The following is a 115343-nucleotide window of genomic DNA, read 5'->3' on the forward strand; positions in this document are numbered from 1 at the left end:
AACACCTGATGCACAATAAATTGCAAAAAAAAGTAAAAAAATGACCGCTGATAAAATCTTAATTAAACGGGTTTTATCGCCAAATCGATTATGGAAATATTCAGGCAACGTTAACGCATCACCACTATGCTCGGTATGAGAACGCAATCTGCCAGCCACTAATTTCCAGTTCAAATAAGCCCCAATCGTTAAACCAACCGCAATCCAACCTTCGATCAAACCGCCTGCGTAAACCGCACCAGGTAATCCCATCAGTAGCCATCCCGACATATCTGATGCACCTGCTGATAAGGCCGTTACAAAGCTCCCTAAACGGCGACCACCTAAAATATAATCTGAAAGATTATTTGTAACACGATAAGCAATAAAACCTATTGCAATCATACCTAAAATATAAACAACAAACGTTATTGTTGTTGGGTCAAAACCAAACATTATTAATAAATCCTCAACATTTTTATTTCATAAAAAACCACATTTTGTAATAGCTGCAAGATTACCTAAAATAATCAAAATAGCAATATAAAATTACTATCCACCTAACTCTGCAGAAATTTTTTCTGCCGTTTCTTGAATTGCAGGCAGTAAATTTTCTCTCCCTAACTGATTTAAACGGGCAGTGGAAAGTGAAACCGACACCGCATAATGTACGTGCTGTTGATGATCGAAAATCGGGCAAGCAATGCAAGAAACACCTAATTCGTTTTCTTCGTCATCCATTGCAAAACCACGTTCACGAATCGTTTCCAGCTCTTTTTTCATCCCTTCAATCGTGGTTATTGTATTAATGGTCAGTGGTTGAATAATGGAGGATTTTGCTTGCCAATATTGTGGTATATAATCAACCGAATTATAAGCTAAGAAAAGCTTTCCCATACCAGAACAATATAATTGTAACTGTTGCCCGATATAAGCCCTCGTACGCATTAAGCCTGTCGTCGCTTCCAATTTATTGATTAAAATAGCGTGATCTTTCTCTCGCATCGCAAAATTAACTGTTTCCCCCAATTTTAAATTCAACGCTTCTAAATGCGGGGCGGCAATGTGTAGAATGTTAATTGAACTTAACGCTCTCTGCCCAATAGCCAAGCATTTTGTCGTGAGACGATAACTGCCTGAAGTTGGTGCTGGACGAACATACCCTTCTTGCAACAAGCCTTGTAATAAACGATGCACCGTACTTTTATTTAAGCCTGAAAGCTCAGCTAAGTGGGCTAATGGGCAGCCGTTAGGAAATTGTGCTAATAACTCTAAAAGAGTTAAACCTCGAATTAAACTTTGGTTTCCTGTGGATTCCTTCTCTTTTTTTTCAATCATCTGGATGCTCCCAAAATAATATGATGTAACGGCATATCCCAATGCGCTATCGGCAATTGTTCTACTTGCTGGCACTCGTGAGCCAATCCAACACGGATAATATGAGGTGCTTGAGCAAGCGTTCGATCATAAAAACCGCCGCCCATACCTAAACGATTCCCTGCTTTATCACACGCAACTAATGGCGTAAAAATCATTTCTAATTCTTGTAGAGGAATGATTTTTCTCACATCCAACACAGGCTCTTGAATTCTCAAGCGGTTAAATTTTAAGGAAGTTTTGCAATCGTAATTTAAAAACAATAATTGACCGCTTGTAAAAGGGTGAAGAATAGGCAAATAGATTTTTTTGCCTTGTTCAAGCAAATAATTCATTAAAGGTAAGGGGGAGATTTCGCCATCAAAAGGTAAATAAAATGCAATATGTGATACTTGGTAAGATTCAATTAAAGAAATCGCTTGTGGGATAAGTGATTGAGCAGCTTGTGCCTGTTGTAGTTTGGTTAAACTGGAGCGTTTAACCCGCATAAGATGCCTTAGTTGATTACGAAGAGCAGCAGAACTATTCATATATAAGTACCCGAGATGCCGCTACTAGTAATGGTCCTTGAACCAGTTGGTTCAAGGGAGTCAAATGTAACTGCTTTTAGGCTTCTTACTCTTGATTCAAGGTAAGCTTGCTCACCAGCAATAAATATCCAACTCAAAGTTTCAAATTATCGGCTCAGGGACGTAACCAATAACGCACACCCCAGGCAAGATTTATAGTAACGGAATTTAATGATTTTTCCTAGTATTTAGTAAAATAAAATTGCAAATGCTCAATCTTTAGCACTATTCCTAATCGAATAGGTTAAAAATCAACTATTAGATTGTAATTTACTCAGAGAGTGATCGAGTTGCTCAATACAAGCAACTAATACATTTTTATTTTCTGCATTTTGACGCTGAGCCTGCTCTAATTCGTAATTCAAATTCAGGGCGACGATGGCTAATACTTTTTCAAGCTGAATAATGCCAGATTGCTCTTTCAATATTGCCACACGCGCTTCTAAACGCTCTGCTGAAGCCAGTAAATTTTCTTGTTGGTCAACAGGGCATTGCAAGCGTAAAACCTGTCCAAAAATCTGTAGCTCAATATTATTTACCGACATAAATATGAAATCCTCACTTAATCGCAAAATTTTTGCTATATTATGCCACTCTTTAGTAAAATCACAAATAATGCAATTATGGCTATAAAAACCCCTCAAGAATTTAAACAATTAATCACTCAATTACAGATTGAAGATACACCAGCAGAGTTTCATGGTTTCTTATGCGGATTAATTGCAGGTGGAATTCAAGATGACTCTTGGAAAACCTTAACCTATCAATTTACTCATGACGGGCACGCTTTTTCAGTTGAACCGCTAACAAAACTTACCGAATTTTATCAACAGCTCACCGAAAGTTTTTTGGAAACCAATACGCTATTTAGTCTGTGGCTACCTGAAAATGAAGAAGATGGTTTTGCTCTTGCAGATGGCATCTACCAATGGGCAAACAGCTTCTTACTTGGCTTAGGCGTAGCTCAACCCAAACTCCAACAAGAAACAGATGAAGTCGGTGAGGCGATTGATGATTTAGATGAAATTGCAAAATTAGGTTACAATGATGAGGATAACAATGAGGAGCTGCTTGAAGCAGGCGAAGAAGTGTTAGAATATTTGCGTGTTTTAGCACTATTTTTACATAGTCATTTTGCTTTGGGTATCGCTAAAGCAGAACCAAAGCCTCAATTACATTAACAAGCGGTTAAATTTTACCAAAACTTTGCAAATGTATTTCGCCCTTACAGAAAAATGAAAGGAAAAAATGATGTCTGAACTTAAAAACGACCGCTATCTAAAAGCCCTTTTACGTGAGCCTGTGGATATGACCCCCGTATGGATGATGCGTCAGGCAGGGCGTTACCTACCTGAATATAAAGCAACTCGTGCCATAGCGGGCGATTTTATGTCGCTCTGTCGCAATGCAGATTTAGCCTGTGAAGTGACTTTACAACCGCTACGTCGCTATGAATTAGATGCCGCTATTCTATTCTCTGACATTCTGACTATTCCCGATGCAATGGGCTTGGGTTTAAGTTTTGGTGCAGGCGAAGGCCCGAAGTTTGCTCGTCCTATCCAAACATTATCTGATGTAAACAACCTTCCAATTCCTGATCCTGAAGGTGAGTTGCAATATGTTATGAATGCCGTACGCACTATTCGCCGTGAATTAAAAGGCGACGTGCCGTTAATCGGTTTTTCTGGTAGCCCTTGGACATTAGCAACTTATATGGTTGAAGGTGGCTCAAGCAAAGCATTTACCAAAATCAAAAAAATGCTTTACGCTGACCCAACACTTCTACACAAATTACTCGATAAATTAGCAGATAGCGTAATTTTATATTTAAATGCACAAATCAAAGCGGGCGCACAATCGGTAATGGTATTCGACACTTGGGGCGGCGTGTTAGCACATAACGACTACCCAGAATTCTCTTTACATTATATGCATAAAATTGTTGAGGGTTTAATCCGTGAAAATGAAGGACGAAAAGTGCCTGTTACCCTCTTTACTAAAGGCGGTGGCTTATGGTTAGAATCGATTGCAGAAACAGGCTGTGATGCCATCGGCTTAGACTGGACAGTAGATATTGCTGATGCTCGCCAGCGTGTCGGCAATAAAGTGGCACTGCAAGGTAATATGGACCCTAGCGTGCTTTACGCAAGGCCCGAACGTATTGAACAAGAAGTGAAGCATATTCTTGCTGGTTTTGGTAGCGGCAGTGGGCATGTGTTTAATTTAGGGCACGGCATTCACTTAGATGTGCCAGTAGAAAGCCCAAAAGTATTTGTTGATGCGATTCATCATTACTCAAAACAGTATCACCTATAATGTATAATCCGCTCTCTTTGTGGGAAAGGAACAAGCGGTTATTTTTTTACAAAACTTTGCAAATTTGTTTCCCTCACTGACAATCGAAAGCGTTAAATAAAAGAGAAAGTAAAATGCGAAACCCAATTCATAAACGTATGGAACGCTTTGAGCCTTGGCAAAATATCACCTTTATGGCTTGTTTGTGCGAAAGAATGTTCCCAAATTACCAGCTTTTCTGTGAGATGACCGAGCAACCAGAAAAAGCTAAAGTATTCCAAAATATTTTAAACTTAGTTTGGGAGTTTTTAACGGTAAAAGGGGCGAAAATTAATTTCGATAACCAATTAGAGAAATTAGAAGAAATCATTCCCGATGTGAATGAATATGCATTTTTTGGTGTTTTACCTGCTCAAGAAGCCTGTGAAGCTCTTTCTGAATTGCTGCATAGTATTATTGCTGGCGCCACTTTAGAACAAGCTATTCGCATTAGCCAAATTTCATTAGGAACAGTTGCAAGCTACTTAGAAATGCAACAAGACAAAGAACTCAGCGAGCAAGAATTGAAAAATTCAGAGGACATTCAAGAAGAGCTAGATGTGCAATGGCAAGTCTATCGGTTACTCAATGACTGTGAAAACCGTGATCTTGATCTCATTTTTGAGTTGAAAGATGAAATTAGACGTAGTGGCATTAGTAATATCGGGTTAAATATCAATCAATGACATCAATATTTATAGAATCTTGTATAATAATACTTTGACAAATCTGAACTTTGAATTAAGCTATGGCAAGGTTTCAATAACTTTTCAGGCGTTTTACGTCATTTATTCAAAACACTATCTTAGAGGATAAAACTATGAACAAAACTGAGTTAATCGATGCTATCGCAGCAGATGCAAATTTAACTAAGAAAGAAGCTAAAGCAGCATTAGAAGCCACTCTTGATGCAATCTCTGCAAGCTTAAAAGCAGGTAACCCTGTTCAATTAATCGGCTTCGGTACTTTTAAAGTAAATGAGCGTAAAGCACGTACTGGTCGTAACCCAAAAACAGGTGAAGAAATTAAAATTGCAGCGGCTAAAGTACCTGCATTTGTTTCAGGTAAAGCATTAAAAGACTTAGTAAAATAAATCTTTTAGCAACAAAAAGCCTAGATAAATATGATCTGCACCTCAAATGGATTAGAAACCATTTGAGGTGCAGATTTTTTATGGCTAAAATAATGATCCTAGTTTGAAATACAAAAGACTGAGCCCTGTAGAGTACATAACGCAGCCTTGAATTGAATTAAAAGTCTAATTTTTTGAGCTCAGATATTTTTCACTCTGCTTGTGTAAACTCCGTAAATAAAGGCGATAATGTTGGCTCTCTGCTGTTGGTTTGATGAATACCACTGTTTGCTTTTGTTTAGGTTGTAGCCATAAATGTTGCCAACCAGAGTGTGCTGAGATGCCATCGGGTGATTGAGTAACACCATCTTTATCATACCAAAAGAGTTTATAAATCACATTAAGTGGAAAATTGGTCAAGTTAGTAGTACTAAAAGTTTTTCCGTTAGTATCAAGCTTGATTTTTCCTGCAATGTCGGCTTCAATATTCACAATAGGTTTTGAACTTGTCGGTAAATAGCTTACTGGTTTACTGGTACAAGCGGTCAAAAAAAGTGAAAAAATTGTAAAACTAAAATAGGATAAACGCATATTATTTTGCCACTAATGGACCTAGTTTTTGCCCACCAAGTAAGTGCATATGAATATGGAATACTTCTTGCCCTGCGTTTTTATTGCAATTCATAATTAAACGGTAACCCTCTTCTGCAATTCCTTCTTCTTTTGCTAATTTTGCTGCAACCGTAAATAAGCGTCCTAATGCCAATTCATCTTCGCCAGTTACGTGATTAACCGTGGGAATGAATTTATTCGGAATAATGAGAATGTGAGTTGGTGCTTGTGGAGAAATATCTCGAAATGCCGTTACAAGATCATCTTGATAGACAATATTTGCAGGAATTTCTTTATTGATAATTTTAGTAAAAATAGTTTCTTGGTACTCTGTCGTCATAAAATTTTCCTTCTAGCCAATTAAACCTAATACTTTTTTTACAGGGGCAAAACTCTTACGATGATAAGGCGTTGCGCCAAATTCGATTAATTTTTCAAAATGCAACTTAGTTGGGTAGCCTTTATGCTTTGCAAAACCGTATTGTGGAAATTGCTTGTCTAATTCGTTCATTTCACTATCTCGTGCAACTTTAGCAATAATTGAGGCTGCACTAATTTCAGCGACTAAACTATCCCCTTTCACTACCGCTTGCGTTGGCACTAAAAATTGGGGTGGTCGATTGCCATCAACTAAGATAAAATCAGGCTGAATATGTAAACCATTAACAGCTCTTTGCATTGCTAGCATAGTTGCGTGGAGAATATTTAATTCATCAATTTCAGCAGGTTCCGCTCGACCAAGAGACCAACTCAGTGCTTTTGTTTTAATTTCTTCAGCTAATGCTAAACGTTTCTTTTCTGATAGCTTTTTGGAATCCATTAATCCTTTAATTGGATTATTTGGATCTAAAATAACTGCCGCAGTAACAACCGCGCCAACTAAAGGCCCACGCCCAACTTCATCAACGCCTGCAATTAACTTTGCATTAGGATATACAAATTCATTCATTATTATACTTCTTCTTTTCTAAAATGGCGTTGGCTTTTAGTTTCTGAAAGACTTTCAATTAAGCGATGATAATTTTCAAATCGAATTGCAGAAATTTGACCATTTTCGACCGCTTGTCTTAATTCACAGCCTGGATCGGTTTTGTGTTTACAATCACGAAATTTGCAAGTGCCTAATATGGATTGAAATTCACGGTAGCCTAAGGTAATTTGCTCTGGCTCTAAATGCCATAGCCCAAACTCACGAATACCTGGCGAATCAATTAATTGACCGCCTTGTGGTAAGTGATACAAACGTGAAGCGGTGGTCGTGTGTTGCCCCAAGCCTGAATTATCGCTTACAGAACCTGTTAGTGCATTCACCTCTGGTAAAAGTTGGTTGATTAGACTTGATTTTCCTACGCCCGATTGCCCAACAAAAATCGATGTGCCTTTCGCAAGATATTGATGTAAAGCGTGCATATTTTCGCCAGTGTCGGCGGATAAACAAAGGGTTTCATAGCCAATGTTTTCGTAAATTTTTAACTGCTCTTGAACCGCTTTTCGTTCAGTTTCATCAAGTAAGTCAATTTTATTAAGCACAATAAGTGCTGGAATATTGGCAGTTTCACAAATCACTAAATAACGATCAATAATGTTCAATGAAAGTGTAGGTACAACCGCTGAAACAATAATGATCTGATCGATATTTGATGCCATTATTTTTATGCCATCGTAATAGTCTGGGCGAGTAAGCTCATTTTTACGTGGAAAAACAGCTTCAATTACACCACTAATGCCTTGTAGTTGCTCGCTGCCTTTACGCCAAGAGACACGATCACCTACTACCACATTTTTTAATGTACGGCGGATATTACAACGAAAAATATCACCCTCTTGGGTCTCGACGTCAGCGTGTTTTACGTGGCGAGTCACAACAATGCCTTGTTGCATTTCGCCTAACATTTCATCTTGCCATTCAATTTCTTTTTTATTGATGCGTTTATGATGATTAGATTTAATTCTACGTTGTTGATTCTGGGTTAATCTCAGTTTACTCAAAGGAATGCTCTGTTATTAAAAACTATAGTGTTAGAATACTATAAAACCTATTTTTATAACAGATAAAGTGAAAGAATAAAAGAGTATAAAGCTAGAATAAATATAATGAATAATATAGAATACGCTCTCGTTTTAATGAGATTTATAAATAAAAAAACCGCCCTAATAATTAGGCGGTTATAAACCAATATGGTTCAAAATATACAGGAAGTGAAACGAGTAACGTCGTTACTCTAGTCTAGTTTCCTAGACCAATATGCAAACACAACATCATACTTAAAATTTAGATATAGAATAAATTCTAAGACTATCCAATAAGTATGAATAGTATTCTATTGTTTCTACTTTTAGCCATCAACCGAATTTTTTTTATTTTAACTATCAGAAAAAATAATGGGCTTACTTTTATTTTGATTAGGTAGTTAATTATATTTGAGTACTATGAACAAAAAACTCCCACCATTAAATGCGTTAAAAGCATTTGAATCTGCTGCTCGCCATTTGAATTTTACTAAAGCGGCAGAAGATCTTTTTGTAACCCAAGCCGCTGTTAGCCATCAAATTAAGTTGTTGGAAGACTTTTTAGGTGTTTCGCTATTTCATCGCCGTAACCGTTTATTAGAATTAACTGAGTTAGGTGCTCAATATTTCTACGAGGTGCAGCCTTTATTGGAACAAATTGGGTTAGCAACCGATAAAGTTCGCCAACAGAGTAGACGCCAAATTCTAACTATTAGTGTGCCTCAAACTTTTGGTATGCATTGGCTAGTACCACGTCTAGCGGATTTCAATAAAAAATATCCTGAGATTGAAGTGCGTATTAAAGGTGTGGATCAAGATGAAGGATTATTGGGTAAAGAAACCGATGTCGCGATTTATTATGGTAAAGGTGATTGGCAGGATTTGGAGTCTATCCGCTTAACTGAATCTCGCATTGTGATTTTGGCATCGCCAGAGTATTTGTCGCAAAATCGTATTCACTCAGCAGAAGATTTAATTAATAAGCATTTGCTACATTCTTCTACTTATAATAAGTGGAAAAGAATGATTGAACATCTTAATATCGCAGATAAAGTTGAGGCAGAAACGGGCGCTATTTTTAGTCATACCTTTATGGTGTTGCAAGCTGCAATGCACCAGCAGGGTGTGGCAATTGCGAATAAAATTTTAGCACAGCACGAAATTGAAAAAGGCACATTAATTGAGCCTTTCCCGACGTCACTTTTTGATGAAAAATCATTCTATGTTGTTTATTCACCTCAATCAGCACAGGTAGAAAAAGTGAAATGTTTCGTTGAATGGATACAACAAAAAATGGCAGAGTGCAGTGCTTAATATCTACAATCTGTTTTTACAAAAAATTATTAAAATGTGACCGCTTGCACTGGTTGTTTAAAAAGGAAAATTATGAAATACCAATGGGTATTGTTTGATGCGGATGAAACCTTGTTTTCATTTAATTCTTATTTAGGCTTGAAAAAAATGTTAGCTCGCTATCAGATTGATTTTAGCGAGCAGTCTTATCAAGAATTTCAAGCAATCAATAAACCGCTTTGGATTGCTTATCAAAATAATGAAATTACAGCACAAGATATTCAAAGACGCCGTTTTGCGAAATTATCAGAACAAACAGGAGTTGATCCATTAAGGCTCAATCAAGAATTAATGGCGGAAATGGCATTAGTTAGCCAACCATTAGACGGTGTTATTGACACATTGAATGCTTTGTTTGGTAAAGTAAAAATGGGGATTATCACCAACGGTTTTACCGCATTACAGCAAAAGCGTTTGGATAATACTCAGACTTCACATTTTTTTGATATTGTGGTGATTTCTGAGAAGATTGGTTTTGCTAAGCCAGATCGTCAAATTTTTGATTATGCTTTTGCCTTAATGGACGAGTTTGATCGCAGCAAAGTGCTGATGGTGGGCGATACCCTTTCCTCTGATATTTTAGGTGGGAACAATGCAGGGATCGATACTTGCTGGCTCAATACATTTAATTTGGAAAATGATACTGATATTAAGCCAACTTATGCCATTAACACAATCAGTCAAATTATTGAGATTGTAGAAGGAACACAAGAATGAAACTACAACAGCTACGTTACATTGTGGAAATAGTCAATCAAAACTTGAATATTACTGAGGCAGCGGAGGTGCTTTATACTTCGCAACCAGGTATTAGTAAACAGGTCCGTTTATTAGAAAGTGAGCTGGGGATTAATATTTTTGAACGTAACGGTAAGCACGTTAAAGGATTAACGCCTACGGGCGAGAAAATTGTGGCAATTGCCCGTGAATTATTAGTTAAAGCACAAAATATTAAATCTGTAGCACAGGAGCAAACGCTTCCCAATAAGGGGGTGCTACGTATTGCAACAACGAATACCCAAGCTCGCTATATGTTGCCTGATGTGATTGAAAAATTTAAAGCTCGCTATCCAGAGGTGAGTTTACATTTGCATCAAGGTTCTCCAAGCCAAATTTATGATGCTTTAATGGCAGGAGAAGTGGATTTAGCCATAACCACCGAAGCACAATATTTGTTTGAAGAAGCAATCTTACTCCCTTGTTATTGGTGGAACCGTTCAGTGATTGTCAAGCGAAACCATCCATTAGCAGCTTTTGTGAACCAAAGTAAAAATTTAACTGTCGAAGAGCTAGGTAAATATGATTTGATCACCTATACATTTGGTTTTACAGGGCAATCAGATTTAGATCAAGCATTCAATAAAGAAGGTATATTGCCGAATATTGTATTTACTGCAACCGATGCAGATGTAATCAAAACCTATGTTCGTTTAGGTTTAGGGGTTGGAATTATGGCATCAATGGCACACACTGAAGCTGACAAAGATTTAGTTGCAATCAATGCCAGCCATTTATTCCAATCAAGTATGACCCAAATTGCATTTAAACGGGGAGCTTTTCTTCGTAACTATATGTATGATTTTATTAATTATTTTTCGCCACATTTAACACGAGTGCAAGTGGAGAAAGCTGAACAATTACGAGATAACAACGCAATCTCAAGATTGTTTGAAACAGTATCTTTAGAGGAGAAATAGATGAAGATTTGGCAGAAACTAACAACCGCGATTCTTGCGATTTTAGGGGTAATTTCGACCGCTTATGCAGAGAGTTATCATATTAAATACAGCTCAAATTACTTAATGCCAGCCTATATTCAATTTAATAACGAGGCAGGAAAATATGATATTCAAGCAAGAATTAATGTGCCGTTATATAAAATTGTATTCCTTGCTAAAGGAACAGAGAAAAATGGGCAATTTAATATGTTAAGTTATCGAGATACACGGAATGGTAAAACCTATGCAATGGCTGAGATTGATTCCAAAACGGTCACATACGGAAAAGTAAAAGAGCCATTAAAAGAAGAAGCGTTAACTATGCCGACTTATGATTTATTTACTACGGCATTCCAGCTAAGTTATTACGATAAATTACCAGAAAGTTTCCAAACTACGAATGGTAAGAAGTTGTATCCAACACTGAATGTGAAGCTACTCAAATCACAAAAAGAGGTGAAAGTTAGCGGTAAGGCTTATCAAGAAATCACCTATAAATTCCGAACCAGTGATAATAAAGACATCACGATAAAAAAATTTGAAGGCGAAAAATTCCCTCGCTACATCGCCTACAGCCGAGATGGCGATAATTACGAGCTCACTTTCGACAGCTTTGTTAAATAAATACAAGCGGTTGTAAAATGTAAATATTTTGCAACCGCTTGTTCGTTTTTAGGATAGCAATTTTTTCTAACTTGCTGTAGACTATGCTCCCGTCCTGATAGTTCTCTTTGAGAGAATGTAATCCTATTTCCAATCCAATTAATCAGTAAAGGCAATAAAATGACAACGAATTATATTTTCGTAACGGGCGGTGTTGTATCTTCTTTAGGTAAAGGTATTGCAGCTGCCTCGCTTGCGTCTATTCTTGAAGCTCGTGGTTTAAATGTCACTATTATGAAATTAGACCCTTATATTAATGTCGATCCAGGTACAATGAGTCCGATTCAACACGGAGAAGTGTTTGTCACAGAAGATGGGGCGGAAACCGACTTAGACTTAGGTCACTATGAGCGTTTTATTCGTTCAAAAATGAGCAAAGCGAATAATTTCACCAGCGGTAAAATCTACTCTGAAGTATTGCGTAAAGAACGTCGCGGCGACTATTTAGGGGCAACAATTCAAGTTATTCCTCATATTACAAATGAAATTAAAGCACGTGTACTTGAAGGTGGAAAAGGTCGTGATGTGGCGATTGTTGAGGTTGGCGGCACAGTAGGTGATATTGAATCCCTCCCATTTTTAGAAGCATTACGCCAATTAGCGGTCGATATCGGTCGTGAAAAAGCATTATTTATGCACCTCACTCTTGTGCCTTATATTCCAACTGCAGGCGAGGTGAAAACGAAGCCAACTCAGCATTCAGTGAAAGAGTTGCTTTCAATTGGTATTCAGCCAGATGTGCTGATTTGTCGTTCAGATCGTTCGATCCCTGAAAACGAGAAGAAAAAAATTGCCTTATTCTGTAACGTGCCAGAGCGTGCGGTCGTTTCATTAAAAGATGTGGATTCCATTTACCGTATTCCTGAATTATTGAAATCGCAAGGTTTAGATTCATTTGTATGTGAGCGTTTTCGCTTAAATTGCCAAGAGGCGGATCTTTCAGAGTGGGAGCAAGTACTATACCGCCAAGCGAACCCGACAGGAGAAGTAACTATTGGTATGGTAGGTAAATATGTGGAATTGCCAGATGCGTATAAATCGGTGAATGAAGCGTTAAAACACGCAGGCTTAACCCATCGTTTAACGGTGAATATCAAATATATTGATTCGCAAGATATTGAAACCAAAGGCACGGAACTATTAGCTGGCTTAGATGGTATTTTAGTTCCAGGTGGTTTTGGCTATCGTGGTGTCGAAGGTAAAATCCGTACGGCACAATATGCTCGTGAAAATAATATTCCTTACTTCGGCATCTGTTTAGGTATGCAAATTGCCTTAATTGAATACGCTCGTAATGTAGCCGGTTTAACTGAAGCAAATTCTTCTGAGTTTGATAAAAACTGTCCTCAGCCAGTGATTGGTTTAATTACCGAATGGCAGGATGCAGAAGGTAATGTTGAAACTCGTTCTGATGAGTCGGACTTGGGGGGGACAATGCGTTTAGGTGCACAACAATGCCACTTAATTGAAGGTTCAAAAGTACGTGAATTATATGCTGCAGAAACGATTGAAGAACGCCATCGTCATCGTTATGAAGTGAATAATAAATTATTGCCACAAATTGAGGCGGCGGGGCTAAAAGTAACAGGTCTATCAGCCGATCGCAAATTAGTAGAAATTATTGAACTACCAAATCACCGTTGGTTTGTGGCAGCACAGTTCCACCCTGAATTTACATCAACCCCGCGTGACGGTCACCCGTTATTTGCTGGTTTTGTAAAAGCAGCCAAAGAACATCAAGAAAGCCGTAAGGCTTAATCCAGCTGACAAGCGGTTAAATTTGCCAATTTTTTGCGAAATTGACCGCTTGTGACTATCTATCATTCGTTAATTCAAACAGAGAGTTGAAACAAAATGACTAATCAAACTATCAGTGTGCCTAAGCAGGCATTCGTTGGCTTACAAATGTTATTTGTGGCATTTGGTGCCTTAGTTCTTATGCCGTTAATTACTGGCTTAGATCCCAATACCGCTTTGCTAACCGCAGGGATAGGTACTCTTCTTTTCCAACTTTGCACTAAAGGGCAAGTGCCTATTTTTCTCGCTTCTTCATTTGCTTTTATTGCACCTATCCAATACGGAGTTCAACAATGGGGCATTCCTGTTACGATGGGAGGCTTAGTTTTCACTGGCTTAGTTTATTTCCTGTTAAGTACGCTAGTTAAGCTAAAAGGGACGAAAATTCTTGAGAAATTATTTCCACCAGTGGTTGTTGGACCAGTCATTATCATCATTGGATTAGGGCTTGCACCTGTTGCAGTCGATATGGCATTAGCAAAAGGTACGCAGATTGATCCAAATATCGCATTAATTATTTCGATGGCAACTTTAGTGGCAACATTAATTGTTGCAGTGTTTGCTAAAGGAATGATGAAATTGGTGCCGATTATGTTTGGGATTTTAGTAGGCTATCTGCTTTCACTTATCTATGGCATAATTGATTTTACTAAAGTGATTGAAGCAGAATGGTTTAGCCTGCCAACAATTACGACACCTGAGTTTAAATTAGAAGCGATTTTATACTTATTACCGATTGCATTAGCACCAGCGGTTGAACACGTTGGTGGTATTATGGCGATCAGTTCAGTAACAGGTAAAGATTTTATGAATAAACCAGGTTTGCACCGTACTTTATTAGGTGATGGTATTGCAACTTCAACGGCTGCATTTTTAGGTGGTCCGCCAAATACAACCTATGCAGAAGTAACAGGGGCAGTAATGCTTACTAAAAATTTCAATCCACGTGTAATGACGTGGGCCGCTTGTTGGGCAATTGCGATTTCATTTTGCGGAAAAGTGGGGGCATTTCTACAAACTATTCCAGGCGTAGTAATGGGCGGTATTATGATGTTGGTGTTCGGATCAATTGCGGCTGTTGGTATGAGTACACTGATTCGTGCGAAAGTTGATATGGGGCAAGCACGTAACTTGTGTATTGTGTCTGTTGTGATGACGTTTGGTATTGGTGGAATGTTTATCAACGTGGGCGAATTTTCATTGAAGGGAATTAGCCTGTGTGCGATAGCGGCAATTATTATGAATTTAGTGTTGCCAAAAGAGAAAACAGAATTAGAAAATTAATCAAAAGCAAAAGGATAAATCAATGCGATTTATCCTTTTTTACTCTTAATAGTAAGAGTGTTCGCCGTGTTGATGTTCGGTAATATCTCTTACCCCGGCCAATTCATCTGGGAATTGCATTAAAAGTTGTTTTTCAATTCCTTCTTTTAAGGTTACATCAACCATTGAGCAACCATTACAACCACCGCCAAATTGAAGCACTGCGTATTTATCTTCAGTGATTTCAATAAGGGTTACTTTACCACCATGGCTGGCTAGCTGCGGATTGACTTGGGTCTGAATCACATAATCTAAACGCTCAATAAAAGGGGCATCATCAGCCACTTTACGCATTTTTGCATTAGGTGCTTTTAGGGTGAGTTGTGAACCCATTGGATCCGTGACATAATCAATTTCTGCTTCGTCTAAAAACAGTAAACTCATATCATCGACAAAAGCGGAGAAATTATTAAATGTAAATTCTGTATCCGTTTCTTCTACTGCATTCGGCGGACAATAAGACACCCCACATTCTGCGCCAGGCGTGCCTGGATTGACGACAAAAATACGGATGTTTGTGCCTTCTTCTTGTTGCTCTAAAAGCCTTGAAAAATGGGCCTGTGCGGCATCTGAAATTGAAATATGAATCGTTTTCTCTTCCATTTTATCTTGTCCTGTAATAAAAAATATTCTATAAAAATCATCAACTATTCTACGCCTGAATTTGAAAATTGCCTAGCTAAAAATCGCCGCTTGTTTTTGAGATAAGATAGGCTGATTATAACTTGATGGGATAATCGCAAATCAACAAGAAAATTTGACCGCTTGCCTAAAATATTTATACCCATTCATAGGTACTATTTAATTTTACGGAGTAAAAATATTGATTTACTTCAAATTTTGGAAGAGGAAAAGTAAAAAAGAGGGGGTTTTTCTAGCCATAAGGGGGAATTTTTAGGTAGAATAGACGATTATATTTTTAGTTAATCTTTTGTTAAAAAATAATAAAGGTATAGAACAGATTTGAGAACTTAATGTAGCCTTTTGATAAGTGGGGGAATTCGTTTATCAAGTTTCGGCTGCGGCTCAATAGAAGCGATTGCGTTATTCGCAATCATATTTTTAACCCAAAAGAAAAAGTAGTGCAAACAATATGATTACAATCAAACAAGGCTTAGATCTTCCAATTTCAGGAGAGCCTGAGCAAGTAATCCATAACGGTAATACCGTTACTGAAGTTGCTATGCTTGGTGAAGAATATATAGGTATGCGTCCTTCAATGAAGGTGCGTGAAGGTGATGTAGTGAAGAAAGGTCAGGTTCTTTTTGAGGATAAAAAGAATCCTGGTGTTGTTTTTACTGCACCTGCAAGCGGTTCTGTTACGGCAATTAATCGTGGCGAAAGACGAATTCTTCAATCAGTAGTAATTAAGGTTGAGGGTGATGAGCAAATTACCTTTGCTTGTTATGGTGCTGATCAATTAGCTTCATTAACTTCAGAGCAAGTGAAACAAAACTTAGTTGAATCAGGCTTATGGACGGCTTTCCGTACTCGCCCATTCAGTAAAGTGCCTGCATTAGAGGCAAATCCTTCATCAATTTTTGTGAATGCAATGGATACAAATCCACTTGCTGCAAATCCTGAAGTGGTTATTGCTGAGCACCAGCAAGCGTTCTTTGATGGCTTAACGGTATTAAGTCGTTTATTTGAGGATCAAAAAACGATTCATCTTTGTGGTAGTGAGAACTCTCATATTTTAAGTGCAGTACAAAGTCGTCAAATTAGTAATGTGCAAATAAACCGTTTTAAAGGTCCACACCCAGCAGGCCTTGCGGGTACGCATATTCACTTTATTGATTCTGTAGGAATGAATAAGCAGGTTTGGTATTTAAATTATCAAGATGTGATTGCAATAGGTAAATTATTTACTACAGGTGAATTATTTACTGATCGTGTTGTAGCACTCGCTGGTCCACAAGTGAAAAGTCCTCGTTTGGTTCGTACGCGTTTAGGTGCAAACCTTTCTCAACTTACCTCAAATGAATTAAAAGCGGGTGAAAACCGTGTGATTTCAGGCTCAGTATTGTGTGGAACTACGGCAGTTGGTCCTCACGATTATTTAGGTCGTTATGCATTACAAGTTTCTGCGTTGTTAGAAGGGCGTGAAAAAGCATTTTTCGGTATGATCGCACCTTATGCAGATAAGTACTCTATTACACGTACAACGGTTGGGCATTTTGCTAAAAAATTATTTAACTTTACAACTGCTGTGCATGGTAGTGAGCGTGCGATGGTACCAACAGGTGCTTATGAGCGAGTAATGCCATTGGATATTATTCCTACATTATTACTGCGTGATTTAGCAGCTGGAGATACAGATTCTGCTCAAGCTTTGGGCTGTTTAGAGTTAGATGAAGAAGATTTAGCGTTGTGTACTTTTGTGTGCTCTGGTAAAAACAACTGGGGACCATTGTTACGTGAAGCGTTAGATAAGATCGAGAAGGATGGTTAAAAATGGGTTTGAAAAATCTTTTTGAAAAAATGGAACCCGCTTTCCATAAAGGGGGAAAGTATGAAAGGTGGTACACACTGTTTGAAGCTGCCTATACGATTTTCTATACCCCAGGTACAGTGACTCGTAAAGATGCTCATGTGCGTGATGCAATTGACTCTAAGCGTATGATGTTAATTGTATGGTTAGCATTATTCCCAGCGATGTTCTACGGGATGTACAATGTAGGGCACCAAGGTATTTTGGCAGCATTAAATTTAGGTACATTAAGTGATTTAATTGCAAATGACTGGCACTATAGTTTTGCAAACAGCTTAGGTTCTGTAACCGATGCAGGTTGGGGAACTAAAATGGTCTTAGGTGCAACTTATTTTCTACCCATTTATTTAACGGTATTTGCAGTGGGTGGTTTTTGGGAAGTTATATTTGCAATGGTGCGTAAGCATGAGATCAACGAAGGTTTCTTCGTAACCTCAATCTTATTAGCATTAATTGTTCCACCAACACTACCGCTTTGGCAAGCAGCTCTCGCAACCACCTTTGGTGTTGTAGTGGCGAAAGAGGTATTTGGTGGTGTAGGTAAAAACTTTATGAACCCAGCACTTGCAGGTCGTGCATTCCTATTCTTTGCTTATCCAGCACAAATTTCTGGTGATGCGGTATGGGTTGCTGCTGACGGCTTCTCTGGTGCAACTGCACTTTCTCAATGGGCAGTTGGTGGTCAAGGTGCATTACAACATATTGCAACAGGCGAAACTATTACTTGGATGGATGCATTTTTAGGTAATATTCCAGGTTCTATAGGTGAAACTTCTACATTAATGCTTATTATTGGTGCTGCAATTATTGTCTTTGCTCGTATTGCTTCTTGGCGAATCATTGCTGGTGTTATGATTGGTATGGCTGCAACATCAACATTATTTAATGTTATTGGCTCTGACACTAACCCATTATTTTCAATGCCTTGGCACTGGCATTTAGTGTTAGGTGGCTTTGCATTAGGTATGTTCTTTATGGCAACCGACCCAGTATCTGCATCTTTTACTAATAAAGGTAAATGGGCATACGGCCTTTTAATTGGCTTTATGTGTGTATTAATTCGTGTGGTAAACCCAGCATATCCAGAAGGTATGATGTTGGCAATTTTATTTGCTAACTTATTTGCCCCAATCTTTGACTACTTAGTAGTTAGAGGGAATATCAAACGTAGATTAGCGAGGGTATCAAACAATGGCTAAATTTAACAAAGATAGCGTTGGCGGAACCATTACCGTTGTTGTTCTGCTTAGTTTAGTTTGTGCTTTAATTGTGGCTGGTTCTGCTGTATTGTTAAAGCCTACTCAAGAAGAACAAAAAGCCCTTGATAAACAAAAAAATATCTTAAGTGTTGCTGGTCTATTACCACAAGATACTAAATCAAGCGAAATTAAAGATATTTATGCAAAAAATATTGAAGCTAAAATTGTTGATTTACAGACAGGCGAATATGTAGAGGGCGTAACTAACTTTGATGCTAAAGCAGCCGCTAAAGATCCTGAACAAAGTGTGAAAATTCAGCCAGAGCAAGATAAAGCTGGCATTCGTACTCGTGCAAAATATGCGGAAGTGTATTTAGTTAAGGATAGTGAGAATAAAGTAAACCAAATTGTACTGCCAATTTACGGTACAGGTTTATGGTCTGTGATGTATGGTTTTGTTTCTGTTGAACCAGATGCTAATACAATTAAAGGGATTACTTTCTACGATCATGGTGAAACACCTGGATTAGGTGGAGAGATTGAAAATCCTCGTTGGCAACAAAACTTTGTTGGTAAAAAATTACAAAATGAGCAAGGTCAATCTGCAATTATTGTGGCTAAAGGTGCTTCAGCTAATAAAGATCACGGTATTGATGGACTATCTGGTGCAACACTAACATCAAAAGGTGTTGATGGTACTTTTAAATATTGGTTCGGAGAAAATGCTTTTGGACCTTATTTAGCAAAATTAAAAGCGAGGGCTAACTAATGGCTGAGAAAAGTAATCTCAAATCGTTATTATTGAATCCAATAGTCAATAGTAACCCGATTGCATTACAGATCTTAGGTATCTGTTCTGCTTTAGCGGTAACAACAAAATTAGAAACAGCCTTTGTAATGGCGATTGCTGTCAGTTTTGTAACAGCTTTCTCAAGTTTCTTTATTGCATTAATCCGTAACTATATTCCAAATAGCATTCGTATTATTGTTCAAATGGCCATTATTGCTTCATTGGTAATTGTAGTCGATCAAATCTTACGTGCTTATGCTTACGGTTTGTCTAAACAGCTCTCAGTATTTGTAGGGCTTATTATTACTAACTGTATCGTAATGGGACGTGCAGAAGCATTTGCAATGAAATCTTCCCCTATGGAAAGTTTTGTTGATGGCATCGGTAATGGTTTAGGTTATGGTGCAATGTTAATTGTTGTAGGTTTCTTCCGTGAATTAATTGGCTCTGGTAAATTGTTTGGTGTAACTATTTTCCAAACGGTGCAAGATGGCGGCTGGTACCAAGCAAATGGTTTATTCTTATTAGCACCAAGTGCGTTCTTTATCATCGGTTTTATTATTTGGGGATTAAGAACGTGGAAACCAGAGCAAGTGGAGAAATAAGATGGAACATTATCTTAGTTTATTAGTGAAGTCCATTTTCGTTGAGAATATGGCACTTGCATTCTTCTTAGGTATGTGTACATTTCTTGCAGTATCTAAAAAAGTTTCAACAGCTTTTGGTTTAGGTATTGCAGTTACTGTTGTACTAGCTATTTCTGTGCCAGCAAACCAATTGGTTTATGAGCATATTTTAAAAGAAGGTGCATTAGTTGAAGGTGTAGATCTCACTTTCCTTAACTTTATTACGTTTATCGGTATTATTGCTGCGATTGTTCAAATTCTAGAAATGGTATTAGATAAATACTTCCCTGCACTTTACTCTGCACTTGGTATTTTCCTTCCCCTTATTGCGGTAAACTGTGCAATCTTTGGTGGTGTATCATTTATGGTACAACGTGAGTACAATTTGGGCGAATCTGTAGTTTACGGGATTGGTGCAGGTCTAGGTTGGATGTTAGCAATCGTTGCACTTGCAGGTTTAACTGAAAAAATGAAATATTCAGATATTCCAGCAGGTCTTCGTGGCTTAGGGATTACTTTTATCTCAGCAGGTTTAATGGCGTTAGGCTTTATGTCGTTTTCAGGCATTCAATTATAGGAGCATATCGTGGATAGTAATTTTATTTTCGGTATTATCGCATTTACTGCTCTGGTATTAGTGCTTGCGGTGATTATCCTTTTAGCTAAATCTAAATTAGTAGATTCTGGCGATATCACAATTTCGATCAACAATGATCCAGAAAAAGACATCACTCTTCCAGCTGGCGGAAAATTACTCGGTGCTTTAGCGAGCAAAGGGATTTTCGTTTCCTCAGCTTGTGGTGGTGGTGGCTCTTGTGGGCAATGTAAAGTGCAAGTGAAATCAGGCGGCGGTGAAATTCTCCCAACTGAGTTATCACACATTTCGAAGAAAGAAGCGAAAGAAGGCTGGCGTTTAGCATGTCAAGTAAACGTGAAATCTTCAATGGATGTTGAACTTCCAGAAGAAATCTTTGGCGTGAAAAAATGGGAATGTACTGTTATTTCTAATGATAACAAAGCAACTTTCATCAAAGAGCTTAAACTTCAAATTCCTGAGGGTGAAGAGGTGCCATTCCGTGCTGGTGGTTATATCCAAATTGAAGCAGAGCCACATACCGTTAATTATAAAGACTTCGATATTCCAAAAGAATACCACGAAGACTGGGATAAATTTAACTTATGGCGTTATGTCTCAAAAGTGGATGAGCATATTATCCGTGCTTACTCAATGGCTTCATACCCAGAGGAGAAAGGTATTATTATGCTAAATGTGCGTATTGCGACACCTCCACCAAAACAGCCTGATGCTCCTCCAGGACAAATGTCTTCATATATTTGGTCATTAAAAGCGGGCGACAAAGTAACAATTTCTGGTCCATTTGGTGAATTCTTCGCCAAAGATACTGATGCAGAAATGGTATTTATTGGTGGTGGCGCAGGTATGGCACCAATGCGTTCGCATATTTTTGACCAATTAAAACGCTTAAAATCTAAACGTAAGATGACCTTCTGGTACGGTGCTCGTTCAGAGCGTGAAATGTTCTATACCGAAGACTTCGATATGCTTCAAGCAGAAAACGATAACTTCAAATGGTATGTAGCACTTTCTGATCCACTACCAGGTGACCGTGAAGACTACTTCCGTGGCTTCATTCACAACGTGCTTTACGAGAACTATCTCAAAAATCACGAAGCCCCTGAAGACTGCGAATATTATATGTGTGGTCCACCAGTGATGAATGCAGCCGTAATCGGTATGCTGAAAAGCTTAGGTGTTGAAGATGAAAACATCTTGTTAGATGATTTCGGCGGCTAATAGGCCTTCGTTTCAATAAACAACAAGCGGTTGATTTTGCAGAGTTTTTTGTAAAATCAACCGCTTGCTATTTCATATTCATATAGGGTAGAAAAATAAAAATTTCGATATCTCAGCTCTTCAAAAAGCCTTTCATTTCACTGAGAGAACCATTAGTCGTATTGAAAAACAGTTTATTTTTGTCGTAAAAAATTTAAATAATTGATTTTACAGAGATATACCGTGCTAATTTAAGTATAGAATATGCTATAATTCTGCCAAATTCTTAAGCCTATTAATCCTCATGAAAAAATTATTTCTTCTATGTACTACTCTTTTTATTTTAACCGCTTGCGGAAAAGCCCCAGAGCAAATCGTCTTGCAAGGCAAAACAATGGGAACGACTTACACAGTCAAATATATTGATAATGGCGAAGTGAAGAACTTAGCTAATCCTGAAAAAGTAAAAAATGAGTTAGATGGTTTATTAGTTGAAGTGAACAACCAAATGTCCACTTACCAACCAGATTCTGAAATTAGCCAATTTAATCAACTCAAAGAAGCGAACCAAGCGGTTGAAATTTCGCAAGATTTTGCAAAAGTAGTGGAAGAGGCTATTCGTTTAAATAAAATGACAGAAGGGGCACTAGATATTACGGTTGGGCCACTAGTAAATTTATGGGGATTTGGACCCGATAAGCGTTTAAACATAGTGCCTTCTGACGAGAAAATTAAAGAATTGTCTAGCTATGTTGGCATTGATAAAATCAACCTAAAAATGGGTGATAAGCCAACGCTGACTAAAACGGTGCCTAATCTTTATTTAGATTTATCTTCTATTGCGAAAGGTTTTGGCGTAGATAAGCTAGCGGAATATCTTGAAAATGCAGGTGTGAGCAACTACTTAGTAGAAATCGGTGGTGAGCTGCGTGGTAAAGGTAAAAATTTAAAAGGATTAGATTGGCGAATTGCAATTGAACAGCCTATAATGGAGCAATCTCAATCTGCACAAATTACAGTGCCTTTACATAATTTAGGTATGGCAACATCGGGTAATTATAGAAATTATTTTGAAGATGAAAGGGGCAACCGCCTTTCACATATTATCGACCCTAAAAAATTAAGCCCAGTGAGTCATAATTTAGCGTCTATAACCGTATTTTCCCCAACGACAATGACAGCAGACGGATTATCAACGGGCTTATTTGTACTAGGCGCAGAAAAAGCCTTGGCACTGGCAGAGCGTGAAAAGTTAGCGATATTTTTAATTATTAAAAATGGTGACAAGTTTGAGTCGCAAATGTCGAGCGAATTTAAAAAATTGATTCAATTACAATAGTTGGAGTGTAAAATGGAAACAGTATTATTAACCTTTGGTTTTTTTATTGCAGTGATTTTTGCAATGTCAATTGGCTTTATTGTGAAAGGTAAAACCATCAAAGGCAGTTGTGGTGGCATTACCGCTTTAGGTATGAAAAAAATGTGCGACTGTGAAGAGCCCTGTGATAACTTAAAATCGAAAATCGCAGACGGCACGGCAGATCCTGAAGAAGTAGCACATTTTAATAAAGAACCACAATTTTACGAAGTGAAGTAATTTATCTTTACACTCTAAATTTTATTATCTATGTATAAGCGGTACGATTTGCAAAATTTTTTGCAAATTTCACCGCTTGCTGCTTTTATAACAAACCAATGTGCTTCGCCTTAACCGAAGTTACGGGAGACTTATGACAACTCAATTAACCTCAAAAACGTATGATATCCATTTCCCTAAACTAACGCCAGAACAGCTTGCTGAAAATGCTAAGAAAAAAGTGATTATTGGTATGTCAGGTGGGGTAGATTCCTCTGTTTCTGCTTTTATTCTTCAACAACAAGGCTATATCGTTGAGGGCTTGTTTATGAAAAATTGGGAAGAAGATGATGACACAGATTACTGCACTGCAGCCGCTGATTTAGCGGATGCTCAAGCTGTGGCTGATAAGCTGGGAATAAAATTGCATAAAATCAATTTTGCAGCGGAATATTGGGACAACGTATTTGAATATTTCTTAGCAGAATATAAAGCAGGACGTACGCCAAATCCTGATATCTTGTGTAACAAAGAGATCAAATTCAAAGCATTTTTGGAATATGCGGCAGAAGATCTTGGTGCAAACTATATCGCCACAGGGCATTACGTTCGCCGTAGTGAGGACGATCAAAACGCAAAATTACTGCGTGGTTTAGATGAAAATAAAGATCAGAGCTATTTTTTATACGCTATCAATAAAAAGCAAGTTGGGCAGAGTTTATTCCCTGTCGGCGAAATTGAAAAGCCGATTGTGCGGGCTATTGCTGAAGATTTGGGCTTGGCAACGGCGAAGAAAAAAGATTCGACTGGAATTTGTTTTATCGGTGAGCGTAAATTTAAAGATTTCTTAGCACGCTACCTGCCAGCTCAACCTGGCGAAATTCGCACGGTGGAGGGGAAAGTGGTTGGTCGCCACGATGGTTTAATGTACCACACACTCGGTCAGCGTAAAGGTTTAGGGATTGGTGGTGTAAAAGGCTTGAGTGAAGATCCGTTTTATGTGGTGGAGAAAGATCTCATCAAGAATGTTCTGGTGGTGGCTCAAGGGCACGATAATTCAGCACTACTTTCAACAGGCTTAATTGCAAAACAACTCACCTGGGTAGATATGCAACCACTGCGTGAAAATTTACGTTGTACTGTGAAAACTCGTTATCGTCAGGCAGATATTGCCTGTGAAATTCAAGTAATTGATGATGAAACTATTCGCGTGGTATTTGATGAGCCGCAAATTGCAGTGACGCCAGGTCAATCAGCCGTGTTTTATTTAGGTGAAGTTTGCCTAGGCGGTGGAATTATTGAAGCACAGCTAAAATAATTTTAATAAATATTGAAATATTTTGCATGTTTATGCAAAATAGCACAAGCAAAAAAGGAAGGCGATAAAGCACCTTTTCATTTTGATAATATAAAAGGAATAGAATTATGGCTCTTTGGGGTGGACGTTTTACACAACAAGCAGATGCAAAATTTAAATATTTTAATGACTCATTACGTTTTGATTATCGCTTAGTCATTCAAGATATTGAAGGGTCAATAGGTTGGGCAAAAGCGATTACATCAGTCGGTATTTTAACGGAAGCAGAGTTAGAACAGCTGATTGCAGCATTGAAAGAAGTGCGTGCGGAGGTGGAGGCTAATTTAACCATCATCTTAAAAGATGATGCAGAAGATATCCACAGCTGGGTTGAATCTAAGTTAATTGAGAAAGTAGGTGATTTAGGTAAAAAATTGCACACTGGGCGTAGCCGTAATGACCAAGTTGCGTTAGACATTAAAATGTGGTGCAAAGTACAAGCAACGGCGTTGCAAGAGCGTATTCGTGCGTTGCAGGAACGTTTAGTTTCCGTGGCGGAAGAGAATCAAAATTCGGTAATGCCTGGCTACACGCACTTGCAACGTGCACAGCCTGTTACCTTTGCCCATTGGTGTATGGCATATTATGAAATGCTTGAGCGTGATTTCAGCCGTTTAAATGATGCGAATAAACGTATGAGCACTTGTCCACTTGGTTCGGGTGCATTAGCGGGAACTGCTTATGGTATTGATCGTGATCTCCTTGCCCGTGATTTAGGCTTTGAAGAAGCGACGCGTAACAGTTTAGATAGCGTGTCAGACCGCGATCATATTTTGGAATTACTTTCAACTGCTGCCATCAGTATGGTGCATTTATCACGTTTTGCCGAAGATTTGATTATTTTCAATAGCGGCGAATCGGGCTTTCTTGAAATGTCTGATCGCGTCACTTCAGGCTCATCACTTATGCCACAGAAGAAAAACCCAGATGCTTGCGAGCTAATTCGTGGTAAATCAGGGCGTGTATTTGGGGCATTAACAGGGCTTTTAACCACTTTAAAAGGTTTACCACTTGCTTATAACAAAGATATGCAAGAAGACAAAGAAGGTATTTTTGATGCCCTTGAAACTTGGCAAGCTTGTTTGGAAATTGCAGAATTAGTGTTGGTTGATATTCAAGTGAATACGGAACGTACTCGTGAAGCCGCACAGCAAGGCTATGCAAATGCAACTGAATTAGCGGATTACCTTGTAGTGAAGGGGGTGCCATTTCGTGAAGCACATCATATTGTGGGGGAAGCCGTGGTTTATGCCATCAGCAAAAAAGAGCCACTTGAGGCATTAAGCATTAGCGAATTCCAACAATTCCACCACACAATTAGCGATGATGTTTATCCTATTCTGTCATTAGAATCCTGCTTAGAAAAACGTTGTGCTAAAGGTGGAGTAAATCCACAGCGTATTGCAGAAGCAATTGCGGCAGCAAAAGCCTCTTTAGCTTCTTAAATTTTCTGAGATACAAGCGGTCATATTTTTAATGAAATTTGCAAAAAATTTTTTAAATATGGCCGATTGTTTGCTAAATTTTTAAGATTTTTGCTCGTTACGATTGCAAAATGGGCATTACCTCTTTAAACTTTCGAGTAATTTTTGAATTTTATTTCCACTATTTTATTTCAAGAGTGTTATATGACCGAATCAGTGAATCCTATTCAGGAGCAGCCTAATTCAGCTCTCACTTTAGGGCAGAAATTAAGAGCAGCTCGTGAGGCATTAAATCTTTCAATTGTAGAAGTAGCTCAAAAAACAAATCTAAAAAAATCACATATTGATTCTATTGAAAATGATATTTTTATTTTAAAAAATGTTGCTCCAACCTTTGTGCGTGGTTATGTACGTAATTATGTGAAATTTTTACGGTTGCCCGAATCATTGGTTTCTTCTGTCAATTATGGTGAGGTAACTATTCCGAAAGAGGTTACAAAAGTTGCTCCTGTACGATCATCGTCTAATTCGCAGGGTAAAGCATTAAAATATTTAACCATATTAGTGCTTTTAGCTGCGTTAGGTATGACACTTTTATGGTGGTGGCAAGGTTATCAAAAAGATCAGGAAAATCGTGAGCAGCTAGTTAATTCAGCACCTATTGCTCAAATTGCGAACGATTTACCAGAGGAATCTAATGCGTTAGTTATTGAACAACCAGTTCAGTCTGAAGAATTGTTACCTGCACAAGAACAAACTGCGGAGCAACCAAAAACTGAAACAGAAATAACGACTGAACCTGCGAATGTTTTGCAAAAAGCAGAAACGATAATAGATGTTGACGTAGCAGAGCCACCAGTAGCGGTAGGCAATGATGAATTACGCATTGAAATTACTGGCTCACAAAGTTGGGTTACGGTAAGAAATGCTAAAAATAAACGTTTAGCGGAGAAGCTTTACAGTAATGGCGAAGTATTAACCTTTAATGAAAATGAGCAATACCGCTTAACCATCGGCGCGCCAGCAAACGTAAAAATTTACTACAAAGGAGAGGAAGTACCGTTAAAAATTGATGGACGTGTTGCTCGTATCCGTTTGCCGTTGCAATAATCTTCTTAAGAATAAAACGCACGTAAATATAACCGTTTCGTCGTTATTTTCTACGAGTGTTTTCTGTTCTACAACTTTTAACTACTAGAAAGAATATGATACATCAATCACCAATTAAACGTCGGGTATCGAAAAAAATTTATGTCGGTAATGTGCCAGTAGGGGGAGATGCCCAGATTTCTGTACAATCAATGACCAATACACGCACCACAGATGTGGAGGCAACAGTAGCTCAAATTAAAGCGTTAGAACGTGTTGGGGCAGACATTGTGCGTGTTTCTGTACCAACAATGGATTCTGCGGAAGCATTTAAAGTGATTAAACAGCAAGTGAATGTGCCGTTGGTTGCGGATATTCATTTTGATTATCGTATTGCGTTAAAAGTGGCGGAATACGGCGTAGATTGCCTGCGTATTAATCCGGGTAATATTGGTAATGAAGAGCGTATTCGTGCGGTAGTTGATTGTGCAAGAGATAAAAATATTCCAATCCGCATTGGCGTTAATGCAGGATCACTTGAGCGTGATTTGCAAGAGAAGTATGGCGAACCTACGCCACAAGCGTTGTTGGAGTCAGCATTACGTCACGTGGATCATCTTGATCGTCTCAATTTTGATCAATTTAAAGTAAGTGTGAAAGCTTCAGATGTGTTCTTAGCGGTTGAATCTTATCGACTGCTTGCAAAACAAATAGATCAGCCGCTACATTTAGGGATCACGGAAGCAGGTGGGGCAAGAGCGGGATCTGTAAAATCTGCGGTTGGGCTAGGCTTGTTATTAGCGGAAGGTATTGGTGATACTTTACGTATTTCTCTGGCTGCCGATCCAGTAGAAGAAATTAAAGTGGGTTTTGATATTTTAAAATCTCTGCGTATCCGCTCACGTGGCATTAACTTTATTGCTTGTCCAACTTGCTCACGCCAAGAAATTGATGTGATTGCAACAGTAAACGAGCTAGAGCAGCGTTTAGAAGATATTATCACCCCGATGGATGTTTCTATTATCGGTTGTGTGGTCAATGGTCCAGGTGAAGCACTGATCTCTGATTTAGGCGTAACGGGCAGTAATAAAATGAGTGGTTTTTATTTAGATGGCGTGCGTCAAAAAGAGCGTTTTGATAATGCAAAATTAATTGACCAACTAGAAGCTAAAATCCGTGCTAGAGTGGCACAACAGAACAACCGTATAGATATTGTAAATAAATAGGAATAAAACTGTGGCAAAAACAATACAAGCAATTCGTGGAATGAACGATTGTTCACCTACTGAGTCTCCATTATGGCAATGGGTTGAAGAAAAAGTACGTCACGTATTAGCCTGTTACGGCTATTCAGAAGTGCGTATGCCAATTGTTGAAAGTACGCCGTTATTTGCTCGTGCGATTGGCGAAGTCACCGATGTGGTATCTAAAGAAATGTACACATTCTGGGATAATGATGAGCAATTAACCCTTCGCCCCGAAGGCACAGCAGGTTGTGTGCGTGCAGCAATTGAGCGTGGCTGGATTTATAATAACGAACAACGCTTGTGGTATATAGGACCAATGTTCCGCCATGAACGCCCACAAAAAGGACGTTATCGCCAATTTCATCAAGCGGGTGTTGAGGTTTTCGGTATTCCTAATCCCGAAATTGATGCAGAATTAATTCTTTTAACTGCTCGCCTTTGGAAAGCGTTGGGCATTGAGCAACACGTTTCGCTTCAACTTAATTCCATTGGTTCATTAGAGGCTCGAGCAAATTATCGGTCGGCATTGGTAAAATTTTTGGAAAATCACACCGCTTTAATGAGTGAGGAAGAGAAAGAGCGTTTAGTAAAAAACCCACTGCGTATTCTCGATACAAAAAATGAAACATTACAAGCAGTGCTAAATGAGGCACCAAAATTGCTTGATTATTTAGATGATGAGAGCCGTGAGCATTTTGCTCAATTATGTGGTTTACTTGATGCAATGGGCATTTGTTACGAAGTCAACCCCAAATTAGTACGTGGGTTAGATTATTACAACAAAACTGTATTTGAATGGGTTACTTCCGCTTTAGGTTCACAAGGTACTGTTTGCGGTGGTGGGCGTTATGATGGTTTAGTTGAGCAGCTTGGCGGACACGCAACACAAGGTGTTGGTTTTGCAATGGGGTTAGAGCGTTTAGTATTGCTTGTGCAAGAAGTGAACAAAAAGATTGATTTACCCAAAGCAGTTGATGTTTATCTTGTTTTCTCGGGCGAAGGCTCAACCGTAAATGCCTTCGAAATTGCAGAACAAATTCGTACTGAAATACCGCAACTGCGTGTAATGAGCCACTGTTCAGGTGGAAAATTCCAAAAACAATTTAAACGTGCAGATAAAATGGAAGCAAAGATTGCCTTAGTAATTGGCGAAAGTGAAGTGGCAGAAAAAAAAGTGGTTATCAAAGACCTACGTTCAGGTTCTGAGCAGATCACGATTGCACAATCAGAACTAATTGCTGAACTTAATAAACGATTTTAGGAGAAAAAATGAGTAACGAATATTTAAATAAAACCGAAGAACAGCAGTTTGAAGATGCCAAAAATTGGTTTAAGGAAAATGGTACCCCTATTTTAGTCGCAATTATTTTAGTTTGTGCAGCCAGTTTGGGGTGGAATTTTTGGAAAAACCATCAGCTTGAAACGGCACAAAAGACTTCCGCATCATATCAGCGTGTGATGGAGAGCTATTTGCAAAATCCAAATAAAAATCAACCGCTTGTAGAAAAGTTTATTGCGGATAATCAAGATTCAAGCTATGCGACTTTTGCACAATTTGAGCAAGCAAAACAGGCGGTCGAAAAAGGCGATTTTTTTGCAGCTAAAGTAGCGTTACAATCTGCTTTAACTCAATCTGATTCTACATTGAAAACTTTGGCTCGTTTTCGTTTAGCACAAGTGGATTACCAATTAAAATCTTACGATGAAGCACTTGCAGGTCTTACTCAGATTCAAGATAAAGCGTGGGAGTTACGTAAGCAAATCCTAATTGGCGATATTCTTGTTGCAAAAGGCGATAAGCCTGCCGCTAAAATGGCTTATGAACAAGCTAGATTAAATGCGGCTCCTCAAGAGCAAACCTTAATTGATGTGCGTTTGAATAATTTATAAAAATAAAGCCTGATTGAAAATAGAAAGTCAATCAGGCTTTTATATTTTTGATGTTGAGGGTTAATTTTTTCATAGAAAAACAAATTTCTTGCCATAGTGGATGATTAGAAACCTAGAATATTGTAATAATTGTTACAAAAGTAGTAAAAACTTATTAAAAAAACTACTATCAAAAAATAAATTTGATTATAATAGAAGCGTAAAGTGAAAAGGAAAGTATTCTCTTTTTTCTATTGATAGTAATTTATTTTGATGGTTTATTTTGCTTGAAGTATTTTTAATTGAAAATTTATTTCAATCAATTTTAAAATTTAAATTCAATCAATCGCTTTTTATTTGGTAAATGTATTGAATTAAGATAACGTTTATCAAATGGCTAGCTCATTTAGTTGGCCTAAGTAAATTAATAAGGTTGCTTTTTGGATAAATAAGTAATCCCTATTTCATATTATTTTATTTATTGGTTATTAGGAGAAAATATGCAACATTCATATACGTCAGCTAGACGACCTTCGTGGCGCGGCATTTTGGCTGGGCTTGTTATGGGCTTAGTTGTTAGCATGGTTATGTTTGCTTTAGCGTTAGTTGTCGGTTCATTCTTGTCATTGGATTTAAGCGGTGCTGGCATTGCTGCAGGCGTTTATGCTGTTATCACAGCTTTAATCAGTGCTTTTGTTGCAGGCTATTTTGCTGTTAAGGCATCAGCACCTGAAGCTTTATTTGGTGATGGCACTGACATCTTACCAAAAGATGCTGCCTTAACGGGTATCTTGACTGCCGCTACTATCATCGTTATCACTACTTTTTCAACTATGAACGGGCTAGGTAACGTTGCTCGTACTGCAGGTTCTGCGATCAATTCGACAGCTAGTGTAACTACGAGTGTTATCAGTTCAAGTTCTATCGGTTCTATTATTTCTGAAGAACTAGAAGAGGCATCTGCTGGAGAATCAGGTAATGTGATTAATATCATTGCCAATAAAGCACAAGAGCTTTATCAACAAGTTACTGGCAACATCAGTCTTGAAGATATTGAACAATGGGTTGCTAAAAACAACGATACATTCTCTAAAGAGCAAATCAGTGCGTCTGCTAATGTGGTAGAAAAAATGGTTAATACCACTAAAAATGAAATCAAAAATATGGACTTTACCAGCATTGAGACTTGGAAAAATCTAGATGATTATGCTAAAAAACGTGCTGCTGAAATTGAGAATGCGTTAACAGGTGATAAAATCATCGTTCAGTTAAAAAATGAAGGTTTAAGCGAAGCTGAAGCTCAGCAAATTCGCAATGAAGCAGTTTCTGCTTATCAAGAATATAAAGCTAAAATTGAGCAAGCTGTTGCTGATGCTAAAGCTAAAGCAGAACAAGCTTTAGCTGCTGCTGAAGAAGCTGCTCGTAAAGCTGCACTATATTCTGGTCTATTTTGGTTGATTAGTACACTATTAACCTTTGTAGCTTGTGTGCTTGGTGCGAAAAAAGCTGCTGCTAACTATCGTTTAGCTCGCCCTTTGGCTCACTAATCAATACGTAGTATCGAAAAGCTATACGTTTTGATCTAAATTGAAAATTTAGGCTATTTTAATTTAAGGACTAAGTTCTGTATTGTACGGGCTTAGTCCTTTTTGTTTTCGCTAGCAGCTGATTGTTATAGTGTTAATGATCCGATTTACTGTTTTGGAGATAACATTGATTTGCTGTTTGAAAGATTAGTTGTATTTAGGCATAAAAAATCTGCACCTTAATCAGTGTTAACTTTTGGGGGCAGATCAAATAGGGGCTTATTATTTAGAGCATCTAGGATTATAGACGCATCGGCATAATTACATATTCTGCAGAGGGGTTATCACAATCTTCAATTAAGCAGCTTGAGCTAGAATCAACTAGGCTGAAGCGTACTCGTTGGCATTTTAAAGTGTTTAGCACGTCTAACACATAGCTTACATTAAAGCCGACTTCCATTTCTGGGCTGTCGTAGGCGACATCAATCATCTCTTCAGCTTCTTCTTGCTCTGGATTATTAGCGGTAATTTTAAGTAAGTTGTTGCTTAGCGTTAAGCGTACGCCTCTAAATTTTTCGTTTGAAAGAATCGCGGCACGCATTAAAGCACGTTTTAAGGTTTCAGTGTCAGCTTCTAAAATACGATCTGCGTTGCGAGGAAGTACTCGGCGGTAGTCTGGAAATCTGCCGTCAATGAGTTTGGAGGTAAATACGATACCATTCATCGTAATACGAATATTGCTTGAACCAATCTCTAAACGTACTTCGTCATTGCTTGCAGACACCAAACGTGAAAGTTCAAGAACGGCTTTTCGTGGCACAATAACGGAATGGGTTAAAAGCTCCTGGTTTAACACCATAGTACAAACAGCTAAACGATGTCCGTCTGTTGCTATTGTGCGTAACAAGTTACCTTCGGTTTCAAACTTCATACCGTTTAAGAAATATCGGGCGTCTTGGTTTGCCATTGAAAATTGGGTTGCATCAATAAGTCGTGCAAGAGTAGATTGCTCAATAGAAAAATCGACTTCAGGGCTCCAATCCATTAAATTTGGATAGTCGCTGGCAGGCAAAGTAGCTAGGCTAAATTTACTACGACCTGCTTTGATGAGGGCTTTATCTTCTTCAAATTCAACTGAAATCACGCTGTCATCAGGCAAACTTTTGCTGATATCTAAGAATTTTTTTGCTGGAATGGTAAATTTTCCAGCAAAATCGACCGCTTGTAGTAGCTGAGCTTGGGTGGTCAATTCAACTTCTAAATCTGTTCCTGTTAAGGATAAACGATCGCCTTCAATTCTTAACAAAATATTGTTAATGACTGGCAAAGTTGGGCGGCTGCTCAATACGCTGCATACTTGTTGTAAAGGTTTAAGTAACTGGTCTCTAGTAATCGTAATTTGCATAATCATTCCTTTATTCTTAACGGCTTAAGATGATAATTTACGAGTTAAATTAATATAATCTTCTTGGATGCCACTTTCAGTATCACGTAATTCATTAATCGTTTTGCAGGCGTGTAGCACAGTTGTGTGATCTCGTCCGCCAAATTCTCTGCCAATTTCAGGCAAGCTATGATTAGTAAGCTCTTTTGCTAATGCCATCGCCATTTGGCGAGGGCGGGCAACGCTTCTCGCACGGCTTTTCGATTTAATATCTGCCACTTTAATGCCATAATATTCCGCTACAATTCGCTGAATATTTTCAAGCGTAATTAAGTAATCGAATGAGGCGAATAGATCTTGTAAGGTTTCACGTACGGCATCAACAGTAATTGGGCGGAGTGTGAGTTTTTGCCACGCAATGACACGGTTTAATGCACCTTCTAATTCACGCACATTCGTACGGAGTTTTTGCCCCATCAAATAAGCGGCCTCTTCTTGCAAATCTGCACCTCGTTCTAAGGCTTTTTGGCGAAGAATGGCTACTCGGGTTTCTAATTCAGGTGGCTCAATCGTGGCACTAATACCGCCACTTAAACGAGATTTAATCGCCGTGTCAATTTTATCAATATTTTTAGGTAATATATCAGAAGTCAGAATAATCTGTTTTTTCTGTTCAAATAGTGCATTTAATAGATGTAAAAACTCTTCTTGAACTTTTGGCTTATTTGCTAGGAATTGAATATCATCAATCATTAATACATTTAGTGAACGATAGAACTTCTTAATTTTTTCCGCATCACTATTGGAGCTATTAATTGCTTTAATAATATCTCGATAAAAACGCTCAAGATGGATATATAGCACACGAATGGTTGGATTGCGTTTGATTAACTCATTACCAATCGCGTGTAATAAGTGGGTTTTGCCTAAGCCTGTGCCCGCATAGAAAGAGAGTGGATTGCAATGGCTTTCACCTAAATTATCTACCACTTGTTGAGCCACCAATTTCGCTAGTTGGTTGGAGCGGCCTTGTACAAAATTATCAAAAGTTTGATGCGGATTTAAGCCTGTTTTAAAGCCCGTATTGGCAAATTCTGATGGTGCGTTTTGAGTACCAAGTTGGGGTTTTGGTTGCTCGGTGGGCTTAATACCCACTTTTAGCGTAACAGCTAAATTATCATTTTTAGCTAAAAAGCGAGCAAGATCGGTAATTTCGGATAAAAATTTGTCTTTAACCCAATTTTCAACAAATTGATTTTGAGCATAAAGCGTGAGTTCTCCATTGTCAGAACTGGCCTGTAGAGGACGTAGCCAAGTGCTGTAGTCGGTTGGCGATACTTTCGTTTGTAAGTGATTAAGGCAATCAGACCAAAGGGAAGACACAATTTGCTCCAAAATTATTGTTATGAATGGCGTAATGATACCTGAAAAAAGGGGAGAAATCTTGCAAATTTTTGATAGTTTCGGTGTAAGTTTTAAGGTGATTTTAATTGGTAAGCAAGCGGTCATTTTTGCTGAAAAATTTGCAAATGTTACACTAAAAATGACCGCTTGATCTTAAAAAGAGTATGAGATCCGGACTTAGATATCCGTGTGCTCTGGCAAGAACCCGCCACTTTGGTGAGCCCAAAGTCGGGCGTAAACGCCGTTGTGGGCAAGTAGCTCTTCGTGCGTGCCTTGTTCGACAATTTCGCCTTTATCTAGCACAATTAATCTGTCCATCGCCATAATGGTGGAGAGGCGGTGAGCAATTGCTACGACCGTTTTGCCTTCCATCAGCTTAGCTAAATTTTCTTGAATAGCCACTTCCACTTCGGAATCTAAGGCACTGGTTGCCTCATCTAGTAATAGAATGGGGGCATCTTTGAGCATTACACGGGCGATGGCAATGCGTTGGCGTTGTCCGCCCGAGAGCTTAACGCCTCGCTCGCCGACGTGGGCATCAAACCCTGTTCTACCTTTGGCATCTTGAAGGTTGGGAATAAATTCGCTGGCGGCAGCTTGTTCTACAGCGTTGATCATTTCTGCTTCCGTTGCGGTTGGGCGACCATACATTAAGTTTTCACGCACAGATCGGTGGAGTAGAGAAGTGTCTTGTGTAACCAAACCAATTTGTGAGCGGAGGCTTTCTTGCGTGATGTCTCGAATATTCTGCCCGTCAATTGTAATTGAGCCGCCTTGAATATCGTAAAAACGCAGTAATAAGTTAGTTAGCGTTGATTTACCTGCTCCACTGCGACCGACTAAGCCCACTTTTTCACCTGGTTTAATGGTTAAGTTAAAATCTTTCAGTAATGGTTTTTTTACATCGTAGGCAAAATCGACATTCTCAAATTTAATTTCGCCTTTCGTTACATTTAATGGCTGGGCATTTTCTTTATCTACGACATTATGTTGCTTAGAAAGTGTCATCATACCATCTTGCACGGTACCTAAATTTTCAAATAGACGGGCAAATTCCCACATAATCCATTGTGATAAACCTTTGATTCGTAGTGCTAAAGCAGTTGAGGTGGCAATTGCCCCTGCCGTTACAACACTTGAGCCCCAAAGCCATAAACCGATACCTGCGGTTGAAATGATTAACGCCATAGAGGTGAGGTTGGTGATCGTTTCAATGACGGTAACCAAACGCATTTGTTTATGCACGGTAACCATAAATTCTTCCATTGACTCTTTTGCGTAGGCGGATTCACGGTTACCGTGAGAGAATAATTTTACGGTTGCGATGTTTGAGTAAGCGTCGGTAATTCTTCCTGTCATAAGGCTTCGAGCATCAGATTGCTCTTGGGCAGCTTGAGCAAGTTTGGGTACAAAATAGATAATAGTTGCGCCAAGTGAGATAACCCATAAGATGAACGGCACAAATAGCCAGCCATCTAGCTGCAATAAAATCACACTTGAGGTAGTAAAATAAACGAGTACATAAACAAGCATATCTGCACAAGTCATCATTACGTCACGCACGGAGAGTGCGGTCTGCATTACTTTTGCAGATACCCTGCCAGCAAATTCATCTTGATAGAAACCTAAACTTTGTCCTAACATTAAGCGATGAAAATTCCAACGTAAACGCATTGGGAAAACCCCTTGCAAAGATTGGAAGCGAATGCTGCTGGCGAGATAAACGAACACAACGGCAAGTATTGCAATAAAAAACATTCCTATGATTGTCCAACCTTTTTCTGCCCAGAGCTCAGATGGGGAATATGTGTTGATCCAATCAACTAAATCGCCCATAAATTGAAACAAAATAGCTTCAATAACGCCAACTGCTGCCACAAAGATTGTCAGAATTAAAATATAAATCCGCATACCTTTTGTAGCATCAAAAATGAAGGGAATTAAGCCTGATTTTGGCGTTTGTGGCATTTCATTGGGGTAGGTTTCCACCCTTGCCTCAAACCATCTAAAGAGTTTTTCAAACATAAATTAATGATTTCCAAATATAAAAAGTAGGGGTAAATGGCGATTTACCCCTTAATTTGTTGATTTTGCAATGTTGTGAGTAAATTTGACCGCTTGTATAGCCTGATGTGCTATTCGATCAACATCACAGAACTATAGGTTTAGTAATTTTTCATCTAATGCCAAATCTTCGTTGTGGTTAATTCCGATGCCTGTATTTAAAACATTACGCGCAATATTATGAGCTTCTTCCAATGAATGTTCTTTGTAAGATCCACATTGGTATTCATTAAGTTCTGGAATGGCAGATACATCTGGAATTTTGTTTAATACATCGTTCATTGATGCTTCCCACGCATTCGCGACTTCTTGTGCTGAAGGCGTACCAATTAGCGACATATAAAAACCAGTGCGACAGCCCATTGGTGAAATATCAATAATCTCTACGCTTTTGCTATTTAGGTGATCTCGCATAAATCCTGCAAAAAGGTGCTCCATTGTGTGAATACCTCGTACAGGCAGAATATCAATATTCGGACGGCAGAAGCGTAAATCAAATACGGTAATGGTGTCGCCTTTTGGTGTTGTCATCGTTTTGGCAACACGTACGGTAGGGGCATTCATTTTAGTATGATCAACTTTAAAACTATCTAATAAAGGCATTTTTCACTCCATATATTATTCTGCAATTCCTTGCTCCCAGGTTAGGGCATCTTCAGGACGTTTGCGTTGTAATAAAAATCTTTTGTTTGCGTGGGCTTGAGGTTGTACCACTTTAGTGTAAGGGGTTGAGAACTCAATTCCACCGTTTAATAATTGCGACATTGTGCCAGAATTCATACTTACACCTTGTAGGCTGATATCCATTGTATATCCTGAGGCCTGCCAGAATTGGGTATTAGTTCTAACTAAGTGTTTGTATTTATTGTTAATTTTAAGATGAATTAACACTCTGTCATTGAGTTCGCTTAAGCCTAAATGGCTTACAATACCCACTTGCATACCACGATAAAGTACGGGGGCTTCTGGTTGAATACCGTTTGCATTGCTGGCTTCCACAATAATTGGGAAGCCATTTGTATAAGTCGTTTTAACGGTATCGGTTTGTGATAACTCAAAATGGTGTTGAGTTTTGCCTGAGCCTGCATCAACCGTAATATAGTTTTGTAATGTAGCATCTAAGTTTTTAAAACCTGTTGTGCTGATTTCTGGTGAAACCACACTGAATGTTGCACCCGCTTTAGCGATTGATGGATAATATTTTCCTTGAATGTAAGCGGTCGCTTTTATCTGTTTTTTTGCATTTTGCAATTCCAGTTTTTCAATTTGACCGACTGTTAAGCCCATATATTTAATGCTCATACCTTCACTGAGTTTGCTACCATCTTTAGCAATTAACGTGATGTAGGTATTGCCTGAAGTGGCTTTTTCTTTCGTTGCATAAAGGGTTTTATTGCCTTTTAGACCACCATTATCAAAGCTAATAGCCCCTTTTAATGTTCGCATTAACGGTGTTGCAGTAATGTTCACCCCTTTTAGTGACACATCAACATTAGTTGCAGGCTCAATCCAGAAGCGGCTTGTTTCGGTTAATAAATTACGATAATTGGGTTCAATAAAGAGTTCAACATCAAAGTGATTTTGCTTAGGCGTGACTTTTAATACTTCGCCGACTTGAAAATCACGATAAAGTACAACTGAACTTTCAGTAATGCCCGATAACGATTCAGCAGAAAGGGTAACCGTTGCTTTTTTATTTAAGGCTGAAATACCAGATTCCGCACTTTCTATATCTTTATATAAGGGGTATTGCTTTTTAGGTGAGCCCTCGCTTTTACCATTAACTAAACGAACACCGCCTTTTAACCAATCAGATGGAGAGCCAGCGTGTATGCGTAACCCCTCTAAACTGACAGACATATCAATATTGGAGATCGCTATAAATTTACTGCTATTTCCGATTAGATTGCGATAAGGCGGATAAATGATCGCATCAAAACGAATGTTATCTAAATCTAATGAGCGTTTAACAATTTCTCCAATTTGCACATCGCTATAGTAAATACCTTGATTTACATCAACCCCGTAGGCTTGTGGAGCAATCAGGCTAAAATTTAATAAATTGGGTAGGCTTAATAAATAATCAGCTTCAGTTTGTATCGTAAACTCAGATTGAGTTTCCCCACTGCCAGGTTGAATATCAAAATAAACGCCACGTAGTAGTTCACCCATTTTAGTGAGTTGTTCCGTATTGAGTGAAAATTTAGGCTCTTTGAGTAAAATTTTAGTTTTTGAGCGAAGCAAGTTCTCATAGCTTGGGGAAATTAATAAAACACCATCAATTAATTTATGTTGCTCTAAATTTTGCTGAGGTAATTCATTATCGACTATTTCAGGCAATTTGAGCTGAGATAGTATGCCAATTTGCATATTTTGGTAGAACACCGCGGTTTCATTGACTTTTAAATTAGGCAAAAGCGGCACTTTAACTTTGATTTCAATCCCTCTCTTAGCTGATTTTAAATCTGGATATAGCTCAAATTTTTGCCCTTGCTTAGCGGTTTCCATATTATCAGGAGAATCAAAGGCAACAGCTCCTTGCACTATAGAAGCAAGACTATCCATATGAATTTGAATACCTTGTAGATTTAGATCGGCATTAATACCACTAATATTCCAGAAACGACTCTCTTTTTTGACTAAATTGGCATATTTTTTCTGGATGATGACATCAATTTCAATTTTTTTCTGATCTTTGGTAAAGCGGTAGTCTGCAATATTTCCCACAGGCACTTTGCGGAAATAAACATTTGCCCCGACATTAATTGAGCCAATATCATCAGAGACCAAATGAATGAGTAGATCCCCATCACTTACTGGCACTGCAGGTGGGTCTTCTTCGGCAATAAATTCATCGGCAGATTCACCTTCACCAGGCAAGAGCGTAATATAATTACCCGAAACGATAGCATCTAGTCCCGATACTCCAGCTAATGAGGCTGTTGGTTGAACTAGCCAAAACTTGGTATCTTGGCGTAATAGACTTCTTGCCTCGGCGTTGATTTCAGCTAAAACCTCAACTTCTCTTAAGTTATCAACAAAATAAACGCGTTTTACTCGCCCGATTTCTAAACCTTGATAGCGAACAACGGTTTTTCCAGCAATAATCCCATTACCTTTGGCAAATCGGATTGAGATTGTTTCACCCTGTTCTTTTAAAATTTGGAAAAAAAGTAAGGCACCAATAATAAAAGCAACAATCGGCAAGATCCAAAAAGGCGATATTTTGCGAGGCTGCCTAATTTTGGCATCCATTACATTCTGTGTTTGTTTTTCCATCATACTATTAAATTAGCGAAACCTATATAGAACAATACCGAAGCCCCAACAAGAGGACTTCGGTAATAGTATAATCAAGTTAAATAAGAACTTTTATTTTTTCTCATCACAGTTGGTCAAATTGCTACATTTACCGTAGAGATATAAGCTATGGTTAGTTAATTCCATTCCGTGCTTTTCACTAATTTCACGTTGGCGACGCTCCATATCAGGATCTTTAAATTCAAATACTTTACCGCAATCCATACAGATGATGTGATCGTGTTCGTGGTTCATATTTAATTCAAATACCGCTTTGTTTGCATCGAAATTATGACGAGTTAAAATACCCACTTCTTCAAATTGGTTTAATACACGATAAACAGTTGCCAAACCAATATCTGAGCCTTTTTCTAACAGGATTTTATAAATATCTTCCGCTGCAAAATGCTGCATTTCATCACGGATATCTTGCATTAATGCAAGGATAGTCAAGCGAGGCTCGGTAACTTTTAAGCCAACCTCTTTTAAACGTTTAATATTTACTTCAGACATATCTGCCACCTAATTATCTTTACCTAAAACCTTATGCAAGTTGGTCTAAGCACATTTCTTCTTTTAGCTGTGCACACCATTTATTGACTCGATCAGCTGTTAATTCTGGTTGTCTATCTTCATCAATACAAAGACCGACGAAAGTCGTATTATCAACTAATGCTTGAGAGACTTCAAAGTTATAGCCTTCAGTTGGCCAGTGTCCGACAATAACCGCACCGTTTGGCTCAATAACATCACGTACTGTGCCCATTGCATCACAGAAATATTCTGCGTAATCTTCCTGATCTCCACAACCGAAAATGGCGACAACTTTACCGTTAAAATCAATTTCTTTCAATGTTGGCATAAAATCGTCCCAATCTGCTTGAGATTCGCCATAATACCAAGTTGGGATACCAAACATCAGAAAATCGTATGCTTCAATATCTTCTTTTGTACTTTTAGCAATATCAAGAATATCAATTAATTCAGCACCTAAATTTTTCTGAATCATTTTAGAAATATTTTCTGTATTGCCAGTATCGCTACCGTAAAATAAACCTACAACTGCCATTTCTATTACCTATTTTTGATATAATTATTTAGAATTATTTCAATTAACTGCCCGCGTGAAACCCCTTGTTTAGCCGCCTGCTCCTCTAAAAATTTGACTAAATCCGAATGCAATTTTAATTCAACTCGTTTTAAGCCCGAAGATTTATCTCGTTTTAGCTGGTTACGTTTATTGATTCGAATTTGTTGTTCTCTGTCTAGAGGATTAGTGCGAGGACGCCCAATTTTTGGTACAGTCGCAAACAGATCTAATGTGATACAATCTGAATCTTGTTTTGCCATTTCTTTATATATCAGGCTTTTAGCTTCCATTTGATGAGAATGAGAAGCTACTTCTCAAAAGTACGAACTATATCAAAAATCCAAACACTTGAAAAGTAAATCAATTGGAAAACAAGCGGTGTTTTTTCGGAAAAAATTTGCAAAACTTATCAAAAATCTGACCGCTTGTAGATTTTATGACGAGTAATTTCATTTTTTGGGGATTAAGCTAGAATAGGCGGTGATTATTTTATCCTTCCTTAAATTAGCATATAATGCCCATAAAATAGATGTAAAAGGAAAGAAAATGTCAAATATTCATTTAGCCATTGCCAGCGATTTCACTCTTGCCGAGAAATTATTGGAGGCGTTAGAGCATAAAAATGTCGCGATTGAGAAAATTTCAGCGGTGGAGTTAGAGCCGTTTGGTGAAGAGCAGAATTTACGTTTAGGGGCAAAAGCAATCGCACAATATGCGTTAGATGAGGTGAACTGGGCAGAATTTACCCATATTTTATTTGCTGGCAAAATGGCTCAAGCGGAGGTGTTGGCGGAAGCTGTTAAAGCAGGCTGTGTGATTTTAGATTTGTACGGTATTACGGCATTAATTAGTGATGTGCCTGTTGTTGTGCCGAGTGTAAATGATGAAAATGTAGTAAATTTGCGTGAAAGAAATATTATCGCCCTTGCTAATCCACAAGTTTCTCAACTTGCATTAGCGTTAAAGCCGTTACTTGCTCAGCCGTTAAATCGAGTATTTGTGACCTCTTTGTTGCCTGCAGCGTATTTTGGCGATGAGAAAGTCAAAGAGTTAGCTGGGCAAACAGCTCGGTTATTAAATGGTATTCCCTTTGGCGAAAATGCAGAGCGTATTGCTTTTGATGTTGTGCCAGCTAATGTGCAAGGAGAGGAAAAAAATCTACCGTTTTCTAAAGCCTTTGAGTTACAACTTGCAAAAGTGTTACCAAATTTGACCGCTTGTACCACCTTCCATTGTGTTCAAGTGCCAGTCTTTTATGGCGTATCACAAATGGTGTCAATACAATCTGAATATCAATTGGATGCAGAAAATATAAGTGCTGAATGGAAAGCGGCAGATTGGATTCATTTTAATGAAAATTCGGTTATGACTGCGGTAGAATACGGCGAAAATGAAGAGCGAAATGCGTTGGAAATTAGCCAGTTATTAGCGAAATCAGAACAAGAAATTCAGTTTTGGTCTGTGGCTGATGAGCAGCGTTTCAGCCTCGCATTTTTATCTATTGAACTATTAAAATTAGTTTTAGAGTATTAATTGCTTGCCAAAGCATTCATTCCGTGATAAAAATTGACAACGCCCGAGCAACCGATTGCTCGGGCGTTGTCATTTCTCAACTCAACTTTATATTAAGTTCCGAAGGTCTTATGTTAGAAAAATTATTTCAGCTTAATGCAAAAGGCAGTAATGCTAAAACCGAAATTATTGCAGGTATTACTACCTTTTTCACAATGGTTTACATTGTTTTCGTTAATCCATCTATTTTAGGCGTGGCAGGAATGGATACCCAAGTGGTATTCGTAACAACCTGCTTAATTGCTGCATTTGGTACTATTGCTATGGGGTTGTTTAGCAACTTGCCAATTGCACTGGCACCCGCAATGGGGTTAAACGCCTTTTTTGCTTTCGTTGTTGTGCAAAAGCTTGGTTATTCTTGGCAAGTTGGTATGGGGGCTATTTTCTTAGGCTCTGTGGGCTTATTCCTATTAACTGTATTGCAAGTTCGCTACTGGTTTATGTCTGCGATTCCGCTTGGTTTGCGAGTAGGAATTGGTGCAGGTATCGGCTTATTTATTGCTTTAATTGGCTTTAAAAATATGGGATTAGTTGTGCCAAATCAAGATACCTTAGTTGCACTGGGCAATTTACACGATCCAAAAGTGTTAATGGGTATTTTAGGCTTTTTCATCATCGTGATCTTGGCAGCAAAAGGTATTCACTCAGGTGTGTTGGTTTCTATTGTTGTCGTTACAACATTGGCATTAATATTTGATCCTGCCATAACCTTTAATGGTATTGTTTCTATACCACCAAGTTTAGGGGCGGTTGTAGGTCAGGTAGATATTGCGGGGGCTTTTGATATTGCCTTACTAGGCATTATTTTTTCCTTTATGTTAGTTAACTTATTTGACTCATCAGGAACACTGATTGCAGTTACTACTAAGGCGGGCTTTGCCGATGAGCAAGGACGTTTCCCAAAAATGAAGCAAGCTCTATTAGTCGATAGCACCGCCGCAATGGCAGGTTCTTATATGGGAACATCTGCAATTTCGACGTATATTGAAAGTGGTTCTGGCGTTTCTGTTGGCGGACGTACAGGTTTAACCGCAGTGGTTGTTGGTATTTTATTTTTACTCACTATTTTCTTTTCACCATTAGCAGGCTTGGTGCCAGCTTACGCAACGGCTGGAGCATTAGTATTTGTTGGCATTTTAATGGCATCAAGTTTAATTGAGGTGAAATGGGACGACTTAACTGAAGCAACGCCTGCATTCATTACGACAGCTATGATGCCATTTACATACTCAATTACTGAAGGCATTGCATTTGGTTTTATTAGTTATTGTGTGATGAAGGCATTTACTGGTCGTTGGAAAGAAATCACTCCTTCTGTATTGGTGGTTTCGTTACTCTTTATTATTAAATTTATTTGGGTTGATTAATCCAAAGGTACAAACGTCTAATGCAAAAATTTGATACCATCATTATTGGTGCAGGGGCAGCAGGGCTATTTTGTGCTGCCCAATTAGGGCAAGCAGGCAAAAAGGTGGCAGTGCTAGACAGTGGTAAGAAAATTGGACGTAAGATTTTAATGTCGGGTGGCGGTTTTTGTAATTTTACCAATTTAGAGATTGGTGCTGGAAATTACCTTAGCCAAAACCCTCATTTTGTAAAATCTGCCCTATCTCGTTATACCCAATGGGATTTTATTGCCCTTGTTGCCTCTTACGGCATACGCTATCACGAAAAAGAGCTAGGCCAGCTTTTTTGTGATGAAAGCTCGCAGCAAATTGTCGATTTATTACAGGCAGAATGCGATAAAGGCAACGTCGAAATCTTTTTACGACAAGCGGTCATTTCTGTCGAAAAATTTGCAAAAGATTTCAAAATTTCGACCGCTAGTGAAGAGTTTCAAGCTGAGCATTTAGTGATTGCCACAGGTGGATTGTCTATGCCTGCACTTGGAGCAAGCCCGTTTGGTTATCAAATTGCTGAGCAGTTTGGCATTCCAGTGGTTTCCCCTCGTGCAAGCTTGGTGCCTTTTACTTGGAAAGAGAGTGATAAATTTTTTACCGAGCTTTCAGGGATTGCAATTCCCATTACGGTTTCTGCTAACGGAAAAAGTTTCAGTAATCAAATGCTGTTTACCCACCGTGGTTTATCTGGGCCTGCGATTTTGCAAATTTCCAATTATTGGGAACTTGGCGGAACCGTCGAAATTGATTTGCTGTCTAGTCATTCAGTTGTAGATATTTTAGCCGAACTTCGCCAATCTTCAGCGAAATTGCAGTTAAAAACCGTATTGGCTCGTTATTTTCCGAAAAAATTAGTCGATATTTGGTTGGATCAAAAATTGCTAGCGGACAAAGTAATTGCGGATCTCAGCAAAAAAGAGTTGACCTTTTTAGAACAATTTATTCATCATTGGCAGTTCTTACCGAATGGAACGGAAGGCTATCGTACAGCGGAAGTTACCAAAGGTGGCGTGGATACCGATTACATTTCCTCCAAAACAATGGAAGCGAAAAATGTAGAAAGGCTTTACTTTATTGGTGAAGTGCTTGATGTAACAGGCTGGCTTGGTGGCTATAACTTCCAATGGGCGTGGTCATCTGCTTTTGCTTGTGCGGCGGGGATAATTGAAAAGGCTAAAATCCAAGCCTAAAAATAAAGGCGAACCTGTTAGCGTTCGCCTTTATTTTTTGATGATACAAATTATCTCGCACGGAAAATAATACGTGCTTTGCTTAAGTCATATGGTGTCATCTCAACAGTGACTTTATCGCCCGTTAAAATACGAATGTAATTTTTACGCATTTTACCCGAAATGTGGGCAGTAACTACGTGTCCATTTTCTAATTCCACTCGGAACATTGTATTTGGTAAGGTTTCTAAAATCGTACCTTGCATCTCAATGCTATCTTCTTTGGCCATTTATTCCTCTTTTTGAATTTTATTTTTTATACGATGCCGTTTGGCGAAAAACGGCGGATATTATACGCTTATTTGCTTAAATTACAATCGTTTATCACTTTTATAGCGAACTATTTACGTTTTGGCAAGCGTCGACGTGAGTGAAACCGTTGGGTTTGGGTTTTTACATCACTGATAGTAGGTTTTGGTGATATCTGTAGATGATGAATTCTCCGGCGGAAATAGTAATGTACGCTACTTGCCAATAATACACCAGTTAAAAGCAGAATAATGATTTCACCATAAAGTTGGTGGAATTGTTGCTCTACTCGTGCTTTGGTTGTTTGCCCATATTCAGCATCAAAAGTCACACGTAAAAAGCCCACTAACGTTTGTTGAGCGAAAATAGGCTCCACAATTTGCTGAGTTTTGTCAGCTTGTTCAGACGTTAAGAGTGTTTTTAACTCTTTTGCATTCTGGCTTTGTGCAAGTAGAACGCCTTTGGATGAATAAATATTTGCATCAATAATAAAATCTTCTTTAGCAAAGCCATCTAAGACGGCGGTTAGTTCGTCACTCTTTGCATTTTTTACCAATAAAAACGAAAAAATGTTAGCTTGTTGGCGAACTAATAAATGCGAAAGGTTTGATACTTGGTTAATACTAGCTAATTGTGAGCCTAATTTAAATTGATTTACGCCCATTAAAATAACCGCCACAATTGCTACGCAGAGTATGGTTATACTGGCTAGTAGAAGTGTTTTGATTATTTTTTCACGAGTAATATACATAGCATTCCTCTTAAAATGATGCGTGATTGTAGCACGGTTTTCTGATAGATTAATGCAGTAAATTTAAACCACTTAAAATAAGACGATGGCAAATACAATTTTTATTTATTCTAAAACCTTAAACGAGCGTGAAATTGAGCAATTTTCCCAGCAAGCGAATGCAAATTTGTTGAAACAAGCGGTCTATTTAGACTATAAAATTGCATATTTTTCGACAAATTTGACCGCGTGTGAATTGCGTGAAACGGCTCAACAAGTCAATGCGGATATTAGCGATCTCAATATTATTCCAAATCTCAATCAAGCAGGCTTGTTGTTGATGGATATGGACTCCACGGCAATTAAAATTGAGTGCATTGATGAAATTGCTAAGCTTGCTGGTACGGGTGAGGTGGTTTCTGCGATCACCGCAAGTGCAATGCGTGGTGAATTAGATTTTGAACAGAGTTTGCGTAAGCGAGTTGGCACGCTTGAAAATGCGTCTGAATCCATTTTGCAAAAAGTGCGAGAAAATCTACCGCTTATGGATGGCTTTGAAGAAATGGTTTCAATTCTAAAGGAAAATGGTTGGAAACTGGCTATTGCTTCTGGCGGATTTGATTATTTTGCGGATTATCTCAAAGAAAAATATGGGTTAGATTTTGCCGTATCAAACCAACTAGAAATCCTAGAAAGCAAATTAACAGGCAAAGTGCTGGGTAAGGTGGTGGATGCCGAATTTAAAGCCGAAACGCTACGCAACTTAGCGGACAGATTTAATATTCCTCAAAATCAATGGGTTGCGGTAGGTGATGGGGCAAATGATTTACCGATGTTAAAAACAGCGAGTTTAGGTGTTGCCCTACACGCCAAACCAAAAGTACAAGAACAAGCGAATTTTGTGGTAAACTTTGCCGACTTAACCGCATTATGTTTATTACTAAATGCGAAGAATTTATTTCAACATTAATATGGAGAGAAAAAATGCCATCATTTGATATTGTATCTGAAATAACGATGCACGAGGTGCGTAACGCAGTAGAGAATGCAAACCGTGTGTTAAGCACGCGTTATGACTTTCGCGGTGTTGAAGCGGTTATTGAGTTAAACGAAAAAAATGAAAGCATTAAATTAACTACGGAATCAGACTTCCAATTAGAGCAGTTGATTGAGATTTTAATTGGCTCTTGTGTAAAACGTGGCATTGAGCATAACTCATTAGATATTCCAAATGAGAGCGAACATCACGGCAAGCTTTACTCTAAAGAGATTAAGCTCAAACAAGGGATTGAATCGGATATGGCGAAGAAAATTACGAAGCTGATTAAAGATTCAAAAATCAAAGTTCAAGCTCAAATTCAAAGTGAGCAAGTGCGTGTAACGGGCAAATCGCGTGATGATTTACAAGCGGCTATTCAATTGGTAAAAGGTGCTGATTTAGGGCAGCCTTTCCAGTTCAATAACTTCCGTGATTAACTAGAAAGACAAGCGGTGATTTTTTGCAAATTTTTTGCAAAAAATCACCGCTTGTTAAATGTTGGAGAAAATTATGAGTAAACAAGATGAGAAGAAAAGTTGGTTTAAAAAAGCCCGCGAAAAATATAATAATTTTTGTGATGAGTTAGGGGTGAATCAAGGTGCCTGCCGTGGTTGTGTGCCAGTAGTCAAGTTCGACCCTGAGTCTGAAAAAGAAGAAAAATCTGAAAATAAAGAGTAAATAAATCCCCTTGAATTTTTATTCAAGGGGATTTTGTTTACGTTAGATTAGTATCGAGTAATTGCAGCGATTCCATGGGTTGGATTCATTTCTTTTAAGCTGCCGTTGTCGACAAATTTTACTCTACCAGAAGTTTCTAATACTTTTTCAATCATTTCATCTACGATATCTTCATAAGTATTTTCAGTATGCTCAAATGAACCTTCAAGTTCAGTTAAGTTTCGGCCATCTTCGCTTACATTAGCGGCGATATGTAAATCTTCTTCAACAATTAATGTTTCAACTCGGCCATCAATACAAGCTTGCCATACTTCATCTAATCCACCAACGAAGAGATTATTACCTTTTGCTGAGCTAATCTCTTCAAATATTTTTTGGCGTTCTACGTGTAATGCATCTTTAATTTGTGGCCAAATGTTTTTTGCTAATTCGTGCTCATTCTCATTACTTAAACCACTATTAATATAAAGCATAATATCATCACTATTGCGAGCGCCATCTCTGAAATGCCCGATGTTGCGATCTACACCTACAACAACAATTGGTGCGGGTGTTTGTTTTTGAGCTTCAATTAATGCATCGCCAATCTCTTTCATATGATCAGTTACAATTTGATCTCTAACATGGCTGATATCTTGACCAGGACTTGCAGATGCAATGACATTTTCCAGAGAGAATGGGAAGCCGTGATCATTTACTTCATCTAAAATATCTTTATGCCCAACAAATAATCGGGTACCGTTTTCACTTAACACGGTAAGTAAGTAAAGTGGGCTACGATTTAAGGCATAAACTAAGTCACGTGTAACAAAGTTGTCTTCAATGCTTGCACGTTCTGGTAGGCGGAATGGTAATTTGTACGATGCACTAAATTCATTATTTGCAAAAATAACTAAACCGTCTAAATTATGTTGATGATCTACTTCATCAGCTAAACGTTGAATATTTTCAACAATATTAATTGTTTCACGTTTTCCAAACTCTGACTCTAATCGAGTGACAGCGTCTTGTACTAGATTTTTTAAACGAATAGCATCTTTTTCATTATCTGGTGCGGTACGGTTTGTTGGTAAGGTAATAGTCACACTTGGATATGAATGTTTTGCTTGGATTTCCTTAATTTGTTTTAAATTCATTTAATACTCCTTATTATTTTATGGATGTGTTAAAAAATTGTAAGCGCTTGTTATTGTGGACTTATATTATTTTTAAAAGTTCATAAAAAATTGAAAATTAAGCGTGATTGCATTATTTGAAACAAATTAGGGCGTTATCTTTAAGCCCTTAAAAAAATAAGGGCTGGTATTTCAGCCCTTGTAAATAATGTAATTAAGCGTCTTTATTGAATTTTTGACCTAATTTAATTTCATCATCTAATACTGGAATTAACTGCTCCAATTGAGCTTTCTCAAAATCGCTGAGTTTGCCAATTGGTAGAACATCTTCCACGCCATTTTTGCCCAAGCGAATTGGGTAGGCAAAGAATGCTGGTGATGTTTCTCCATTCGCATTATCAACATAAGCGTAGCGAATAACATCTTCACCCGTTAATGCTCTTACTAATCCAAGTGTAAATTCTGCCCCCGCTTGTGCCATTGATAATGTTGCTGAACCACCGCCTGATTTCGCTTCAACAACCTCCGTTCCTGCATTTTGAATGCGATGGGTTAATTGTTCAATTTGTGCTTGTGTGAATTCAAGTTTTAAACCATTTACGGTTGCTTGAGAAAGTAATGGAAGAATAGTTGTGCCAGAATGTCCACCAATAACAGGCACTTTTACATATTTCACATTGACATTTTTAGCTTCAGCAACAAATGTATGAGCACGAATCACATCTAGTGTGGTGACTCCAAAGAGTTTATTTTTATCGTAAGCCTCTGCTTTTTTCAATACTTCAGCGGCAATTGGAATAATAGTATTAACAGGGTTAGTAATAATCGCAATACAGGCTTTTGGACAAATTTTTGCTGCTTTTTCCACTAAGTTATGTACTATAGTTGCGTTAGTGTTAAATAAATCAGCACGTGTCATACCTGGTTTACGAGCTATACCTGCAGAAATTACAACCACATCTGCGTTCTTTAAGGCTTCTTTTGGGTCTTCGCCTGCATAACCTGTTACGTTAACATCGGTTGGAATGTGGCTTAAATCGACAGCAATTCCTGGTGTGATAGGGGAAATATCATAAAGAGATAATTCAGATTTAGCAGGTAAATTGAGTTTTAACAATAATGCAAGAGATTGACCAATGCCACCTGCAGCACCTAAAAGAGCGACTTTTTTACACATAAATTTCTCCTAATAAATTATGGAAGTTTAGATTCGACTTAAGTGTAAGACAATTTTTTTAGTGATTCAAACGGCAAATCCTATTTTTGAGACATACAGCAAGTTTTTATTTGATTTTCTAACAGTTTATTGATTTATTTGAATAGATAAGCAAGAATAATGAATAATTTTAGATTTTTATTAAGAGAATAAATGTGGATAAGATAGATAATTTATCAGAAGTGTTTAAGTCTTTATTGCGAGAAGAAAAATTTAGCTCCCAAAGTGAAATTGTCACAGCATTACAAGAAATGGGCTTTGATAATATTAACCAATCAAAGGTCTCTCGTATGTTATCAAAATTTGGTGCAGTGAGAACACGTAATACCAAGATGGAAATGATTTATCAGCTCCCAGTAGAATTAAGCGTGCCAACCACATCAAGCCCACTTAAAAATTTGGTGGTAGATATTGACTACAACGATGCGTTAATTGTGGTTAAAACCAGCCCTGGAGCTGCTCAGCTTATTGCCCGTTTATTAGATTCAATGGGAAAAGCAGAAGGGATTTTAGGCACTATTGCAGGCGATGATACGATTTTTATTACGCCAGTACGTAGTGTTCTAATTGAAGATTTAATTAAAAATATCACGGAGCTATTTGAAACATCACTGTAGGTAACGAAAGGGCAATTTTGCCCTTTTTCATTTTAAGGAGTTAATCAATGAAAATTCTGATCACAGGTGGTACAGGCTTTATCGGTACTGAATTAGTCAAAAGGCTAGCTTTTGAAAATCATCACTTGACACTTTTAACTAGAGATAAAAATGTGAAAAGTGACGATAAACAGATTGAGTATTGCTATTCTCTGGATAAATTTGTTGATCTAAATGAATTTGATGCAGTGATAAACCTTGCGGGTGAGCCGATTTTCGATAAGCGTTGGACAGAAGAATATAAACGACAGTTAATTGAAAGCCGAGTTGAATTAACAAATAAACTGAGTGAACTCATTAATCGTAGTAGCAATCCACCCCATACTTTCCTTTCTGGTTCGGCAATCGGTATTTATGGTGATTTACCGCCATCTGCAAATTTTTATACAGAATCAACCGCTTGTTATTCAGATTGCTTTACTCACTATTTATGTCAACAGTGGGAAGCCGCTGCTTTAAAGGCTGAAAGTGAGCAGACAAGAGTCTGTTTGATTCGAACTGGTATCGTATTTTCTCCAGAAGGTGGGGCATTAAGTAAAATCTTACCAATTTATCGATATGGATTAGGCGGTAAATTGGGTTCAGGCAAACAATATTGGGCGTGGATTAGTTTACAAGACCATGTGCAAGCGGTTATTTTTTTATTAAAAAATGCAAAATGCTCAGGTGCTTATAATTTTGTTGCACCAAATCCTATTAGAAATGCTGAATTTAACCGCATTTTAGCAAGCGCAGTTAATCGCCCTGCCTTCTTTAGCGTACCTGAATTTGCTTTAAAATTGGGATTAGGCAAGCGAGCTTGTTTGGTGTTAGATAATCAACAGCTTATTCCTGAAAAACTAGTAACAGAAGGTTTTGAATTCAACGATCCAATTTTAACTGAGAAAATTTTCTTAAAGCCTTAAATTGATCTATAATGCTGTATAAAAGCACATATTAAAGGGTGGTTATGGATTTCTCATTATTATTAGATGGTTTGAATGACAAGCAAAGAGAGGCTGTTGCAGCGCCTATCGGGAATTACTTGGTACTCGCAGGGGCAGGATCGGGAAAAACGCGTGTTTTAACCCATCGCATTGCGTGGTTAATTGGCGTGGAAAATGTACCTGAATCTAACATTTTGGCAGTAACTTTTACTAATAAAGCGGCAGCAGAAATGCGACATCGTATTGAGCATACGCTTGCTCAATCGGGGGAGAGTCGCCTATTTGGTATGTGGGTAGGCACTTTTCATAGCATCTCTAACCGTTTATTACGTTCTCATTATTTAGATGCAGATTTACCGCAAGATTTCCAAATTATGGATACCGAAGATCAGCAACGTTTACTGAAACGTTTGTTGAAATTGCATAATATTGATGAAAAACATTTTCCACCTAAACACGTTGCGTGGTACATCAATGCACAAAAAGATAAGGGCAAGCGTGCTAAAGATATCGAACATCATAATGATCCGAATGAGAAGAAGCTGGTTGAGATTTATCAGATATATCAAGATGCGTGTGACAGAGCAGGTTTATTAGATTTTGCCGAACTACTTATTCGAGCTTACGAATTATTCAAATATAAACCTGCGATTTTACAGCGTTATCAGCAGCGTTTTCAGCAGATTTTAATTGATGAGTTTCAAGATACCAACAATATTCAGTATGAGCTGATTCGTGTGTTAGCAGGTGATGTCGGCAAGGTGATGATTGTAGGCGATGATGACCAATCTATTTACGGCTGGCGTGGAGCACAAGTGGAAAATATCCAGCGTTTTTTAAAGGATTACCATAATGCTCAAACCATTCGTTTGGAGCAGAACTACCGCTCAACGAGCAATATTTTAACTTGTGCGAATGAATTAATTGCGAATAACGATAATCGCTTAGGCAAAAATTTATGGACAGACAGCGGCGATGGAGAGCCTGTTGATATTTACTGTGCGTTCAATGAGTTGGATGAAGCTCGCTTTGTGGCTTCACAAATCAAACAATGGAAAGAAGATGAAGGCGATCTTGCTGAATGTGCAGTGTTATATCGCAGTAACAGCCAATCTCGTGTGATTGAAGAAGCTCTAATTCAAGCGAATATTCCCTACCGTATTTATGGTGGTATGCGATTTTTTGAACGCCAAGAAATTAAAGATGCTTTAGCTTATTTACGTTTGATTGCTAATCGTCAAGATGATGCTGCCTTTGAGCGTGTGATCAACACTCCAACTAGAGGTATTGGTGATAGAACGTTAGACACACTTCGTCAAATTACCCGTAATCGTCAACTCACTTTGTGGCAAGCGATTCAACTGGCGGTGCAGGAAGAACAACTTTCAGGGCGTGCAGCTTCTTCGTTACTCCGTTTTGTTGAGTTGATTAATGCCTTAGATCAAGAAACCGAGCAGATGCCGTTAGCTGAACAAACTGATTATGTCATTAAAAAATCAGGTTTGTATGAAATGTATAAACAAGAAAAAGGTGAGAAGGGTGAAGTTCGCATCGAAAACTTAGAAGAGTTAGTCACCGCTACCAAACAATTTGTGAAACCTGACGAAGCAGAAGATTTAACGGATTTAACTGCTTTTTTAACACACGCTTCGCTTGAAGCTGGAGAGGCACAAGCTTCCCAACATGAAGACTATGTAGAGCTAATGACGTTACACTCTGCCAAAGGTTTAGAGTTCCCTCGTGTATTTATGGTAGGGGTGGAAGAAGGTATTTTTCCAAGTGGGATGAGTTTTGATGAAGACAGGCTTCAGGAAGAACGCCGTTTAGCCTATGTTGGGATAACACGTGCAAAGAAAAAACTGACTATCAGTTACGCAGAATCCAGACGCTTATATGGCAAGGAAGAACGTCATATTCCTTCTCGTTTTATTGCTGAATTGCCAGAAAAACATATCCGTGAGGTGCGTTTAAGAGGCTCAATTAACCGAGCTGCGAGTTTTAATCAATTGTCCTCATTTGCAAAAAATTCCCCAAAAACGACCGCTTCCATTGTAGATGATGATAGCTGGAAAATGGGGCAGAAAGTCAATCACGCCAAATTTGGGCAAGGTACGATCATCAATGTAGAAGGCTCAGGTGAAGCGACTCGTTTACAAGTCGCATTTGCTGGAAATGGCATTAAATGGTTGATTGCCAAAATGGCAAATTTGGAGACATTATAAAGTAAAAAAGCCAGAAATTCTGGAAAACTATTTAACTCTTATGCGGTGATTTTATGTATAAACTTTTCTCATTTTTTGCACTTGAACACAACGTTTATACCGAAAATTAGTCTGTGTGATAATGATATTTAAGGCTATAATAGCTCCATAATTTTGTCTTTAGGATACTAAATAATGCGTTATAAAGCGGTCTTTTTAATACTGTTCTCTCTATTTTTAGGTACGGCAAATGCAACTTGGAAAAAAATTAGCGATGTCAATTATACTTGGGGGCCGTTTAATATCTACCACATCACACTTTTTAGCGAAACGGGTCGATATGTTGAAGGTACACGTCCGTTAATGCTCACATTACAGTATAAAAAGCCGTGGGAAGGGCGGGATTTTGCTGCGTCTTTGGCAAGATCTTGGCATAATTTAGGCATAAAATTACCCGAGCAGCAGGTTGATGAAGTGATTACTCGCCTTAGGAAAACTTTTCCTGATATTAAGCCTGAAGACACTTTGCATTATATTGCCTTAGAAGATAGAGGTTATTTTATTTTAAACGATCAAATTGTATCCGATATGTTTCATAAGCAATTTAATGATGCGATTGTTGCGATTTGGCTTGATCCTAAAATGGATATTAGTCGCCAATTATTAGATCCATCATATAGACAAAAAGCGGAAGAGCGAAATATGCAAAAAGCGGTAGAGCAGCCAGAGGTTGAAAAATCGCAAGATAATGTTCAAGAAATTAATATAGATACTCATCAAGTAAATCATCAAATAGAAAATCTATCTACCAAAGAGGCAGATAGTAATGCCGCTCAAATAAATAGAGAAGAGACTCTGTCACACGCGAAGTCGGAAAATATTGCGAATAATAAAGAAGAAAATAATTCTGAGAGTAAAACAGAAGAAAAATCTAAAGTCATTAAGATTGAAAACCCTGAGGTTTTGATTTTGCCTATTTATGATGATTTCCTTATGTTAAAAAGGCATAATATTTAATCAACAAGCGGTCAAAAATCTGCAAAAAAATGCAAAATTTTGACCGCTTGTAAATAGTTTATAAGTAAATTAAGCTAAAATTTGCTCTAATGTAGCACTGACTTCTTCAACGGGTTTTGTGCCATCTAAACGCTCATAGCGTGTGTTGCCTGCTTCTGCTTCTGCGGTATAGTATGCAATTAATGGCTTTGTTTGTTTATGATAAACCGCTAAACGCTCTAATACTGTCTCAGCTTTATCGTCTGGGCGGATAATTAAATCTTCGCCAGTTACATCATCTTTTCCTTCCACTTTTGGTGGATTATACACAACGTGATAAGTACGACCAGACGGTTGGTGCACTCGGCGGCCGCTCATACGCTCAACAATGACTTCATCAGCTACGTCAAACTCAAGTACCAAATCAATCTTTACGCCAGACTCTTTTAAAGCGTCAGCTTGTGGAATAGTACGAGGAAACCCATCTAATAAGAAACCTTTTGCACAATCTGGTTGTGCGATGCGATCTTTTACTAACGCCACGGTTAATTCATCAGGCACTAATTTACCTTCGTCCATTAACGCTTTTGCTTGTTTGCCTAATTCAGTGCCTTCTTTAATAGCCGCACGGAACATATCGCCTGTTGAGATTTGTGGAATACCAAAGTTGTTCATAATAAACTGAGCTTGTGTCCCTTTACCTGCACCTGGTGCACCTAATAAAATAATTTTCATTTATAAACCTCAATAACTAAAAAATAATAAATAACTTAGGCAGTAACCTTACCGATTACTGCCTAAAATTGCAAATTTTTTTGGCTTTTTTACCGCTTGTAGACACTTGCAAGCGGTTATATTTTGCGATTATTTTGCTGTTATTGCACTTTATGCCAAGGTGCCACTTTAAACAGCATCAACATTCCTGGAATGCCAAGAAAGAAGCAAAGCCAGAAGAATGGATAATAGCCCATCATTTCTACCAAATGCCCTGTGTATGCCCCTAACATTTTGCTCGGTAAAGCCGCAAGGCTGGTAAAAATGGCTAGCTGCATTGCGGTATAAATGGGATTGGTTTCACGTGCCATAAAAGCAACGAAAGCAGCTGTGCCTAATCCAACACCTAGATATTCTCCAGCCATTACCAAGCCTAATTTCCAAAGCTCAGCCGCACCAATGGTTTCGGTTGGGAAATGTTCAAAGCTCGCAAGATAGGCAAAACCTAAAATAGTGACTAATTGAACTAAACCAAAGAGCCACAATGCACGGTTTACGCCAAGTTTCAGCATTGTTATTCCACCAAGAATACCTCCCCCAATACTACACCAAAGAGACGTCATTTTCACAACACCTGCAATATGTGATTTGGTAAACCCCATATCTAAAATAAATTTGGTTTGCAATGTGGTCGCAAGAGAATCGCCTAATTTATAGAGAAAGATGAACAGAATTAACCCGATTGCTCCTGCAACGCCCTTACGAGTGAAAAATTCCTTAAACGGATCGACAAACGCCATATAAAACGGCTTAGAGCGGTCGATAGGTTTATGATTAGGTTCAGCAGCTATCAGTGTAATGAATAAACAAGGCACTAGAAAGGCTGCAGTAATCAGGAAAACCGTATCCCAAGCGTAATGATCGGCTAAAAATAGCGACAATCCACCTGGGATTAGGCCTGCGATCCGATAAGCATTGACGTGAATGGAGTTACCTAAACCAAGCTCGTTATCGGATAAAATTTCACGACGGAAGGCATCAATGACAATATCTTGTGTAGCAGAAAGAAATGCCAGTAAGAGAGAAAACATTACAATAATAGAAATATCGTTGACAGGGTCAAATAATCCAAAGCTCGCTAAAATGGCTAAAATCCCAACTTGTGAAATAAAAATCCAGCTTTTACGCCTACCTAAAAATGGAGGGAAATAGCGATCTAATAATGCAGCCCATAAAAATTTCCAAGTGTAGGGAAGGGAAGTTAGAGTAAATGCCGCAATGGTTTTAATATCTAAATTCGCACTAGTTAGCCATGCTGGCATTAGCTGAATTAATACAAATAACGGTAAGCCAGAGCAAAAACCCGTATAAATACAAATTAGCATATTCTTAGTGAAAATTTGCTGCCAAATAGGTGGTTTAGGAACAGCATTTTCAGGTGTGTAAGCGGTCATATTTTTCCTAATTTTTGCAAAATGTTGGCAGCGAATATACCACAACTTAAAAGGTTTGACAGTTTTATTGATATCTGAATTTAAGGTGTATTTTTTGATATGAAAATTTTTAATATTTAATGTGAAAAATCTTGTGATGGAAAAGGCAAACCTATCATTGTTTTTTCGATTGGGTTTGTTAGAATCGAACTACTTTTTAGGCAGAAGCACACACAATAAAGGAGTCTGGCTTATGAATTATGCAACTCAAATTGATGCACTTAATCAACATATTGCGGATATTGGTCGTAAAATTAATGTTTCTTTTGAATTCTTTCCGCCTAAAAATGAAAAAATGGAAACTTTGCTTTGGGATTCAATTGGCTGTTTAAGCCCTTTAAAGCCGAAATTTGTATCTGTCACTTATGGAGCAAATTCTGGTGAGCGTGATCGTACCCACAGTATTGTGAAGTCTATTCAAGAAAAAACAGGCATTATTTCTGCACCACATTTAACGGGGATTGATGCCACTCCTGAAGAATTAAAAGTGATTGCGAAAGATTATTGGCATAGTGGCATCCGCCGTATTGTGGCATTACGTGGTGATGTGCCTCAAGGTTATGACAAAGCATTATTTTATGCGTCAGATTTAGTGGCATTATTAAAATCTGTGGCTGATTTCGATATTTCGGTTGCGGCTTATCCTGAGGTTCACCCTGAGGCAAAATCGGCTCAGGCAGATTTAATTAACTTAAAACGTAAAATTGATGCAGGTGCAAATCACGTTATTACTCAATTCTTTTTTGATGTAGAGAGTTATTTACGTTTTCGTGATCGTTGTGTTTCCATTGGGATTGATTGTGAGATTGTGCCAGGCATTTTGCCTGTTACAAACTTCAAACAATTAAAAAAAATGGCTACAGTCACAAATGTAAAAATTCCAGTCTGGATGGGTAAAATGTATGAAGGATTAGATAATGACCAAACGACTCGGAATCTAGTAGCAGCAAGCATCGCGATGGATATGGTGAAAGTGCTTTCACGCGAGGGAGTTAATGATTTCCACTTTTATACTTTAAATCGTAGCGAGTTGACTTATGCAATTTGCCATACCTTAGGGATAAGGCCTCAATAACCAACAACAAAGGGCTATTTTACGATAGCCCTTCATTTCTTTATCCTTTATAACCATTCGGATTATTTTTTTGCCAGTTCCAAGTGTCTTTCATCATTTGCGCTAAGCCACGCTCGGTTTTCCAGTCGAGTTGGTCGAGGGCTTTTTGAGGAGCTGAGTAGCAAACGGCAATATCACCTGGGCGGCGATTAACAATTTTATATGGAATTTCAATGCCGTTCGCTTTTTCAAAGGCTTTCACCATATCTAACACAGAATAACCCGTGCCTGTACCTAGATTGTAAACGTGGAAGCCTGCATCCCCTTGGTGTTTGTCTAATGCTTTTAAGTGTCCGATAGCTAAATCAACAACGTGAATATAATCACGCACGCCTGTTCCATCGTGAGTAGAGTAATCGCCACCAAAAACGGAAAGTTGCGGTAATTTACCTACCGCTACTTGGCTAATAAATGGCATTAAATTATTTGGAATGCCGTTTGGATCTTCACCAATTAAGCCACTTTCGTGTGCACCAACAGGGTTAAAGTAGCGTAATACTACCACACTTAATTGCGGGAAGGCTTTTACAGCATCCTCAAGAATGCGTTCTGCCATATATTTTGATGTGCCGTAGGGATTGGTTGTACCGCCTACAGCACAAGACTCGACAATGGGAATAATGTGCGGATCACCATAAACAGTTGCCGATGAGCTGAATACAATGGTATTCACGTTTGCTCTGAGCATTTCTTCCACTAAAACAATTGATCCTGTTACGTTATTTTGATAGTAACGCAGCGGCTCTCTTACGCTTTCACCAACTGCTTTTAAGCCAGCAAAGTGGATAACTGATTCAATCTTATTTTCAGCAAAGATCTTACGCAATATTTCACGATCTAAAACATCGCCTTGATAGAACGTTACGCTTTTGCCTGTTATTTCTTTTATACGTTCAAGTGAAACTTTAGACGAGTTAGAGAGATTATCTAAGACAACAATTTCTCTATTTTCATTTAAGAGTTCGACAACGGTATGAGAACCAATATACCCTGCCCCGCCTGTTACTAAAATGGCCATTTTGTCTTCCTTTTTGCAAAATTGATTAAAAAAGTTACCGCTTGTATTACTTGTTTTCACATTGCTTTACGAATATGAATGGGTTGTTAGCGTAATGAAATCTTGCTCGGTTAATATTTGAATGCCTAGTTCCTGTGCTTTAGTCAGTTTAGAGCCTGCCTTTTCGCCTGCAATGAGGTAATCGGTTTTACTTGAAACTGAACTAGAAACTTTACAACCTAAACTTTGTAATAAGGCTTTGGCTTCATCACGAGTAAGTTGAGTAAGTGTGCCAGTTAAAACCACGTTTTTGTCTTTTAATGGATTATCGACAATCTCGGTTTTCACAATGTCTTGCCAATGCACACCTTGGGCAATTAAATCTTCCACTGCCTCGACATTATGCGGTTCTTGCCAGAAGCTGACAAGGCGGTTTGCCACCACCTCACCGACATCTTGAACCTCTTTTAGTTGTTCAAAAGTCGCTTGGCGGATTGCCTCTAGACTGCCAAAGTGATTGGCTAAGTTGAGGGCGGTTGCCTCTCCAACATCTCGAATACCCAATGAAAATAAAAAGCGAGGAAGCGTTGTATTTTTCGCTTTTTCAAGACTATTTAGGGCATTTTGAGCAGATTTTTCGCCCATTCGTTCTAGTCGCATTAAGGTGGTGTGATCGAGCTTGAACAGATCAGCGGGTGTTTTAATTAACTCACGAGCCATTAATTGTCCAATCAGTTTTTCGCCTATGCCGTCAATATCCATCGCTTTGCGAGAGACAAAATGTTTGAGTGCTTCTTTGCGTTGTGCTTTGCAGAATAAACCACCAGTACAACGTGCCACCGCCTCGCCTTCTACCCGAACAACTGTAGAGTGACAGATAGGACAAGCGGTCGGAAATTCAATTTTTTTTGCATTTTCAGGTCGGCGTTCAGCAATCACACCTGTAATTTGCGGAATAACATCGCCTGCACGGCGAATAATCACCGTATCGCCAATCACAATGCCTAAACGCTCAATTTCATCGCCATTATGTAATGTTGCATTGCTTACTGTGACCCCTGCAATAAAAACAGGTTCTAATTTTGCCACAGGCGTTATCGCCCCTGTTCGCCCAACTTGAAATTCTACATCTTTTAAAATCGTCATCTGCTCTTGAGCAGGGAATTTGTACGCAATTGCCCAGCGGGGAGAGCGAGAGATGAAACCCAGTTGTTCTTGTAAGGCGATGTCATTGACTTTCAATACTGTGCCATCAATATCGTAACCTAACGTTGGTCGCTTAGTTTGAATATCGGTGTAATAAGTCAAAAGTGCGGTTCTGCCTTGAGCTAAACAAATCTCATCATTAACAGGAATACCTAACGATTTTAACCATTGCAAACGCTCAAATTGAGTATTTGGTAATTCGTCATCACTCTCGTAAACGCCAATACCATAGGCATTGAATATAAGTGGACGCTGACGAGTAATTTTCGGATCGAGTTGGCGTAGCGAACCTGCTGCAGCATTACGAGGATTCGCAAAGGTTTTCTCACCTTTAGCCAGTGCTTTTTCATTTAATTCATTAAAACCTACTTGCGGCATAAATACCTCGCCACGTACTTCTAAACGGGCTGGTGGATTGAGTGTGTTAAGTTTTAATGGAATATTACGAATGGTGCGGATATTCGCGGTAATGTCTTCTCCTGTTGTACCATCGCCTCGCGTTGCAGCACGGGTGAGTAAGCCGTTTTCATACAAGATACTTACGGCTAAACCATCTAATTTTGGTTCACAACAAAATGTTAGCTGGCTAGAACTAACGTGAATATAACTTTCTATTCGGCGTAAAAAACCATCTAAATCGTCATCGCCAAATGCGTTATCCAATGAAAGCATAGGGATTTTATGTATAACTTGAGCAAAACCTGCCAATGGTTTTGCGCCTACTCGTTGAGTAGGCGAATCTAAGGTAATGAGTTCTGGGTGCTGCCATTCAATATTTTTGAGCTCATTCATCAAGCGGTCATATTCGGCATCTGGTACGCTTGGATTATCTAAAACGTGATATTCGTATTCGTATTGGCGTAACGTTTGGCGAAGTTGTTCAATTAACTGGGGTGTGGTGTTTTCTTCAAAAACTAAATTGTCTTGACTAGATAATGACATAGGTAAAACTCTCTACAAAAAAGACCGCTTGTTACAAGCGGTCGAAAAAACAATTATTTTTGCAATTAGTGCATTACGCGTTGCATATAACGTTGGCGAGATTCTTCGCTAAATGGTTCTTGGGCGTCATCATATAAATATCCGCCCAGTGATGCTGCTAAATGTTCGGCATTACTAATTAATAATTTCATATTTGCAACATCGTTGCCTTCGGTTGGTAATTGCATAAAGAGTACCAAGCCTGCGGTAGAGAAATTAACAATATTGTGTAAATCAAATGTCCCTGGATTGATTAAATTTGCGACACTGAAAATAATCGGGCTGAGCGAATCATCAATGTGTTGATGACGGTGGAAAATTTGATGTTCGCCAAAACGCAATCCAATTTCTTCTAAATAGCGAACCACATAATCGCCACGGAAGGGAGCTTGTTGTGGTGCGTAAATATAAAGTGTTATAAATGGATTTTCTTCTGCTGCTATTTGTGTGGCTTCTGCTTCTACCGTTGAAACGTGATCTTCTTCGGGCACTGAAATATTCATTGCGGTGTTAGCAAAATCTGGCGTATGTTGAATATGTTGTTGGTTAGAAATTCGTTGACCATAAGTACTGCTAGTAGGTGCTGTGGTTTGAACTTGAGCCTCACCTGGTAAACTGATTTTGATATTTTGCAATGAGCTTTCCACTTCTTGTTGAATCTGCTGTGGGTTTTCTTCTGGCATAGACATTCCTTGATATTCCTCATTTTGTGGTTTTAATGAAGTAGGAATAGGGGGGCTTAACTCGTTATTTGATGGAGGTACAATCACTGCTCTATTTGAGAACGAGTTTGAGAAAACGTTCGATTTTTCACGGCGGGCAGACCAAATGCTAAAGCCGATTAAGACGGTAATCAATAATCCAGCTAGAATGAAGAAAATAATATGCAGTTCCATTGTGTCCTCTTATTAAAATAATCAATAAAAATACATTTTCATATTTGCGAAAATAGTGTGCGTAGCTTACCATATTTCTAAGAATTTTTGACAAAAAATAAGGAATCATTATGTCTTCTGTTTTTTTAAAGCCACAAAACCAAGCAGGGCTTGGTTTTCACTACTTTATTTATGGTTGGAAGTTATTACTACAACGCCAATTTTTACCTTTTGTGCTTTTCCCAATTGTGATTAATACCGTGTTAATGATTGGATTGATATGGGCATTTTTTGCCAATATCGGCGGATTATTGGCATTACTATTACCGACGTGGTTGGAATGGATTAGCTTTATCTTAATTCCTCTGATTTTTTTAATGATCTTGGTTGGATTTTATTTTGCCTTCACCACACTGGCAAATTTTGTTGCCGCGCCTTTTAATGGTTTACTGGCAGAAAAAGTTGAGTTACAGCTTACTGGTGAGCCGTTAGGCGATATGTCGTTCGGTGCAATGTTAAAAGATTTACCAAGAATGCTAAAACGTGAATGGAAAAAAATGATGTATAGCATTCCACGATTGATTGTCCTTTTTGTACTGGGGTTTTTACCTGTAGTTGGGCAAACCATTGTACCTATTCTCACATTTATGTTCGGTGCGTGGTTGATTGCAATTCAATATTGTGACTATCCGTTTGATAATCATAAAATTACTTTTCAACGTATGCGAAATGCACTTGCACAATATCGCACGCTTAATTTTACCTTTGGTGCGTTAGTGAGCTTGTTTATGATGATTCCAGTTGTGAATCTGGTAGTAATGCCTGTGGCAGTTTGTGGAGCAACGGCGTTATGGGTCAATGAGTATCGCCATTTCTTTCTGAATAACCAAACAGGTGAGTTTAGCAGAGCAGATGATACTTTTAAACGTTCAGAAGCATTACTGAGCACAGAAGTAAAAAAGAGAAATTAAACTTTAAGTAAAATTTTCTTTACTTAATTTTGCTTTTTATGCTTTTATGCTCTGTGATTTGATATGTATTTTTTACATTTTATATTGGAGACAGATATGCACGATTTATCATTTTCAACAAAATTAAAACAAGAGTTCTTTGGTGGTTGGACTAAATTTGAAGCAGGTTGGTTATTGACTTTTCTTGCGATTCAAATTGGCATTTTCATATACCAGCCAGATAGCTGGATTGCCACCATTGCTGCAATTACGGGTATTTTATGCGTCGTTTTTGTTGGTAAAGGAAAAATTAGCAACTACTTTTTCGGCTTAATTTCTGTATCACTTTACGCTTATATTTCCTACACTTTCCAGCTTTATGGGGAAATGATGTTAAATTTACTCGTTTATGTACCAGTGCAATTTATCGGGTTCTATTTCTGGCGTAAAAATATGACAAGCCAAAATACGGTGAATAATGCAGGGGTAGAGGAAGTGATAGCAAAAGCTCTAACTGCTAAGCAGTGGGGGATTGTGATTATTTCAGCCATTGTTGGGACTTTTCTTTATGTTGAATTACTGAAATATTTAGACAGTGCTTTACCGTTACTCGATGGTGCAACGGTGGTTATTTCAATTGTCGCACAAATTCTGATGGTATTAAGATACCGTGAACAATGGGCGTTGTGGATTATCGTCAATATTATGACGATTTCGCTCTGGAGTGCGGTGTATTTCCAAAATGGTGAAACCAGCTTGCCATTATTGGTGATGTATGTGATGTATCTTTGTAACTCAATTTACGGTTATTACAATTGGATTAAACTTCACAAAAATCATCAACACCAATAATCAGCTCAAGCGGTTGTTTTTGGGCAAATTTTTACAAAGCACATTAATTGCCCATTTAGGTTGCAAATAAAGTGGCTTATAGCCGCAAAAATAAAGGCATACAAGAGTATGCCTTTATTTTTTTAGCTTATTTTGCCTGCTCTCTAGCAATTGCCCGATAACCAATATCTCGCCGATAGAATTTGCCTGTCCATTTAATTTGTTCGGCAAGTCCAAGGGCTTTTTGCTGGGCTTCAAATACACTGTTACCTAATGCGGTTACACAAAGTACACGTCCGCCGTTGGTGAGTAACTTGCCCTCTTTTTGTTCCACGCCAGCAAGGAAAACTTTTTGATCTTGTGTGGTGGTAGGAATACCAGTTATTTCATCGCTTTTGCGATAATCGGCAGGGTAGCCTTGGGCAGCTAGGACGATACCAAGAGCTGCTTGTTCACACCATTTGGATTTAATCGTGTCTAATTTGCCCGCACAGGCTTTTAAGCAAAGTTCAACCAAGTCGGACTCTAAACGCATCATAATTGGCTGTGTTTCAGGGTCGCCAAAGCGACAATTAAATTCAATCACTTTAGGCTGACCATTTGGCATAATCATTAAACCTGCGTATAAAAAGCCCGTGTAAGGATTATTTTCACTTGCCATACCACGCACAGTTGGGTAGATAATTTCTTCCATCACACGATGATGAATTTCAGGCGTGACAACGGATGCAGGTGAATAAGCTCCCATTCCGCCGGTGTTCAAGCCTTTATCGCCCTCTCCCACGCGTTTATGATCTTGCGAAGTTGCCATTGGCTCAATATTTTTGCCATCCACCATCACGATGAAGCTAGCCTCTTCTCCATCTAAAAATTCTTCAATAACAACACAGCTTCCTGCCTCGCCAAACGCATTACCTGAAAGCATATCACGCACCGCATCTTCAGCTTCTTGTAATGTCATCGCTACAATCACACCTTTGCCTGCAGCTAAACCGTCAGCTTTGATCACAATTGGAGCCCCTTTTTCTTTCAAATAAGCAAGGGCAGGTTCAACTTCGCTAAAGTTTTGATATTCAGCGGTTGGAATATTATGACGAGCTAAGAAATCTTTGGTGAATGCTTTTGAACCTTCTAATTGTGCGGCAGTTTGAGTAGGACCGAAAATGGTTAAACCATTGGTACGAAAAGCATCAACTACGCCAGCAACTAATGGCGCTTCGGGGCCGACAATCGTTAAACCAATATTGTTTTCTTTCGCAAAAGCGACTAATGCGTTTAAATTTGTACTTGAAATAGCAACATTTTCAATACCATTTTCGGTTTCTGTTCCTGCATTTCCTGGAGCAACAAAAACTTTATCTGCTAATGGAGATTGCCGTACTTTCCAAGCTAAAGCGTGTTCACGACCACCATTTCCGATAATTAAAATATTCATATGATTCCTTGATAAAATGAGAAAGCAAACGTTTGCGTATTGTACTTTATTTATTTGTTTGATTACAAGCGGTTGTTTTGTTAGGATTTTTTGCAAAAAGCTGAATTGTTGCTTGCAAAATAGGCTTTTTTCAGTATAATCCTGCCGTTCAGTCACATCCCTTTTTTAATCCTTGCTTCCACAAGTTGGTGACTGGCTAACGTTGGAGGCTGCTAACCCGTAAGGATAGTCAATGCGTCACTACGAAATCGTTTTTATGGTTCATCCAGATCAAAGCGAACAAGTACCAGCAATGATTGAGCGTTACACAGCATCTGTTAAAGAAGCTGGCGGTCAAGTTCATCGCTTAGAAGATTGGGGTCGTCGTCAATTAGCATACCCAATCAATAAACTTCACAAAGCACATTATGTGTTAATGAATGTAGAAGCACCTCAAAGTGTAATCGACGAGTTAGAAACTAACTTCCGTTATAACGATGCTGTTCTTCGTAACTTAATCGTTCACACTAAAGCAGCAGTAACTGAAGCATCACTAATGGTGAAAGCTAAAGAAAGCAAAGTTACTGAAGCGGTAGCTGAAGTTGAATCAGAGGAAGCAGGCGAATAATTCGCCAATTGATAACTGTTTAATCTTAAGTGGTAGAATTTCTACAACGATTAAACAAAGCCTAAACCCTCTTGGAGTTCCACACTACAGTTTTTGGTTAGAACACCGTTCAAATCAAACAGAAGTCAATTTAGAACGCCAAGCGTGGTGCAAAATTCAAGTGATTTTGGCAGGCAATCAATTTAGTTATTTAACCCAACAAATTAAGCTCGGTGAGCGTGTGAGAATTAAGGGTTTTATCCATACTCACAAAGACTTTAACGGTTTAAATCAGTTAGTCTTACACACCGAACAAATTGAATTTATAGATCAGGAGAAGCCAAATGGCACGTTATTTCCGTCGTCGTAAGTTCTGCCGTTTTACAGCGGAAAATGTTGTTGAAATCGATTACAAAGATATCGCTACATTAAAGAACTACATTTCTGAAAGCGGCAAGATTGTTCCTAGCCGTATTACTGGTACTCGTGCGAAGTATCAACGTCAACTAGCTCGTGCAATCAAACGTGCTCGCTACCTTGCGTTACTTCCATATACTGATAACCACCAATAATCAGGAGAGAGTACAATGCAAGTTATTTTATTAGATAAAGTTGCTCACCTCGGTTCTGTAGGTGAGAAAGTAACTGTTAAATCTGGTTTTGCTCGTAACTTCTTAATCCCACAGGGTAAAGCAGTTATGGCAACTGAAGCAAATATTGCTCATTTTGAAGCTCGTCGTGCTGAATTAGAAGCGAAAGCAGCAGAAGTGTTATCAGCAGCACAAAAACGTGCAGCTAAAATTACTGAAATTGCATCTGTATCAGTATCTGCAACAGCAGGTGATGATGGTCGTTTATTCGGTTCTGTTTCTGCAAAAGATATTGCTGAAGCATTAACCGCAGCAGGCGTTGAAGTTGCTAAATCTGAAGTTCGTTTAAGCGAAGGTCCACTTCGTACAACTGGCGAACATGAAGTTAAAGTTCACTTACATCCAGAAGTGAATGCAACTGTGACTGTAAACGTAGTTGCTGAATAATCAGTAAAATACGAGTTAAAAACCCAGCAAAAGCTGGGTTTTTGTCTTTGAGACTAATGATGATTCGGTGTTATTTCTTCTGTTGCACTCTTTGCCCACAAGCAATTTCCTTTTGATTTCTTTTCAATTAATCTCAATAATGCTGAATGTGATTCTTCTTCCTCATCTGTGGCTTTTATAATAATAGCATCTTCAGCATTTAATACTATCTCTGAAAATTGTTCTTCTATCTCAGTCTCAATTTCAATCGTTGCTGATGTTTTTTCTACTTCTTCCTCACCTAATAATGAAATCTGACCGCCTGTCATCATTAGGAAAACATCTGCTAGAATTTCCGCATCCAGCAAGGCACCGTGAAGTACACGTTTACTATTATCAATGCCTAAGCGATCACATAATGCGTCTAAATTATTCCGTTTACCTGGGTACATTTTTCGTGCCAGCTGAAGGCTATCGGTAATAGTACAAATTTCTTTGGTTTTTGTTGGTGGATGTTGAAGATAAGAGAATTCTTGATCCATAAATGCTACATCGAAGGGTGCATTGTGAATGATCAACTCAGCTCCGCTGATAAACGCTAAGAACTCATCAGCAATTTCGGCAAAAGCAGGCTTATCTTGTAAAAATTCGTTGGTAATGCCATGAACTTTAATTGCTTCTTCATCAACTTTACGCGGAGGCTTAATGTAAGCGTGGTAAGTTCTTCCAGTTAATCGGCGATTAATAACCTCAACAGCACCTATTTCAATAATATTATGTCCGATTTGAGGAGGGCCTCCAGCCATATTCATACCTGTAGTTTCCGTATCTAAGACCACTTGGCGGACAAGTTTTTCTTCTGTCATATTTTTCCTTTCTGTAACCTAGCTTTGGTAAAATTCTACCAAAATTGAACCGCTTGTAGGAAGATTTATACCGCAATTGTAGCAAAGTAGATTGAGAGCATAAAAAACATACATTAGATATGATTAAATTGTTTTTTTTAAAGGTGATTTCTAATATAATGCCCGAGCTTTTAACTTTAAAGGAGAAAAAATATGAAAAAAGCAATCAAACTTTTTGCAATTGCCTCTGTTGTTGCAACATTAGCTGCTTGTACTGGTGTACGTGGACACGATGGTTCAGGTCCTGTATGTGAAAATGCGACATTTATGGGCATTTCAATTATTGAAGCGGTTTCTTCTTGTAAAAAATAAGTTCTATTTTATACATAGAGATATTAAAAAGCTCAAATCTGAATAGATTTGAGCTTTTTAGTTTATTACTTCGCAATCCGTTTATATTTCACACGGTGCGGTTGGGTGGCAGCTTCACCAAAGGTTTTCTTTTTCCACTCTTCGTAGTCGGAGAAGTTGCCTTCGTAGAAGGTCACTTTGCCCTCATCGCCGTAGTCTAAAATGTGAGTCGCGATACGGTCTAAGAACCAGCGGTCGTGCGAGATCACCATTGCACAGCCCGGGAATTCTAAGATCGCATTTTCCAATGCACGCAGGGTTTCTACGTCAAGGTCATTGGTCGGTTCGTCCAGTAACAGCACGTTACCACCGCGTTGGAGAAGTTTAGCTAAGTGCAAACGACCACGCTCACCGCCTGATAATTCGCCGACACGTTTTTGTTGATCTATGCCTTTGAAGTTGAAACGACCAACATAAGCACGGCTTGGAATTTCAAAGTTGCCGATGGTTAAAATATCTTGTCCGTTCGAGACTTCTTCCCACACGGTTTTGCTGTCATTCATTGAATCACGGAACTGATCGACAGAGGCAAGTACCACGGTTTCGCCCATTACGATAGAGCCGTTATCTGGCTGTTCTTGACCTGATAGCATACGAAATAGCGTCGATTTACCTGCACCGTTCGCCCCGATAATGCCGACAATCGCCCCTTTTGGAATGCTGAACGATAAATCATCAATTAACGTGCGGTCACGGTAAGATTTGGTTAAGTTTTGAACTTCAATCACTTTATCGCCTAGGCGTGGGCCAGGTGGAATAAAGAGTTCATTCGTTTCGTTGCGTTTTTGGTATTCGCCACTATTAAGCTCTTCAAAGCGTGCCATACGAGCTTTGCTTTTCGCTTGGCGGCCTTTTGGATTTTGGCGTACCCATTCCAACTCTTTCTCAATGGATTTTTGACGAGCGGATTCTGTCGCTTGCTCTTGTGCTAAGCGTTTCTCTTTCTGCTCTAACCAAGAAGAGTAGTTACCTTCCCAAGGAATACCTTCACCACGGTCAAGCTCCAAGATCCAGCCTGCCACGTTATCTAAGAAGTAACGGTCATGAGTAATTGCCACCACTGTGCCTTCGTAGTCGTGTAAGAAACGCTCTAACCACGCCACAGATTCTGCATCCAAGTGGTTGGTTGGCTCGTCTAATAAGAGCATATCTGGTTTTTCAAGTAATAGGCGGCAAAGTGCTATACGGCGGCGTTCACCCCCTGATAAATGTTCGATTTTTGCATCCCAATCTGGCAAGCGAAGTGCATCGGCTGCACGCTCTAACTGATTTTGTAGGTTATGACCATCGTGAGTTTGAATAATTGCTTCCAGTTCTGCTTGTTTTGCTGCTAATTTGTCGAAATCGGCATTTTCATCAGCATATTGTGCATACACTTCATCCAGCTGGGTTAAGGCATTTTTTACTTCGGCTACGGCTTCTTCTACGGCTTCACGTACGGTTTGTTGTGGATCGAGCTTCGGCTCTTGGGGCAAATAACCGATTTTAATGCCTGGTTGTGGACGAGCTTCACCTTCAAACTCTTTATCAACGCCTGCCATAATGCGGAGCAAAGTGGATTTACCTGCACCATTTAAGCCAAGCACCCCGATTTTTGCACCCGGGAAAAAGCTTAGGGAAATATCTTTAAGAATATGACGCTTCGGTGGCACCACTTTGCTGACACGGTGCATCGTATATACAAATTGACTTGACATTGTTTGATTCCTCACAAAAAAATTCGCCCTATTCTACTTGAATTTTGCCTTGAAATATAGGGCAGTTTTGGGCTTAAAAAAGTACCTATGATTTCTTATTGTGAATGAGTAAAAAACAAGGGATAATATTACGTTATTTTTATTCGAATTACGCTCAAGCGGTCTAATTTCATCAAAAAGTTGCAAAAAACTATGCAAATTTGACCGCTTGTTTTTTTATATTGTGGAATTTATGGTCGATTATATTCTGTTAGTCATCAGTACAGCACTTATAAACAACTTTGTCCTTGTGAAATTTCTAGGGCTTTGTCCGTTTATGGGTGTCTCTAAAAAGGTTGAAACTGCCATTGGAATGGGGATGGCAACTACCTTTGTGCTGACGGTTGCCTCTCTCTCTGCCTATTTGGTGGAGGCTTATCTACTTGTGCCGTTAAATGCACAATTTTTACGCACATTGGTGTTTATTTTAGTGATCGCCGTGATTGTGCAATTAACAGAGATGATCGTACACAAAACCAGCCCGACGCTGTATCGTTTATTAGGGATTTATTTACCCCTTATCACCACCAATTGTGCCGTGCTAGGCGTTGCGTTATTAAATGTGAATTTAGCTAATAATCTTGTTGAATCTGTACTTTATGGTTTTGGTGCCGCGGTAGGTTTCTCGCTTGTTTTAGTACTGTTTGCTGCACTGCGTGAACGTTTGGCGGCAGCTGATGTACCTCGTCCATTTCAAGGGGCAGCTATCGCTTTAATTACCGCAGGACTAATGTCGCTTGCCTTTATGGGCTTTACAGGATTGGTGAAACTCTAATGCTTGATTTACCAATTATCGTTTATATTCTTATCGCTATTGCTGTTATTGCACTTATTTTCGGGGCAATTTTGGGTTATTTCTCGATTAAACTCAAAGTGGAATCTGATCCTATCGTTGATCAAATTGATGCGTTATTGCCTCAAAGCCAATGCGGTCAATGTGGTTATCCTGGCTGTAAACCTTATGCAGAGGCGATCGCCAATGGTGATGTGATTACAAAATGTGTGCCAGGTGGGCAGCCGTTGGTGGTAAATCTTGCCGATCTTTTGGGTATTGACGTACCGCCAATGGATGGTATAGAAGAACCTGAAGTGAAAGTGGCTTTTGTTATTGAGAATTTGTGTATTGGTTGTACTAAATGTATTCAGGCTTGTCCTGTTGATGCCATTATTGGTACGAATAAGGCAATGCACACGATTATTCCTGATCTCTGTACAGGCTGCGAGCTCTGTGTTGCACCTTGTCCAACCAATTGTATTGAAATGATTCCAGTGAAACAAACCACGCAATCGTGGAACTGGAAGTTCGATCAAGATTTAATTATTCCTGTAGTAAATACAACTGAATTACAGAAAAAATTAGTAACAGGCGGAGGTAAAAATGAGCAATCCTAATTTAGTGATTGAGAGAATCCGTCAAAATAAAGCCAGTAGTAAATTATGGGACTTCCCGGGTGGTATTCACCCAATCGAAAATAAAAGCCAATCTAATAGCAAGCCAATTAGAACGCTTAATTTACCTCGCTTTTTCTACGTGCCGTTGGTTCAGCATTCTGGTTTTCCTGGTGAATTAATAGTAAAAGTGGGCGATTTTGTACTGAAAGGGCAACCACTCACAAAAGGTGAGCATTACCGGCAATTACCCGTACACAGTCCGACATCTGGGCGAGTTATCGGCATTGAGCCTTATGTTTCAACGCATGCATCGGGTTTATCGGAAATGACGATCATCATTGAAACGGATGGCAAAGATGAATGGGTTGAACGGCAACCGATTGAGGATTTCTTAAGCCTTACAAGCGATCAAATTATCCAAAAAGTTTACGAATATGGCATTGCAGGGCTTGGTGGAGCAGTGTTCCCAACCGCCACAAAATTAAGCCTAGCGGATAAACGCTGCAAACTGCTCGTGATTAATGGAGCGGAATGTGAGCCTTACATCACTTGTGATGACCGCCTAATGCAAGATTGCACGCACGATCTGATTGAAGGTATTCGGATCTTGCGTTATGTGCTTCGCCCTGAAGAAGTGGTGATTGCGATTGAAGATAACAAACCGCACGCTATTAAAGCATTAGAAGAGGCGTTAAAAGGCTCAAATGATATGTTTGTGCGTGCCATTCCAACAAAATATCCATCTGGTGCATCAGATCAATTAATCCAAGTTTTAACTGGGCTTGAAATTCCCGTAGGACAACGCACCATTCAAATGGGGATTGTAATGCACAATGTTGGCACAGCCTATGCGGTTAAACGAGCTATTATTGATGACGAGCCCTTAATTGAACGAGTTGTGACCTTAACGGGCGATAAAATTCGTAATAAAGGCAATGTATGGGCAAGGCTCGGTACACCCATTCAGCATTTATTGGAACAAGTGGATTATCAAGCAGATAAACGTTTTCCTGTATTTTTAGGTGGCCCAATGATGGGTTTTATTTTGCCCTCGCTGCAATCTCCAGTTACCAAAACGGTAAACTGTTTAATTGCCCCCGACCATTTTGAATATTCGCCGCCTGAGCCAGAGCGTAGTTGCATTCGTTGCTCAAACTGCTCAGATGCTTGTCCTGTTGGCTTATTGCCTCAGCAGCTTTATTGGTTTGCAAGAGCAGAAGATCACGATAAATCCAAAGAATATAATTTAGATGCTTGTATTGAATGTGGCGTTTGTGCTTACGTCTGCCCAAGCTATATTCCGCTCATTCAATATTTCCGCCAAGAAAAAGCGAAAATCAATGAAATTGAGGAAAAAGCTCGCAAAGCAGAAGAGGCTAAAATCCGTTTTGAAGCAAGAGAGGCTCGTTTACAAAAAGAACGAGATGCCCGTACCGCTCGGATTACTAAAGCAGCTGAAAAACGCCGTGAAGACGTGGCAAATGAAGGTGGTGTCGATCCTGTAAAAGCGGCTCTTGAACGCTTGAAAGCGAAAAAAGCAGCTGAAACCGTGCCAGAAGCTCCAACAGACGTGCAAGTAAAATCCAACGGCGAACCTGATAATCGCGATGTAATGGCACAACGCAAAGCCAGACGTTTAGCCAAGCAAGCAGAACAAGCGGTTGAAAAATCGGAAAATATTGCAAATAGTGAAGCTGAAACTGCCGAAACAGATCCACGTAAAGCAGCAGTGGCGGCAGCCCTTGCCCGAGCAAAAGCGAAAAAAGAAGCTCAACAAGCGGTCGAAAAATCGGAAAATATTGCAAACAGTGAAGCTGAAACTGCCGAAACGGATCCACGCAAAGCAGCAGTGGCGGCAGCCCTTGCCCGAGCGAAAGCGAAAAAAGCCGCTCAACAAGCGGTCGAAAAATCGGAAAATATTGCAAACAGTGAAGCTGAAATTGCCGAAACAGATCCACGTAAAGCAGCAGTGGCGGCAGCCCTTGCCCGAGCAAAAGCTCGCAAGCAAGCTGAGCAGGAGAAAAAACAGCTGGGAGAAGAAAATGTTTAGCGAACTAATCCCTCCCTTGCCTTGGTCGTTCCTGTTTATTCAGGATTTAATTGGCACGATTGTGTTTGCGATTTCGGGGGCAATCGCTGCTCGCCAGCACAAAATGGATATTTTCGGTATGTTTATTTTGGCATTTGTTACGGGTGTTGGCGGTGGTACGTTACGAGATATGATGATTGGATCAACCCCCGTGTTTTGGATGAAACAGCCGATTTATGTGTTGATGATTACCCTCGCGGTGGTCATTACCGCCATTTTCCGTAATCAAATTTCCCGTAAAAGCTGGCAGACCAGTTTATTGGTCTTTGATGCAATTGGGCTTGGTGTATTTACCGTAATAGGTGTGCAAAAAGGCTTAGATTTTGGGCTACATCCATTAATTTGTGTGGCACTGGGTGGAGTAACAGGCTGTTTTGGCGGAGTCATTCGAGATATTTTACGAAACGAAGTACCAATTGTGTTGCAAAAAGAAGTTTATGTTACAGTAAGCTTGATTGGCGGTGTGATTTTTGTAACAGCGAATTCATTTGGATTGGAAAGTGATTGGGTGTATTTGTCCACTGTTTTCACCGTCATTATTATCCGCTTGTTGGCGATTCGTTTTAATCTGAATTTGCCGAAATTGTAATAGTCGTGCTTTTCGCAAAATGTTGATAAAGGCTTTTATATAATGTTTAGAATAGTTAGTTCCCCCCATACCCATTCAAGCAATCTTACCGCACATATTATGTTGTGGGTAATTGCGATGATGTTACCAGCACTTGGCGTTCAACTTTATTATTTTGGTTTTGGGGTACTAATTCAAATAATGATCGCCGTTGTTTTGGCAATTATTATTGAAATTGGGATTGCAAAATTACGCAAAAAAACGACCGCTTTCTATTTGGCGGATATCTCTGGTATTTTGACTGCATTGATTTTAGCAATGTCGATCCCACCTTATGCACCTTATTGGATTATTGTAATTGGTGTGATTTCGTCATTGTTATTAGCAAAACACAGTTACGGCGGCTTAGGGCAGAATTTGTTTAACCCTGCAATGGTTGGATATGCGTTGCTATTGGTTTCTTTTCCAGTACAGATGACATCTTGGCTTGTGCCAATTGATTTATTAAACGAACCGCCCACATTCAATGATGCGATTTCGTTAATTTTCAGTGATGTTACCAGCGATGGTTTTAGTCTTCATCAATTGGTTAATAGCGTTGATGGGATTGCACAAGCGACACCGTTAGACAGTATGAAAAGCAGTTTGGCAAAGTTCGGTTTTGATAGAGTAATGAACACTCCGATTTTTGATGGATTGTTTGCAACAGGGTGGTTTCAACTTAATATCGCCTTTTTATTCGGTGGGCTTGTGCTGATTTATAAGCGGATTATCCACTGGCAAATTCCTGCTTCTCTGCTTGTGGCTTTTTTTGTGTTAAGTGCTCTTACCGAACTCTTTACTGAACAAGCACATTTGCATTTTATAAGCCATCTATTTAGCGGGGCAATGATGTTCGGTGCGTTTTTCATTGCAACCGATCCTGTAAGTGCTTCTATTACACCAAAAGGAAAGTTAATTTTCGGTGCTTTAGTGGGAATTTTGCTTTATATCATTCGCTATTACGGCAATTACCCCGATGCAATCGCCTTTTCCGTTTTATTGGCAAATATTTGCGTGCCATTAATCGATCATTACACACAGCCAAGAATTTATGGCACAAAATTGGATAAAAGATAAATGAATATCTCAAAAATCACTTTAAAATATGCCTTAATTTTAGGCTTGATTGCATTGTTAAGCACCGCTGTTTTAACTAGTGTGTATCTGCTCACTAAAAGCAGAATTGATGATGTTACTGCAATGCAACAACGCAAATTACTAGAGGAAGTGGTACCTAAAACTTATTTTGATAATGATGTGCTAAGTAGTTGTAAAATTATTCATCTTGAAAATTTACCCCATTTAAATCATATTTATCTTGCAAAAAAATCGGAAAAACGAACCGCTTACTTAATTCAAAGCACAGCCCCAGATGGCTACTCAGGCAATATTGTGCTGTTGGTAGGCATTGAGCCAAATGGCAATGTGCTAGGTGTACGAACGATTGAACATAAAGAAACACCAGGATTGGGTGATAAAATTGAAACTCGAGTATCAGACTGGATTTTATCTTTTACAAATAAACATTTTAGCTTAGGAAACGAATCAGAGTGGAATGTGAAAAAAGATGGCGGAGAATTTGATCAATTCACAGGTGCGACTATTACCCCTCGTGCAGTGGTCAATAATGTTCGTCAAATTGCAAAATGGGTTGTGACTGACTTGGCACAAAATCCGCAAATGATCGACCAATTTAAAGATTGCAAATAGAGCATAAAATGGAAAAAGAAAACCAGATCCCTGTAACTAATATTGAGATAGAGCCTAAACAGAAGAGTGTTTGGAAAGAGCTGTTTACTGATGGTGTATGGAAAAATAATAGTACCTTAGTTCAACTATTGGGGCTTTGCCCATTGCTTGCAGTTTCAAATAGCGTCACTAATGCGTTAGGATTAGGTTTAGCCACTATGTTGGTGCTGATCTGCACTAATGTCACTGTTTCGCTTTTCCGCAAAATTACGCCACATGATATTCGTATTCCGATTTATGTGATGATTATTGCAACAGTGGTAACCGCAGTACAACTTTTAATGAATGCTTTTGCTTTTCCCGTGTATCAATCACTTGGTATTTTTATTCCGTTGATTGTGACCAACTGTATTGTTATCGGGCGAGCAGAAGCCTATGCTTCGAAAAATGAAGTAAAATTCTCCGTCTTTGATGGTTTTTCAATGGGGCTAGGTATGACATTAAGTCTTGTTGTACTCGGTGCATTGCGTGAAATTATCGGTAACGGTACGTTATTTTATGGCTTAGATTTACTACTCGGCGACTGGGCAAAAGCGTTATATATTGATGTATTACATATTGATTCAGGGCTGTTGATTGCGATTTTACCTCCTGGGGCATTTATCGGGCTTGGGATAATATTGGCGGTGAAGAACATTATTGATAAGAAGTGATTATGTTACTTTCTTTGCTCAAGATGTTATGGAGATCTAGCTCCCCTCTTTAGAAAAGAGGGGAATGTATCTCAGGGCATTTTAGTTCTTTGCATAAGCAAAGAAAAGTGACAAATAAAGAGGAATAAAGAATGACAAGAATTACCGCCCAAGACGGTTACACTCACAAATTCCTATGGTCTTTTCTACAGCCTAAATATTGGAGCATCTGGTTAAGTGTATTAGGGCTTGTGATTTTGGCGTATGTGCCAGCACGAATCAGAGATAAATTGTCCACTTTCGTTGGTAAAGTTGCTTATAAATACCTAAAAAAGCACAATAAAAAGGGTTATCACCGAGCAAAAGTAAATTTACGTTACTGCTTTCCCAAATGGGGCGAGCAAAAGTGTGAAGACGTAGTTGAAAAAATGTTCATCACCGTAGCTCAAACAATGCTTGCTATTGGAGAAACAGCAATTCGCCCAGTCTCTTATTTACAAAAACGTTGTGAGTTTACAGGCTTTGAGCACGTAGTAAAAGCCAAAGAAAGTGGTAAAAATGTGATTATGCTTGTGCCACATACTTGGTCTATTGATATGGCTGGAATTGCTATGTTTTCGTTAGGTTACCCGATGACGTCTATGTATAATCCGCACCGCAATGCGTTAGTAGATTGGCTTTGGAATATGACCCGTGAGCGTTTAGGCGGTCGAATGCACACTCGTCAAAATGGTATTAAAGCCTTTTTAGCCGATGTACGCAAAGGCGATGTAGGCTATTTCTTGCCTGATGAAGATTTTGGTGAGGAGCTCAGTGTTTATACGGATTTCTTTGCTACCGAAAAAGCCACACTACCTGGCTTAAATAAAATGGCAAGAGTAGCGAATGCGGAAGTGATCCCAATGTTTTCAATTTATAATGCGGAAAAATCAAAGTATGAAATGGAGATCTTACCGCCACTTGAATTTTCAGGCGATCCTGTGCAATCTGCCCGAGAAATGAATCGAGTGATTGAGTATTTTGTGAAGAAAAACCCAGAACAATATGTTTGGATTTTAAGGTTGCTTAAAACCAGACGAAATGGGGAAGATATTTACAAAATCGAATGAATAAACAACTAAAGGGCGAATTGATTGTTCGCCCTTTAGTTTTATCAAATTATTTAGCCGGTGCTTGTGCAAGCAAACGAGTTAATAATTTCCAATAAATTTCCACAGCTGGGATATGCACTTTTTCATCTGGCGAATGTGCATTAAGAATGGTTGGTCCGATCGACACAAAATCCATATTTGGATAGATTTTATTGATTAAGCCGCACTCAAGCCCTGCGTGAATAACCTTAATTTCAGACTCGTAGCCTAAAATATCATCATAAATCGCTTTGGTTAATGGCGTGATTTTTGAGTTTGGATTTGGCTCCCAGCCTGGATAGTTGCCCGAAAAATCAGCTTCAGCACCAACCAGAGTAGCTAACGAGCGGATTTTACTACGAATTTCGGCTTTACCGCCTTCAATCAATGAGCGAGCGAGAATAGTTACGTTTATATTGCTCTCTTCGGTGGTAAGCACACCAACGCTTAATGAGGTTTCTACCACATTTTTCACGACATCGCTGTTACGCACAACACCATTTGGCAGAATGTTAAGGAAATGGATTACACGCTCCGTGCTTGCAAGATCAAATGCCTGTGCAGGAATATTCGCCTCTTCAATTAAACATTGCAAGTTTGGCTCTGCAATGTTGAGTTCAGCCTTTAATTGCTCCGCAGTTTGGGTTAAACAAGCGGTCAATTTTTCTTTATTTTTTGCAGAAACAATCAAGGTTGCCTGAGCTTCACGAGGAATGGCATTACGCACAGACCCCCCTTGAATGGCTGAAATCTGAAATGCAACTTCGTGGTATGCTGCTTCTAAAATGTGAGCAAAAACCTTAATCGCATTGGCACGATTAGTGTGAATATCGCAGCCAGAATGTCCGCCTTGCAAGCCTTTAAGCGTAACCGTCAGTGCAGAATCTTGCTGGTGTGGCACTAAAAAAACGGGTAAGGTTATATTCACATTTTCACCGCCTGCACAGCCGATATAGATTTCACCGTTTTCTTCGGTATCGGTATTAATCATCATATCGGCAGTAAGCCAATTTGGGCGTAAGCCAATCGCCCCTTCCATTCCCGCTTCTTCTGTCATTGTCAGCAGTACTTCAATGGTTGGGTGAGCTAAGTCATCGCTATCTAACACCGCTAAGCACGAGGCTAAACCAATGCCGTTATCAGCCCCAAGTGTTGTACCTTTCGCTTTCACCCAGTCGCCATCAATATAAGGCTGGATTGGGTCTTTTTTGAAATCGTGAACTGTGCCCGCATTGGCTTGTGGCACCATATCTAAGTGAGCTTGCAGGGCAATAGTTGCACGATTTTCCATTCCTACGGTTGCAGGCTTGCGAATTAACACATTGCCTGCTTCATCACGCTCAACAAAAAACGTCTTCGATTTTGCCCAATTCACAATAAATTCCGCCAATTCTTCTTCGTGATAAGAGGGATGTGGAATAGCACACACTTTATCAAACCATTGCCAGAGCAGTTGAGGGGCGAGAGTTGAAATTTCAGACATAATGAGCTCCTTTTGTAAAAAATTGAGAAAAAATCACCGCTTGTATTTAAGCTGGATAGCTATCTCTACCATTGTAGAATAATTTGAGATGAATTTAATAAAAAAATCTTAAAAAAGTGAAAAAAGAACTTGATGACTGGTTGTTTTTTTTTTGTACAATCTGCGTGTGTTTTAAACACAAAAATCATCTTTTATCTTACAAAAGGAACATTCTATGTCTATCAAAAAAGTAACATTGGCAAGTTTGATTTTATTGAGTTTAACGGCTTGTAGTAGTGGTGGTAAAGGCTCTCCGGCAACAAAATCAACAGAACCACAAGCATCAACTGCCAGAGTTGAAGCTTCATCAGCGGAAGCAAAAGCTCAAGCCAAAACAGTTTCAGGGGTAAAATCGGATGCTGAACAGATAGCAAATAATACTCAACAAGCTGAGGCAGCGATTTCCAAAACAAAAGCAAATGTGGAGCAGCTCAATCAAACGGCAACTCAGAAACTAGCGGATATTAACAAAATTAAACAAAATTTAGAGAATGAGATACAGACTTTAACTGCTCAGTTAGAAACGGTTTCACAAGCTAAAAATCAGGCAGAGCAAACTGCGAATGGGGCTGTTTCAAAATTAGCTGAGATAGATAAGTCACAAGCAGTATTAAAGGAAAATGCGAAAAAATCGGAAGAGAGTTTAGCCCAAATTAACAAATCACTCCTTGAAGCAGAGCAACTTGCTAAACAAGCAGAGCAAAAACTTGGTGAAATTAACAAAGTGAAATCATCTTTAGAAAAAGATGCAAGTAGCTCAAAACAAGCTTTGTCTACCATTGATGCAGCAAAGAAAGAGGCTGAAAGCTTAGCTAAGGCAGCGGCTCAAAATGTTGTAGCATTGACTAAGACAAAAGAAAACGCTGAATCTAACTTACAAGCAGCAAACACTCAGTTGGAAAAAATTACGCAAACAAAAGCAGATGTTGAGAAAATTGTAAGTAATGCCGCTGAAAATTTAGCTCAAATTCAGCAAGCGAAAGCAACATTAGAAAATAACTTGCAGACTGCAACAGGAGATCTTAATGCGGTAAATCAAGTAAAAACGGATATTGAAAAGGTATTAGGTAACGCTCAAAGTACATTAGCGGAAATTAATAAGATTAAAGAGGGAGTAGAGACAAACTCAGAGTCTATTAATCAAAATGCTCAAGCGATTAGCAAAGTGAAAGCAGAGAGTGAAGCTCTATTAAATGCTTCTAACCAAAAAGTAACAGAAGCCACGCAAGCAAAAGAAAAAATTGATGCTAATGTTCAAACAACCAAAGAGCAACTTGCATTAGTGACGAAAAGTAAAGAAGTAGCTGAGCAGGCAGTGCGTGATGCAGCTCAAAAATTAGCTGAAATGGAGAAAATCAAAGAAACTCTAACCGCTAATGCTCAGAGTGCAAATCAAAGTTTAACAGATGTAAATAGTGCAAAATCAGAAGCAGATAAAGCTGTTGCATCACTTTCAGGAAAATTAACCGAAATCACAGAAGCAACAAAATTACTTGATAAAGAAATTGCTGAAACTAAAGCCGCAATTGCCGCTTATGAAAGAGCAAAAGCTGAGGCTGAAGCATTAGCAGCGAAAAAAGCGGAGGAAGAGCGATTGGAAAAAGAGCGTTTGGCTGTGAAACAGTATCAAGAAGCAAGTGGTGTAAGCGATATTCCTGAAGTATTATCACAAAAAACAGATCTGTTTGAAGAAAGAACTAAAGTTAGCCTTTATACTCAGCCTCATTCTGTCGTGAAAATGGTTCGGTACAGTAGAACAGGTTTTCAGAACAGTGAGTTTGTTGATTCTGTAACATATGAGGTCAGTGCAACAGGAACTAAAACAGAAAGTTCTGCTATTCCAAAAGAAGGAAGAGCAACTTATCAGGGACGTTCTCTCGATCAATTTGGCTTGAAAGGGTATTTAAATTATGACGTTGATTTCACCTCTCGTACAGGTCAGGGAGAGTTAAAAAATTGGACAGGCTCCAGTGATAATGTTTTATTAGATAGTGGGGTGATTCATAATGGGGATATTTCTTCGACAGTCTCTCATAATAAAGGGTACTATAATGGTAACTATTCATTAACCTTTTTTGGACCTCAAGCAGAAGAAGTTGGTGGAAAAATTCAATTTTCATCGTCTAGTGGAGAATATAATTACGAATACGGACTTTCAGGCACGCGTGGAGAAATCCAAAAATAATTTTCTCTAATATTCAATGCCGTTTAATGAAAAATTAAGCGGCATTTGTATTGATAATATCTATTCATTTCTTTATCTTTATGAAAAAATATACCCTTTTATTACCACTTTTCAGTCCTTTTGTTTTGGCAGAAACCGTGATTGAACACAACGCCGACCCCGTTTCGTTTGAACGCCATTCACAAGCGGTGAAATTTGAACAAAAATTTGCAAAAAAGCCGCAAAAAACGACCGCTTACCTGCCTGAAAATTCACCTGACCAAACGCTTGAAGAGCAAATCAACACGGCGATTTTACGCCAAGATTGGCAATATTTAGCCCGGCTTTTACAGGATTATTCGAAACAAACGAATACAGATCCGCTGTTGCTGGATTACGGCTTGGCGGCATTAGCCTATGCGGAAAAAGATCATAACAAGGCGATTTTTCATTATCGCCAACTGTTAGCGAAAAAGCCCGAGTTGGTTTACCCTCGTTTTGATCTCGCCTTGATTTTGGCGGAAAATCAGCAGTTTCGTGAGGCAGAAAGTGAATTTCGCCAACTGACACTACCGCCCGATTTACGCCAAATTGCCGAACAAACGCAGCGGCAAATCGCAGAAAGTGAGCGTTGGCAGCCCGATTTTTACCTGCAATATACCCAAACGGATAACGTGAATAATGCCTCCGATTCCTCGATTGTGAATGTGAATGGGCGGATTTTTAGAAAAGATCCAAATAGCCTGCCGCAATCAGCAAAAGGGGGGAAATATGGCGTAGGCTTGGGGAAAATGCAGAATATTGGTGGCAATCATTTTGTGGGGGCAGATTTCCGCTACGATGGCGTCTATTACTGGAACAATCAGGATTACAACGAACAATCGCTTTCGATTTCCCCAAATTACAGCTACCGCACGGCACGTTACCGCTTAGGCATTTCGCCTTTTCTTGAGCAAAATTGGCTAGGCAGCCGCCGTTACAATTACCAGTTTGGTGCAAACTTAAATGCTTGGCGGGCGGTGAATGAGAAATGGTCGGTTTCCAGCCGTTTCACCCATTTACAAAAGCGTTATTTTGAACCGCTCACCGCAAGCCGATACAACGGTTACCTTAACCAAATTGGCTTGGGCGTGCAGTTACAAGCGGTCAAAAATTGGCGATTTTTTGCAAATTTAGACGGTAGCCGTGAAATTGCCCGTGAAAAAGCCCAAAGCTCCAATAAATTTTTGGTAAAAATCGGGGCAGTTTATCAAGGCGAACGTTGGGCAATGCAAGCGAATATTGGGTTTGGCAAACGCTATTTCGCCGATCCTCATTATCTGTTTGGCTACAAACGGGTGGATAAGGAATATCAAGCGAATATCAGCGTTTGGAATCGCCACTGGCATTGGCAGGGCATTGTGCCGAAATTGAATTTTCGTTACCAAAAAATGGATAGCAACATCGCCGATTTTTACTCTCGGGAAAATAAATCGCTATTTTTTACGTTAGAGAAGTTATTCTAGTGCTGATTTTTTGCACTACGCATACGCTTGCGTAACAAGCCGTAGAAAAAAATGAATGAAATGATGGCGAAAAAGCTATTTTCAGGTTATTCTAGTGCAATTTTTTATATCGGGCTGAGCCCCAATTTTATATTAGGTTGTTTCTATGAGCGAAAAATACACAAATGAAAAATATGTGGTAACGTGGGATATGTTCCATATGCACGCCCGTAAGTTGGCAGAAAATTTATTACCCGCTTCTCAGTGGAAAGGGATTATTGCCGTAAGCCGTGGCGGTTTGTTCCCTGCTGCGGTATTATCGCGTGAATTGGGTATTCGCCACGTAGAAACAGTTTGTATCGCAAGCTACGAGCACGATAGTCAAGGTGAGTTAAAAGTGTTACACGCGGCAGAAACCGATGGCGAAGGCTTTATTGTGGTTGATGATTTAGTTGATACAGGTAATACCGCAAAAGAAATTCGTAGAATGTATCCGAAGGCTCGTTTTGTAACGGTATTTGCAAAACCGCAAGGAGCCTCACTTGTGGATGATTATATTATTGATATTCCACAAGAAACGTGGATTGAGCAGCCGTGGGATTTAGGTATTACCTTTGTTCCACCTTTGGCTCGTTAGTCATTTCGTGTAATGGACAATGAAAATTGTCCATTATTTTTATCTGTTTTAAATTAGTTAAGAAAATGAGTTTAGGTCATCTTTATATTATTTCAGCACCAAGTGGTGCAGGTAAATCTTCGTTAATTAACGCATTATTGGGCGATTTGCCTCGTTCGGAAGTTCAGCTTTCTGTTTCTCATACAACACGTAGTCCACGTCCAGCTGAACAAGATGGCGTGCATTATTATTTTACTAGCCGAGAAGCATTTACGCATTTAATTGAACAAGGTCATTTTTTAGAATGGGCGGAAGTTTTTGGCAATTACTATGGCACATCGTTACCGATGATTGAACGTAGTCTTGAGCAGGGTATTGATGTTTTTCTTGATATTGATTGGCAGGGAGCAAGACAAATTCGGGAAAAAGTGAAGAATGTGAAAACTATCTTTATTCTCCCACCGTCAAAAGCAGAATTAGAAAAGCGTTTGATTGGGCGTGGGCAGGATTCTGATGAAGTGTTTGCCAAACGTATGGCGGAAGCTGTATCGGAAATGAGTCATTATGATGAATTTGATTATGTGATTATTAATGATGATTTTCAACAAGCGTTATCTGAGCTGAAAGCGATTTTGCTTGCAGAGCGTGTGAGTTTGAGTAGTCAGAAAATTCGCCATACAAATCGGATCAGTGAGCTGTTAAATAATTAAATGAACAATTGTTCATTTTAACTGGAAAGAAAAAAGGTTCTTGGTTAGAATACGCCACTTTTCTACCTCAATTATTTCTATTCCCAAAGGACGTATAATGAAACTCTCAAAATCAGCGTTTTCGGTAGTATTAGCATTAACGCTAACCGCGTGTACTACAGGAAATATGAGCAATGATGGTACTTTGCAGCAAGCACAAGAGACTTATCAACGCTATGATGAAATTACCAAACAATATCGAATTAATGAGCAATGGTGGCAAGGCTATAATGATGTACAATTGAACCGTATTGTTGATTTAGCGATTAAAAATAATCTTGATTTAGCTAAAAGCAGTATTGCGGTCAATAAAGCACTTTACAATGCTAATTTAGTTGGGGCAAATTTAGTACCAACTTTTAGCGGTTCTGGGTCGGTTTCTGCAGCAAAAGGTTTGGGTTCTTCTTCCTCTAATAATGTTTCAACTGGCGTTTCAACAACCGCGGCTCAAGCGGCATTTAATTTAAGTTATACCATTGATTTATGGCGACGTTTGGCAGATACCGCAAGTGCAGCAGAGTGGGGGCATAAGGCTACGATTGAAGATTTAAAGGCAACACGTTTGTCTATTATCAATTCAGTTGTAACAACTTATTACCAACTCGCTTATTACTATGATGCTATTCGTATTACCGAAGAGAACGTAAAAAATTACGAGCAAATTGGTCGTATTTTAACGAATAAAATGAATGCGGGTGTCATTGACAGTTTGTCGGTTGATCAAGCACAACAAGCCGTATTAAGTGCGAGAAATAAGGTTATTGAATTACGAACAATGCAAAAATCAGCGGAGCAGACGTTACGTAATTTGCTAAATCTTCACCCAAATACACCGCTTCATATTCGTTATCCAAATGTGATGGATGTGAAATTACAAGGTGTAGATTTGAATGTACCCGTTTCAGCTATTGCAAATCGTCCTGATGTGTTAGGTTCATTACAACGCTTAAGAAGTGCATTTAAATCTTTAACTGCGACAGAGAAAAGCTGGTTCCCAACTTTAACGATTGGTGGCTCTATTACAGGCAGTGCAACAAATGTGGGTAATATTGCAGATAATCCTATTGGTAATGGGTTAATTAAACTGGATTTGCCATTCTTGGATTGGAACCGTGTAAAAAATAACGTAAAAATTTCAGAAGCAGATTATGTAACGGCTCGTTTAAATTATGAGCAAAAAATTACCGCAGCATTAAATGAAATAGATCGTTATTACTACAACTATACGCAATCAATAAGTGCGTTAAAAATGTTACAAGATACTTATAATCACGATAAACGAATTAGTTCATATTACAAAAATCGTTATGATCAAGGGGTTGCAGAATTCCGTGAGTGGATTGCAGCAATGAATACAGAGCGTAATTCACAATTTGCGATTTTAAATGCAAAATATTCCATTTTAAGCAATGAAAATGCGGTTTACCAAGCAATGGCTGGCAAGTATAGAAAATAGCATATACATATAGAAATTTAAGTTTAAAAAGCGTGAATATGGAAACTCACGCTTTTTTAATTAATTTTATTGTAAGCCCAGCACTTTCCTGCCGTTGATACTTGCAATATTTGCCATTTCTTCTAAGTTAGTAAAGCGGCAGCCAGCAGAAAGCAGACTTAACTCTTGCCACATATCGCCTTCGCATAATGGAACCATATAGTCACAAATATTATCTGTGCCGATTGCAACTGTAATGCCTTCAGGAATGAGTTCATCAGCAGGTGTTAAGGCATTATGGAAAGGTTGTAAATCTTCTTTACGGCTACTATCAATCCACGCCATCGGACAAGCAATGACCATCATTTGGCTATCACGCATTTTTTGATATAGCATTTTGCGATACTCTTTGGGATGAGCACCAATCGAGATGCCGTGAATTGCTACTACTTTGCCTTGCATTCCGTGCTCTATTGATTTATCGCAAAGTTGTTCCGTCTCTTTTTCTGTTGGTGAGTTAAATTGATCGACGTGGACGTGTAACATTTTACCGAGCGATTTGGCGGTATCCATTAAAATATCCATTGCCTCCAAGCCTTTGCCGTAATCAAGTTCATCACGATAGGGCAGCCCTCCAATAATATCGACCATTTCCGAGCCAATATCGAACCATTTTTTCGCAGTTGGCTCAATAACACCTTTTAAAGTTTGGTTGGCAAATTTTAGGATAATATCATTTTTATACACTTCACGTGCTTTATGGGCAGCAATAATAGCTCTATCTTCACATACCTGATCGATATCAACAAAAGTTCCGAATGCAGTTACGCCTTGTGAAATCATTAACTCAATTGCTTGTGAAAAGCGACGGTAGTAGTCATCAACGCTTGAATTGCGTTTAACTTCATCGACTAAATCCCATTTTTGTTGTAGATTCGCATTTTGGTAAACGGTGATTTTCTCTGGTGTCATCGTAAATGCACGGTCTGCGTGAGCGTGTGCATTAACCCAGCCTCCTTGTTTGATTATTTCATCACGAATATGACCTTTTAAGGTGCGAATCAACTGGCTCATATATGCTATTCCTTTTCAATATTATCAATTTGGGTTTAAAAATCGGCTTAGGTAGTTGCTCTTAATTGAGCTGATATTACAAAAAAATCGCTTTACAGCGATTTTTAATATTTAGAAATGAATAAAAAAACAGCTACGCCTCGAAAAACGATGCGTAGCTGTTTAGCATTTTGTGTTTTGAAAATAAGAGAATTCATTTCTAGTTCCTTGTTTGGACTAGGGCGGTAGTATAATGCGTTTTTTATTAAATGGCAAACGTTTGCGATGATTGAAATTAGTCGATAAACTTTTTACAATAAGGCGTTCTCATTGGGGTGCAACAAGCGGTTGTTTTTAGGTAAAAATTTGCAAAATTTTATACAAATCAAACCGCTTGTAGCTGAGAAATACCCATAGAACCTGATCTGATTAATATCAGCGTAGGGATTTGAGATAAGCAACTTTGCCTTTCTTAAATCCTTCTATCTACTTAATTTTAGAAGGACTTTTTTATGAAATTGATTTTATCTTCACTGGCATTACTGACTGCTACGGCATTTGCCAATCAACCAACACTAACCGTTTATACTTACAGCTCTTTTGCCTCTGAATATGGCCCTGCTTCTAAGTTGGAACAGAATTTTGAGAAAGAATGTCAGTGCGATTTAAAGTTTATGCCGTTTGATGATAGCGTAACGATGTTTAATCGCGTCCGTTTAGAAGGCAAAAAAACCAAAGCTGATGTGGTATTAGGTATTGATAATTTCTTACAAGCTGAGGCAGAGAAAAGCGGATTATTTGCCGAATTTGAGGCCAAAACTAAATTAGAGATTAAAGACAAAATTTTCTTTCCGTATGATATGGGGTCTTATGCCTTTATTTATGATAAAGAAAAGTTAAAAAATCCGCCTAAAAGTTTAAAAGAGCTTGTGGAACGCCAAGATCTCAAGGTCATTTATCAAGATCCTAGAACCAGCAGTGTTGGGCGTGGCTTCTTAATGTGGGTAAATCAGGTCTATGGTGATGAAACGCCAAACGCGTGGAAAACATTAGCAAAACACACAGTAACAGTAGGTAAAGGCTGGTCTGAAACCTACGGGGCTTTCTTAAAAGGGGAGTCGGATCTCGTGCTAAGTTATACCACCTCGCCTTTATATCATAAGTGGCACGAAAAAACGGATAAGTATGTCGCTGCCCCTTTCGAGGAAGGGCATTTAGTTCAAGTTGAAAATGCGGCTATTGTAAAAACGACTAAGCAAAAAGCCCTAGCAAATCAATTTCTTGAATTTTTACATCAACCAGAGTCACAACATATTATTTCTTATCATAATGTGATGAACCCTGTTTTAGCTGAGGGAACAGACCCTGCTTTTGCAGATATGCCAACCTATAAAAAATTAGCATTTACCCCACCATCTAATGAGGTAGTGCAAAAATGGCTTGCTGATTGGTCAAAAAGTTGGTAAATAAATAGGCAGATAAATAGCCGAATTGATATTCGGCTATAATTGTGTGCAAATAAATCCATAAATGTAAAAATCTTGCAAATTTATTTGTGAGTCAGTTAATTTTGTGTTATTTATAGCCGCCATTACTAAAAACCCGAAGATTTGATTTTTTTCGTATAAAGTAGTTACAAGGAAGTTAGTTTGTTATTCGGGAATAATTTAACAATAAAATTCCAAACAAGGAGTAAATCTATGACTGAAGCGGCTAAAACCACCTCTCTCGGATTATTGGCATTAGCAGGCGTGCAGCCCTATGAAGCTAAAAAAGATGAAGAATATATGAATGAAGCTCAACGTGAGCATTTCAATAAAATTCTAAAAGCTTGGCATAGTCAAATTATGGAAGAAGCAGAACGCACTAAAAGCCAGCTTCAAGAAGATATGACGAACTTTGCTGATCCTAACGACCGTGCAAGCCAAGAAGAAGAATTTAGCTTAGAGCTTCGTAATCGTGATCGCGAACGTAAATTGTTGAAAAAAATTGAGCAAACATTGTATAAAATCCAAGAAGATGATTATGGTTTTTGCGAAACCTGCGGTGTGGAGATTGGGATAAAACGCTTAGAAGCTCGCCCAACAGCAGATTTATGTATTGATTGTAAAACCTTAGCTGAAATTCGAGAAAAGCAATTAGGTTTATAATTTGTGCATAATGCCTCTTTTTTAATAGGCATTTACTATTTAGAGGTGTATTATTTTTAATTATATTAAGTCATTGTTTTCCAAACCGAAAAAACGAAATACGGAAAATGAAAACCAGGCAAGAGAGAAGCAAGTGGTGAGCGAGCAAAGCCATCATCGCTCAAAGCGTGCTACGCCTAAATTTACAGAATCAAAAAGTCAGTCAAACAGAGAGAAAGGGCATCATAATGCACCATCACATATAGTGCATAAAAAATTTGTGGTGAATGCTTCACAATACGGCATTAGCCCGAAGGGATTTCCTAAAAATGCACTTTCTATTGTCGATAAATTGCATATTGCTGGCTTTGAAGCCTACATCGTAGGCGGCTGTATTCGAGATCTTCTGTTTGAGAAAAAACCAAAAGATTTTGATATTGCAACGAATGCTCGTCCAGAAGAAATTCAACGTATTTTTGGCAGACAATGCCGATTAATTGGTCGTCGTTTTCGTTTAGCACATATTATGTATGGGCGTGAAATTTTTGAGGTGGCAACTTTCCGAGCAGGGCACGAATCTCACCGTAATGATAAAATTTCAAAAGTCAGCGATGAGGGAATGTTACTTCGTGATAACGTCTATGGCACGTTAAGAGATGATGCCGAACGACGAGATTTTACGGTTAATGCTTTATATTACGACACTAAACGTAATTTAATTTTTGATTTTTTTAGCGGTATTGAAGATTTACGAGCGGGTAAATTATGCTTGATTGGTGAGCCTGCTATTCGCTATCAAGAAGATCCTGTACGGCTACTCAGAGCAATTCGTTTTATGGCGAAGCTAGATATGTTTTTGGATAAACCAACGCAGGATCCAATTCGTGATATGGCGGTACTGCTAACGAATATTCCAGCGGCTCGTTTATTTGATGAGTCGTTAAAGCTATTGCAAACAGGCGTAGGGCTAAAAACTTATCAGCTCTTGCGTGAGTATAATTTGTGGCAATTTTTATTCCCCGTTTTAACGCCATTTTTCACCCCAAAAAACGACTCTAATGCTGAGCGTATGATTATTAAAGCGTTAAATTCGACGGATGAACGTATTGCTGATAAATTGCCTGTCAATCCTGCTTTTTTATTTGCGGCACTGCTTTGGTATCCATTGTGTGAAAAAATAGAACAGCTTAAAAATGAAGGTGGCTTCAACAATCACGATGCGATGCTACTTGCAGCAAATGATATTTTGGCAGAGAGTTGTAAGGCTATCGCTTTACATCGCCGTCATACTTCAGTCATTCGCGATATTTGGGCGTTGCAATTCCAGATGACGAAGCGTGCAGGCAATCGTCCACAGCAAACATTAGAACATATTAAGTTTCGTGCAGGGTTTGATTTATTGGTTATGCGTGCAGAAATTGAGGGCGGCGATTTGGTTGAACTCTCTGCGTGGTGGCACGAGTACCAATTTAGTAATGATGTACAACGTGGCGAGTTATTAAAATCTTTTCGTCATTTACCACAGGCTCAGCTTGAACAGAAGAAAAAACGCCGCCGTAGAACCTTTAAGAAAAAGCCAAAATCGGCAAAGGCAGAATAATTTCGTAGGGCAGACCAATCTGACTGCCCATTTTTACAAAGGGAAATCATGGAAACCGTTTATATTGCCTTAGGCTCAAACCTAGATGATCCGCTGGAACAAATCAAACAAGCGGTCGGAAAATTGAAAAAATTTGCCATTCGTTTGGAAAGCAGCCCTTTTTACGGCTCCAAACCGATTGGACCGCAAGATCAACCCAATTATGTAAATGCAGTGGTGAAATTTGAAACAGACTTGTCGCCAATAGCACTATTAGACAAACTACAAAGTATCGAAAATGAACAAGGTAGGGTGCGTTTACGCCGTTGGGGTGAGCGGACTTTAGATTTAGATATTATTTTGTACGGCAATCAGCAAATTCAAACCGAGCGTTTAACTGTGCCGCATATTGAAATGAAAAATCGTGAATTTGTGATTGTACCTATGTTTGATTTAAATCCTGAATTGGTATTACCTACAGGGGAAAAGTTAGCCGATATTTATCAGCAATTTAACGATCATCAAATGGTTAGATTCAACGAATCACTAGATAATTAAAAGAGTTACGAAGCGAGCTGAATTTGAATAAAAAAGCAATTACCGCAATATTACGGTAATTGTACGATTTGTTAGATGACCACATTCGTGAAAGGGTATAAGATCGAAAGGAAGGTTGAGATAGTCCAAGCGGTCGGATTTTTGATATTTTTTCCCAGTAATAGCCACGCCAACATAGATAAAATAACAAATTGTGCGACAAAATAGAGACTAAATGGCAGTAACGACATTTCAGGCATTACTTGTAGATATTGATATAGCACGAATGCTGACCAGCAGTAGTTGAGTATCAACGCAATCAAGGCGGCTTTGACTAATAATTTCAAGAAAACCTCTAAACGGCTTTTTGCCAACATTAAATACCAACCCGCTAATAAAATACCGAGCAATACTTGAGCGAAGTTATTAGCACGAATGCCATTAAATAGTGAGCGTAGCTCAAACCAATAAATGGCTAAATATTGAATGATACCAATCGTAACAATACCAAAGCCACAATAGATCAGTGTGTTATACAAATTTTCATCTTCGGGCAAGCGGAAATAGATTAGGCAAGATAAAATGGCAGCAAAGCTTGCAATTGCCATTGGGTTGTATTTGGGGGTAAAGCCAATCGAATAAATAAAATTCCCCACAGCCAAAATCAGTAAAAAAGGCAAAATAAAAGTGAGGCGGCTGGTTTGCCCACGACAAATTTCCCCTTTCCATAACACTAGGAGGGCAATTAAAGAAGTCACAAAAAACGCCAATAAATAAGGAGAGATAAAAATTGTATTGCGTGGGGCTGCGTAAAAATTAAGTACCATTTCAATAAATAACATTAACACCATTGGCAAGGCGGCGTGTGTGGCAATTTCAAGTTTTGACGGCGTATAGTTATCGTGAGCCATAAGGAATCCCAAAAATATAAAGAAAAATGATTTCGAACCCAAATTATGCCATAATACGCAAGACTTTTTAACTTCAAGGGGGAAAGAAAATATGCGAATTTTACACACAATGTTACGTGTTGGAGATTTAGAACGTTCAATTAAGTTCTATACCGAAGTATTAGGTATGCGTTTATTACGCAGAAGTGAGAACGAGCAATACAAGTACTCTTTAGCTTTCTTAGGTTATGCTGATGAAAGCGAAAGTGCGGTCATTGAGCTGACTTACAACTGGGGTGTGGAAAGCTACGAACTAGGCACAGCTTATGGTCATATCGCATTAGGCGTTGATGATATTTATCAAACGATTAAAGATGTGCGTGCCGCAGGCGGTAATATTACGCGTGAGCCAGGCCCTGTATTAGGCGGCACAACCGTGATTGCATTTGCTGAAGATCCCGATGGTTACAAAATCGAATTTATTGAAAATAAAAACGCACAAGCCGCATTAGGAAACTAATTCCTTTCACATAGTCACAAGCGGTCGGATTTGTAAAAAATTTTGCAAATCAGACCGCTTGTATTTTTAAGTTGAAATAAAATGGAAAATATAACTGAATCTATCCCTCAATCGACTACACCACCAACCGATTATAATCTATTAAAAAATCGCTTTCGTGGCTATTTGCCTGTTGTGATTGATGTTGAAACGGCAGGGCTAAATGCTCAAACCGATGCGTTATTAGAGTTGGCGGCAATTACCGTGAAAATGGATGAAAACGGCTATTTAGTTGAAGATCAAAAATGCCATTTTCATATCAAACCGTTTGAAGGGGCAAATATCAACCCCGAATCTCTTAAATTTAACGGCATTGATATTGATAACCCCCTGCGTGGTGCGGTGGCAGAGAATATTGCGATCCCTGAAATGTTTAAAATGGTGCGTAGGGCGATGAAAGAACAAGGTTGCCAGCGTGCGATTATTGTGGCTCATAATGCCACATTCGATCAGAGTTTTTTACAAGCAGCAATCAAGCGGATTAACGCTAAACGTGATCCATTCCACCCTTTTGCAATGTTTGATACCGCAACACTTGCTGGTTTTATGTATGGGCAAACCGTGTTAGTTAAAGCCTGCCAAGCTGCCCAAATTAACTTTGACGGACACCAAGCGCATTCAGCATTATACGATACCGAAAAGACCACAGAGCTATTTTGTGCTATGGTGAATAAACTAAAAGATTTGGGCGGCTTTCCACACATTTAGTGTAGAGGAAGATGGGCGTTATTTTTCAATTTTTATTATTTAAAAGATGGCTCTCTAAAAAAATATAATCTAGCTATTTACACAGTTCTTCTATATAAATAAAATGGTAATCATTTTTAATTAAGGAGAAAATTGTGTTTAAAATAAAAAATAGCGTTATTTTATTGAATGCTGTACTACTTTCGGCTTGTACTTCAAACGGTGGTAGTTTTGATACCAATTCAGTTAAGGCAAGCCCATCTCATTCTAGCTCTTCTAAAGACTCAACAGCCCAACCTAAATCAGAACGTAGAACGATATCTTCGACTGAAAGCTCAGCTCAACCATCCTTAGGATTTCAAACTAAAATTCCACGTCGTAATTTCTTCGGTGGCACAGGAGAGGAAAATGGAGCGATTGAGGCGATCACGCCTATTGTAGGTGAGTCGTTAGATATTGAGAAAGAAGTAAAAAAACTTTTTGAAGAAGTGAAAAAGCTTGGTGATGATGAAGACCTGATTATTCATACTCACGATGGAAAAAAATTACATCATAAGCGAGAGATGAAATTTGTTCGTTCGGGTTATTTCCTTCATTTAGGTGCTGCAACCGAGAGAAGTAAACGAGGAGAACCTCGTCTTCTAAAAACAGGCCCTACAGGGTATGTTTATTATTTAGGCACTCAACCATCTAAAGCTTTCCCAACCCAAATAGCAACTTATGAAGGAACTTGGGATTTTACTACTAATGCATCTGCAAAAAATAAAAGTAAGTATTTTGAAGGAGGTGATGCTGGTACGAATGTTGGGGCTACGCCAGAAAACAACCAAGCAAATACAGAGGTGGAAGGCAATCCTATAGGGCATAGTAGTAAGTTTGAGGTTAATTTTAGCGATAAAACGCTTAAAGGTACTTTAACTAAAAATGGCTATGTAAATCCAAGGGAAAAGGACAAGCAGGAAATTACTGATCATTATAAGATAGAAGCGAATATCCACGGAAACCGCTTTAATGGTAAGGCAAAGGCTTTAAAAACAGACGATCCTTACTTTGGTAAAGATAGTAATACAGTAGAAGGCGGTTTTTATGGCGATAAAGCTCAGGAACTTGCGGGAAAATTTTTGGCAGATGACAAATCAATTTTCGTTGTATTTGCGGGTAAGCGTGATGAAAAAGGTGAAGACAAGGTCGAAAAGAAATTTGATTCAGTGCAAGTGAGTTTGAAAGATTTGGCTAAATCAGATATGGATACTTTTGGTCTGGCAACTCATTTAGTTATTGATGGTGTTCAAATTGCTTTATTGCCAGAAGAAAAAACACGTTTTGCTGATATGGATTTTTATCAAGTATTAACAAAAAATATAAATGGTAAAGATTACAAAATTTCAGTCTGTTGTAATAATTTAGACTATGTTAAATTCGGCACATTTGAACAAGACAGCCAAGATAATAAAGACGGGCATCAATACTTAGTGGGTGAACGTACGGCAGTTGCTGATTTACCAAAAGAGGCTCGTATTTATCGTTATACTGGTACTTGGGATGGAATTATTCGTAGTAAGAATGGGGGTGTAGGTGGTGATTCGCCAAGTGATAAAGCTCATGGCACTCGTTCTATATTTGATGTGAATTTTGCCGATAAGAAGATTGAAGGTAAATTGATTGCGAATGATGGTTTAGAGACAAATCCGATGCTGACATTAGATGGAAAGATTGAAGGCAATGGTTTTAGCGGTACAGCAAAAACGGGTGAAAAAGGCTTTAATATTGATAATAAGAGTACAGCTGGTGGTACAGTTGTTCATCTTAATGCCAAATTTGAAGGTGGTTTTTATGGTCCGCAAGCTGCTGAATTAGGCGGCATTGTGCATAGTGCAGAAACTAATAAAGATAAAGTGAGTATCACTTTCGGTGGAAAACGCTAGGTAGAGAATAAGCCAAGACTTACCCGCTCTAACAAGCGGGTAATTTTCGCCAAAAAAATGTAAAATCTAAAGGATAAATAAAACAATGAAAGAACATACTTTCCATTATTCGCCGATTGCTATAGCAGTCATTTTTTCCGTCTCACACTCTCAATTATTTGCTAATGAACATCAAATGACAAACGATCATTCTGCAGTTCTCGATGAAGTTGTTGTGACTGAGAGCCGCTACGCTCATGAGAGACAAAATGAAGTAACAGGCTTGGGTAAAGTCGTTAAAAATTATGATGAAATGAGCAAAAATCAAATTTTGAGGATTCGGGATTTAACACGTTACGATCCTGGTATTTCTGTGGTAGAACAGGGGAGAGGGGCAAGTAGTGGTTATGCTATTCGTGGTGTAGATAAAAATAGAGTGGCAATGTTGGTGGACGGTTTGCCACAAGCACAACACTATAATACTTCAGGTTCTCAGGCGAATGGCGGAGCAATCAACGAAATTGAATATGAAAATATTCGTTCGATTGAGTTGAGCAAAGGGGCAAGTTCTGCTGAATATGGATCAGGGGCGTTAGGTGGTGCAATTGGTTTTCGTTCTAAAGATTCTCAAGATATTATTAAAGAGGGTCAAAATTGGGGATTGGATACCAAAACTGCCTATGTAGGCAAAAATAGTGAATTGATGCAATCAATTGCGATGGCTGGTCAGTCTGGTGGATTTGATGCCTTAGTGATTGCCACACATCGTCACGCTAAGGAAACAAAAATTCATAGTGAAGCTTATAATATCCAACATCAAATTGCTCGTTTAACTGGCTATGAAAATCGCTATAATCTTAGTCCTGGTAGTCAATTGGAGCAACCAGGCGGTCGTTTCTTTATTATTAAAGATAATTGCTCGACACCAGCAAGTTGTACACCAAGAGCGGATGTGAAGATCAATAATGATAACTTTACATCTAGGGAATCACCTGAATTGTCAGCAGCTGAAAAACAACAATTGGCTCAAATACCCTATAGAAAAGAGACGCTTTCTGCGAATGAATATACAGGTAAAGATAGAATTGCACCGAATCCTATGGACTACAAAAGCAATTCCGTATTTCTTAAATTTGGCTATCGTTTTACGCCATATCACTACTTAGGCACAGTATTTGAAAATACAGCTCAACGTTATGATATTCGTGATATGCAAACGCCAGCTTACTATACTAAAAATGACATTAATCCGAGTACGGATAATCTCTATAAATTAAGTCAAGTGTACGAAGGTGATATTTTATTAAATGGATTGGTTTTCGATAAGACTATTCCTTACGGTACTCGATATAGTAGAGCTAAATTTTTCGATGAGCGTCACTATAAACGTCGTGTTGGATTAAAGTATGAATATCAAGTAGAGAAGCCGACTTGGTTAGACAAGGCAACACTAAGTTGGGACAAACAAGATATTGCTTTACATAGTAAGATGCACCGTTTGCATTGTAGCGACTATCCAGTTGTGAGCAAGCATTGCCGCCCAAGTTTAGACAAGCCTTGGTCTATGTATGAAACTGAGAAAAATACTTATCGTGAAAAACATCAGACCATCCAGCTAGATTTAAGTAAAGCCGTTACCGCTGGTCGAGATTGGTTTAAACAGCAACATAAATTTAATTTCAATATTGGTTTGGATAAATTCAGCTCTGATCTTGAACGCGGTGATTGGCACGCTCAATATACGGAAGCGGGTTATATTCACGAAAGTGGACAAGGACGTTTGGATAACCCAGATGTTTATGTGCGTAAGCCTCGCAGCATTGTGACAAAATCGCTTTGTAACAACAGTCGTGGTGGTATTCTTAACTGTGAAACTCGTACTATTAAAGGGCATAATCGCTTTATTGGCTTACGTGATTTAATGAGTAGTCAATATGTTGATTTAGGGCTTGGAGTACGATTTGATGAACATCGTTTTAAATCTTCAGATCCTTGGACAGTTAGTAAAACGTATCGTAATTGGTCTTGGAATAGCGGTATAACGCTCAAACCAACAGATTTTGTCTCGTTCTCTTACCGTATCTCGAATGGGTTTAGAGTACCAGCATTCTATGAACTGTATGGAAAGCGTAAACATATCGGTAACACGAATGATGAGTCTCTTCAAAGAGAGCATCGTAATCGTCGTTTAAACGTAGAAAAATCTATTAACCACGAATTTGGCATTAGCTTTAAAGGCAATTTTGGTTATATCGATCTTAGTTACTTCCATAATCAGTATAAGGGGATGATCGCCGAAGCCTGTAAAAAAGATGACAGTACGGTAACCTGTATTGATAATTATCATAATGTGCAAGATGTAACATTAAATGGTATTAATGTTGTCTCAAAATGGGATCTTCACGGCTTAATGTCTTTTATTCCTGATGGCTTTAATGCACACTTAGCTTACAATAAAGTTAAAGTGAAAAAACGTAGCCTTAATGATCCGACATTACACGCTGTAAATGACCCAACTTTAGAGGCTATTCAACCAGGTAAATATGTATTAGGTGTTGGTTATGATCACCCTGAACAAAAATGGGGAATTAATTTGACAACCACGTATTCTAAAGCAAAAAATGCTGATGAAATTAAAGGTACCCGTCACTATGGTATCCATCGTGTTGATTTAGGTGGAAAAGTGACTGGTTCTTGGTATACACACGATTTAACCGGTTATGTTAATTATAAAAACTATACCCTACGAGCGGGTATTTATAACCTGATGAATCGTAAATACAGTACTTGGGAATCAGTCCGCCAATCATCTAGTACTGCAATAAACCAAGATACGGGTAATAACTACACTCGTTTCGCAGCACCAGGACGTAATTTCAGCCTTGCATTTGAAATGAAGTTCTAAAACTAAAAAGAAAAAACGCTAAATAGATAATATTTAGCGTTTTTCTTTACTTAAAAATTGCACCTTAATCAGTTTATCAAGACTGTTTAAGGTGCATTTTTTTATGAGTTTTAGATTAACCCATACCGTATTTTTTTAATTTTTTACGTAATGTACCGCGGTTAATGCCTAGCATTGTTGCTGCACGAGTTTGATTGCCGCGAGTATATTGCATCACCATATCTAACATTGGGTGTTCGATTTCAGATAATACTAATTCGTATAATTCTGTTGGATCTTCACCATTTAATTGAGATAGATAGTTTTTTAATGCTGCTTTCACGTTATCACGCAGAGGTTTGTTAACCTGTTGTGCTTGTGAATTTAACATTGTTACTGTTAATGGGTTTTGTGTAGGTTGTTGTTCTAACATTTTTTTATCCAACTTTATTATTAAGATTCTAAAGAATCAATTTAACAAAATCTTCTAATGCGTTAAGTTGCTCTTTGGTAGAGTTTAACGTATTAAAAGTGCGTTTAAAATTTGACTCTGGTTGTAATTGTTCCACATACCAACCAACGTGTTTACGGGCAATTCGATAGCCTTTTTCTTCACCATAAAATTGGTGCAAGTCTTCAATATGCTTAAACATTAGTTGATATTTTTCTTTTTCAGGTAATGTGGAATATTGCCCAGTTTCAAAAAAATCGTTGATCTCCTTAAATAGCCAAGGATTACCAAAGCTACCTCGTCCGATCATCACCGCATCAACATTGGTGTAATCTAAAACAGACTTTGCTTTTTCTGCGGAGCGTATATCGCCATTTGCAATAATCGGAATCGACACGGTTTGTTTTACCGCTTTGATACTTTCATATTCCGCTTCACCGTTAAATAAACAGCTGCGAGTACGCCCATGAATAGTCAGTGCCTTAATTCCAGCTTGTTCTGCAATTTTGGCTATTGTCAGACAATTTCTATTTTCAGGATCCCAACCTGTTCTAATTTTTAAGGTAACAGGCACATCAACGGCATTTACAACAGCATTTAATATTTGAGCGACTAATTCAGGTTCACGCAACAAGGCTGAGCCTGCCATTTTCTTATTTACCTTTTTCGCAGGGCAGCCCATATTAATATCAATAATATCTGCCCCATACTCAACATTAATTTTTGCAGCTTGTGCCATCTCTGTTGGGTCTGAACCTGAAATTTGTACAGCATTTATACCGATTTCATCGTGATGTGCTAAACGCAATCTTGATTTCTCGGTGTGCCATACATCAGGATTTGTGGACATCATTTCTGAAAACGTCAAACCTGCACCAAGTTGGCTACATAATCGGCGAAAAGGCTGGTCGGTAATACCAGCCATCGGTGCAAGGAAAATACGGTTTTTGATTTCATATTGTCCTATTTGCATTTTTAACCTTTTATTAACAAATTTGAAGTAATTTTAACCAGAAAGATACCCAAATAAAAAGTACGGCAAATACCGTACTTTTTAATTGATGCTTATTATCAGTTTCACTGATTTAGGGGGCGTATGATACGCATTTTTTAATCATTTTGGAAGTCTATAAATTAGACAATGTGCAAAAATAGCGAAAATATTTTTATTGACAATATAAAAATAGGATTAAACGTGCTTTATATAGACAACTTTACCCACATTTCCTATCCAATTAATTTCAGCGATGGTTGAGGTTGGAAATTGCACATTGCTTTGATTGTTTGTTAAAAGCTGGCTTAAATCAAATACTAGAGGCAAATGTGAAATGAGTAGAATATTTTTTGCTCCTTCTTCTCTTAAAAAACGAAGGTAATCTTCAATAATATAGGGATTACCATCAGGCGTAATTTCTTCCCATTCTTCAATAAGATTTGCAACGTTTTGAGAAAAATTGACCGCTTGCATACCTGTTATAATATTTTCAAGGGTTTGTCTGGCACGAAGGTAAGGACTAACCAGAATTTTATCAAGTTGTATTTGCTTATTGGTTAAATATTCACCTAGCCACTTGCCTTGTAAGATAACATTTTTTATGCCATTTTCGGTTAAACAGCGAGCGGGATCACTCGGGGCATTAAAACTTGCTTCTCCGTGTCGCATAATCCAAATATTCATAACATTCTCCTTAACTTGTATTTAAACTCTTGTAATTTAGGCGTATAATGACCCTCGTTTAACGCATAATCAAGTGCTTAGAAAGATTTTAGCTTATATTTTAAATTTATTATGGAGTCAAATAATGTCTAGAAAACTCAGAAGAACCAAGATCGTTTGTACAATGGGGCCTGCAACCGACCGTGGTAATACATTAGAAAAAATTATTGCTGCTGGTGCGAATATGGTTCGTATGAACTTCTCTCACGGTATTCCTGAAGATCATATCGAACGTGCAAACAAAGTACGTGAAATTGCTTCAAAATTAGGTCGTCAAGTTGCTATTTTAGGCGATCTTCAAGGACCTAAAATTCGTGTTTCGACATTCAAAGATGGCAAAATTTTCTTAAGTATTGGCGACAGATTTACTTTAGATGCAGATTTACCGCGTGGCGAAGGTCATCAATCTGCGGTTGGCTTAGATTATAAAAATCTACCAAACGATGTAGTACCAGGCGATATTTTGTTATTAGATGATGGTAATGTGCAACTTAAAGTATTAGAAGTTGAAGGTATGCGTGTTCATACTGAAGTGACCGTTGGTGGCCCTTTATCAAACAACAAAGGGATTAATAAATTAGGTGGTGGTTTATCTGCACCTGCATTAACAGAAAAAGATAAAGAAGACATTAAATTAGCAGCAAAAATTGGAGTGGATTACTTAGCGGTTTCATTCCCACAATCAAGTGCTGATTTAGAATATGCGCGTCAATTAGCCAAAGAAGCGGGTTTAGAGGCAAAAATTGTGGCTAAAGTAGAACGTGCAGAAACGGTTGCGACAGAAGAGGCTATGGACGACATCATTTTAGGGGCTGATGTTGTTATGGTTGCACGTGGTGATTTAGGGGTTGAAATTGGCGACGCAGCGTTAGTGGGTGTACAAAAGCGTTTAATCCGCCGTGCTCGTAAGTTAAACCGTGTAGTGATTACCGCAACGCAAATGATGGAATCAATGATTAAAAAACCAATGCCAACTCGTGCTGAGGTAATGGATGTTGCAAATGCAGTATTAGATGGTACTGATGCCGTAATGCTTTCAGGGGAAACGGCAAATGGTGATTATCCAGTTGAAACAGTAAGATCAATGGTGGAAGTGTGTTTAGGTGCAGAAACAATGCCAAGCATCAATATTTCACGTCATCGTATGGAAGATAGATTTAAGTCTATTGATGAAGCCGTTGCAATGTCTGCAATGTACACGGCAAATCACTTAGAAGGCGTATCAGCAATTGTTTCATTAACACAATCAGGTGAAACAGCAAAATTAATGAGCCGTATTAGCTCTGGTTTACCAATATATGCTCTTTCTCGTAACCCAAAAGCATTGAATCTTTGTGCGCTTTATCGTGGTGTTACGCCAGTACTTTACAATGAAGAAAGCCGTACAATGGAAGGCGCTAAAAGAGCGATTGCTCAATTAAAAGAGCAAGGTTATTTATTAACGGGTGAATTAGTACTTCTAACACACGGTGATGAATTAAAAGCAGGTGGCACAAATACTTGCCGTATTTTAAGAGTGGAATGATATAAACGCTAAAACAAAAGCCACATTACTTATGTGGCTTTTTTATATCTTAATATCGTTTTATGAACGCCTAACTATTTGAATTACTATGCTAAATAGACCCCTTTCAATTTGTATTTTACGCCTCTCAGCCATTGGTGATGTGTGTCATACTTTAGCCGTTGTGCAAGCTATCCAGCGGCACTATCCCTCTGCTGAAATTACTTGGATCATCGGAAAAACAGAAGCAGCACTAATGAAAAACATTCCTAATGTACAGTTAATTTCCTTTGATAAAAAGTCAGGCTGGAAAGAATTGTTTACAATATGGAGGCGGCTTTCCCACAAGCGGTTTGATTTTCTACTAAATTTGCAAACGGCATTTCGGGCTTCAATACTTTCACTCGGCATTAAAGCAGATAAAAAAATAGGTTTTAATAAGGATAGAGCAAGAGAAATGCAATGGTTATTTACCAATCAAAAGGTTGAAATGACCAGCTCTCCTCACGTTCTTGATGGGCAGATGATGTTTGCTAAAGCGATTGGCGTGACGGATTTATCTGCAAAATGGGATCTGTTTGTGAGCGATGAAGATTTAGCTTATGGAAAAAAATTCATTGATTTCACGAAAAAAAATGTGCTAATTGCTCCTTGTTCAAGTAAGAAAGAGAAAGATTGGCTACCAGAAAGATACGCAGAACTTTCTAATTGCTTGATTGAGAAAAATATCAATGTGCTGATTGCAGGATCGCCTTCTCGCTATGAAATGGAAACCGCACACAAAATACACCAACTTGCTCCGAAAAGTTGCAATATTGCAGGCAAAACTACGTTAAAACAATTAGCTGGCGTGATTCGGCAAGTAGATTTAGTCATTTCCTCTGATTCAGCACCAGCCCATATTGCGACAACTCAACATACTCCAGTTGTTGGGCTGTATGCAATTCATAACCCAAATCGGACGGGGCCTTACCAAGATTTAAATAAAGTGGTTTCTGTATATGATGAAGCAATTTTGCAATCTTATGGCAAACCTTGGCAAGAATTGGCGTGGGCAACCAAAGCTAAAGGCAAAAATTGGATGGAAAAAATCAGCGTTGATGCAGTAAAGCAAAAAATAGTTGAAACCTTAAAAATAAAGTTGTAAAGTGAGTGTACTAAAAAATTTACATTAGGAAATAAAAATGAACACTGTATTTAACCAAGATAGCGTACATAACGTTAATATAAAAGATGAAAAAGTATTATTAACCCCACAAGAGCTAAAGCAGGAATTTCCATTGCCAGAACATTTACGCGAGCAAATTGAACGTTCACGTAAAGTCATTTCTGACATTATTCACCGACGTGATAAACGCCAGTTGATTGTTATTGGTCCTTGCTCTATTCACGATCCGATTGCTGCTATTGAATATGGTAAAAAACTAAAAGCACTTTCAGACCAGGTGAGTGATAAGCTTTACATTGTAATGCGGGTGTATTTTGAGAAACCTCGTACTACAGTCGGTTGGAAAGGGTTAATTAATGATCCGAAAATGGATGGCTCTTTTGATGTAGAAACGGGTCTGCGTGTTGGACGCAAACTTTGTTTAGATTTAGCTGAAATGGGCTTGCCTCTTGCGACTGAAGCTTTAGATCCGATGACGCCACAATATCTTGCTGATTTATTTAGTTGGTCTGCAATTGGGGCAAGAACCACAGAATCGCAAACGCACCGTGAATTAGCCTCGGGTTTATCAATGGCGGTTGGTTTTAAAAATGGTACAGATGGTGGCTTAGCCGTTGCACTTAATGCGATGCAATCTTCTGCTCAAGGTCATAGTTTTATCGGCATTAATCAAAAAGGGCAGGTGACTTTACTGAAAACGAAAGGGAATGAAGACGGACATATTATTTTACGTGGTGGCAAAACGCCGAACTATGAAAAGCAATATGTTGATGACTGCGAATGGGTGCTCAAACAAGCAAACTTACCTGTTGCGATTATGATTGATTGCAGCCACGGTAACTCCAATAAAGATTACCGTCGCCAACCAGTTGTCGCAGAAAATGTGTTGGAGCAATTATTAGCAGGCAATACTTCAATTATTGGCTTGATGATTGAGAGCCACTTAAATGCGGGTAATCAGTCATCAGAATTACCATTTGATGAGATGGCGTATGGTGTTTCAATTACCGATGCTTGCATTGATTGGCAAACGACAGAAAATCTTTTAACCCATTTTGCAGGAAAATTACGCCATCGGTAATTTGCAAAAAATAATGAGAAAATAACCGCTTGTTTTATGGTTGATAAAAATATGAACCCATTAGCTCCATTACGTGAACAAATTGATCAGGTTGATCAACAGCTCATTAAATTACTTGCCCAGCGTTTATCTCTTGTGGCAGAAGTCGGAAAAGTGAAAGCAGAGCACGGTATTCCTGTTTATGCACCAGAGCGAGAAACCGCAATGATTTCCGCCCGCCGAGGAGAGGCGGAAAAACAAGGCATTCCAGCTGATCTGATTGAAGATGTGCTACGTCGTGTAATGCGTGAATCTTACGCCAATGAAAACAAGCACGGCTTCAAAAGAGTAAATACGGCAATTCAAAAAATTGTCATCGTAGGCGGTAACGGGAAATTAGGTGGATTATTCGGTAATTATTTAACCCTATCTGGCTATAATGTTGAGGCATTAGGGCGTGATGATTGGGCGAATGCGAAGCAAATATTAGCAAATGCAGATGTGGTTATTGTGTGTGTGCCAATTGCCAATACCCTAGAAACAATAGAGCGTTTGCAGCCATACTTAACTGAAAATATGATTTTGGCAGATTTAACTTCTGTTAAATATCAGCCACTACAAAAAATGCTGGAAGTGCATAATGGAGCGGTAGTTGGCTTACACCCAATGTTCGGACCAGATATTGCGAGTCAGGCAAAACAGGTGATTGCTTGCTGTAATGGGCGTTTCCCTGAGCGTTATGAATGGCTGATTGAACAAATGAAAATTTGGGGGGCGAAAATCGAACAGATTGAGGCGAAAGAACACGACCACGCAATGACCTATATTCAAGCGTTACGCCACTTTTCAACTTTTGTATTCGGGCTACACCTTTCTCGTCAGCCTATACAGTTGTCACAATTATTGGCGTTATCTTCCCCCATTTACCGATTAGAATTAGCGATGATCGGGCGTTTATTTGCTCAAGACGGTAGCCTATACGCAGATATTATTGCCGATAAACCAGAAAATATAGACATTATTGAATCACTCAAAGAGAGCTTTGAACAAGGTTTGGATTTCTTTAAACGTAATGATAAAGCTGGTTTTATAAAAGCCTTTGAAGAGGTTCACCATTGGTTTGGTGATTATTCGGAGCAGTTCTTAAAAGAGAGTAGAGTATTGCTCCAACAGGCGAATGATTCGAGACGTTAGTCCTAACGTAATAATTTTAATCAATTTTGTGATAATCAACCGAAATAACTTTATCAAATCTAACGTTTTATTAACTCAGTTTGTTTTCTTTGGCTATAAGGAGATTATATATGTCAAATAATTCAATTGTACTTGATCCAATTATCGTTAAACCAGATTATAAACCTAGCCCAATTACAATAGGCGGGAAGCCTTATTATCCTGGGCCATCTTTTGGGATTTCTTTAGAGGTTCCTGCACATGTTGTTTTAAAGCCTGTAGACTTAAAGATAGGAAGAGTTGGATTGATCAATTTAGCGGAATTTTCTATTAAAATTCGAGATTTAAATGGCTCTATTGTTAAATATAAGGCTCAGCTTTCTAAGTCGGAAGTGCAAAAGCTGCTTTTAGAAGCTAGGGAGTGGTTTAATAAATATGCATTGGATTTTGAAAAAGGACAAGAAATAGAAGTTTATATAAATACACTGGAAAATGCCTTAAAAATTTTAGAAAATTCTGAGAAGAATTTAATTTCCTTAGAGAATGATGCGGATAAGAAATTTGATGAATTATTGAATAATAACATAGTTAGATTATCTAATTTTAAAAAATTTAGAGATAGTAATCCTGGGCTCATTTCTGCTGCTTATGAATCTAATATTGCTTATTTTCGTAGTCCTAAAATGACAGAGGAATATATCAAATTATGGAAAGAAAAAGTGGAGATACCCCAAACTAAAATTTTACTGGAGAAACAGAAAATAGAAGCGAGTTTACGTAGTTTAATTGATGTAAGGAAAGAGGCAAGTGAGCTTTTAAAAGGTTTAAAACAAGATTTACAAGACAAAAAGCTTAAAACTATTTTAGAGTACTCTAATGCTTTTTTTGAACATATTACTGAAAAATATGGAAACCTAGCTAGTTAGGAGGCTAAAAAAATTGCAGCAGTAGCTAAAGGAAAGAAAATTCGGAATGTCAATGAAGCCTTAAAAGCATTTGATAAATATAAAGGAGATATTAATAAGAAATTTAATTCTAGGGATCGTCAGGCAATATCTAAAGCTTTACAATCCTTAGATATGAAATCAATTAGTAATGATTTGTATAAGTTTAATAAGGCTTTCAAATATGTGGGTAAAACATTTTCAGGAGTAGCTCTAACAACAGCTTTGAAAGAAGGGTATGAAAAAGGGAATTGGAAGCCATTTTATTTTGAAGTAGAAAAGCAAGTATTAGACAAATCTGCAACTTATGTTGTAAGCCTTGCTTTAGTAATCTTAACTAGAACTCCAATAGGTATTATAGGTTATGGAGTATTAATGGTAGTAGTAAGTGCTTTGATAAGTGATGAATTAGTAGAAAAAGTACATAAAGCATTATTCTTCTAGGCTAGAAAAGGAAGAAAGCTTGTTATAGCTTTCTTTCTTTTTTTAAATATTTATAAATAATCAAACAAAAACTAATTGGGATAGAAAACAAAAAACTCACAAAGAAACAAAAATATTCCTTCATTCTAAAGAAAGCTGGGTTATCTATAAATTTGTTTCTTTCTATTCTTGAATGAATGAAATAAGAATAGCTAGTTTCGAGAGTATAATGTGCAATAGGATATAAAAATACACAACTAATTATCCACAATAGAAATAAATATTGTTTATAGCTAGTTAATGGAGATGAAAATATTTTATAAGAAATTATAAATCCTATAGTTAAACTTAAAAAAAAGTGTTTAAAGTAATATTTTTTATTCATTTTTTCTTTGGATTGACTAACTAAATTAATATTTAATAGTATTTAATTATACCATTTTCTACCTCAAACAAACAATCATCAGCCCTATCTTGCCATTGCATTTGATTGAGCTGATCTTGAGTAATGGCGGTAACGAATACTTGTGAGCCACTTTCTCTTAAACGATGAGCTAAAAGTTCACGCTTGGTGGGGTCGAGTTCGGAGGCGAAATCGTCAATTAAAAACAGGCATTGGCGTTGCTTTTGGGCAACTAAATGTTCCCCTTGAGCAAGGCGTAAGGCACACATCAATAATTTTAACTGACCACGAGAAAGCATATCTTCCACTGGTAATCCACTTGCTTTAAAGCGGAAATCGGCTTTTTGTGCCCCAATCATTGTATAACCAATCGCTTTATCTCGCTCAAAGCCTTGTGCCAGAATTTCAGCATAATCCGCTCCCTTTTCCCAACCTTGATGAAAACTTAAGCCGATTTCTAATTCCGGCAAGAAAAATTGACAGGTTTTCTCAATTTCAGGGCGGAGAGCTTCGGCATATTCCGCTCGCATTTGGCTTACTGCATAGGTGGTTTTGACTAATTCAATATCCCACGCTTTTAATTCTTGATAAGTGCGAACTTGTTGTAAAGCGGAATTTCGTTGTTTGAGCAAGCGGCGTAGGTTCGTCCAATGGGTGTAGAAATCATTGTGTTGATGGAATAAGCCCCAATCTAAAAAAGCTCGGCGATAGCTCGGGCCTCCGTTTAACAATGTTAAGCCTTCTGGGGTGATTACTTGCATTGGTAATAAGTGAGCAAGATCGGCAATTTTATTGCCATCTTCGCCATTGATTTTAAGGGTAGTGTCGCCGCTTCGAGATTTCTGAATGCCAACCGACCAACTGTGTTGAGCCTCGTCAATTTTGCCGTGTAGTACGAAATTGTCTTTATCGTAGTGAATAATACGATTGCTGATATGGCTTTTAAATGAACGCCCGTGCCCTAAATAGAAAATGGATTCCAGCAAACTGGTTTTACCGCTGCCGTTAGCCCCAACTAAAAAGTTAAAATGTGGGCTAAATGCCAAATCAGTATGTTGGATATTGCGGAAATCATTGATGAGTAAACGGGTAAGTGCCATAGCAGAGTCAAAAGTAAAAAAGAGGTGCTATTCTATCAATTTGCAAAGTTTTTGTAAAAATTAACCGCTTGCAGATTAGAAATGCGTTCAGTAAAATGAACCGCTCATTTTATCGCTAAATTTAGAGGGAAAATTATGTTCGGAAAAGGTGGTTTAGGTAACCTAATGAAACAGGCTCAGCAAATGCAAGAGCGTATGCAAAAAATGCAAGAAGAGATCGCACAATTAGAGGTAACAGGCGAGTCTGGAGCAGGTTTAGTGAAAGTCACTATTAACGGTGCACATAATTGTCGCCGAATTGAGATCGACCCATCATTAATGGAAGATGATAAAGAGATGGTAGAAGACTTAGTGGCCGCTGCATTTAATGATGCCGTTCGCCGTGCAGAAGAAATGCAAAAAGACAAAATGGCAAGCGTAACGTCTGGTATGCAATTACCGCCTGGTATGAAATTCCCATTTTAATTGAGTATGCAAACAAGTCCTTTACTTGAAAACTTAATGGAAGCCTTGCGTGCTTTGCCTGGCGTTGGTCCAAAATCGGCACAGAGAATGGCGTACCATCTTTTGCAGCGTAACCGTTTGGGCGGTGTGGCATTAGCAAAAGCATTAAGTGAGGCGATGAGCCATATTGGGCATTGTCAATCTTGCCGTACTTTTACGGAAGAAGAAGAGTGCACGATTTGTAAAAATTCTAGACGCCAAATGAGTGGGCAGCTCTGTGTGGTAGAAATGCCAGAAGATATTCAAGCAATTGAGCAAACAGGGCAATTTTCGGGGCGTTATTTTGTGCTAATGGGACATTTATCACCCATTGATGGTATTGGCCCTCGTGAAATTGGGCTAGATTTATTGCAACAGCGTTTGGAACAGGAATCTTTTTATGAGGTGATTTTAGCTACAAACCCAACCATTGAAGGTGATGCGACAGCAAATTATATCGCTGAAATATGCAAAATATATAATGTAAAAGCAACTCGAATTGCACACGGTGTGCCAGTGGGAGGCTCGCTAGAAATGGTAGATGGTACAACGCTTTCTCACTCTTTTGTCGGGCGGCGTGATATTACCTTTTAAATCTGTTTCGGTATGGGCTTAATCTTGATATAATCACTCAACTATTTTACATATTCTATATTTTATTGAGGCTAAAAATGGAAACTATTGATAAAATCAAACAACAAATTAGCGAAAATCCTATTCTACTTTATATGAAAGGTTCACCAAAATTCCCATCTTGCGGTTTTTCTGCGCGTGCGGTAGAAGCGGTAATTAACTGCCAAGTGCCTTTTGGTTATGTGGATATTTTAACTAATCCAGATATTCGTGCGGAATTACCAAAATTTGCAAATTGGCCAACTTTCCCACAATTATGGGTAGAGGGTGAGTTAATTGGCGGTTGTGATATCGTGCTAGAAATGTATCAAAAAGGCGAACTTCAAGCATTGCTAAAAGAAGTCGCTCAAAAGCACGCTGAATAATTCGTTAAAGTTTAAAAATTAGGGCTCTTAAGTTGATTAAGAGCCTTAATTTTTCTTTTAATTTATGAAAATTCTTACTTCAACTGCTATTTTGTTTTAGAATGCTAAGATTATTTAGCAACATAAAAATAAAGGACACAATATGGCATTAAAAGATTTAGATTGGGCAAATTTAGGCTTTTCTTATATAAAAACAGATTATCGTTTCATTGCACATTGGAAAGAAGGTAAATGGAATGAGGGCGAATTAACACAAGATAACACATTACATATTCACGAAGGCTCAACGGCATTACATTATGGGCAACAATGTTTTGAGGGGTTAAAAGCCTATCGCTGTAAAGATGGTTCTATCAATCTATTTCGCCCAGATCAAAATGCAGAGCGTATGCAACGTACAGCCGATCGCCTATTAATGCCACGTGTACCCACAGAATTATTTATTCGTGCTTGTAAAGAAGTTGTAAAAGCAAACCAAGATTGGTTAGGCCCCTACGGCTCTGGGGCAACGCTTTACTTACGCCCCTTCTTAATTGGTGTGGGTGAAAACATTGGTGTAAGAGCAGCGCCTGAATTTATTTTCTCTGTATTTTGTTGCCCAGTGGGTGCTTATTTTAAAGGTGGTTTAGCACCTTCTAATTTTATTACAACCGAATATGACCGTGCAGCACCTATGGGAACAGGGGGAGTAAAAGTAGGCGGTAACTACGCGGCAAGTTTATTGCCACACGAGTTGGCGGTAGAGGAAAGTTCTGCAAGTCGTAAGTTTGCGGATGCAATTTACTTAGATCCGAAAACCCATACCAAAATTGAAGAAGTCGGTGCGGCAAATTTCTTTGGAATTACTCAAGATAATAAATTCGTCACGCCTATTTCTGAATCTATTTTACCAAGTATTACTAAGTATTCATTGCTCTATATTGCAAAAGAGCGTTTAGGTATGGAGGTAGAAGAAGGGGATGTATATATTGATCAACTTGATCAATTTATTGAAGCAGGTGCCTGTGGTACGGCAGCGGTGATTACTCCAGTTGGTGGTATTCAGCATAAAGGTCAATTCTATGTATTTCATTCTGAAACCGAAGTTGGGCCCATTACCCGCCGTTTATATGCAGAATTAACGGGCATCCAATTTGGTGATGTGGAAGCACCAGAAGGCTGGATTGTTAAAGTAGAATAGTTTTAAATTAAACGATAAGCGGTAAAAAAATATCATTTTTTTACCGCTTGATTTTTTAGGTTTATTACAAAAACCGATTTTTATTTATTCCATAAAGCAATTTGAGTAGAAATGTGATTAAATTCGGTCAATATCAAATTGATTTAAATTAATCATATCTGAAGTGCCATAAAAGCGACATAAAGCCTTACGCAAGGTTTCGGCTCTTTTAGGCAAATATCCACGTTCAGCATACACCTTCACTTGATCATAAACCGCTAGCTTGAAGGCTGAATTGTCGCCAGGGTTACCCGAAAGATTATCGGCACTTGCAAAATAACGAAAGCCTGCTGCAGTGGCAAGCACCCATTCAATTGCTTGTGGTTTTACTTCAGCACGTTCAAATTCTCTTTGTCTTTCGGCAGAACGCCCATCTGGTTCATACCAATAACCAAAATCTTCTAATTTACGGCGTTCTTCGCCTGCTACTAGCCAGTGAGCAATTTCATGTAAAGCACTGCTATAGTAGCCGTGAGCGAAAAAAATAACGTTGTAAGAACGTTCGCTTTTTATGCCTCCTTCGTTTAAGAATGCAGGCAGATAGATTGGGTAATCACCGCCACGTGCCAAGCGTGTATTATATTCTATAGCAAAGCAGTCATCAAAAATGCGAATAATATCTTCAATTTTATGATTTTCTTGTTTCATTTTATTGCTTATTCTTTTAAAGTTTCTTCAACCAATCTAAAAACTTATCTGCTGATAAAAAACCAGTCACCCGAGATTGTGTTAATTCTTTGCCATTTTCATCAAAGAATAAAATTGTTGGCAAACCTAATACATTAAAATACTTCATCAATGCGGTATTTTCCGTTGAATTTTTAGTGAGATCGATTTGTAAAACCACCATTTCATTCAGTTTATGTTGCACTTTATCATCGGTGAAAGTGTATTTTTCAAATTCTTTGCAGGCAACACACCAATCTGCGTAGAGATCTAACATCACTTTTTTTCCTTTGGAAGCGGTCAATTTTTCTTCTAAATTTGCAAGTGAGTGAATTTTCTCAAATTTTAAATGTTGAGCGTGCGGACTTTCAATATGCGTTCCCCAAACTAAATCCGTCCAAGGCTTCGCAACAAAACATAAGCTAATTAACAGTAAAACTTTTATTATTCTTTTTGTAATCGAATGAGACGAAATTGACTCGATTAACCAAATCAAAAATGCGATAGCTAAGGCAGACCATAAAAACGGTTCGTAGTCACTAAATACACGGCTTAATAAAAATACAGGTAATGCCAACATTACAAAACCAAATGCTGTTTTAACCTTTAAAAGCCATTCGCCAGATTTTGGTAACACTTTATTACCAAAGAGGGTGATGATGATAAGCGGAAGCCCCATTCCCAGTGCCAATAAGTAAAGGGCTAATCCGCCTGTAAACAAGTCGCCACTTTGGGCAACATAAAGCAATGCTCCTGAAAGCGGTGCTGAGGTACAAGGTGAAGCGACTAAACCTGCAACCATTCCCATAAAAAATACACTACCGAATGCTCCCCCTTTTTGTTTTTGACTTATCGTATTAAGCTTTTGTTGCCAACTGTTAGGAAGTTTGATTTCATATAAACCAAACATTGAACAAGCGAGTAGCGTAAAGACAATAGATAAGACGATGAGTACGAATGGACTTTGTAATGCCACTTGGAATGGTAAGCCAATTGCAGCAACAATTAACCCTAATAAAGTGTAAGTAAGAGCCATTCCCTGTACATAGGTAATGCTAAGCAATAACGCTTTGAAGGTAGACAGCCTTTCTTTATTTCCGATAACAATTGCAGAGAGTAATGGCAACATCGGCAACACACAAGGTGTGAACGCTAATCCTATTCCAAGAACAAAAAACCAAAAAATCGAAAAGCGATTGTTAGATAGGTTATCGGCAAGCTCAACCTGCTCTGATTTTGCAAAATTTCCGCTATTTTCGACCGCTTGTTCTATCATTTCCCCTGTATCTTCTGCTGTGAGAATGCTATCAAACTTCAGTTCGAGCTTTTCAGGTGGGTAGCAAAAACCTTTAGTGCAGCCTTGATAGACCAATTCTATTGAGGCATTATCTCTAATTTTTTTAAACGGCACCGTTAATTGTAACTGATTGCGATAGATTTCAACTTCCCCAAAAAATTCATCACGATGTTTCTCAGATGCAGGGAATTTGATATCGCCAACATCAATATTTTGGGGTGTTATCTTAATTTCTTTTTTATAAAGATAATAATCTTCAGCAATATCCCAATTTAAGAGTAAGTGGTTATTTTTATTTTCTAACGAAAAAATAAAAGCTTCTTCTGATTTTAAAAACTTATTTTTGGAAGCAAAAAGATTAGCGTGAGATGGGCCTAACATTAAAAGGCTTAAAAATAGAGTAAAAAGTGTTTTAATCATATTCAGATAGTCATTAAAAAAATATTGTGGCAAATTATAATGCAAGAATTGCAAAATTCTAAAGAAAATTGCATAATAATGCAATAATAATTAGTATTCATTCAATATTTTAAAATAATGTAGTAGGGTTTTAACTAATGGCAATTCGCATTCAAAATGTCAATTTCTTTTATGGCTCAAATCAAGCTTTGTTTGACATTAATTTAGACATTGAAAAAGGCGATATAGTCGTCTTACTTGGTCCGAGTGGAGCAGGTAAAAGTACCTTAATTCGTACATTAAATTTAATGGAGATGCCACAGTCTGGCACTTTAGCGATTGCAAATCATAAATTTGATTTAAGCACCAAAACCAATAGCAAAGCAGTAAGTTTATTACGCCGTGAAGTGGGAATGGTGTTCCAGCAATATCACTTATGGCCGCATCTAACCGTAATGCAAAACTTAATTGAAGCACCGATGAAAGTACTTGGATTAAGCAAAGAAGACGCAATTGCTCGTGCTAAAATACATTTAGCCCGTTTACGTTTAAGTGAGTTTGCCGAGCGTTTTCCTCTACATCTTTCAGGTGGTCAGCAACAACGTGTAGCCATTGCTAGAGCATTAATGATGCAACCACAGGTGTTACTTTTTGATGAGCCAACTGCAGCTCTTGATCCTGAAATTACTGCCCAGGTGGTAGATATTATTAAGGAACTACAGCAAACGGGCATTACCCAAGTGATTGTGACTCATGAGGTGAGTGTTGCTCGAAAAGTAGCAACTAAAGTAGTCTATATGGAAAATGGCTCTATTATTGAACAAGGCGATGCAAGCTGTTTTGAGCAGCCGAAAACGGCTGAATTTGCAAATTATCTTTCACACTCCTGATTAAAAATAAGGAAAACAATATGAAAAAATTACTTTTAGCAATGTTAATTTCTACTTCTGCAATCGCGAATGCTCAGCAAGAGATCACTTTTGCAATGGAGCCTAGCTATCCCCCTTTTGAATTAACCAATGAGAAAGGTGAAATTATTGGATTTGATGTGGATATTGCAAATGCAATTTGTCAGGAGCTTAACGCAACTTGCCATTTCAAAAGCCAATCTTTTGACTCGTTAATCCCAAGTTTAATGAAAGGGCGTGGTGGTTTTGACGCGGCAATTTCTGCAATTGATATTACCGAAGCACGAGCAAAACAGGTGTTATTCTCTCATCCATATTATGAAAGTTCAGCAAGCTTTATTGCAGTAAAAGATAAAGGCGTTACTCTTGACACTGCAAAAAAAGTAGGTGTACAAAACGGTACAACCTACCAACAGTATATTGCAAATGAAGCGAAGCAATATGTGGCATCATCTTATGCAAGCTTACAAGATGCAATCTTAGATCTAAAAAACGGACGTATTGATATTATTTTCGGTGACACGGATGTGGTAAGAGAAATGTTCGATAAAAATACTGAGTTAGGTTTTGTGGGCGAGAAAGTGACTGATAAAAAATATTTCAATAATGGTTTAGGTATTGCAGTAAATAAATCGAAAACTGAGTTGGTTGCAAGCTTAAACAAAGGTATTAAATTGATTAAAGAGAATGGCAAATACCAGAAAATCTACGATAAATGGATGACAAAATAATCTAATGTTTGTTGAGTATCTCCCTTTAATCTACACCGCAACCCTAATGACCTTAGGGTTAGCGGTTTGTTCATTACTACTTGGTTTAACTTTATCGATTGGCTTTGTGTCATTAGAAACAAGTAAATGGTCCGTTATTCGTAAATCAACCAGTACTTTTTTAGCTCTACTACGTGGTTTACCAGAAATTCTGGTTGTTTTTTTGATCTACTTCGGTACGCCTGAAGTATTGGAATTACTGACAGGACAATATGTTGAACTTGGTCCGTTTGGCTGCGGTGTAGTGGCACTCTCACTGATTTTTTCTTCTTATGCTTCACAAAGTTTGCGTGGTGCAATTCAGGCTATTCCGCTAGGGCAGTGGGAGTCAGGTGCCTCTCTTGGTTTAAGTCGGCGCTATACCTTCACTCACATTGTAATGCCTCAAGTATGGCGGCACGCTCTGCCAGGATTGAGTAACCAGTGGTTAGTGCTATTAAAAGATACTGCATTGGTTTCGCTTATTGGTGTTCACGATTTAATGCGTCAAGCTGAATTGATTAACACCCGTACCCACGAGCCGTTTACGTGGTATGGTCTTACTGCCTTGATTTATTTAGCAGTGACTTTAATTAGCCAAGTGCTTATCCGTCGTCTTGAATGGCGTGTGACTCGTTTTGAAAGAGGGGGC

General features: G+C 38.5%; 115 protein-coding genes, 1 other RNA gene and 1 riboswitch (2 of these 117 only partly in view). Of the genes, 77 read left to right on the forward strand and 39 right to left on the reverse strand.

Features of this window, described 5'->3' with window-relative positions:
• The 5 genes from putP to GM698_RS07250 form a co-directional block, all read right to left on the reverse strand.
• Window positions 1-435 carry the start of a sodium/proline symporter PutP gene (gene putP / locus GM698_RS07230; protein ID WP_209289173.1) on the reverse strand. 1080 nt of this gene lie to the left of the window's left edge, so only the first 435 of its 1515 coding nucleotides appear in the window; its start codon is at window positions 433-435; the stop codon falls past the left edge of the window.
• A 96-nt stretch (window positions 436-531) separates the two neighbouring features.
• On the reverse strand, window positions 532-1317 hold the full coding sequence (locus GM698_RS07235; protein WP_159628491.1) for an IclR family transcriptional regulator: 786 nt from the start codon (window positions 1315-1317) through the stop codon (window positions 532-534).
• Window positions 1314-1886, reverse strand: coding sequence for a 5-formyltetrahydrofolate cyclo-ligase (locus tag GM698_RS07240; protein WP_209289174.1), 573 nt, complete (start codon window positions 1884-1886; stop codon window positions 1314-1316). Before GM698_RS07240 ends, GM698_RS07235 begins: the two co-directional genes overlap by 4 nt.
• 3 nt (window positions 1887-1889) lie before the next feature.
• Window positions 1890-2077: non-coding RNA, 6S RNA (gene ssrS / locus GM698_RS07245), on the reverse strand.
• Between the two features lie 99 nt (window positions 2078-2176).
• On the reverse strand, window positions 2177-2470 hold the full coding sequence (locus tag GM698_RS07250; protein ID WP_159628489.1) for a cell division protein ZapA: 294 nt from the start codon (window positions 2468-2470) through the stop codon (window positions 2177-2179).
• Between the two features lie 78 nt (window positions 2471-2548).
• On the opposite strand from GM698_RS07250, the gene GM698_RS07255 reads away from it, so the two are divergent.
• The 4 genes from GM698_RS07255 (at window position 2549) to GM698_RS07270 (ending at window position 5352) form a co-directional block, all read left to right on the forward strand.
• Window positions 2549-3106 (forward strand): UPF0149 family protein, encoded by a 558-nt coding sequence (locus tag GM698_RS07255; protein WP_159628488.1) that lies wholly within the window; start codon window positions 2549-2551, stop codon window positions 3104-3106.
• 70 nt (window positions 3107-3176) lie between these two features.
• Window positions 3177-4241, forward strand: coding sequence for a uroporphyrinogen decarboxylase (hemE, locus tag GM698_RS07260; RefSeq protein ID WP_176811880.1), 1065 nt, complete (start codon window positions 3177-3179; stop codon window positions 4239-4241).
• 113 nt (window positions 4242-4354) lie between these two features.
• Entirely contained in the window at window positions 4355-4945 is a 591-nt protein-coding gene (locus GM698_RS07265; RefSeq protein WP_209289175.1) for a YjaG family protein, read from the forward strand.
• A gap of 116 nt (window positions 4946-5061) precedes the next feature.
• The gene (locus tag GM698_RS07270) at window positions 5062-5352 is read left to right on the forward strand and encodes an HU family DNA-binding protein (RefSeq protein ID WP_225981410.1); all 291 of its coding nucleotides are present in this window, start codon (window positions 5062-5064) and stop codon (window positions 5350-5352) included.
• A 165-nt stretch (window positions 5353-5517) separates the two neighbouring features.
• Here the strand turns inward: GM698_RS07270 and GM698_RS07275 are convergent, their stop codons facing one another.
• The 4 genes from GM698_RS07275 to rsgA are packed head-to-tail and all read right to left on the reverse strand — an operon-like array spanning window position 5518 to window position 7932.
• Entirely contained in the window at window positions 5518-5922 is a 405-nt protein-coding gene (locus tag GM698_RS07275) for a YcfL family protein (RefSeq protein ID WP_176807340.1), read from the reverse strand.
• Between the two features lies 1 nt (window position 5923).
• A complete protein-coding gene (locus tag GM698_RS07280; protein ID WP_159628483.1) occupies window positions 5924-6283 on the reverse strand; it encodes an HIT domain-containing protein in 360 nt (119 codons plus the stop codon).
• A gap of 12 nt (window positions 6284-6295) precedes the next feature.
• Window positions 6296-6892 carry a ribonuclease HII gene (gene rnhB / locus GM698_RS07285; protein WP_159628482.1) on the reverse strand — a complete coding sequence of 199 codons (597 nt, stop codon included), beginning with the start codon at window positions 6890-6892 and terminating at the stop codon, window positions 6296-6298.
• 2 nt (window positions 6893-6894) lie between these two features.
• Complete coding sequence (gene rsgA, locus GM698_RS07290; RefSeq protein ID WP_176809239.1) at window positions 6895-7932, reverse strand: small ribosomal subunit biogenesis GTPase RsgA; 1038 nt, start codon at window positions 7930-7932, stop codon at window positions 6895-6897.
• Window positions 7933-8373: 441 nt separating this feature from the next.
• Between rsgA and GM698_RS07295 the strand changes: the two genes are divergently transcribed.
• From GM698_RS07295 to GM698_RS07320, 6 genes are all read left to right on the forward strand, one after another.
• Window positions 8374-9267, forward strand: a complete 894-nt coding sequence (locus GM698_RS07295; RefSeq protein ID WP_159628480.1) for a transcriptional regulator GcvA — start codon at window positions 8374-8376, stop codon at window positions 9265-9267.
• Window positions 9268-9339: 72 nt separating this feature from the next.
• A complete protein-coding gene (yjjG, locus tag GM698_RS07300) occupies window positions 9340-10023 on the forward strand; it encodes a pyrimidine 5'-nucleotidase (protein WP_176807337.1) in 684 nt (227 codons plus the stop codon).
• Window positions 10020-11003: an HTH-type transcriptional regulator CysB gene (gene cysB / locus GM698_RS07305; RefSeq protein ID WP_176809237.1), complete on the forward strand. Its 984-nt coding sequence runs from the start codon at window positions 10020-10022 to the stop codon at window positions 11001-11003. Before yjjG ends, cysB begins: the two co-directional genes overlap by 4 nt.
• Window positions 11004-11648, forward strand: a complete 645-nt coding sequence (locus GM698_RS07310; RefSeq protein WP_209289176.1) for a hypothetical protein — start codon at window positions 11004-11006, stop codon at window positions 11646-11648.
• 159 nt (window positions 11649-11807) lie between these two features.
• A complete protein-coding gene (locus GM698_RS07315) occupies window positions 11808-13445 on the forward strand; it encodes a CTP synthase (RefSeq protein ID WP_159628476.1) in 1638 nt (545 codons plus the stop codon).
• A 96-nt stretch (window positions 13446-13541) separates the two neighbouring features.
• Window positions 13542-14768, forward strand: coding sequence for a uracil-xanthine permease family protein (locus GM698_RS07320; protein ID WP_209289177.1), 1227 nt, complete (start codon window positions 13542-13544; stop codon window positions 14766-14768).
• A 45-nt stretch (window positions 14769-14813) separates the two neighbouring features.
• Here the strand turns inward: GM698_RS07320 and nfuA are convergent, their stop codons facing one another.
• Window positions 14814-15410 carry a Fe-S biogenesis protein NfuA gene (gene nfuA, locus GM698_RS07325; protein ID WP_176807332.1) on the reverse strand — a complete coding sequence of 199 codons (597 nt, stop codon included), beginning with the start codon at window positions 15408-15410 and terminating at the stop codon, window positions 14814-14816.
• 490 nt (window positions 15411-15900) lie between these two features.
• On the opposite strand from nfuA, the gene GM698_RS07330 reads away from it, so the two are divergent.
• From GM698_RS07330 to GM698_RS07400, 15 genes are all read left to right on the forward strand, one after another.
• Entirely contained in the window at window positions 15901-17259 is a 1359-nt protein-coding gene (locus GM698_RS07330) for a Na(+)-translocating NADH-quinone reductase subunit A (protein ID WP_159628474.1), read from the forward strand.
• A 2-nt stretch (window positions 17260-17261) separates the two neighbouring features.
• Complete coding sequence (locus tag GM698_RS07335) at window positions 17262-18497, forward strand: NADH:ubiquinone reductase (Na(+)-transporting) subunit B (RefSeq protein WP_159628473.1); 1236 nt, start codon at window positions 17262-17264, stop codon at window positions 18495-18497.
• Window positions 18490-19266, forward strand: coding sequence for a Na(+)-translocating NADH-quinone reductase subunit C (locus GM698_RS07340; protein ID WP_176807330.1), 777 nt, complete (start codon window positions 18490-18492; stop codon window positions 19264-19266). The genes GM698_RS07335 and GM698_RS07340 overlap by 8 nt, the downstream gene beginning before the upstream one ends.
• Window positions 19266-19892, forward strand: coding sequence for an NADH:ubiquinone reductase (Na(+)-transporting) subunit D (locus GM698_RS07345; RefSeq protein WP_159628471.1), 627 nt, complete (start codon window positions 19266-19268; stop codon window positions 19890-19892). The genes GM698_RS07340 and GM698_RS07345 overlap by 1 nt, the downstream gene beginning before the upstream one ends.
• 1 nt (window position 19893) lies before the next feature.
• Window positions 19894-20490 carry an NADH:ubiquinone reductase (Na(+)-transporting) subunit E gene (nqrE, locus tag GM698_RS07350; RefSeq protein WP_176807329.1) on the forward strand — a complete coding sequence of 199 codons (597 nt, stop codon included), beginning with the start codon at window positions 19894-19896 and terminating at the stop codon, window positions 20488-20490.
• Window positions 20491-20499: 9 nt separating this feature from the next.
• Entirely contained in the window at window positions 20500-21729 is a 1230-nt protein-coding gene (gene nqrF / locus GM698_RS07355; RefSeq protein ID WP_176807328.1) for an NADH:ubiquinone reductase (Na(+)-transporting) subunit F, read from the forward strand.
• Window positions 21730-22012: 283 nt separating this feature from the next.
• Window positions 22013-23047, forward strand: a complete 1035-nt coding sequence (locus GM698_RS07360; protein WP_209289178.1) for an FAD:protein FMN transferase — start codon at window positions 22013-22015, stop codon at window positions 23045-23047.
• 12 nt (window positions 23048-23059) lie between these two features.
• Window positions 23060-23305 (forward strand): (Na+)-NQR maturation NqrM, encoded by a 246-nt coding sequence (gene nqrM, locus GM698_RS07365; protein ID WP_176809231.1) that lies wholly within the window; start codon window positions 23060-23062, stop codon window positions 23303-23305.
• Window positions 23306-23438: 133 nt separating this feature from the next.
• Window positions 23439-24602: a tRNA 2-thiouridine(34) synthase MnmA gene (gene mnmA / locus GM698_RS07370; protein WP_209289179.1), complete on the forward strand. Its 1164-nt coding sequence runs from the start codon at window positions 23439-23441 to the stop codon at window positions 24600-24602.
• 107 nt (window positions 24603-24709) lie between these two features.
• Window positions 24710-26086, forward strand: coding sequence for an argininosuccinate lyase (argH, locus tag GM698_RS07375; protein WP_209289180.1), 1377 nt, complete (start codon window positions 24710-24712; stop codon window positions 26084-26086).
• Between the two features lie 183 nt (window positions 26087-26269).
• Window positions 26270-27175, forward strand: coding sequence for a RodZ domain-containing protein (locus GM698_RS07380; RefSeq protein ID WP_209289181.1), 906 nt, complete (start codon window positions 26270-26272; stop codon window positions 27173-27175).
• Window positions 27176-27270: 95 nt separating this feature from the next.
• Window positions 27271-28380 (forward strand): flavodoxin-dependent (E)-4-hydroxy-3-methylbut-2-enyl-diphosphate synthase, encoded by a 1110-nt coding sequence (gene ispG, locus GM698_RS07385; RefSeq protein ID WP_209289182.1) that lies wholly within the window; start codon window positions 27271-27273, stop codon window positions 28378-28380.
• Window positions 28381-28390: 10 nt separating this feature from the next.
• Window positions 28391-29662 (forward strand): histidine--tRNA ligase, encoded by a 1272-nt coding sequence (gene hisS, locus GM698_RS07390; protein ID WP_209289183.1) that lies wholly within the window; start codon window positions 28391-28393, stop codon window positions 29660-29662.
• An 8-nt stretch (window positions 29663-29670) separates the two neighbouring features.
• Entirely contained in the window at window positions 29671-30291 is a 621-nt protein-coding gene (locus GM698_RS07395; protein WP_176807320.1) for a tetratricopeptide repeat protein, read from the forward strand.
• Window positions 30292-30770: 479 nt separating this feature from the next.
• Window positions 30771-31817, forward strand: a complete 1047-nt coding sequence (locus GM698_RS07400; protein WP_209289184.1) for a hypothetical protein — start codon at window positions 30771-30773, stop codon at window positions 31815-31817.
• Between the two features lie 280 nt (window positions 31818-32097).
• On the opposite strand, the gene dnaN is transcribed toward GM698_RS07400, so the two are convergent.
• The 8 genes from dnaN to ybfE all read right to left on the reverse strand — a co-directional run bounded on the left by dnaN (window position 32098) and on the right by ybfE (window position 41298).
• Window positions 32098-33201: a DNA polymerase III subunit beta gene (dnaN, locus tag GM698_RS07405; RefSeq protein ID WP_176807318.1), complete on the reverse strand. Its 1104-nt coding sequence runs from the start codon at window positions 33199-33201 to the stop codon at window positions 32098-32100.
• A 24-nt stretch (window positions 33202-33225) separates the two neighbouring features.
• Window positions 33226-34575: a chromosomal replication initiator protein DnaA gene (gene dnaA, locus GM698_RS07410; RefSeq protein ID WP_176808955.1), complete on the reverse strand. Its 1350-nt coding sequence runs from the start codon at window positions 34573-34575 to the stop codon at window positions 33226-33228.
• Between the two features lie 186 nt (window positions 34576-34761).
• Window positions 34762-36609: an ABC transporter ATP-binding protein gene (locus tag GM698_RS07415; protein ID WP_176808954.1), complete on the reverse strand. Its 1848-nt coding sequence runs from the start codon at window positions 36607-36609 to the stop codon at window positions 34762-34764.
• Between the two features lie 132 nt (window positions 36610-36741).
• Window positions 36742-37251, reverse strand: a complete 510-nt coding sequence (gene luxS / locus GM698_RS07420; RefSeq protein WP_209289185.1) for an S-ribosylhomocysteine lyase — start codon at window positions 37249-37251, stop codon at window positions 36742-36744.
• Between the two features lie 15 nt (window positions 37252-37266).
• Window positions 37267-39927: a PqiB family protein gene (locus GM698_RS07425; protein WP_209289186.1), complete on the reverse strand. Its 2661-nt coding sequence runs from the start codon at window positions 39925-39927 to the stop codon at window positions 37267-37269.
• 93 nt (window positions 39928-40020) lie between these two features.
• Window positions 40021-40461 carry a ferric iron uptake transcriptional regulator gene (gene fur / locus GM698_RS07430; RefSeq protein ID WP_159631149.1) on the reverse strand — a complete coding sequence of 147 codons (441 nt, stop codon included), beginning with the start codon at window positions 40459-40461 and terminating at the stop codon, window positions 40021-40023.
• A 31-nt stretch (window positions 40462-40492) separates the two neighbouring features.
• Window positions 40493-41017: a flavodoxin FldA gene (gene fldA, locus GM698_RS07435; protein WP_176812806.1), complete on the reverse strand. Its 525-nt coding sequence runs from the start codon at window positions 41015-41017 to the stop codon at window positions 40493-40495.
• A 5-nt stretch (window positions 41018-41022) separates the two neighbouring features.
• On the reverse strand, window positions 41023-41298 hold the full coding sequence (ybfE, locus tag GM698_RS07440; protein ID WP_176808951.1) for a LexA regulated protein: 276 nt from the start codon (window positions 41296-41298) through the stop codon (window positions 41023-41025).
• Between the two features lie 286 nt (window positions 41299-41584).
• On the opposite strand from ybfE, the gene GM698_RS07445 reads away from it, so the two are divergent.
• The 3 genes from GM698_RS07445 to GM698_RS07455 all read left to right on the forward strand — a co-directional run bounded on the left by GM698_RS07445 (window position 41585) and on the right by GM698_RS07455 (window position 45200).
• On the forward strand, window positions 41585-42571 hold the full coding sequence (locus GM698_RS07445) for an oxidoreductase (protein ID WP_176812805.1): 987 nt from the start codon (window positions 41585-41587) through the stop codon (window positions 42569-42571).
• A gap of 110 nt (window positions 42572-42681) precedes the next feature.
• On the forward strand, window positions 42682-43977 hold the full coding sequence (locus tag GM698_RS07450) for an NCS2 family permease (protein ID WP_176808949.1): 1296 nt from the start codon (window positions 42682-42684) through the stop codon (window positions 43975-43977).
• A 20-nt stretch (window positions 43978-43997) separates the two neighbouring features.
• Window positions 43998-45200 (forward strand): NAD(P)/FAD-dependent oxidoreductase, encoded by a 1203-nt coding sequence (locus GM698_RS07455; RefSeq protein WP_176812804.1) that lies wholly within the window; start codon window positions 43998-44000, stop codon window positions 45198-45200.
• A 50-nt stretch (window positions 45201-45250) separates the two neighbouring features.
• On the opposite strand, the gene infA is transcribed toward GM698_RS07455, so the two are convergent.
• Complete coding sequence (gene infA, locus GM698_RS07460; RefSeq protein WP_025217878.1) at window positions 45251-45469, reverse strand: translation initiation factor IF-1; 219 nt, start codon at window positions 45467-45469, stop codon at window positions 45251-45253.
• Window positions 45470-45579: 110 nt separating this feature from the next.
• A complete protein-coding gene (locus tag GM698_RS07465) occupies window positions 45580-46239 on the reverse strand; it encodes a YtjB family periplasmic protein (protein ID WP_176808947.1) in 660 nt (219 codons plus the stop codon).
• Window positions 46240-46324: 85 nt separating this feature from the next.
• On the opposite strand from GM698_RS07465, the gene serB reads away from it, so the two are divergent.
• The 3 genes from serB to GM698_RS07480 all read left to right on the forward strand — a co-directional run bounded on the left by serB (window position 46325) and on the right by GM698_RS07480 (window position 47935).
• The gene (gene serB / locus GM698_RS07470; protein ID WP_209289187.1) at window positions 46325-47188 is read left to right on the forward strand and encodes a phosphoserine phosphatase SerB; all 864 of its coding nucleotides are present in this window, start codon (window positions 46325-46327) and stop codon (window positions 47186-47188) included.
• Between the two features lie 14 nt (window positions 47189-47202).
• Window positions 47203-47694 (forward strand): YajQ family cyclic di-GMP-binding protein, encoded by a 492-nt coding sequence (locus GM698_RS07475; RefSeq protein WP_176812802.1) that lies wholly within the window; start codon window positions 47203-47205, stop codon window positions 47692-47694.
• A gap of 73 nt (window positions 47695-47767) precedes the next feature.
• Entirely contained in the window at window positions 47768-47935 is a 168-nt protein-coding gene (locus GM698_RS07480) for a DUF5363 domain-containing protein (protein WP_159631133.1), read from the forward strand.
• A gap of 47 nt (window positions 47936-47982) precedes the next feature.
• Here the strand turns inward: GM698_RS07480 and GM698_RS07485 are convergent, their stop codons facing one another.
• Entirely contained in the window at window positions 47983-49071 is a 1089-nt protein-coding gene (locus GM698_RS07485; protein ID WP_209289188.1) for a hypothetical protein, read from the reverse strand.
• Window positions 49072-49264: 193 nt separating this feature from the next.
• Window positions 49265-50227, reverse strand: coding sequence for a malate dehydrogenase (gene mdh / locus GM698_RS07490; protein ID WP_209289189.1), 963 nt, complete (start codon window positions 50225-50227; stop codon window positions 49265-49267).
• A 194-nt stretch (window positions 50228-50421) separates the two neighbouring features.
• Here mdh and argR point away from each other — a divergent pair, with 194 nt between their 5' ends.
• The 4 genes from argR (at window position 50422) to GM698_RS07510 (ending at window position 55066) form a co-directional block, all read left to right on the forward strand.
• The gene (argR, locus tag GM698_RS07495) at window positions 50422-50883 is read left to right on the forward strand and encodes a transcriptional regulator ArgR (RefSeq protein ID WP_209289190.1); all 462 of its coding nucleotides are present in this window, start codon (window positions 50422-50424) and stop codon (window positions 50881-50883) included.
• Between the two features lie 47 nt (window positions 50884-50930).
• Entirely contained in the window at window positions 50931-51827 is an 897-nt protein-coding gene (locus GM698_RS07500) for a TIGR01777 family oxidoreductase (protein ID WP_209289191.1), read from the forward strand.
• Window positions 51828-51871: 44 nt separating this feature from the next.
• Window positions 51872-54070 (forward strand): DNA helicase II, encoded by a 2199-nt coding sequence (gene uvrD, locus GM698_RS07505; protein WP_209289192.1) that lies wholly within the window; start codon window positions 51872-51874, stop codon window positions 54068-54070.
• Window positions 54071-54244: 174 nt separating this feature from the next.
• Window positions 54245-55066, forward strand: coding sequence for a dihydroorotate dehydrogenase (locus GM698_RS07510; RefSeq protein WP_209289193.1), 822 nt, complete (start codon window positions 54245-54247; stop codon window positions 55064-55066).
• 69 nt (window positions 55067-55135) lie between these two features.
• Here GM698_RS07510 and adk read toward each other — a convergent pair whose 3' ends face one another.
• Window positions 55136-55780, reverse strand: coding sequence for an adenylate kinase (gene adk / locus GM698_RS07515; protein ID WP_176808937.1), 645 nt, complete (start codon window positions 55778-55780; stop codon window positions 55136-55138).
• Window positions 55781-55920: 140 nt separating this feature from the next.
• Window positions 55921-57213 carry an MFS transporter gene (locus tag GM698_RS07520; protein WP_209289194.1) on the reverse strand — a complete coding sequence of 431 codons (1293 nt, stop codon included), beginning with the start codon at window positions 57211-57213 and terminating at the stop codon, window positions 55921-55923.
• A gap of 232 nt (window positions 57214-57445) precedes the next feature.
• Between GM698_RS07520 and metF the strand changes: the two genes are divergently transcribed.
• Entirely contained in the window at window positions 57446-58327 is an 882-nt protein-coding gene (metF, locus tag GM698_RS07525; protein ID WP_209289195.1) for a methylenetetrahydrofolate reductase, read from the forward strand.
• A 40-nt stretch (window positions 58328-58367) separates the two neighbouring features.
• On the opposite strand, the gene galE is transcribed toward metF, so the two are convergent.
• From galE to zipA, 3 genes are all read right to left on the reverse strand, one after another.
• Complete coding sequence (galE, locus tag GM698_RS07530) at window positions 58368-59384, reverse strand: UDP-glucose 4-epimerase GalE (protein WP_209289196.1); 1017 nt, start codon at window positions 59382-59384, stop codon at window positions 58368-58370.
• A gap of 66 nt (window positions 59385-59450) precedes the next feature.
• Entirely contained in the window at window positions 59451-61511 is a 2061-nt protein-coding gene (gene ligA, locus GM698_RS07535) for an NAD-dependent DNA ligase LigA (RefSeq protein WP_209289197.1), read from the reverse strand.
• A gap of 65 nt (window positions 61512-61576) precedes the next feature.
• Window positions 61577-62446, reverse strand: a complete 870-nt coding sequence (gene zipA / locus GM698_RS07540) for a cell division protein ZipA (RefSeq protein ID WP_209289198.1) — start codon at window positions 62444-62446, stop codon at window positions 61577-61579.
• A gap of 110 nt (window positions 62447-62556) precedes the next feature.
• Here zipA and cysZ point away from each other — a divergent pair, with 110 nt between their 5' ends.
• Both cysZ and pnuC read left to right on the forward strand, forming a co-directional pair.
• A complete protein-coding gene (gene cysZ, locus GM698_RS07545) occupies window positions 62557-63396 on the forward strand; it encodes a sulfate transporter CysZ (RefSeq protein ID WP_176812793.1) in 840 nt (279 codons plus the stop codon).
• Window positions 63397-63492: 96 nt separating this feature from the next.
• On the forward strand, window positions 63493-64227 hold the full coding sequence (gene pnuC, locus GM698_RS07550) for a nicotinamide riboside transporter PnuC (protein ID WP_209289199.1): 735 nt from the start codon (window positions 63493-63495) through the stop codon (window positions 64225-64227).
• Between the two features lie 127 nt (window positions 64228-64354).
• On the opposite strand, the gene purD is transcribed toward pnuC, so the two are convergent.
• The gene (purD, locus tag GM698_RS07555; protein ID WP_209289200.1) at window positions 64355-65641 is read right to left on the reverse strand and encodes a phosphoribosylamine--glycine ligase; all 1287 of its coding nucleotides are present in this window, start codon (window positions 65639-65641) and stop codon (window positions 64355-64357) included.
• Window positions 65642-65873: 232 nt separating this feature from the next.
• Between purD and rpsF the strand changes: the two genes are divergently transcribed.
• From rpsF to rplI, 4 genes are read left to right on the forward strand one after another with little or no spacing between them, the layout of a single operon-like run.
• The gene (rpsF, locus tag GM698_RS07560) at window positions 65874-66248 is read left to right on the forward strand and encodes a 30S ribosomal protein S6 (protein WP_176808929.1); all 375 of its coding nucleotides are present in this window, start codon (window positions 65874-65876) and stop codon (window positions 66246-66248) included.
• Window positions 66223-66597 (forward strand): primosomal replication protein N, encoded by a 375-nt coding sequence (priB, locus tag GM698_RS07565; RefSeq protein WP_176808928.1) that lies wholly within the window; start codon window positions 66223-66225, stop codon window positions 66595-66597. The genes rpsF and priB overlap by 26 nt, the downstream gene beginning before the upstream one ends.
• On the forward strand, window positions 66572-66799 hold the full coding sequence (rpsR, locus tag GM698_RS07570) for a 30S ribosomal protein S18 (RefSeq protein ID WP_005598105.1): 228 nt from the start codon (window positions 66572-66574) through the stop codon (window positions 66797-66799). The genes priB and rpsR overlap by 26 nt, the downstream gene beginning before the upstream one ends.
• A 15-nt stretch (window positions 66800-66814) precedes the next feature.
• Window positions 66815-67264, forward strand: coding sequence for a 50S ribosomal protein L9 (gene rplI / locus GM698_RS07575; RefSeq protein WP_176810319.1), 450 nt, complete (start codon window positions 66815-66817; stop codon window positions 67262-67264).
• A 53-nt stretch (window positions 67265-67317) separates the two neighbouring features.
• On the opposite strand, the gene dnaQ is transcribed toward rplI, so the two are convergent.
• Complete coding sequence (gene dnaQ, locus GM698_RS07580) at window positions 67318-68109, reverse strand: DNA polymerase III subunit epsilon (RefSeq protein WP_176808926.1); 792 nt, start codon at window positions 68107-68109, stop codon at window positions 67318-67320.
• Between the two features lie 192 nt (window positions 68110-68301).
• Between dnaQ and GM698_RS07585 the strand changes: the two genes are divergently transcribed.
• Window positions 68302-68460, forward strand: a complete 159-nt coding sequence (locus GM698_RS07585; protein ID WP_176812790.1) for a hypothetical protein — start codon at window positions 68302-68304, stop codon at window positions 68458-68460.
• A gap of 65 nt (window positions 68461-68525) precedes the next feature.
• On the opposite strand, the gene ettA is transcribed toward GM698_RS07585, so the two are convergent.
• A complete protein-coding gene (gene ettA / locus GM698_RS07590) occupies window positions 68526-70196 on the reverse strand; it encodes an energy-dependent translational throttle protein EttA (protein ID WP_209289201.1) in 1671 nt (556 codons plus the stop codon).
• A gap of 232 nt (window positions 70197-70428) precedes the next feature.
• Between ettA and rsxA the strand changes: the two genes are divergently transcribed.
• From rsxA to lpxM, 8 genes are all read left to right on the forward strand, one after another.
• The gene (gene rsxA, locus GM698_RS07595; RefSeq protein ID WP_209289202.1) at window positions 70429-71010 is read left to right on the forward strand and encodes an electron transport complex subunit RsxA; all 582 of its coding nucleotides are present in this window, start codon (window positions 70429-70431) and stop codon (window positions 71008-71010) included.
• Window positions 71010-71627: an electron transport complex subunit RsxB gene (rsxB, locus tag GM698_RS07600; RefSeq protein WP_209289203.1), complete on the forward strand. Its 618-nt coding sequence runs from the start codon at window positions 71010-71012 to the stop codon at window positions 71625-71627. Before rsxA ends, rsxB begins: the two co-directional genes overlap by 1 nt.
• Complete coding sequence (gene rsxC, locus GM698_RS07605) at window positions 71614-73677, forward strand: electron transport complex subunit RsxC (protein ID WP_209289204.1); 2064 nt, start codon at window positions 71614-71616, stop codon at window positions 73675-73677. Before rsxB ends, rsxC begins: the two co-directional genes overlap by 14 nt.
• On the forward strand, window positions 73670-74305 hold the full coding sequence (locus tag GM698_RS07610; protein WP_176810315.1) for a trimeric intracellular cation channel family protein: 636 nt from the start codon (window positions 73670-73672) through the stop codon (window positions 74303-74305). The genes rsxC and GM698_RS07610 overlap by 8 nt, the downstream gene beginning before the upstream one ends.
• Window positions 74306-74347: 42 nt before the next feature.
• Window positions 74348-75403, forward strand: coding sequence for an electron transport complex subunit RsxD (rsxD, locus tag GM698_RS07615; protein ID WP_176808920.1), 1056 nt, complete (start codon window positions 74348-74350; stop codon window positions 75401-75403).
• The gene (gene rsxG / locus GM698_RS07620; protein WP_209289205.1) at window positions 75404-76036 is read left to right on the forward strand and encodes an electron transport complex subunit RsxG; all 633 of its coding nucleotides are present in this window, start codon (window positions 75404-75406) and stop codon (window positions 76034-76036) included.
• Between the two features lie 8 nt (window positions 76037-76044).
• Window positions 76045-76728, forward strand: coding sequence for an electron transport complex subunit E (locus GM698_RS07625; RefSeq protein WP_159631087.1), 684 nt, complete (start codon window positions 76045-76047; stop codon window positions 76726-76728).
• A 131-nt stretch (window positions 76729-76859) separates the two neighbouring features.
• Window positions 76860-77816 carry a lauroyl-Kdo(2)-lipid IV(A) myristoyltransferase gene (gene lpxM, locus GM698_RS07630; RefSeq protein ID WP_176808918.1) on the forward strand — a complete coding sequence of 319 codons (957 nt, stop codon included), beginning with the start codon at window positions 76860-76862 and terminating at the stop codon, window positions 77814-77816.
• 49 nt (window positions 77817-77865) lie between these two features.
• Here the strand turns inward: lpxM and GM698_RS07635 are convergent, their stop codons facing one another.
• A complete protein-coding gene (locus tag GM698_RS07635) occupies window positions 77866-79320 on the reverse strand; it encodes an aminoacyl-histidine dipeptidase (RefSeq protein WP_176808917.1) in 1455 nt (484 codons plus the stop codon).
• Window positions 79321-79534: 214 nt separating this feature from the next.
• Here GM698_RS07635 and GM698_RS07640 point away from each other — a divergent pair, with 214 nt between their 5' ends.
• The 5 genes from GM698_RS07640 to GM698_RS07660 all read left to right on the forward strand — a co-directional run bounded on the left by GM698_RS07640 (window position 79535) and on the right by GM698_RS07660 (window position 85828).
• Window positions 79535-81544 carry a factor H binding protein domain-containing protein gene (locus tag GM698_RS07640; protein WP_176808916.1) on the forward strand — a complete coding sequence of 670 codons (2010 nt, stop codon included), beginning with the start codon at window positions 79535-79537 and terminating at the stop codon, window positions 81542-81544.
• 80 nt (window positions 81545-81624) lie between these two features.
• Entirely contained in the window at window positions 81625-83028 is a 1404-nt protein-coding gene (locus GM698_RS07645) for a surface lipoprotein assembly modifier (RefSeq protein WP_176808915.1), read from the forward strand.
• A gap of 145 nt (window positions 83029-83173) precedes the next feature.
• A complete protein-coding gene (gpt, locus tag GM698_RS07650) occupies window positions 83174-83644 on the forward strand; it encodes a xanthine phosphoribosyltransferase (protein ID WP_159631076.1) in 471 nt (156 codons plus the stop codon).
• A gap of 65 nt (window positions 83645-83709) precedes the next feature.
• On the forward strand, window positions 83710-84333 hold the full coding sequence (gene gmk, locus GM698_RS07655; protein ID WP_209289206.1) for a guanylate kinase: 624 nt from the start codon (window positions 83710-83712) through the stop codon (window positions 84331-84333).
• 97 nt (window positions 84334-84430) lie between these two features.
• Window positions 84431-85828, forward strand: coding sequence for a TolC family protein (locus tag GM698_RS07660; RefSeq protein WP_209289207.1), 1398 nt, complete (start codon window positions 84431-84433; stop codon window positions 85826-85828).
• Between the two features lie 66 nt (window positions 85829-85894).
• On the opposite strand, the gene GM698_RS07665 is transcribed toward GM698_RS07660, so the two are convergent.
• The gene (locus GM698_RS07665) at window positions 85895-86881 is read right to left on the reverse strand and encodes an amidohydrolase family protein (RefSeq protein WP_176810308.1); all 987 of its coding nucleotides are present in this window, start codon (window positions 86879-86881) and stop codon (window positions 85895-85897) included.
• 300 nt (window positions 86882-87181) lie between these two features.
• A riboswitch (TPP riboswitch) is annotated at window positions 87182-87325 on the forward strand.
• A gap of 47 nt (window positions 87326-87372) precedes the next feature.
• On the opposite strand from GM698_RS07665, the gene thiB reads away from it, so the two are divergent.
• The 4 genes from thiB to folK all read left to right on the forward strand — a co-directional run bounded on the left by thiB (window position 87373) and on the right by folK (window position 91126).
• Complete coding sequence (thiB, locus tag GM698_RS07670; RefSeq protein WP_209289208.1) at window positions 87373-88326, forward strand: thiamine ABC transporter substrate binding subunit; 954 nt, start codon at window positions 87373-87375, stop codon at window positions 88324-88326.
• Between the two features lie 234 nt (window positions 88327-88560).
• Window positions 88561-89010, forward strand: coding sequence for an RNA polymerase-binding protein DksA (dksA, locus tag GM698_RS07675; protein ID WP_159631066.1), 450 nt, complete (start codon window positions 88561-88563; stop codon window positions 89008-89010).
• Window positions 89011-89143: 133 nt separating this feature from the next.
• Window positions 89144-90589, forward strand: a complete 1446-nt coding sequence (pcnB, locus tag GM698_RS07680) for a polynucleotide adenylyltransferase PcnB (protein ID WP_371739888.1) — start codon at window positions 89144-89146, stop codon at window positions 90587-90589.
• A 48-nt stretch (window positions 90590-90637) separates the two neighbouring features.
• Window positions 90638-91126, forward strand: a complete 489-nt coding sequence (folK, locus tag GM698_RS07685) for a 2-amino-4-hydroxy-6-hydroxymethyldihydropteridine diphosphokinase (protein WP_176808909.1) — start codon at window positions 90638-90640, stop codon at window positions 91124-91126.
• 71 nt (window positions 91127-91197) lie between these two features.
• Here folK and GM698_RS07690 read toward each other — a convergent pair whose 3' ends face one another.
• Complete coding sequence (locus tag GM698_RS07690) at window positions 91198-92016, reverse strand: hypothetical protein (RefSeq protein WP_209289210.1); 819 nt, start codon at window positions 92014-92016, stop codon at window positions 91198-91200.
• Window positions 92017-92107: 91 nt separating this feature from the next.
• Here GM698_RS07690 and gloA point away from each other — a divergent pair, with 91 nt between their 5' ends.
• From gloA to GM698_RS07710, 4 genes are all read left to right on the forward strand, one after another.
• Complete coding sequence (gloA, locus tag GM698_RS07695; RefSeq protein WP_245189257.1) at window positions 92108-92515, forward strand: lactoylglutathione lyase; 408 nt, start codon at window positions 92108-92110, stop codon at window positions 92513-92515.
• Between the two features lie 81 nt (window positions 92516-92596).
• Window positions 92597-93262 (forward strand): ribonuclease T, encoded by a 666-nt coding sequence (gene rnt / locus GM698_RS07700; protein WP_006252190.1) that lies wholly within the window; start codon window positions 92597-92599, stop codon window positions 93260-93262.
• Window positions 93263-93396: 134 nt separating this feature from the next.
• The gene (locus GM698_RS07705) at window positions 93397-95166 is read left to right on the forward strand and encodes a transferrin-binding protein-like solute binding protein (RefSeq protein WP_209289211.1); all 1770 of its coding nucleotides are present in this window, start codon (window positions 93397-93399) and stop codon (window positions 95164-95166) included.
• Window positions 95167-95251: 85 nt separating this feature from the next.
• A complete protein-coding gene (locus tag GM698_RS07710; RefSeq protein ID WP_176808905.1) occupies window positions 95252-98050 on the forward strand; it encodes a lactoferrin/transferrin family TonB-dependent receptor in 2799 nt (932 codons plus the stop codon).
• Between the two features lie 115 nt (window positions 98051-98165).
• Here GM698_RS07710 and fis read toward each other — a convergent pair whose 3' ends face one another.
• The 3 genes from fis to sixA all read right to left on the reverse strand — a co-directional run bounded on the left by fis (window position 98166) and on the right by sixA (window position 100158).
• Window positions 98166-98462 carry a DNA-binding transcriptional regulator Fis gene (gene fis, locus GM698_RS07715; RefSeq protein WP_159631056.1) on the reverse strand — a complete coding sequence of 99 codons (297 nt, stop codon included), beginning with the start codon at window positions 98460-98462 and terminating at the stop codon, window positions 98166-98168.
• Window positions 98463-98490: 28 nt separating this feature from the next.
• The gene (dusB, locus tag GM698_RS07720; RefSeq protein ID WP_176808904.1) at window positions 98491-99453 is read right to left on the reverse strand and encodes a tRNA dihydrouridine synthase DusB; all 963 of its coding nucleotides are present in this window, start codon (window positions 99451-99453) and stop codon (window positions 98491-98493) included.
• Between the two features lie 216 nt (window positions 99454-99669).
• Window positions 99670-100158 (reverse strand): phosphohistidine phosphatase SixA, encoded by a 489-nt coding sequence (gene sixA, locus GM698_RS07725; RefSeq protein WP_176810301.1) that lies wholly within the window; start codon window positions 100156-100158, stop codon window positions 99670-99672.
• A 124-nt stretch (window positions 100159-100282) separates the two neighbouring features.
• On the opposite strand from sixA, the gene pyk reads away from it, so the two are divergent.
• From pyk to GM698_RS07755, 6 genes are all read left to right on the forward strand, one after another.
• Window positions 100283-101722: a pyruvate kinase gene (pyk, locus tag GM698_RS07730; protein WP_176808902.1), complete on the forward strand. Its 1440-nt coding sequence runs from the start codon at window positions 100283-100285 to the stop codon at window positions 101720-101722.
• A gap of 88 nt (window positions 101723-101810) precedes the next feature.
• The gene (locus tag GM698_RS07735; protein WP_209289212.1) at window positions 101811-102848 is read left to right on the forward strand and encodes a glycosyltransferase family 9 protein; all 1038 of its coding nucleotides are present in this window, start codon (window positions 101811-101813) and stop codon (window positions 102846-102848) included.
• 37 nt (window positions 102849-102885) lie between these two features.
• Window positions 102886-103950, forward strand: a complete 1065-nt coding sequence (locus GM698_RS07740) for a 3-deoxy-7-phosphoheptulonate synthase (protein WP_209289213.1) — start codon at window positions 102886-102888, stop codon at window positions 103948-103950.
• A 51-nt stretch (window positions 103951-104001) separates the two neighbouring features.
• Window positions 104002-105123, forward strand: a complete 1122-nt coding sequence (tyrA, locus tag GM698_RS07745) for a bifunctional chorismate mutase/prephenate dehydrogenase (RefSeq protein ID WP_209289214.1) — start codon at window positions 104002-104004, stop codon at window positions 105121-105123.
• A 110-nt stretch (window positions 105124-105233) separates the two neighbouring features.
• A complete protein-coding gene (locus GM698_RS07750) occupies window positions 105234-106028 on the forward strand; it encodes a hypothetical protein (RefSeq protein ID WP_209289215.1) in 795 nt (264 codons plus the stop codon).
• Window positions 106029-106040: 12 nt separating this feature from the next.
• Entirely contained in the window at window positions 106041-106490 is a 450-nt protein-coding gene (locus tag GM698_RS07755; RefSeq protein ID WP_209289795.1) for a colicin-like pore-forming protein, read from the forward strand.
• A gap of 396 nt (window positions 106491-106886) precedes the next feature.
• Here the strand turns inward: GM698_RS07755 and recF are convergent, their stop codons facing one another.
• Window positions 106887-107972 (reverse strand): DNA replication/repair protein RecF, encoded by a 1086-nt coding sequence (gene recF / locus GM698_RS07760; protein WP_209289216.1) that lies wholly within the window; start codon window positions 107970-107972, stop codon window positions 106887-106889.
• A gap of 135 nt (window positions 107973-108107) precedes the next feature.
• On the opposite strand from recF, the gene GM698_RS07765 reads away from it, so the two are divergent.
• The 4 genes from GM698_RS07765 (at window position 108108) to GM698_RS07780 (ending at window position 110633) form a co-directional block, all read left to right on the forward strand.
• The gene (locus GM698_RS07765; RefSeq protein ID WP_159631040.1) at window positions 108108-108437 is read left to right on the forward strand and encodes a YbaB/EbfC family nucleoid-associated protein; all 330 of its coding nucleotides are present in this window, start codon (window positions 108108-108110) and stop codon (window positions 108435-108437) included.
• 6 nt (window positions 108438-108443) lie between these two features.
• Entirely contained in the window at window positions 108444-109049 is a 606-nt protein-coding gene (gene recR, locus GM698_RS07770) for a recombination mediator RecR (protein ID WP_159631038.1), read from the forward strand.
• A 77-nt stretch (window positions 109050-109126) separates the two neighbouring features.
• Window positions 109127-109453 (forward strand): Grx4 family monothiol glutaredoxin, encoded by a 327-nt coding sequence (grxD, locus tag GM698_RS07775; protein ID WP_159631036.1) that lies wholly within the window; start codon window positions 109127-109129, stop codon window positions 109451-109453.
• A gap of 142 nt (window positions 109454-109595) precedes the next feature.
• Complete coding sequence (locus GM698_RS07780; RefSeq protein ID WP_159631034.1) at window positions 109596-110633, forward strand: branched-chain amino acid aminotransferase; 1038 nt, start codon at window positions 109596-109598, stop codon at window positions 110631-110633.
• Window positions 110634-110750: 117 nt separating this feature from the next.
• Here the strand turns inward: GM698_RS07780 and GM698_RS07785 are convergent, their stop codons facing one another.
• A complete protein-coding gene (locus GM698_RS07785) occupies window positions 110751-111320 on the reverse strand; it encodes an elongation factor P hydroxylase (RefSeq protein ID WP_176810290.1) in 570 nt (189 codons plus the stop codon).
• 16 nt (window positions 111321-111336) lie between these two features.
• Complete coding sequence (locus GM698_RS07790; protein WP_209289217.1) at window positions 111337-113055, reverse strand: protein-disulfide reductase DsbD; 1719 nt, start codon at window positions 113053-113055, stop codon at window positions 111337-111339.
• Window positions 113056-113192: 137 nt separating this feature from the next.
• Between GM698_RS07790 and artP the strand changes: the two genes are divergently transcribed.
• The 3 genes in view from artP to artQ are tightly spaced (at most 20 nt apart) and all read left to right on the forward strand, a layout consistent with a single transcriptional unit that may run on beyond the window.
• Entirely contained in the window at window positions 113193-113924 is a 732-nt protein-coding gene (gene artP, locus GM698_RS07795; protein ID WP_176808894.1) for an arginine ABC transporter ATP-binding protein ArtP, read from the forward strand.
• A gap of 20 nt (window positions 113925-113944) precedes the next feature.
• Entirely contained in the window at window positions 113945-114673 is a 729-nt protein-coding gene (locus GM698_RS07800; protein WP_176808893.1) for a transporter substrate-binding domain-containing protein, read from the forward strand.
• A 4-nt stretch (window positions 114674-114677) separates the two neighbouring features.
• Window positions 114678-115343: the 5' portion of an arginine ABC transporter permease ArtQ gene (gene artQ / locus GM698_RS07805; protein ID WP_176810288.1), read on the forward strand. Its footprint extends 6 nt past the window's final position; only the first 666 of its 672 coding nucleotides appear in the window; the start codon lies at window positions 114678-114680; its stop codon lies beyond the right edge, outside the window.

The organism is Mannheimia sp. ZY171111 (genome assembly GCF_017750945.1).
Lineage (GTDB): Bacteria > Pseudomonadota > Gammaproteobacteria > Enterobacterales > Pasteurellaceae > Mannheimia > Mannheimia pernigra.

What these genes read in the sequence shown, in the direction of transcription:
- GM698_RS07765 (WP_159631040.1), top strand. Translation starts at nt 108,108, where the DNA reads ATGTTCGGAAAAGGTGGTTTAGGTAACCTAATGAAACAGGCTCAGCAA.
- GM698_RS07480 (WP_159631133.1), top strand. Translation starts at nt 47,768, where the DNA reads ATGAGTAAACAAGATGAGAAGAAAAGTTGGTTTAAAAAAGCCCGCGAA.
- rpsR (WP_005598105.1), top strand. Translation starts at nt 66,572, where the DNA reads ATGGCACGTTATTTCCGTCGTCGTAAGTTCTGCCGTTTTACAGCGGAA.
- GM698_RS07445 (WP_176812805.1), top strand. Translation starts at nt 41,585, where the DNA reads ATGTCAAATATTCATTTAGCCATTGCCAGCGATTTCACTCTTGCCGAG.
- GM698_RS07625 (WP_159631087.1), top strand. Translation starts at nt 76,045, where the DNA reads ATGGAAAAAGAAAACCAGATCCCTGTAACTAATATTGAGATAGAGCCT.
- GM698_RS07320 (WP_209289177.1), top strand. Translation starts at nt 13,542, where the DNA reads ATGACTAATCAAACTATCAGTGTGCCTAAGCAGGCATTCGTTGGCTTA.
- GM698_RS07415 (WP_176808954.1), bottom strand. Translation starts at nt 36,609, where the DNA reads ATGTTTGAAAAACTCTTTAGATGGTTTGAGGCAAGGGTGGAAACCTAC.
- GM698_RS07785 (WP_176810290.1), bottom strand. Translation starts at nt 111,320, where the DNA reads ATGAAACAAGAAAATCATAAAATTGAAGATATTATTCGCATTTTTGAT.
- thiB (WP_209289208.1), top strand. Translation starts at nt 87,373, where the DNA reads ATGAAATTGATTTTATCTTCACTGGCATTACTGACTGCTACGGCATTT.
- fldA (WP_176812806.1), bottom strand. Translation starts at nt 41,017, where the DNA reads ATGGCAGTTGTAGGTTTATTTTACGGTAGCGATACTGGCAATACAGAA.
- ispG (WP_209289182.1), top strand. Translation starts at nt 27,271, where the DNA reads ATGATACATCAATCACCAATTAAACGTCGGGTATCGAAAAAAATTTAT.
- dksA (WP_159631066.1), top strand. Translation starts at nt 88,561, where the DNA reads ATGACTGAAGCGGCTAAAACCACCTCTCTCGGATTATTGGCATTAGCA.
- GM698_RS07510 (WP_209289193.1), top strand. Translation starts at nt 54,245, where the DNA reads ATGCGTTATAAAGCGGTCTTTTTAATACTGTTCTCTCTATTTTTAGGT.
- GM698_RS07280 (WP_159628483.1), bottom strand. Translation starts at nt 6,283, where the DNA reads ATGACGACAGAGTACCAAGAAACTATTTTTACTAAAATTATCAATAAA.
- GM698_RS07520 (WP_209289194.1), bottom strand. Translation starts at nt 57,213, where the DNA reads ATGACCGCTTACACACCTGAAAATGCTGTTCCTAAACCACCTATTTGG.
- rsxA (WP_209289202.1), top strand. Translation starts at nt 70,429, where the DNA reads ATGGTCGATTATATTCTGTTAGTCATCAGTACAGCACTTATAAACAAC.
- nfuA (WP_176807332.1), bottom strand. Translation starts at nt 15,410, where the DNA reads ATGGAAGAGAAAACGATTCATATTTCAATTTCAGATGCCGCACAGGCC.
- rsxC (WP_209289204.1), top strand. Translation starts at nt 71,614, where the DNA reads ATGAGCAATCCTAATTTAGTGATTGAGAGAATCCGTCAAAATAAAGCC.
- GM698_RS07425 (WP_209289186.1), bottom strand. Translation starts at nt 39,927, where the DNA reads ATGGAAAAACAAACACAGAATGTAATGGATGCCAAAATTAGGCAGCCT.
- metF (WP_209289195.1), top strand. Translation starts at nt 57,446, where the DNA reads ATGAATTATGCAACTCAAATTGATGCACTTAATCAACATATTGCGGAT.
- GM698_RS07380 (WP_209289181.1), top strand. Translation starts at nt 26,270, where the DNA reads ATGACCGAATCAGTGAATCCTATTCAGGAGCAGCCTAATTCAGCTCTC.
- GM698_RS07240 (WP_209289174.1), bottom strand. Translation starts at nt 1,886, where the DNA reads ATGAATAGTTCTGCTGCTCTTCGTAATCAACTAAGGCATCTTATGCGG.
- GM698_RS07665 (WP_176810308.1), bottom strand. Translation starts at nt 86,881, where the DNA reads ATGAGCCAGTTGATTCGCACCTTAAAAGGTCATATTCGTGATGAAATA.
- recR (WP_159631038.1), top strand. Translation starts at nt 108,444, where the DNA reads ATGCAAACAAGTCCTTTACTTGAAAACTTAATGGAAGCCTTGCGTGCT.
- GM698_RS07800 (WP_176808893.1), top strand. Translation starts at nt 113,945, where the DNA reads ATGAAAAAATTACTTTTAGCAATGTTAATTTCTACTTCTGCAATCGCG.
- GM698_RS07790 (WP_209289217.1), bottom strand. Translation starts at nt 113,055, where the DNA reads ATGATTAAAACACTTTTTACTCTATTTTTAAGCCTTTTAATGTTAGGC.
- ettA (WP_209289201.1), bottom strand. Translation starts at nt 70,196, where the DNA reads ATGTCAAGTCAATTTGTATATACGATGCACCGTGTCAGCAAAGTGGTG.
- adk (WP_176808937.1), bottom strand. Translation starts at nt 55,780, where the DNA reads ATGAAAATTATTTTATTAGGTGCACCAGGTGCAGGTAAAGGGACACAA.
- hemE (WP_176811880.1), top strand. Translation starts at nt 3,177, where the DNA reads ATGTCTGAACTTAAAAACGACCGCTATCTAAAAGCCCTTTTACGTGAG.
- GM698_RS07485 (WP_209289188.1), bottom strand. Translation starts at nt 49,071, where the DNA reads ATGAATTTAAAACAAATTAAGGAAATCCAAGCAAAACATTCATATCCA.
- GM698_RS07780 (WP_159631034.1), top strand. Translation starts at nt 109,596, where the DNA reads ATGGCATTAAAAGATTTAGATTGGGCAAATTTAGGCTTTTCTTATATA.
- tyrA (WP_209289214.1), top strand. Translation starts at nt 104,002, where the DNA reads ATGAACCCATTAGCTCCATTACGTGAACAAATTGATCAGGTTGATCAA.
- GM698_RS07395 (WP_176807320.1), top strand. Translation starts at nt 29,671, where the DNA reads ATGAGTAACGAATATTTAAATAAAACCGAAGAACAGCAGTTTGAAGAT.
- ligA (WP_209289197.1), bottom strand. Translation starts at nt 61,511, where the DNA reads ATGTCATTATCTAGTCAAGACAATTTAGTTTTTGAAGAAAACACCACA.
- GM698_RS07450 (WP_176808949.1), top strand. Translation starts at nt 42,682, where the DNA reads ATGTTAGAAAAATTATTTCAGCTTAATGCAAAAGGCAGTAATGCTAAA.
- GM698_RS07750 (WP_209289215.1), top strand. Translation starts at nt 105,234, where the DNA reads ATGTCAAATAATTCAATTGTACTTGATCCAATTATCGTTAAACCAGAT.
- gpt (WP_159631076.1), top strand. Translation starts at nt 83,174, where the DNA reads ATGAGCGAAAAATACACAAATGAAAAATATGTGGTAACGTGGGATATG.
- rnhB (WP_159628482.1), bottom strand. Translation starts at nt 6,892, where the DNA reads ATGAATGAATTTGTATATCCTAATGCAAAGTTAATTGCAGGCGTTGAT.
- ybfE (WP_176808951.1), bottom strand. Translation starts at nt 41,298, where the DNA reads ATGGCAAAACAAGATTCAGATTGTATCACATTAGATCTGTTTGCGACT.
- rplI (WP_176810319.1), top strand. Translation starts at nt 66,815, where the DNA reads ATGCAAGTTATTTTATTAGATAAAGTTGCTCACCTCGGTTCTGTAGGT.
- GM698_RS07710 (WP_176808905.1), top strand. Translation starts at nt 95,252, where the DNA reads ATGAAAGAACATACTTTCCATTATTCGCCGATTGCTATAGCAGTCATT.
- lpxM (WP_176808918.1), top strand. Translation starts at nt 76,860, where the DNA reads ATGACAAGAATTACCGCCCAAGACGGTTACACTCACAAATTCCTATGG.
- GM698_RS07330 (WP_159628474.1), top strand. Translation starts at nt 15,901, where the DNA reads ATGATTACAATCAAACAAGGCTTAGATCTTCCAATTTCAGGAGAGCCT.
- GM698_RS07315 (WP_159628476.1), top strand. Translation starts at nt 11,808, where the DNA reads ATGACAACGAATTATATTTTCGTAACGGGCGGTGTTGTATCTTCTTTA.
- gloA (WP_245189257.1), top strand. Translation starts at nt 92,108, where the DNA reads ATGCGAATTTTACACACAATGTTACGTGTTGGAGATTTAGAACGTTCA.
- dnaQ (WP_176808926.1), bottom strand. Translation starts at nt 68,109, where the DNA reads ATGACAGAAGAAAAACTTGTCCGCCAAGTGGTCTTAGATACGGAAACT.
- GM698_RS07635 (WP_176808917.1), bottom strand. Translation starts at nt 79,320, where the DNA reads ATGTCTGAAATTTCAACTCTCGCCCCTCAACTGCTCTGGCAATGGTTT.
- yjjG (WP_176807337.1), top strand. Translation starts at nt 9,340, where the DNA reads ATGAAATACCAATGGGTATTGTTTGATGCGGATGAAACCTTGTTTTCA.
- sixA (WP_176810301.1), bottom strand. Translation starts at nt 100,158, where the DNA reads ATGAATATTTGGATTATGCGACACGGAGAAGCAAGTTTTAATGCCCCG.
- GM698_RS07585 (WP_176812790.1), top strand. Translation starts at nt 68,302, where the DNA reads ATGAAAAAAGCAATCAAACTTTTTGCAATTGCCTCTGTTGTTGCAACA.
- GM698_RS07640 (WP_176808916.1), top strand. Translation starts at nt 79,535, where the DNA reads ATGTCTATCAAAAAAGTAACATTGGCAAGTTTGATTTTATTGAGTTTA.
- fur (WP_159631149.1), bottom strand. Translation starts at nt 40,461, where the DNA reads ATGTCTGAAGTAAATATTAAACGTTTAAAAGAGGTTGGCTTAAAAGTT.
- GM698_RS07740 (WP_209289213.1), top strand. Translation starts at nt 102,886, where the DNA reads ATGAACACTGTATTTAACCAAGATAGCGTACATAACGTTAATATAAAA.
- zipA (WP_209289198.1), bottom strand. Translation starts at nt 62,446, where the DNA reads ATGGAACTGCATATTATTTTCTTCATTCTAGCTGGATTATTGATTACC.
- folK (WP_176808909.1), top strand. Translation starts at nt 90,638, where the DNA reads ATGGAAACCGTTTATATTGCCTTAGGCTCAAACCTAGATGATCCGCTG.
- GM698_RS07310 (WP_209289176.1), top strand. Translation starts at nt 11,004, where the DNA reads ATGAAGATTTGGCAGAAACTAACAACCGCGATTCTTGCGATTTTAGGG.
- GM698_RS07255 (WP_159628488.1), top strand. Translation starts at nt 2,549, where the DNA reads ATGGCTATAAAAACCCCTCAAGAATTTAAACAATTAATCACTCAATTA.
- nqrE (WP_176807329.1), top strand. Translation starts at nt 19,894, where the DNA reads ATGGAACATTATCTTAGTTTATTAGTGAAGTCCATTTTCGTTGAGAAT.
- pnuC (WP_209289199.1), top strand. Translation starts at nt 63,493, where the DNA reads ATGCACGATTTATCATTTTCAACAAAATTAAAACAAGAGTTCTTTGGT.
- mdh (WP_209289189.1), bottom strand. Translation starts at nt 50,227, where the DNA reads ATGTGTAAAAAAGTCGCTCTTTTAGGTGCTGCAGGTGGCATTGGTCAA.
- luxS (WP_209289185.1), bottom strand. Translation starts at nt 37,251, where the DNA reads ATGCCTTTATTAGATAGTTTTAAAGTTGATCATACTAAAATGAATGCC.
- rsxG (WP_209289205.1), top strand. Translation starts at nt 75,404, where the DNA reads ATGAATATCTCAAAAATCACTTTAAAATATGCCTTAATTTTAGGCTTG.
- rnt (WP_006252190.1), top strand. Translation starts at nt 92,597, where the DNA reads ATGGAAAATATAACTGAATCTATCCCTCAATCGACTACACCACCAACC.
- mnmA (WP_209289179.1), top strand. Translation starts at nt 23,439, where the DNA reads ATGACAACTCAATTAACCTCAAAAACGTATGATATCCATTTCCCTAAA.
- cysB (WP_176809237.1), top strand. Translation starts at nt 10,020, where the DNA reads ATGAAACTACAACAGCTACGTTACATTGTGGAAATAGTCAATCAAAAC.
- GM698_RS07660 (WP_209289207.1), top strand. Translation starts at nt 84,431, where the DNA reads ATGAAACTCTCAAAATCAGCGTTTTCGGTAGTATTAGCATTAACGCTA.
- GM698_RS07340 (WP_176807330.1), top strand. Translation starts at nt 18,490, where the DNA reads ATGGCTAAATTTAACAAAGATAGCGTTGGCGGAACCATTACCGTTGTT.
- GM698_RS07455 (WP_176812804.1), top strand. Translation starts at nt 43,998, where the DNA reads ATGCAAAAATTTGATACCATCATTATTGGTGCAGGGGCAGCAGGGCTA.
- gmk (WP_209289206.1), top strand. Translation starts at nt 83,710, where the DNA reads ATGAGTTTAGGTCATCTTTATATTATTTCAGCACCAAGTGGTGCAGGT.
- GM698_RS07645 (WP_176808915.1), top strand. Translation starts at nt 81,625, where the DNA reads ATGAAAAAATATACCCTTTTATTACCACTTTTCAGTCCTTTTGTTTTG.
- GM698_RS07235 (WP_159628491.1), bottom strand. Translation starts at nt 1,317, where the DNA reads ATGATTGAAAAAAAAGAGAAGGAATCCACAGGAAACCAAAGTTTAATT.
- rsxD (WP_176808920.1), top strand. Translation starts at nt 74,348, where the DNA reads ATGTTTAGAATAGTTAGTTCCCCCCATACCCATTCAAGCAATCTTACC.
- infA (WP_025217878.1), bottom strand. Translation starts at nt 45,469, where the DNA reads ATGGCCAAAGAAGATAGCATTGAGATGCAAGGTACGATTTTAGAAACC.
- purD (WP_209289200.1), bottom strand. Translation starts at nt 65,641, where the DNA reads ATGAATATTTTAATTATCGGAAATGGTGGTCGTGAACACGCTTTAGCT.
- nqrM (WP_176809231.1), top strand. Translation starts at nt 23,060, where the DNA reads ATGGAAACAGTATTATTAACCTTTGGTTTTTTTATTGCAGTGATTTTT.
- recF (WP_209289216.1), bottom strand. Translation starts at nt 107,972, where the DNA reads ATGGCACTTACCCGTTTACTCATCAATGATTTCCGCAATATCCAACAT.
- argH (WP_209289180.1), top strand. Translation starts at nt 24,710, where the DNA reads ATGGCTCTTTGGGGTGGACGTTTTACACAACAAGCAGATGCAAAATTT.
- GM698_RS07345 (WP_159628471.1), top strand. Translation starts at nt 19,266, where the DNA reads ATGGCTGAGAAAAGTAATCTCAAATCGTTATTATTGAATCCAATAGTC.
- rsxB (WP_209289203.1), top strand. Translation starts at nt 71,010, where the DNA reads ATGCTTGATTTACCAATTATCGTTTATATTCTTATCGCTATTGCTGTT.
- galE (WP_209289196.1), bottom strand. Translation starts at nt 59,384, where the DNA reads ATGGCCATTTTAGTAACAGGCGGGGCAGGGTATATTGGTTCTCATACC.
- GM698_RS07295 (WP_159628480.1), top strand. Translation starts at nt 8,374, where the DNA reads ATGAACAAAAAACTCCCACCATTAAATGCGTTAAAAGCATTTGAATCT.
- fis (WP_159631056.1), bottom strand. Translation starts at nt 98,462, where the DNA reads ATGTTAGAACAACAACCTACACAAAACCCATTAACAGTAACAATGTTA.
- GM698_RS07360 (WP_209289178.1), top strand. Translation starts at nt 22,013, where the DNA reads ATGAAAAAATTATTTCTTCTATGTACTACTCTTTTTATTTTAACCGCT.
- dnaN (WP_176807318.1), bottom strand. Translation starts at nt 33,201, where the DNA reads ATGCAAATTACGATTACTAGAGACCAGTTACTTAAACCTTTACAACAA.
- grxD (WP_159631036.1), top strand. Translation starts at nt 109,127, where the DNA reads ATGGAAACTATTGATAAAATCAAACAACAAATTAGCGAAAATCCTATT.
- GM698_RS07475 (WP_176812802.1), top strand. Translation starts at nt 47,203, where the DNA reads ATGCCATCATTTGATATTGTATCTGAAATAACGATGCACGAGGTGCGT.
- artP (WP_176808894.1), top strand. Translation starts at nt 113,193, where the DNA reads ATGGCAATTCGCATTCAAAATGTCAATTTCTTTTATGGCTCAAATCAA.
- uvrD (WP_209289192.1), top strand. Translation starts at nt 51,872, where the DNA reads ATGGATTTCTCATTATTATTAGATGGTTTGAATGACAAGCAAAGAGAG.
- serB (WP_209289187.1), top strand. Translation starts at nt 46,325, where the DNA reads ATGGCAAATACAATTTTTATTTATTCTAAAACCTTAAACGAGCGTGAA.
- GM698_RS07735 (WP_209289212.1), top strand. Translation starts at nt 101,811, where the DNA reads ATGCTAAATAGACCCCTTTCAATTTGTATTTTACGCCTCTCAGCCATT.
- GM698_RS07610 (WP_176810315.1), top strand. Translation starts at nt 73,670, where the DNA reads ATGTTTAGCGAACTAATCCCTCCCTTGCCTTGGTCGTTCCTGTTTATT.
- GM698_RS07465 (WP_176808947.1), bottom strand. Translation starts at nt 46,239, where the DNA reads ATGTATATTACTCGTGAAAAAATAATCAAAACACTTCTACTAGCCAGT.
- rpsF (WP_176808929.1), top strand. Translation starts at nt 65,874, where the DNA reads ATGCGTCACTACGAAATCGTTTTTATGGTTCATCCAGATCAAAGCGAA.
- GM698_RS07500 (WP_209289191.1), top strand. Translation starts at nt 50,931, where the DNA reads ATGAAAATTCTGATCACAGGTGGTACAGGCTTTATCGGTACTGAATTA.
- GM698_RS07250 (WP_159628489.1), bottom strand. Translation starts at nt 2,470, where the DNA reads ATGTCGGTAAATAATATTGAGCTACAGATTTTTGGACAGGTTTTACGC.
- dusB (WP_176808904.1), bottom strand. Translation starts at nt 99,453, where the DNA reads ATGCAAATAGGACAATATGAAATCAAAAACCGTATTTTCCTTGCACCG.
- GM698_RS07335 (WP_159628473.1), top strand. Translation starts at nt 17,262, where the DNA reads ATGGGTTTGAAAAATCTTTTTGAAAAAATGGAACCCGCTTTCCATAAA.
- GM698_RS07690 (WP_209289210.1), bottom strand. Translation starts at nt 92,016, where the DNA reads ATGGCTCACGATAACTATACGCCGTCAAAACTTGAAATTGCCACACAC.
- GM698_RS07275 (WP_176807340.1), bottom strand. Translation starts at nt 5,922, where the DNA reads ATGCGTTTATCCTATTTTAGTTTTACAATTTTTTCACTTTTTTTGACC.
- GM698_RS07400 (WP_209289184.1), top strand. Translation starts at nt 30,771, where the DNA reads ATGCAACATTCATATACGTCAGCTAGACGACCTTCGTGGCGCGGCATT.
- cysZ (WP_176812793.1), top strand. Translation starts at nt 62,557, where the DNA reads ATGTCTTCTGTTTTTTTAAAGCCACAAAACCAAGCAGGGCTTGGTTTT.
- GM698_RS07265 (WP_209289175.1), top strand. Translation starts at nt 4,355, where the DNA reads ATGCGAAACCCAATTCATAAACGTATGGAACGCTTTGAGCCTTGGCAA.
- pyk (WP_176808902.1), top strand. Translation starts at nt 100,283, where the DNA reads ATGTCTAGAAAACTCAGAAGAACCAAGATCGTTTGTACAATGGGGCCT.